The following is a 115,343-nucleotide window of genomic DNA, read 5'->3' on the forward strand; positions in this document are numbered from 1 at the left end:
CAGGTGCAGGTGCAGGTGCCGTAGAGTAGACCGGAATACTATTGGTCGGTTGAACCTCAACGTGCGCCGCAGTTTGCTCTTGCTCAATGAGCATTTTGAAAACGTGAATCTCTTTTTTATCCCGATAATCTACTTTTACCTTATCGAGAAAACCTTGGTCGACTAAACACTTAAGACAGTCGGCTAAACCAAACGTAGAGAGAGCACAAAGTTGACCTGCTGTTTGTAGGCACACATTGGTGTAGCCGAATTCGTCAGCACCGTCTGCAAGCATCAATAAAACCAGCTTTTCTGCAGGGCTAGAAGTATTCACTTGCCAAGCTAAATAAGAATATTTGGCGCTCAATATCGTGTTCTCAAAAAAGGTAAGTCGTTGTCACTATTGTAAGTCACCCCTTACCGAATTTATAGCAACTTAACAGAAAACGGCATTAGTAAGCCAAATATTGACCATAAGGAGACGTCTGCCCCATAAAGTAAGCCTACAGTCATTCATTCTTGTGGTTTAAGCTAGGAATCATTGGGCATGAATACGCATAGCAGCTTAAAGTGCCTACATTCTTTGTTAGGTTAAGAATGCCCAATTCGCGTCCACATTCTGTTGGTCACAATACAGGTCTTCTTTTAAAGTCTTCTCTTTAGGTCAACTATTGATGATTTTCTTAGCTATATCCCATTTATTCTCTTTCCATTCACAAAATGTATTTAATTTATAAAACCCCTTGATATGATCAATACTTGCGCTATTATGACGATAAGTCAGAAATGACGAAGCGTCACAAAATGGTTAACTACATGAATTTACTATTCGTGTTAATATATTGGATAGGAGTGTTTTAAATACTGGCGAAGCTTAGATAACGGCTAAGCTCATATACGGACTAAAAAATTATGTTTGGCTTTGGTTGTAAAGGCGATAAACAAGGTATCTTTGGTTGCAAAGGCGTGTTGTCTAAAAAGCAGCAGTCTATTGCAGACCGAGAAGTAGAGTTGATGTTGTTAGCAAAAGATCTGGTTCGAGAACAAGGGTTCGGAAACCTCACGATGGACAAGCTAACGGCAGCGAGCTCTTATTCTAAAGGTACGATATACAATCACTTTTGCAGCAAAGAAGACGTCGTTTTAGCGTTATGTATTCACTCTCTCAAGACAGAAGCAATGATGTTTGCTCGCTCTGGAGAGTTTGAAGGCAACACACGTGAAAAGATCGTCGCATTGCACGTTGCTTACCGAATCTATGCTCGCATGGAACCGGTACTATCAACCTGTGCGATCATGGCTAAAAGCCCGTGGGTACTAGAGAAAGCGTCTAGTGCACGCGTCGCCGAGATGAATGAACTGGAAGAGTTGGTGATTGAACAATGCGACTCTATGGTTAACCAAGCGGTAGAAGCGGGTGACCTAAAGTTCTCTTCTGGCGTTGGCTCAGATGCCATCGTTTTTGCTAACTGGTCAATCGCATTTGGTTCAAATGCCTTGTCACAGAACGCATCAAACAGTCATTGTATTAAGCGGTTACAAGACCCGTATTCAGTATTACACAACGCGAACATGATTCTAGACGGCCTAAATTGGCAGCCCCTTTCTAGTGACTGGGATTACCGCAAAACTTGGCGTCGTGTAGAACAAGAACTGTTCAGTGAAGAGATCGCTTACTTAGAGTCTGTAGGTCGATAGCTTCCGTTAAGCCCACACATGTGGGTTTATTAATAACCATTTTTGACGATTCGTCACAAACTTGAGACTGACCGACTGTGGTTGCTGTTTTCTTGAGTGTTTGACTAAGCATTGTGTCTTTTGTCAGCTTCGGCTGGCTTTTTATGACACAAATATGACGAATCGTCACAAATGGAGACTGTGATGAAACATGACAGCCAGAAGCCCACGTTCGATCAGCAAAACCGAGATAACCCTAATGCTGATAGCGCAAACACAGATCTAAACAGTTGGCACTCAATACCTACCAAGCGTTCGTTTATCGTTCTGCTGGTGGTGTTTTCAATCATCATTCTCTCTGCATTAGGGGCTAAGAACCTCTACTTTAGAGGGGACTACAACATCTTCTTCGAAGGCACCAACAAGCAGTTGATGGCGTTCGATGAAATCCAAACCACCTTTGCAAAAACCGACAACCTTGCGATTGTTGTCGCACCTGAAGATGGCAATGTCTTCACCCCTGAAACTCTCACCCTGATTCAAAATCTCACGGTTGATGCGTGGCAGATCCCGTATTCAAGCCGTGTCGATTCCCTTGCTAATTATCAGCACACCGAAGCCATTGAAGATGATCTTTTGGTAGAAGACTTGCTGTATGAAGAGTACGAACACACACCAGAACGCATCGCCAAAGTAAAACAGATCGCCCTTAACGAGCCGTTGCTTAAGAATGCCTTGGTGTCGGCCTCTGGCGATGTGACGATTGTGAACGTCACCGTGCAACTGCCAGAAGTGGACAAAACCGCAGAAGTGCAAGAGGTGATTGCGGCAATCAATACCATGATCGGCAAGTACCAAGCTCAGTATCCTAATGTCGAATTCCATAAAGCGGGCATCATAGCCATGAACAACGCATTTATGACTTCGGCTCAAGAAGACAGCTCAACGCTCGTTCCCTTGATGCTGTTGGTGGTACTGGTGTTCCTGACCTTTATGCTGCGCTCGTTCTTTAGTGTGGTGGCGACGCTCATTGTGATCATCTCTTCGATTGTTGCCACCATGGGATTGTCTGGTTGGGCAGGGATGTTCTTGAGTACCGCAACCGTGAATGTGCCAACCTTGGTTTTAACTTTGGCGGTGGCCGATTGTGTTCACGTGATTGTGACCATGAGACAAGCTATGCAGCGCGGTATGGAGAAAGCACAAGCCATTCAATACAGCATCAAGCTCAATGCGATGCCGATTCTGATCACCTCGGTGACCACTGCGATTGGTTTCCTGATGATGAACATGTCGGACTCACCAGTGCTGCGTGATTTCGGTAACTTGTCGGCACTGGGTGTACTTATTGCGTGCTTCTTGTCTGTGACTATGTTGCCAGCGTTGCTAAAACTGCTGCCAGTCAAACGCCTACCTGCCAACCCTAAGGCGGCAGACAAAGTCACCTTCATGGATAAGCTGGGCGATTTTGTCGTAACTAACCGTAAAGCACTGCTGCCGATTTCTACGCTAGTGATTGTTGGCGCTGCCGCGTTAATTCCGCTCAACAAAGTCAACGATGAATCGGTGAAGTATTTCGATACCTCAAGTGAATTCAGACAAGCGGCCGACTTCATGGAAGAGACCGTAAGCGGCATGACAACCCTCAGTATCGCAGTGAAAACTAACGAGTCTCAAGCGATTGCTGATCCTGTGTTCTTGCAAGCGATTGGTGACTTTACTGAGTGGCTACGTGTTCAACCAGAAACCGACCATGTCGCCACGCTTTCTGATGTTTACATGCGTTTGAACAAGAATATGCATGCCGACGACGACTGCTACTACAAGCTACCGCTGAACCGTGAACTTGCCGCGCAATATCTGCTGCTTTACGAAATGTCTCTGCCGTACGGCTTGGACTTGAACAACCAGATCAACGTCGATAAATCATCGATCAAAATGGTACTCACCGTCGATAACCTTGGCAGCGTTGAGCTAGTCGAACTCGAAGAGCGCATTTACTCATGGTTTGCAGCCAATGCACCGCAATATGAAGTGGTGGCTTCGAGCCCGTCACTGATGTTTGCTCATATTGGCGAAACCAACATGGCGAGCATGCTATCAACTTTGCCTATCACCCTAGTGCTTATCTCTGGCTTGATGATCTTTGCATTGCGCTCGGTTCGCTTAGGCATGATCAGCCTAGTGCCCAACATTGCGCCTGCGATCATTGGCTTTGGTTTATGGGCGCTTATCTCAGGTGAAATCAACCTCGGTTTGTCAGTCGTGGTCACGCTCACGTTGGGTATCGTGGTTGATGATGCGGTGCACTTCTTGAGTAAATACCAGCGCGCAAGAATCGAAGGGAAATCAGCAGAAGAAGCGGTTCGATACGCTTTCCACACCGTAGGTCGCGCTTTGTGGATCACCACTGTTGTGCTAGTGGCCGGTTTCTCTGTACTGGCGATGTCGAGCTTCAGACTCAACTCCGACATGGGCTTACTCAGCGCGATTGTGATTTTCATTGCGCTGGTGGTCGATTTCATCTTGCTACCAAGCTTACTGATGATCTTCGACAAACAGACCCACTATTCAGCTAAAACTCAGCACGAATCAAAGCCAGATACCAAGTCGCAGCCTAGATCGACAGCCGAACTGACTACTTCGACCAAATAAGGAAACGTCGGCCTGCTGCGGTGGGCTGACTCAAGGAGATATTTATGAAAAGCGTTAAACAAACATTCGCTACTACATTACTTACTGTTAGCTCGTTGGCACTGAGCACATTCGCCGCTTTCCCAGCATTAGCAGACCCAGCGAAAGGCTTAGAAATTGCCGAACAACGCAAAGCCGTCGATATGGGGTGGGGCGATTCTGTCGCGACCATGGAGATGCTACTTCGCAACAAACAGGGCGAAAGCAGTACACGTCTGATGCGATTGAAATCTTTGGAAGTCGATGACGATGGCGACAAAGGCTTAACCATTTTTGATGAACCACGCGACGTAAAAGGCACGGCTTTCCTAAACCATTCGCACATCACCAAATCCGATGACCAGTGGTTGTATCTTCCTGCACTCAAGCGTGTAAAACGCATCTCTTCACGCAACAAATCTGGCCCGTTTATGGGCAGTGAATTTGCGTATGAGGACTTAAGCTCGTTTGAACTTGAAAAGTACACCTTCAACTACATTGAAGACGCGAAACTGGAAGGCGTAGACACCTTTGTTTTAGAGCAAGTACCGACCGATAAAAACTCAGGCTACACCATGCAAAAGGTATGGCTAGACCAACAGCACTACCGCCCAATGAAAGTTGAGTTTTACGACCGCAAAGGCGCACTGCTTAAAACTCTATCGTTCCAAGATTACAAACAGTACCTAAACCAATACTGGCGCGCACACACCATGGCGATGCAAAACCATCAAACAGGCAAAAGCACCGTATTAACCACGACAGATTTAGTGTTCCAGACCGGTCTTAAAGACAAGGATTTCCAAAAGAACACACTAAAACGTGCGAAATAAGGCAGGAATATGAAAAGGATTGTGGCAACAGGAACCCAATTATCCTTAACCTTGGCGGCGACCGTCGGGCTTATGCAGGTGTCGTTGCCTTGTGTGGCGGCAGGCTTTAGCTCTGAGTTCGTAGAACAGGTCACCCCGGAGCTAGCAGGGCAGGTTAACCTTGAACATAGGCAGTTCTTTAGCGACGGCTTACAAGGGCAAGACAAAGGACAAAGCTCACTGGTGTTGCAGCCAGAGTTTTACTGGGAGCAACAAGAGGGCAACGGCAGCATTACCTTCACCCCGTTTTATCGCCTAGACAGTGAAGACGATGAACGAACTCATGGTGATATTCGCGAAGCCTTGTATCTCTCTTACTGGGACGACTACGAACTGCGAGCGGGTGTTGGAAAGGTATTTTGGGGCGTAACCGAATCGGCGCATTTAGTGGATGTGGTAAACCAGACCGATGCCATTGAATCGGTCGATGGCGAATCCAAGTTAGGTCAGCCTATGGTGCACTTCACCTCGATAAAAGAGTGGGGCACCATAGACGCCATGTTACTGCCGTATTTTCGTGAGCGTACCTTCGCAGGCGAAGACGGTCGATTAAGGCCAACCGTGCCAGTATCGGACGATGCGCTTTACGAATCTTCACGAGAAGAAAAACACGTTGATGTGGCATTGCGTTACAGCCAAATGTACGGTGATTGGGATGTCGGTTTAAGTTATTTAGGTGGCACAAACCGCGACCCTTATTACCGTGTGGAAGGCAATCAACTCAAGCCATACTACGCCCAAATGCAACACTTCGGATTGGATGTGCAAGGCATTATCGGAGACTGGTTATGGAAGCTAGAAAGCATTTATCGCGACAGCTACGACAACCACACAGGCGTAGTCACAGGCTTTGAATACACTTGGGTTGGAGCGCTTGAATCGTATTGGGACATCGGCTTCATCGCTGAATACCTGTATGACAGCCGAGGCAACAATGCCCAAACCATCGGCCAAAATGATGTGTTCCTTGGGGCACGTTTCGCTTTGAACGATGAAGACGGCACCGAAGTGCTTACTGGTATCACTCAAGACTTAGATAACAGTGATGTCTACAGTGCCAAGCTAGAGGCATCGAGCCGTATTAACAACAATCTCAAGTGGCGACTGAATGCTTGGTTGTTTGAGAATGAAACCCCAGAGGACTTGTTGTTCTTCGCACGCAAGGATGACTTTGTTGAGATGGCGTTGGAATATTATTTCTAATGTTAGCTTCGTGGGGCGTTCCTGTTGGGGGGGGACGTCTCAAATTTAAGATGAGCCATATTTAGAATGTTCAAAGTCGTCTTTTTATAAAGTGGATCAAACAATCGAATAAACCTACAGGTAAAATGGTTATATTTTTTCAGTATCTATAACCTCCGAATATGCATGTAAATCGTGCTGGTGGTATCGGCCTTAAGGGATTTATGAATTCATTTAATTGGGATAAAAACTTTGAAACAGGCATTGGTGTTGTAGATGAACAGCATCAATATCTTGTTGGTATTATCAACCACTACGGAAATCTGTTGTCAGAGAACACTATCTCTATCGACGACATAAACGTCGCTTTACTCGATCTCACATGTTATGCCGAATTTCACTTTAAAGAAGAAGAATCTTTGATGAGAGATTGCGGTGTGTATGAGCGACACATTGAAGAGCATATCAAAGTGCATCGTGTATTTATGCAAGATATCTACAGTATGCAAGCTTTCATCATGGAAGAAGATCAGTCGTCAGCACGGCAGTTACTTGATTTATTGATCCACTGGCTTGCTTACCACATCCTCGGCATCGACCAAAACATGGCGCGACAAATGACCGCGATAGAAGAGGGCGCGACACCTCTGCAAGCCTTTGAAGCGGAAGAAAAGCAGCAAGATTCTGCGACTGTCCCGCTGTTGGCTGCGCTTAACGGCCTGTTTGAACAAGTCTCTGAACGAAACAAACAGTTGTTACGCTTCAACCAGTTACTCGAAGATAAAGTTGAGGAACGTACGGCAGAATTAAAACGAGCGAATAAGAGACTTGAAGAACTGTCATTAACCGACTCTCTTACTAATTTGCATAACCGTCGTAGTGCTTTTAAACAGTTAGCGCTGCATTGGCAAGACTCCAAAGAACTGGGCATGCCTTTAGTGTGTATTATGATTGATGCCGACCACTTCAAGCGCATTAATGACACCAGCGGCCATGATGCAGGCGACTTGGTGCTACAAACCCTCTCGCGTGAACTGAAAAACACGTTCCGTAATGATGATATTGTTTGCCGGTTAGGTGGCGATGAGTTCTTGGTTATTTGCCCAAACACCGACCTTAAAGGTGGGATGTACATCGCGGAAACCGCTCGACAGAAAGTGTCTGAATTAGAGGTTGAAACCAGTCATCAAGTTTGGATTGGCAGTATTAGTGTCGGTGTCGCTGAAATGACCCAAGAATTCGAAACCATGAACGAATTGATTAAAGCGGCGGATGAGTCCGTCTATTTAGCAAAAAACGCAGGGAAGAACAGCGTTTGTTCTATTCAGATCTAGCCTTCAGGTCATTTCCAAATTAAGAAGTGGAACCTGTAATTGTTCCACTTCTTCCTACTCCTCATTAATATCCTGTTAAATTTGCCGTGTTTTTAGGCAATAACTTGTTCTTTTAGCGATTCAATTTGGCATTGGTTGCGTGTTTGATTACTATGTGTAGCTATCTAAAAAAACTAATCATCCGATACGGACACTACCAACTGGTAGATGAGGAAATGATGCAACATCTAGAAGAGATCATTGCTAATGCAACGACTGCTATTGATACAGCAGATTCGTTAGTCGCACTTGATGAAGTGCGAGTTCAGTATTTAGGTAAGAAGGGTGAACTAACTCTTCAACTACAAAGCCTAGGTAAACTTCCACCTGAAGAGCGTCGCACTGCTGGTCAAGAGATCAACAAAGCGAAAGGTGCTGTTCAACAAGCGATCGCAGCTCGCAAAGACGCACTACAACGTGCAGAGCTTGAAGCGAAACTAGCTGAAGAAACTATCGATGTGAGCCTACCAGGTCGTCGCATTGAGAACGGTGGTCTTCACCCAGTTACTCGCACAGTTGAGCGTATCGAACAGTTCTTTGGTGAGCTTGGCTTTAGCACTGAGTCTGGCCCTGAGATAGAAGATGCATTCCACAACTTTGATGCACTAAACATCGCAGACGATCACCCAGCTCGTACTGATCACGATACTTTCTTCTTCAACCCTGATCTAATGCTACGTACGCACACTTCTGGTGTTCAAATTCGTACGATGGAAAACGGCAAACCGCCTTTCCGCTTCATTGCTCCGGGTCGTGTTTACCGTAACGACTACGATCAAACTCACACGCCAATGTTCCACCAAGTGGAAGGTATGTTAGTTGATGAGAACGTAAACTTTGCACAACTTAAAGGCATTCTTAACGATTTCCTTTGTAACTTCTTTGAAGAAGAAGTTGAAGTGCGTTTCCGTCCTTCATTCTTCCCGTTCACAGAGCCTTCAGCTGAAGTTGACGTGAAACGTAAAGATGGCAAATGGCTAGAAGTTCTAGGCTGTGGCATGGTTCACCCTAACGTACTTCGCTCTGTTGGCATCGACCCTGAGAAATACTCTGGTTTTGCATTCGGTATGGGTGTAGAGCGTCTAACGATGCTTCGTTACGGCGTAAATGACCTTCGTGCGTTCTTCGAGAACGACCTTCGTTTCCTTAAACAATTCAAGTAATCCGGGGCAGTCGAAACTATGAAATTCAGTGAATCTTGGCTACGCGAGTGGGTTAAACCTGCAATTAACAGCGAAGAGCTAGCTCACCAAATCACTATGGCTGGTTTGGAAGTTGACGATGTAGAACCTGTTGCTGGTGAATTCACCGGCGTTAAAGTAGGTAAAGTGGTTGAGTGCGGTCAGCACCCAGACGCAGACAAACTACAAGTAACTAAAATTGATATCGGCGAAGAAGAGCTGTTAGACATCGTATGTGGTGCATCTAACTGTCGTCTTGGCCTAACTGTAGCAGTAGCAACAGTTGGCGCAGTACTGCCTGGTAACTTCAAAATCAAGAAAGCAAAACTACGTGGCGTTCCATCGCACGGCATGCTTTGTTCTTTCTCTGAGCTAGGTATCGACGTAGAGTCTGACGGCATCCTTGAGCTGCCTGAAGGCACAACGCTAGGTATGGACGTACGTGAGCTTCTTGAGCTTAACGACGTAACTATCGACGTAGACCTAACAGCAAACCGCGCAGACTGCTTCAGCATCCGTGGCCTTGCTCGTGAAGTTGGCGTACTAAACCGCGCAGACGTTACAGAGCCAACAGTTGAAGCTGTTGCAACAAGCATTGAAGACACAGTATCTGTTGAAATCAAAGCAACTGATGCTTGTCCACGTTACCTTGGCCGTGTGGTTAAGAACGTAAACGTGAAAGCGGAATCTCCAATCTGGATGCAAGAAAAACTGCGTCGTTGTGGTATCCGTTCAATCGACCCAGTTGTAGACATCACAAACTACGTGATGCTAGAGCAAGGCCAACCAATGCACGCATTTGATCTCGCTAAGATCGAAGGCGGTATCGTGGTTCGTCTAGCAGAGCAGGGCGAAAAGCTAACACTTCTAGATGGCAACGAAGCTGAACTAAACAGCAACACACTTGTTATCGCTGACCAAAACAAAGCACTAGCAATCGCTGGTATCTTTGGCGGTCAAGATTCAGGTGTTACGACTGAAACAACAGACGTACTTCTTGAAGCTGCATTCTTCGCACCGGATCACATCCGTGGTCGCGCACGTGCTTACGGCCTTCACACAGATTCTTCTCTACGTTTCGAACGTGGTGTTGATTCAACACTTCAAGCAGCAGCAATGGAGCGTGCAACACAGCTTTTAGTTGAAATCTGCGGTGGTGAAGTTGCGCCAGTAAACGGCAGCGAATCTGAAGCTGATCTTCCTAAAGCAAACGTAGTTGCTCTACGTCGCGCTAAGCTAGATAGCCTACTAGGTCACGAAATCCCATCTACAGACGTAGTGGAAATTCTTACTCGCCTAGGTTGTGAAGTTGAAAGCACTGATGCTGGTTGGACGGCAACGTCTCCATCTTGGCGTTTTGATATCGCAATCGAGCAAGACCTAATTGAAGAAGTAGGTCGTATCTACGGTTACGATAACATTCCAAACCAAGCGCCTAAAGCGGCACTTAAAATGAATGACCACAAAGAAGCTAACCAACCGCTTAAGCGCGTTCGTGACCTTCTTGTAGACCGTGGCTACCACGAAGCAATCACATACAGCTTCGTAGAACCAGAACAGCAAAAACTTGTTGTACCTGGTGTTGAGCCGCTAATCCTGCCATTCCCAATCTCTGCGGATATGTCAGCAATGCGTCTTGGCCTAATCCAAGGTCTACTAAACACAGTTGTTCACAACCAGAAGCGTCAACAGTCTCGCGTTCGTCTATTCGAATCAGGCCTACGTTTCATCCCTGAAGCAACTGCTGAAAACGGCATGCGCCAAGAAATGATGCTTGCGGGCGTTATCTCTGGTACTCGTGGCGAAGAGCACTGGGACATTGCAACTAACACTGTTGACTTCTTCGACCTGAAAGGCGACCTAGAAGCAGTTCTTGAGCTTTCTGCAAACGAAATCGCATACAGCTTCAAAGCAGCTAAGCACCCAGCACTTCACCCAGGTCAAACTGCGGCTATCGTAGTAGACGGCAAAGAAGTGGGTATCATTGGTACTGTTCACCCAGAACTAGAGCGTAAGTTTGGTCTTAACGGCCGCACTATCGTATTCGAAATCGAATGGGCAGCTATCAACACTCGCGTGCTTCCAGAAGCAGTAGCCGTATCTAAGTTCCCTGCAAACCGTCGTGATATCGCCGTTGTTGTTGACGAAGCAGTTGCTTCTGGCGACATCGTAGAAGCGTGTATCGCTGCTGGTGGCGAATTCCTAACAGGCGCTAAACTGTTCGACGTATACGTTGGTCAAGGCGTTGAAGAAGGTAAGAAGAGCCTAGCAATCGCACTTAGCCTACAGTCTGTAGAGCGCACACTTGAAGATGCAGACATCGCTGGTTCAGTAGATGCTATCGTAGCTTCAATCTCAGAGAAATTCGGCGCAGCACTTCGCGACTAATCTCTTCTGATAGATAGAAAACCAAAGGCCTCGCATTGCGAGGCCTTTTTTGTTTTTGTTGTATTCGATGACTGAAAAATTACAATTAAATATTCTTAATATATCCCTAACTCCCGGACAAGGTCATATTTTAATTTAGCTAAGGATTCTTCACCTATCTCAAGACTAGTTCGGTAGGAACCGAATATAACATCTTTAATTTTTTCAGGAGAGTCGCCGGTAAATTCAGCTATGTTTTGGATTACATGACGATTAAATTTTTGACCCTTTATTACGATATCTTTAACTTCTTTATCATGGCATTGATATATCTCGTTTATTTTGAAATCTTTAATGTACTGACGACAACCTTGACTAGTTGATTCAAGGTTTACTTTAAAGTTAGGGTAAAGCTTAAATTTAGATAACTCATGGAATCGATATGTTTTTGAATATGGATTTTTATAGTGCTCTAAATTACGGCTCCCTTTTATCGTAGTGTTACAAACAGAACATGAAGGTATTAAGTTATAAACAGACAAAGCAAATAAAGGGTGTATGTCTTTTTGATAGAAATGATCCAAAGTAAAGGTGGGATGGGCTTTATGTTTGTCGGAAAAGTTAGATGTGTAGTTTCGATTGCAATAAACACATACTTTAAAATTTAGTGATGCTATAACATCCCTCATGGTTTTTTTAGGCGAAGTGTTATATTTACCAAATTTATCATAGTTGAATATATTGTATATTAAGTCTTTTATGGGGTCAGGTGTTGGTATTGTTGTACAATATTCTTCTAATTTTTCAGGAGAGGATAGTATTATAGTATTAACTATTGATTTAGCGCCTAGTTTATTTCTAATAGGGCTGTGGTTAAATTTGCGGTCTATGAATTGGCGGAGTGTAAGATTATTTTTATAACACTCATAAAATACCTCATCTATTGTCAATTGGTTTTTTATATTTGATTTTATTACGAGTAGTTCCGCATTGTCTTTCCCTGGGTATAGGCCAAACCTGTCTTTTAGTGCGGTGTTTTTACCTGTGATAATAGTTAACTTACAATCTCTAATCGACTTTAAGTATTCACTTCTAAATGTAGAGATCGTGTAATTAGATTCGGCTATCTTTTTTTCTAAATTAATCTTTATCATGACTTTTTCTTATAGCTCTAAATAGTTCAGGATTACTAGATAATATTTCATTCAACTTATCAATATCAATGTCATCGCTGTTGATTTGGTTGTTCTCATTGTATTTTTCTTTGAGCGAAACTGCCCATCAATAAGCCATCTTTCATAAAAAATGTGTCAGTGAGTAGCGTATGTATATTTTCACCAAATGTCTGAGAATGCTGGACTAAATTCGACTGAACGCCCTTCTCTAAGTAAGTTACACGTTCATTTGGTATGTCAGAAATAACAAATGGTGAATGAGATGTTAAAATCACATGGAATTTAAACCTAATAGGTTTAGATGTTCTATTAATATCCTCAAGGAATAGCAATAGGTCATTGACGAAATCCCGTTGCCACTCTGGATGAAGCCCAACATCAACTTCATCCATAAGCAATACAATATCAGAGTATTTAATTGATGTAGCTGTATTGTAGCTTTGTATGTTGTTTACATGATACTTTATCGTTGATAACAATGTATAAAGAGACTTTTGTCCACTGCTAAGGGAGGAGAACTTTACACCCTTGGAATCAATAAGTTCAATGTTGAACCAACTTGGTATGCATTTGAATAAATCATCTTCCAAACTTATTGTTAATTTTAATTTTCTTTTTAGAGTAGCTAAGTTAATTTGGTTTTTAGTATTCTTAAGAACTTCTTGGTAATTAATTGAATTTCTAATTTTTAGTGTGTTGTGGCTAATATCTTGAATGGGGTTAATTGTTATAAATCCATCCTCATTATAGCTGTATTCTATATGCTTATCATTTTTATTATTGTATTTATCTATTTTGTCTGCTAGGTAAAGCAAGTTGAGGTATGAAGGGGGGATGTTCCATAGTTTCGCATTGGCTATAGCCAACCTTCTTTTTTTAGAAGTAAGGAATTCTATTGGTGACCTTCTTTTTATAGAGTTTTCTAGTTTTCTAGTCGTACTTTCAAAATTAATTTTATTAGTTAGAGTGCTTTTTGATTTTGATTTTTCAAAACTATAAACAATTGGTTTTGCAATATTTCTAGATGCTTCTTTAGATGTTTGGTTTTTCAAACCGTCCTTTGTGTAAGAATATCTCGTTAACTGTAAGGTTTCATTGTATACATCTTTGTTTTTTGATAGCACTAAAGTCAAACATGGGCCTTTATTTGCTTTGTTTAGTATTTTTTTTATTTTTTCAATGTTTATCGTTAATGTGGCTTTAGTTGGATTGAAAATGTCACAAAGTCTACTATTTTTATTATATTCTGAATGAGCTATGATTCTTTGTTTGTTGAGGTAGTCAATGTTTTTCATGTCAACATTGTCGTCTTTTTTCTGTGGTTCAATTAATATAGGCGTAGTGTATTTATCTGAACGGTGATAAATATCATTTATCCAGTCGTCTTCATTAGATCCCCAAAGTGAATCAAGCATGTAATTGAAATATATGGTAAAGAAGTCCTCTTTTCTTCTTTTGACTAGTTTATTATCAAATGTCACTTTTGAATATTGGTCACCAATGAATAATAACTCACCTTCTATTTCATAGATTAAAATCTCATTTCTTGATTTTTCATGGTTATGTAGTATTTCTAATGCTTTTCTTAGAAGGTTACTCTTACCATCGCCATTTTTACCGACCACAGCAGATATTTGTATATCATTATTATTAGTAAAAAAGTTGGAAGCAGCAGAGTTGTTTTTCGTTACAGTGAAGCTGTTATTTTCTTTTTCAATTGAATATTTATTAGAAAGAGTGAAGCCACCTTTCAGGTTTCTGTAGTTTTCAACCCAGATGTATATTATTTCCATGAACTGCCTTAAATTTTAAGTTTCCCCTATTGTAGTAAATTATTGTTTATGAAACTAGATTAGTTAGTGTTTTTACCAGAAACTATAGTATATTTTTGTAGCTATATGTTTCATGATTCTTTGTATAAGTTTACTGTCACAGTACGGAAATCTCGTTCGATTAAGGCTTAACACGTTATAGTGATAAATTTCAGAATGACGCGTCTGTCTTTCTCTATTTCGAATGGCCAACACTACATTGCTTTTTTGTAATTTATCTCCTTTGATAGAACCAAGATTAAATGCCTCGTGAAGTAAGGCATTTTTAGGTAGAAAGGTTTTAATCTTATAAATTATTTTCTGCGTTTTTTTAGAACAGTCAAATATTGTTCTAGGCTTGAAATATCTTGGTCAAGTTCATCAATATCAGGGAATGAGCCTGCAGCCTCTTCAGCCATATCGTGCCCATTCATATAGGTACTACACTTGCTCATCGCAGAGTTGATAGTTTTTATATCTATTTCATCAATATCTATTAAGTAACGACAGCTTTGGGTTTTTACTTCTCGATTAAAGCGCTCAACGACACCTCTGATCAACCATTCCTCGATCAACCTTTCCCACGTTTCTCGCATTTTCCCATAGATAATGCCAGCTTGGTATTGATAATCTTCAAGTGAATTGTCTGCTGCTTTTCTTGCGCGGATTGCTGCGTCTTTCAGAATCCCTAATCTAGAGTTAGTTTTAAGTGCATCCCAAGGCGGTGTATCTAGTGGGATACCTGTAATATTTCGACCTCGTGTAATCGCTTTGACAATAACTTTGTCTGAAGTTTCTTGTATCATCTTCATAAATGGCAAATCATGCGTGAATACAATAACCTGTCTTGATTCAGACTCTTCTACAATTCTACGTGCAAATTTAAGTCGCCAAACATGGTCAAGCGAGTTAACAGGGTCGTCAAAGATTATCGCAGACTTTCTATTGTCAGTATTGAGTTCGGCAAAGAACCCGGCTAGAGATATGCACTTTTGCTCCCCCTCACTTGCAATGTCCATAATACTTGCTCTGTTATCAGGGAGTTGAATGCTATATTTCTGATTACCTTTAGCTCCTTTTGTTAATGCTGTTAATTCAAAATGCTTGAACCCTAGTTTAGCAAGTTCCATATTAAAGAATTCCTGCATTCTACCTATCGAACTGGAACTACATATTTCATTGTTTAGTCGAGTCAAAGCTGAGGTTGAGGTTGAACGCTTAACTTTATCGTAAGCTTCTCGCTTCTTAGCCTTATCAATTTCACTTATGATTTGTTGCCGCACTAAGGCAATCTTTTCTTTGTCTTCAACTTCAAAAATACGTTGTTGCTTCAATTTGATAGTTGCGGCTTTTTGTTCATCGTCCTGTACAGCTTTTTCAGCCTCTTCTAATCTTCTGATAAGAGTATTTAGCTTTGTGAGAGCAACAATTTCAAGTTCGCCTTCAAGGAATTCGGGCTCGTCTTTGAGCATTTTTGTAACTTTTGAAATCAGCTGTTGTATCAAAGCGTCAAACTGGTTGCCTAATACGTTATCTTTTTCTTTAATTTCGTTGAGAATTGCGTCGTAAGGTGCCGTATTTAAATCGAGAGCTTTCACTTTTTTCAAGTCTACATCCCATGTTTTAGCTGCAAGATCTGCATCTTTTTGTAGCGAACTCCGAAGGTAATCATCGAACGATACGAGACGAACCGCAGTCGAAGCATCAATTTTTTGCAAACATGTTGGGCAGTTCTCTCCCTCTTTAGGTGGAAATGACTTTGATTGCTCCATGCCTTGAATAAAGGTCTTTGCTGCTTGCCACATGGCTAACCAATCTTCCGAGCCTATATTTTCTATTGGGAGCTCTGCGAATGTTTCTTTACTAAGTTTTAGAGCTGTGGACTTGGTATACTCCTTCCTTAGATAGGTGTCTTTGTATTGCTTGATTGATTCAGCAGATAGGCTGTCCACTAGTCTAGTTAGGAAGCTTTGTAGGGGTAATACGCGGGCTTTGCGCTTTATATATCTATCTTTTAACGTTTGAGGGGAATTATTGGTGAGCTCGACAACTTCCTTACGTAACTCTTTAAGTTCTGCAATTTCTTCTACAGTGGCACATAAAGAGTCTACATATTCTGAGTTAAGTTTGGATGTGATTTTCAGCGCGCTAGGAGAGGTTCCAAAATTCATTTGAGGAATAATATTACACGCAGAATACTGAAGCTCTTCGTGCTTAGCTCTTGCAGCAATATAGTTACTCGTTTTTAATAGCTCATCTAGAAGCTTCAATGCAGCTGGTTTGTAATGTAGATTTTCACTCTTAGCTAGATAGTGATTTGAAGACTGTGAATCGAAGACTCGTATTGATTTCAAGCATGAGTTCGCTTCTGATTGCAAACTCCAGGGAACAATTTCATTTTTTCCATTTGACTCAATCTCAATTTCAGCAACAGGTACCCCCACGCTGGCAGAAAATACGTTTTGTCTAATTGTAGGAGCCTCACCACGAGTCAGACAGGCATTCTTCAAGATTTTGGCATAACTAGATTTTCCAGCCCCATTGTTACCGTAGATAACTGTTAATCCTGTGGGCGAGAAAGTTAATTTTTTTTCGGGAGCAAGAGTTGAAATATACTGAGTATTACCAACCGAAAGGATCTTGTTTTCTTGTATTTCAGCGTGGTACCCCGTTGCTTTAGCTTCACCTGTCAACCGTTCATAGTCCGCACCAATCGCCTCTAAGCCAAACTCCATTTTGGCTACTGAATAGGCTGTTTCAAGTTCCTTATCGGTTAACTCTCCCATCTCGATGGCTTGATTTAATGTGTATCTCCACCATGCAGGTTTCGCTTTGCTATTTACTAAGTTGCATATTTTGGTTGCGATTGGCATAGACATTCTCTTCATTAACAAGAATGTTCATTGTATTTCATATGGCTTGTAAGAAGTTTGCTAGATATCAAATAACTATCACGGTTAGAGTTTGTTTAAGCACATTTACTGAAATACGTAACCCAATCTAATGGGAGTTCTTTTATCTTATGAATCATCCTTGACCTGTCTACAACTTCACACTTTATAGTGGCTATATTGATTGAGAGGGGAGCTTTCTGTGTTCCCTCCAAAGTAAGTAGAGAGACACTATGAAACGTTTAATTTTAAACATCACACTCTTGGTATTCATGACGTTTAGTAGCATGAATGCCATGGCTAATGATTCAAAGGTTAAGTACGGTATTGCGATATCTCACGATGGTGAGCAAATTGCGTATGGCAAAAGTGGGAGCGGGGAGAAGGCACTGATCTTCATTCACGGCTGGAGTTTAGACAGCAGGCTGTGGCAAAACCAAGTGAGTGAGTTTTCAAAGCAGTACCAAGTGATCACCATGGACTTAGCAGGGCACGGTAACTCATCGTTCAATCGCGAAGAGTACACCATGGTTGCATTCGCTGAAGACATCAAAGCCGTCATCGAGAAAGAACAACTTGAATCCGTCATCTTAGTCGGCCATTCGATGGCGGGTGGTGTGATTGCAGAAGCGGCTAAACTGATGCCAAAAAGAGTGAAGGGCATTATTGGTGTCGATACATCGCAAAACGTCGCACTAGCGGTATCACAAAGCGACTTAGATGCGATGACCAAACCGTTTGAAGTTGATTTCCAAGCAGGCATTACTATGTTCGTGAAAGACTCGCTACCAAAAGACGTAGACGCGGATTTACTTTACTGGGTAACACAAGACATGGCCTCAGCCCCGCCCGCTATCGCGATAAACCAGTTCCGCCATTATCTAGGCCAATACGTGACAGGCGAAGCATACCACGTGTATGAGAACGTGAATGTGCCAGTCATATTGGTTAACGCTCGCCTATGGCCAACCGATTCAGAAGCGAACAAGAAACACATCAAGGATTACAGCATTTACTACATTGAAGACTCAGGCCACTTCCCAATGCTAGAGCAACCACAGCAGTTCAACTCAACGTTGATGAAAGCGGTGAAGTCAGTGAAGTAGGGCAGTTGTACGTGAGAATAGGCTGATAATCCCCTCCTAACCTCCCCTTGGTTTACATCTCCAATCTCTTGTTGGCAACGATAAAGGGGAGGAACTGAATACCGATCGTGACAAGTGCTGCTATATGTTCAGCGACAAAGAATGTTCTCCCCCTCATTCTTAAATCTCAAGAGATCGGGTCACTCCATTCGAGGGGGAGCTAGAGGGGGAGGCTTTGGCTTACTAGAACCATTCAACACAATATTGATGAAAGCGGTCAAGTCAGTGAAGTAGGGGCGCTGTAGTTGTTAAAAGATGGATGTAATCGGTGATAGATAAAACTAGGCCTCGCGTGTGCGAGGCCTTTTTGTTAGTCGGAGGTTTTGCTAGATACATTTATTCCCAATGTGCGAGCAATGATCGCATCGTTCACTCGTTTATGGTCCCTAAACTTGTGCCGCATAGTTATATAAATGATCCAACAACCACCCTTAGATACGTAATTAGCACCGCTGTTATTAGTAATGGCTGACCGAATCTAGTGGTGCTTTCTACTGATAATAATTTTAACTATGTGTTTAGGACGTCCTGCTATGGCTAAGAAAATAATATTCATTCATGGTCGCGCTCAAAAGCCCGATAAAGCTCCCCTTCAAGCACTCTGGTACGAGGCCATAGAACATGGCTTGCAGCGAGATTGTGGAGACTCAAGTTCGTTACAAGCTTTTAAAGATGTCGATAAACGGTTTGTCTATTACGGTGAACTATCAAACACATTGTTAGATAAACCAACGGAAGACCCTGCAAGTCGTCAGCAAGCGTTGTCTGAACTCAAAAAGTACAAGACAAGCCAGTTCAATAAAACAACGTATAACAAGGTGTCTAAAATTGGTTTTCTAAAAGAGGCGTTAGCAGATACTTTTTCATCGCTCTTTGGAAAGCTGGGTGTGGCTGAGACACTCATTACGAAGGTCGCACCGGACATGGCACACTATTGGAATGAAGATACCTATTTTGGTAGCGATGTCAGGCATAGGCTAATGGTTGAGCTGAAGGAAGCGCTTGATAATCAAGATGATGTGATGATTGTATCGCATAGCCTTGGGTCGATGATCAGTTATGACGTGTTGTGGAAGTTGTCTCATTACGGAGAGTATAGACACGACTATGGTGCGAATAAGAAGGTCAATTTATTGCTTACGCTTGGGTCACCGTTAGGAGATGAAAACGTAAAAGATAGGCTAAAGGGGAGTCGCTTAAAAGATGAGAAGAAGTACCCTTTAAACATTCAGCAATGGATAAACATTTCGGCAGAAGATGATTTTATCTCTCATGACAGCAAAATTAAAAATGACTTTAAGGATATGCTCAAACTGGATCTGATACCCGGTGGAATGAAAGATATCCACCCAATCTATAACCTCAATATTCGCAACGGAAAAAGCAATCCCCATGCTTCTATCGGTTATCTCATTAATCCTAAATTCATCAAAGTATTGGATGAATGGCTCTCGAGTTGATTTGGTTTACCATCGTAAATTGCTTCTCTGCTTGTTCGTTGGAACGAAGATAAAACAAAGCCTCGCGTGTGCGAGGCCTTTTTGTGTTCCGACTAAAACTAGATATTAATCGAGCCTAGCGAAAGCTTGGGATAATCGCTGGAATCCCCGGTAGAAGGCCAACCAACGCCATTACGCCACTTAGCACAATAAACATAGTGCCAGGCAACACCCAGCGGCTCATTTTACTCAGTTCACTACTACGTTCTTTACAACCGACTAAGCCTAAGTTATCCAACAGCATGGTGAGAGCCCAACCAAATGCTGGGTTAACGAGCGCAGAAGAAAATACAACAATCGCTGCTGATTGTGTGGTTTTTCCTTCACGAGTCATTTCCATTCCAGCTTCTAGCAATGGCACAAATACCCCAACAATTAGCGCCACACACAGTACAGGTTGCCAGATAGCTAGATCCATCGGGTAACCCCAAACAGCGGCGATGATACAGAACAGAGCCGTGAGCAAAGCGCCAGCAGGGATAGGGCGTTTAGCAATCGCAGCCGGTACGATATAAGTCCCCCATGAAGACGTAAAGTTAGTACCGCCAAGCAGAGAACCGAACGTTTGACGAATTGAAGCCGTGGTCATGGTGTCGTCAATGTTCATGTGTACTTTTTCGGTACGTTCTGGGTAGCTGATCTTTTGGAATACTTGATGCCCTAAGAAATCTGGCGACCACATCGCCACGGCTAAAATAGCAAACGGCAATACCACCATGAAGTGTTCAATCGTCGGCAGGCCTAGCATCCAACCTGTATCTTCGCCCCACCAATACATAGGGTTCATGTTAGGTAAGCCTGGCTCTGTGTGGAAAGCAAATGGGGCACCCATGGCAAATGCAATCGTACCACCCAACAAGCAGCTAAGAGGTACTGCTAACCAACGTTTGCGGAAGTGTTCCAGTAGCGCGTACAAGATAATGGTGCAAAAGATCACCACAAACGCGATGTGGCTCATACCGATTCCTTCAGCCCAAGCGAAAAGCTTTTTCACTTGAGAGGCGGTTCCAACAAAGCCGAGGTAGAGCAATAAGCCGCCACACACGCCTTTACTGGTGAGGTTGGCCAACATGCTGCCACCTTTACTGATGGCTAAGATGAGGCCAAAAGCGCCAATCAACAGGCCAAACGCCATCGGGTGTCCACCTGCTGCAACCACAATCGGAATCAAAGGGATAAGTGGGCCGTGGGTCCCTGCGAGGTTTGCAGTCGGCAATAAAAAGCCAGAGAAAATAATAATGAAAACAGAGGCGATGAGCAGTTCATAACGAACGTTTTCTAGAATGAAGTCTTCATTTAATCCGAGAGCCCCAGCAAAGGTGGCTGCAATCGCGCCCACCATAACCACTTTACCAATGGTCGCCGCCATCGCTGGGATGGTGTCTTCTATCTCAAATCGATAATCTTTAAACGGCAAATTTGGACGCCAACGCTTAGGCGACATGATTTGCAATTCGTGTTCTAGATACTGTTCTCGGGATTCAAACTCTGAGCTTGGTTTATGTTGTTGTTCATAGGTGAGTTCATCCTCATTGGCTTGAGGCTTCTCTGTTTGTATATGTGCGGACTCTAAAGTAGTGCTCATTTTGATTCCTTTCGTTCACACTCTTAGGTGTGTTATTCCAACAAACGTTGTTGACTCACGGTATGAAGTGCAAACAATGCGTCAACTTATAATTAAAAACTCATTAACATTTAGTTGTTAGTACCTTATACCAAACCAAAAAAAACAAATAGACTCAGTCGGTTAGACATTAGTCGTAGAGTCGGACGACTAGTATTAGACCCTGTAGATAGTATGTGTCTGGTTATTTGTAGTCCCTTAATTTCTCCCACGTTCTGCACTTGATAGTGATAGAATCTCCGCATTAGAGTTATCGAGAAACTAGGTATTTATAAACAATGTTTATCCATCACGTAAATGGCATCGACTGGCTGGTAATTACAGCCTTTGAAGAACTGAAAACTATGTTTATCGAAGATGCAGGCCCAATCCCAGCTTGCTTTTCTACCGCCAGCGAGTTGAGCCTGATTGATCAAGCCAAACGCAGTTATGGATTTTTGCCTAAACTCCGCGGTGTGATCACCGATACCGGCACTTTTCAAAGTAGAGATATTGAAGAAGATTTGAACCCACAGCTTGCGTGTATCGTTGAAGGGGGTGGTCGGGTTTTTATCTATCACGGCGACTACGTGGCTTTTGTCGATGACGAGCAAACCTTCATTACCCGTATGGACTGAGAGTGATTCAGTGAGTTGAGATCGGCGAATTGGTAAATCGGCGAGTTAGCCCACCTAGAATTTAAAACTAAAGGATTAATATGATGGCAAAAACGATCTCATTGGTACTTGGCAGTGGTGGCGCAAGAGGCTTGGTTCACGTTGGAGTCATCCGCTGGTTAATTGAGCATGGCTATCAGATAAAATCCATTTCTGGCTGTTCAATTGGCGCACTTATCGGTGGTGTCTACGCTGCGGGCAAGTTGGATGAATTTGAAGAGTGGGTCACCAGTATCGATCAAGGTGATATGGCGATGTTGTTGGACTTTTCATGGCAGTCGAGTGGTATGTTCAAAGGGGACAAGATCATCGACACTCTGCGTGGACTGATCGGCGAGATTTCAATTGAAGATCTGCCCATCCCTTATACCGCAGTTGCCGCTAACGTCGCCGATGAAAAAGAGGTTTGGCTGCAATCAGGTTCTCTGTTTGATGCCATTCGCGCCTCTATCTCTTTGCCACTGTTCTTGACCCCTCACGTTATCAATGGAGAAGTGCTGATTGATGGCGGCGTTCTTAATCCCGTACCGATTGCGCCTACCTTTGGTGATAATACAGACTTTACACTGGCTGTGAATTTAGGTGGTGAACCTGAAATGGTTAAACAGGAAGTGATACCGGTTTCCCTGCCAACAAAAGAGAGCAACCTGCATGAGAAGGTTGTGCATTTTATCGATAACCTCGGTAGCAGTGTAAAAAGCAAAATGAGCTTCAACTTTGCTTTTTACGATATTGCCAACCAAGCATTTGATGCGATGCAATCGACCATTGCTCGCCAAAAGTTGGCCGCTTACCCCGCCGATATCACGCTTGAGATCCCACGCAATGCTTGTGGCACCCTAGAGTTTGATCGCTCACAAGAGATGATCGACAGAGGCTACCACTTAGCACAGGCTAAACTGGGCAATCGACTTTAATGTATTTGCTGCTGAATGAGGGTAACTATGGAAACTGAACTCAAACTATCTGAACTCAAAGAATTGGTCACAACAAAAGATGTCATCGTGCTCACCAGCATAGAAGAGCCTGCTGTATCTTGGTTGATAGATTGCTATCAAGAGAATGCTGATATCCAAATTATCGAGAACGCACACCAACTAGATACTGAAGCGATTTTGCGGCAATGCAGAAGCAGCCTTAACGAAAGTAAAAAGGTCATCCTTACAGCGCAGTTTCGTAGTCAACTGCCTATCATCAATATCGCTTCACTGTGTAATGAGCAGCGCAAATCATTGATCAATATTGAGCTATCAGGCTGGGATGAAGACAAACGCGTTCCTCATTCTTACAGTAGTTTTTAGCTTATATTTGTTGCTAGGTAACTGCAGTTTTTAGGTAACCGACAGCGTCTCTATAACCAGAGCAGTTCAACACAAGGTTGATCAAAGCGGTTAAGTCAGTGTCCGGAATTTGTTGACCACTACAGGGTGGTTGTATCGAATCAGGAGTAGAAAAGTCTCTTGAGATTTTACTTGTCTAAATTGTGCTTAATTATTTGTTCCACCACACCATTCATCGTCCTTGAGCTAATCTCCGGTTTCAAATACAAGGAATGATACTCAACTCCTGTTCGGTCTATATAGGCTGCTTGTAAGCCAGCGGATAGCGCACCATGAGTGTCCCAATCATGAGTAGCGACAAGACGAAGGTTTTCGACAGGCTCTTTTAAAGTTTCGGCTGCAAAGTTATACACATCTGAATTGGGTTTGAAACTGCCTGTTTCTTCAACGGAAATGACGGTGTCGAAATAATCTTCTAAGCCTGAGTTCTTGATTTGAGAAGTGATGAGATCGAGGGATGAGTTGGAAAAAGCGACGGTTTTAAACCCGTTCTCGCGCAATTTGAGCAAAGACGCTTTGATATCTGTGTGCGGTGGTAGATTGGCAAAAGAAGTTAACAAGGCACCTTTGCTTTCCGCCGTTAAATCACACTTGTACCGTTGTGCAATAGCGTTGAGCGCTGCATTCGCTAATTCAGAAAAAGTAGATTTTACGTTTGTTGCGATGCAAACCGTTGAAGAGTGTAAAAGCTTTGAAAACCAAAGTGATAATGCATCCTCCTTTCCAAACACCGCTTTAAATTTAGGCTGTAATGACTCCAAATTTAAAACCGTTTCGTTTATATCAAACAGTATCACTTCTTTTTTCATGCGAAGAACCCAGATTTAATTGAATTTCATGCTTACATAATCTGCTCTGACGATACGGTTTTCAACCTCGATTTAAGTAACTTGAGCTTTGCTCTCTAATTTGAAAAGGGGGCTGGAATACGTCAGCGACAACCCTTCAACTCAAATCTGGCGTTGCTTCATCGGTATCATGCAACGCCAAATCTGAAATGATTTATTTGGATTATTTAGCTTAATTTGCGGCTTCTATGGTGCCTTTGAAAGTGCTGTCTAAAAAGTCATTGATCTCTTGTGAGTGGTAAATTGAGATGATCTTTTTATACGTTTCATTATTTTTGTCTTCTTCTCGCGCCGCAACAACCATCACTGCTAAAGGTGCGTCTTTTTTCTCTAAGTAAATGCCTTGTTTCTTAGGATCGAGTCCAGCCGACATTACATAGTTCATGGTGATTGCAGCAGCATCTACATCGTCAAGAGAGCGGGGTAACTGCGCGGCATCCACTTCAACAAATCGAATGTTCTTCGGGTTGCTAACAATATCGTTTAAAGATGCGTTGAAACCAGCGTTGTCTTTTAATGAAATCAGCCCGGCATCTTCAAGCAGTAATAGTCCACGCCCGCCATTCGTTGGGTCGTTTGGAATCGCGATTCGTGCGTTATCAGGGATAGAGTCAAGCGAAGTGTACTTGTTAGAGTAAACGCCCATACGCATCAAAATTGAACGTCCGATAGAAACTAACTTGCTATCGTGATTGTCGTTAAAGTTGTCGAGAAATGGCTGATGTTGGTAGCTATTGAGTTGGATACTTCCATCATCTAATGCTGCGTTAGGGGTGATGTAGTCTGAGAATTCAACTAGCTCAATGTTAATCCCTTGCTTTGCTGCTTCTTTGGCGACTGCCTGTACAACTTGTGCATGTGGGCCAACTGTCGCCCCAATCTTGATGACAGCCTCGTCTTTTTTTCCACATCCTGTTACACCGAATACGAAAGCTAATGCCAACAGGGATGCTGTGATTTTTTTGTAGCTGTTCATGATAACTCCATTTAATAAATAAAAGACATGTAGACGTCTAGCTATCTATATTATCTATTTGCGCGATCGGGTCAATAGGTTTGTTTGAAGCGAAGTTACATTGATGAGCGGTTAAGTCAGTGAATCAACGAGGCTTCTGTACGTGAGACTCGACCGACAATCCCCTTCTAACCCCCTTGGTTTACATCTCAAACCTATTGTTGGTAATGGGAAAAGGGAGGAACTGATTACCGACCAACAAAGGCCTCGCGAGTGCGAGGCCTTTTGGGTTTTGTAGGGAATAGGGCAGTCACTCGGAATCTAAAGAAAACGGGTTCAGTAAAGCTAACTATTAAGAAAGCTTTTGGTTAAAGAACTCAAGTGTACGTTTCCAAGCTAACTCTGCTTCTTCTTCAGCATAGCGGCCAGTTGAATCGTTATGGAAGCCATGGTTCACGCCGTCATAGATGTAAGCTGTGTAGTCTGCTTCGTTCTCTTTGAGTTCGGCTTCATAATCTGGCCAAGTCGCATTCACGCGTTTATCGATTCCCGCAAATTGGATGAGCAAGGGGCCTTTTACATTTTTTCTTAAATCTGGTGCGGCAGGAGTACCATAAAATGGAACGCCTGCATCGAGTTGCTCTGGCATGACAGCGGCCAACATATTCACGATATAGCCACCGAAGCAGAAACCGACTGCGCCTAGCTTACCGTTACTTTTTTCATGGGACTTCAAGAAGTTTGCCGCTGCGATAAAGTCTTCTTCGATTTTCTCTTTTGATAGCGACTTCTGCATCGTTCGACCTTCATCATCATTACCTGGATACCCGCCAAGCGAATAGAGTGCATCAGGTGCAAACGCAATAAACCCCGCCGCTGCGAGTCGTCTTGCCACATCCTTTATGTATGGATTGAGGCCTCTATTTTCATGAATGACCAATACAACAGGCGCATTGCCCTCTAACTCTTTGGGTACAACCAAGTAACCATAGCCTTCGCCGTGTCCTTTAGGTGAAGGAAACTTCTCGTAGGTTGCTTTGATGGAAGGGTCATTGAAAGAGACTTGCTCTGCCTGCGCATAATTAGGGATCAGTGCAGAAGTTAGCGTCGTCATAGTTAAGCCAAGTACAGCTAGCCCGGATAGACGAGCCATAAACTCTCTGCGATCAATCAAACCGTGCGCATATTCGTCGTACCAATCAAATGCTTCTTGAGGGATAGAGCGAGCTGGATCTGATTGAGACTCGGTACTTTGATTCATAACTTTTCCTTGTTGTGAGTTGTTTGACCAATCAACTATAGTGGAAATTTCAACATATTTGAACGATCGCTCAATATCTTTTAAGCTATTTGTTATATCAAAGTACAAAAATTAGATGACAGTCAGATAAAACGATCACTTCGAATCGATTCACATCTCTTTGGTTTGTTTTACTGAATCAATCAACACAAGGTTGATATAAGTGATTAAGTCCGTGAAATAGGGTGGTTATGACTATTCGATATTTGAATTTCTTATTGGGGGGGAGGTTCTAGCTTTAAATTGGGCATTTAAGAGTTAAGCCTATTTACCACAGATATGGACAAGTACGTTTCAATGCAAAACGCTTGATTTTACTCTGGTATAATCTTTCCTATAAGAGCAGCCTTAGCGTTATCAGAACCTTCTTTATGAGAGATAAAAATAGATGTTGAAACTTTTGCGTCAGATAAAAAAATGGAAACTTGCCGCGTTTAGTTTACTCATGCTCATTGCCGCTTTTTTTATCTACAACCAGTTCGGGAACCGTATGTCCCGTGTCGACGAGGCAAAATTTCTAATCGGGCAGCTTAATATTGTTTTGGATGCTGCTGAGCAATATTCTCGTGATAATGGTTCTTTGCCTTCCATCACTTCCGATACCGACACGAACTTCGGCTACTTAAACATCAATCACTTAATCGAAAGTCCGGGCTTATCAACATGGAAAGGACCATACCTACCTTATGACGATACATGGATAGGTGGTGATCAGTACATCGACCACCCGGATTATATAGCAACGCAATTACTGCTTAAGGAAAAGGATAGCCAGTGGGCACGAGGAAGCACCGAGACAGGTTGTGAATCGTCATCATCCATTTGCTCTGTTGCGGCTTGTATCTGGTTGGTGCCAACAAAAGTCGCACAAGAAATTAATCACATTGTGGACGGCAGTTCGAGCATAGAAAGCTCGGATACGACAGGAAAAATACGTTACGACAAAGCGTTTGGCGGCGCACTTATCTGTATGATTGGAGATGACTATCCAATGCCATCAGCACAGCTAAATTAAGTCGTTTCTAATTATCTCACTGGCAACTTGGTCTTGGTTTTTACCTGACCGAAGGCGAAGCTGGATTCAATAGAAGCAATATTGGGCAGGCGGGTTAGTTGCTTGCGGATGAACTGCTCGTAGCTTTTGAGCGATTCACTCACCACATGCAATAAGTAGTCGTGATTGCCCGTCATCAGAAAGCACTCTAACACCTCGTCAATCACTTCGATGTGCTGTTCAAAGTCTCGCATGTTCTCTTCAGTCGGCTTTTCAAGTTTCACCAACACAAACACATTAACGGGCAGGCCACACGCTTCTTGGTCAACGCTGGCGTGATAGCCACGAATGATCCCTTGTTTCTCTAATGCTCGAACTCGACGCAAACAAGGAGAGGGCGACAGTGCCACGCGATCAGCCAACTCTTGATTAGTCAGCCGAGCGTTGTTTTGCAGTTCAGCCAGTATTTTCTTGTCGATCTCATCCATTAGCATAATCCATCAATATTGAATTTAGTTTGGCAATATTATTGCTCAAAGTGTATGTCTTACTTCGCAAATAGCAACTTTTAACATCTGCCCAAAACTAAAATTAAAGGAGGTATAACAAAGGACTGAACTATGAACACGTCAACTCAACTTAGCCCGTTGCGTAAAACCACCAAACACGAACAAGCAGAAGCCCTTGCCATTGAGCAAGCAAAGCATTTTGGTATCGACCCAAACAGTGATTACGGCGTCACGCTGATTGAACTGGCGACGACACTGTACCAAGCCAATACCAAGACACACGATCTTTGGGCATTGACGGTTGATGGACTTTCAGAACTCGACAAGAGTGACCGAATCGCTTGGTTTAACGCCAAACGTTTCTTGTCATTCCAGATCGCTAAGATCCTCGACAACCTGCAAAACCCAATGCGCGCCACTTACCAATCTATTGCCACCAATAATGGTAATTTTGCGTCTAAAGGCGCGTATCCTATCTTCGATAATGTTGCCGCTATTTTCTCTGCCAGCCCTGTTATTACACGTACTGCGACGTATTTGTTTGCTTGTACAGAATGGATTGAAGATGCATTCAACGGTAAAGAGCCGCTGCACGATATTTACTCTCGTCTTCTCAATCCTACATCGATTTCACTGGCTAATCACATGGTCGATATTGAGGCAGGCTCTAGAGCCAACGAATACCTCGCATGGAACTTTAACTCGGGTATGGCGGCTATTGATGGGTTGTTGAGCCATTTACTTGGACATGAAGATATAGTCTTAGCTTCACGTAATATCTATGGCGGTTCTTACCAGCTGTTGGAAGATTGGTTTGGCAAACCGTCTAACCTGAATGTTGCAGTAGAGTGGGTGGATGGTTACTCCGGTGATGAGTTCGCGACGCGCCTTGATGAAGTTGCCGACAAATACGCAGACCGTCTCGCTGCGGGTAAGAAAATCTACGTTTACCTAGAGTCACCATGTAACCCACATGGATACGTGTTGGATGTTGCTAGCATCAGTAAAGCTGGTCACTCTCGTGGTTGGGATGTGATTGTTGACTCAACAGTGGGGACTCCATTGCTTCATCCAGTACTAAAACGCGACGATGTGGCGGAAAGACCCGATTATGTCATTCACTCTTACACCAAAGAACTGGCGGGTTCTGGCACCACAACCGCTGGAGTTGTGATTGGCCGCAACGAGACCATGTTTATTCCAAAAGGAGAGGAGGTCACTTTTACCAAGTCCAACGGCGATGAGGTCACCATTCCATGGAACGAAACGCTGTTTTGGAATGTGTACTACATTAAAGGCGCATTCCTAGACGCAGATAAAGCGTTTGAAGTGCTTAATGGCATGAAAACGTATGAGATGCGAGTGGTGCAAAAAACGATTAATACACTGACTCTGGCGAAGATCTTTGATGCTCACCCAGACATCAATGTGTCGTGTCCAGCTTTGCTAGACAGCGATAACTATGAACACTGCCAGAACAACATGTACTTGGGTTTACCAGCGGCGCTTTTTACCATCGATATGGAAGGAAATGGCAATCGTGCACCAATCAATCGAGATGGGTTTAAACAGTTCTTCGACATGCTTGAGCCAGCAATCGGCATGCAAGTGAGCTTAGGGCAAACCAATACCGTGGCCTTGTGCCCAGCACTGACCACGCACTCAGAGCTCAGCGATGAAGCGCTAAATGAAGCAGGCATCAAACCGACGACAATGCGTATCTCTATTGGCTTGGAAGATCCTCGAATGTTCATTGCTCATATTGTCGAGGCGGCTAAATTGTCGATTGACCGCAACCACGTAGATTTCTCATCCAGCTTCCCGAGTGGTGACAATATCGATGAAATCTATATGCAAACTTATATGGATGTACACCAGAAGTTTGTGAAAAGCTTGCCGAAGTTCAGTCAGCTGAGTCAGTAACTTAGGTCAGTAACTTAGCTCAGTAAGAAAAGTTAACAAGATTAGTCAGTTAAAAGGCCGTCAATAAAAAAGCACCCTGCTGACTCAGTAGTCGGTAGGGTGCTTTCTTGATATAGAACCTAGTGACCATATTGGTTTACCAAGTCACTTACTATTTAGGCTGGTGGCCTGTCTTTTTCGCAAGCTCTTGCATAGCTTCGGCAAACGTAGTTGTTCCGCCTTTCGCTTTAACCTGAACCACCTTATATCCTCGGCTTTCTAGCGCTTGACGCTCTTCTAAAACGGCTTTGTCATCTGGTTGACTGCCTTGCACAGGCTGATGAATGTAACACCCTTCTAATTGACCATCTTCGACCAGTTGGTGGTGTTTCAGTGCATTGATATCAAAATTCATAGTAAGTCTTTTCGCTTTAAATGGAGAGTCTCTGTGGCAAAGGCCGCGAGTCTTTATAATTTTATGGTTTGTACAATAGGCATTTTAACCATAAGAAGCTAGCGAAAATTAAGCAATCCAATGGAATGAAGTCGGGTGGTCTTACTTCTTCAATCTCTTATTGAACGCTGGGAAGGAAAGGGGAGGAACTGAATGCGAACGTTTCAATACACCCTTATCTGACCTTTTCGTTCAACCATTGAGCGAAATCGGTACAAATCATCAACCTTTCCAAATGTGGAATCCTCACTTCTTTTATTGGCTCTGTTTTCCATTTGTGAATGGTTATAACCTAGTTTTCGTAGAAAAGAGAATCGAATAAGCCGTGAGCGCGGCGCTTTATAACGAATGAAAACTAGGTACAAGCATGAACGAAAACTTTTATAGATACGCGATTTACACTGTTTTTTCAGCGGCAGCATTGTTCTCCGCTTTTTTAGTCACCTCAGATAATGTTTCCCCTTTTACCACTCAAGCGACTTTGTATCGTAACGTCGCGACCATTGCGCCAGAAGTGTCCGGCGTAATTACCGACGTCATGGTTAGTAATGGCGAGTTGGTTGAAAAAGGTCAACCATTATTTGCTATCGATGCCAGTAGCTACCAATTGAAAGTGGCACAAGCGAAAGCCGAACTGCATCAAGCGCGTGACTCTGATTCAGCGAAATGGCAGCAATTAGCAGCAGCGAAACAAACACAAAGCCAACGAGAATTCGAATATCACAACGCGAAACAGAAACTCGCACGTAACCAAAAACTGCGTAACAAAGGGCTCGCGACGGAACAAGATCTTGATGATGCAATCACCAATACACAAGTTGCGAGTAGTGCGGTTGAAGCTGCGAACGCGGAAGTGAAACGCATTGAGGTTGAGTTATCGACCCAAGACCGCACAGCGGCCATTGAATTGGCAGAAGCAATACTTGCCAGTGCGGAACTGTAGGCCACACTCAAGTCGTCGCGCAAACGGAAGGCGTCGTGACCAACTTGCAATTGCAATCGGGTAGTTATATCACTCAAGGTACTTCATCATTGCTGCTGGTGGACGAAGCTCATGCGTGGATCAGTGCGGACTTCAATGAGAAAGGCATTGATAAGCTAACTAATGGCCGCGAAGTTTTGGTCTCTTTTGATGCGCTACCAGGCAAAAGTCTTTACGGGGGAAGTGAGTAGCCAAGAGCGTGCGATTTACGACACCAATAATGCCAATGGCAAGCTGTCTAGCGTGACTAATGATACGCGTTGGATCCGTGAGCAACAGAAAGTACGTACCCGCATTACAGTTAACGAACTGGATCCTTCGATGATCTCAGGTTCACGAGCGAGTGTGATTGTTGAAAGCGGTAACCCAATAATGCACGTTATTGGCTCTGCTTGGATTCACTTGGTTTCAACATTTCGCTACATCTACTAGTAGGAGATGACGATGTGGACATTTGAAAACACCGCACAGGGTCATTCTCAACGTAATGAAGCGCTGCGTGTCGCACTTACTGTGACGATTTGTATGGTGTTGGGAAAGCTACTAAACCTAGACTCTCCCGTTTATCTGGCGTTGTATCCAACCATCATCATGACCAAGAATAAAGATTACTCTTGGCTTGGTCTGATCCGTACCTTGGCACCCACTTTATTGGCAGCAAGTACAGCGTTGGTGGTGACTGAGGTATTTTCACAGCATCCGTTTGTGGTGTGGACCATCAGCCTGTTCTTCTTCGACTTTATGCGTCGTCGAGCCACTACGCCAGCGAAGAAAGGTAAAATGTTGATGCCAACCTTCAACTGGATTTTGATTGTGGTGTTTGCTCAGCATACCACCATGGATATGCCGATGCGTATTCATGAAATTTTGGTATCCATGTTGATTACCATGGTAGTAGCAAAAACCATGGTGGTTCTGTTCCCTGTTGAGCAAGGAAACAAGCCTCCTGTATTTAAAGAACAGCCTGTCACATTTGAGAGCAGAGCAATTTCACTCGCGTTGATTGGTCTTGGTTTGGCATTCTTGATGATTGTCGACATTATCTCTGCAATGTTCTGCATGGTGCCAGTGATTGCTGCTGCAACCCAAACCACACACAAAAGCTTTATCGACGTGGTTGACCGCCGTTTTCAAACTCAAGTGGGCGGCTGTGCATTCGCCGTGGTGTTCACCTTGTTGATGGCAGGGCATCAATCTACATTCGGTTACTACACCATAGTGTTGGGTTTATTTGCCTTTATGATCACCGCATCAATGGCCAAAGCGAAAGGTTCAGCCAGAGACATTCATGCCGATGCGTTATTGGCGACTATGCTGCCGATTCAGTTGTACATGACCAGTAGCAATTTAGGGTTGGAAAGTACCTTCCTACGCGCTTGGGAGCTGACTGTGACTTTGTTTGTGCTGTGGGCTTTGTGTCATTTTGTTCGTAAGCCTAATGGTGAAGAGCCGGCACTCGTTCGCTAATAATCAAATCCGGCCAACCGATTATGGTCTGATTTGATTGCGCCTTTCATAAAATTAAAAAATGCTTTTACTTTGGCTGAATCTTCTAAATCTTTATGAGTCATCATCCATAGGTCTGTATTTTGGTGCATCACTTCCATATCTACTCTTTGCAGAGTTCCCTTACTGTTACCTAAAAAGCAGGGTAAGTAGGCTAACCCCATCTGATTTTCAGCCGCGATGATCAGGGGCTCAAAAGAGTCGGCTTTCATGACAATTTTGTCTTCCGAAATCAGTTCAGAAACCTGTAGCGAAGCACTGCCTCTATGCATCATTAACCAAGATGCAGACTTTAAGGGGTGCTTACTCTTGAGGCCATTTATATATTCTGGCGATCCGTAAACACCAAAGGCAATTTTACTTAACTTGGTCCCAACTAAATGGGCTGGCAACTCATTTGCCGGGCGAATCGCGATATCTGCATCTAGGTGTGAAATATCCAATTGACGAGATGTGAGGCTGAGTTCTAACTGAATTTTTGGATAAAGCCGATGAAAAGCAGCCAAATGAGTACCCAGAATGAGGCGAGATAACGCATCGGTCGTCGTTATTCTTAGCGTACCTTCTAGCTTCAATTCCTGTCCAAAAACCTTGTGCTCCAATTCTCTTACTGTGGATTCGATAGCGAGAGCTGACTCCAGAAGCTTTTGCCCTTCAACCGTTAGTTTGTATCCGGTAGGAAGTTTATGGAAAATTCGTAATTTGTGACGATACTCAAAGGTGTCAATACGACGTAAAACGGTGCTGTGGTTTACACCAAGTGCTCTTGCCGCGGCCGACAGGGATCCTTCATTCGCCACTGTTAGAACATATTGCAGGTCATCCCATCTTATGTTGTGCATTTGCGCATATCCAACGTGTTCAATTAGTGAGTTTACCAAAAATTTAGCACAGCTATAGTTATCTCAACAAGGCAACAAACAGAACTGAAGTTCAAAGCATGCACTGATGGCACTTTTAATCTCCCACGCATTGAGCTTCAAAATTGACAATCAGGAGAAAGAAAATGTTAAAGAAAAATCTACTTATCGGTCTAGCGAGTCTTCTGGCTTTCTTTCAATTCACTCCAGCCCTTGCAGATGAAACAAAAGCAGTCGATTCAGCAAAGACACTAGAAACGGCTCAAGCATTCTTATGGGCGGCAGGCTCAGGTGATATGGCAAAACTCGAGTCATTAATGGCCGATGATTTTGTCTGGCACAACGAAGGTGACGCCGACATCCCTTGGATCGGTAACTGGGAGTCAAAAGAAAAAGTGCTCAACACTTTCTTTCCTCTATTTGGCGCAGGTTTGAAAGTCACAAGCTGGTCAACAGACTATAGTTTTGTAAACGGCGACCAAGCAGTATTCATGGGCAGCATGAGTGCCATTGCGAATGAATCTGGTGTAGACACGGGTAAATTCAGCTGGGCGGTTCGAGTTCAGGTTGAAGATGGCAAAGTGAAGAGTTGGAACTGGTTTGAGGATAGCTACGCAGTATCTAAAGCTTATCACGCCAAACAGTAACCACAGTGACCAATTAGGTTGTAAAGGCTCGATATGCTGTAGACGTATATCGAGCTTAACTTGGTTTTGAATAGCGACGCGAAGAGCCTATTCAACAATCCGACAGTTAAAAGGACACCTGAGACAATCTAGTTCTGAGTTTCAGTGTACGAGCCAAATAACGTACTTTGGCACTATTAAGTTTGGAGAAACTATCTATGAGCAATAAGCTAGCGAATGCGACTAATCTGTATATGGAAGGTATCCGAGATGGTCATGCATTAGAGGCGGTAACGAAGTACACCGGTCAACGTTATACTCAACATAGCACTGGGGTTCGCAACGGTATTGATGGTTTTGTTGAGTTCTTCGAACCGTTCTTAAAACGCTGCCCTGTTAGAGACATAAAGATCATACGCTCAATCGTAGATGGCCAATTCGTGTTTGTTCAAGCATTCCAAGATATTAATAATGGCGAATATAAGTGGGTGACTACGGATCTATTCGATACCGATAATGACGATAAAATTATTGAACATTGGGATGTGATTTCTGCCTTCGAAGCTCAACCGACGGAAGGGGAAGGTCGACTGCAAGGGCCAATCAATCATACTGACTTAGATAAAACAGAGGAGAATAAGAACCTTATCCGTGATTTTTTATGTGATGTCATGGTACTAGGGCAGAAAGACAAGCTATCAAAGTATCTCCAGCACGAAGAGCTAGCCGTTTATCAAGCCTCAGATGTGAGCCCTTTAGATAGCTATATTGGTGGCTATGACCAAGTGTTCAAGATTGTCGGTCAAGGTAACTTCGTAGCAGCTTACAGCCGAGTTATTGATAATGGTCTCGAGGTTGCGCGTTTTGATCTATTCCGAGTTGAGGGAGGTCAAATTAAAGAGATATGGGTAAACCAAGAGCCCGTGCCACCAAAAGCAGAATGGGTAAATGGCGGGAAGTTCTAGAGTCGCTTTAAGGGGGATAGCTCGGTTATCGGCTTGTGAGAGGTGAGTGTGAAAGACCTTCACTTTCCGCCAAAATAGTTAAGCGAATACGCCGCACACTTTGGCGTATTCGCTATCGGTTCTTCAATGAGTTTGGCTCTTTGAATTCGCCCCAAACAGCTAATTTAACGAACTTAGATAGTCGACTAACGCTTGTTGATCCTGAGTATTTCGCAAGCCTGAGAACCCCATATATGTGCCTGGAATCAGAGTTTTAGGTGATGCAATAAATTGCTTTAGCAAGGGTTCCGTCCAAACCTTATGGCTGCCAGAAAAATCGAGGATGGCTTTAGAGTAGTTGTTATAGCTGTCATCTGAAGCCACTTTACGACCAACAATTGAATTCAAATTGGGAGCAGTGGTCGAGCTGTCTGAATGACACAAGCTACATTGTGAGTAAAGCTGGCGACCTCGCTCTACACTATTTTTCGGTAAGTTTTGATCGCCAACTGCGGTATATTTGTTGCGAATACTGAGTAGAGATTGAGACTGTTCATCTGTTAATGATGCTCGTACTTTGAGCATGGCCATCGCTTGGCTCCAGGTCATGCTGGCTTCAACCTTTCCGACCTCACGACCATATCTGAGTACATTTTCGGTCTCAATCGATTGACCATTTTGTGCGACTTCTAAGTTGCGCATTAGGTTTCCGCGTTGCTCGATAAAACGATTAAACTCATCAATATTACTTTTGGCAGCCTGTTCCAGTACCTTTCGTTGATCTGCAGTGAGTAATGACATTACCTCTTTAGATACTTGGCCTCGTTTAACCCCGTGATTAGAAGCCATTCTTAAGCTTACAAAACCAAAGTGCTGGCTAGGTTTTCCCACTACCTCGAAGTCATTAAACGTTTCACTACCTGTAGACCAGCTTAAGAGGCGAGCTGCGAGGTTGGTTAGCTCTTTTTTGTCATTTTTATTGAGTTTAATCTTTGGCTTAGAGTTACCTTTTGCTAGCTCTTGACCTTTTCCGTTGAGGTGAGCATGTCGAATAGCGTCGAGCTGCTGTTTCTGTTCTTCCGTTAAAGTTTGGATAATCTTGCCAAAGGCTTCAGCGATTATTTCGCCGAGTTGGGCTTCATGCTGACCATAGCGCTGCCCAAGTTCGAGGAATTCTTCTTCCGAGATGCTCTCTCCGATTAATAACCCTTCTAATGCTCTGTTCATGGCAAATCGACTTTTTGCAACTTGCTCAAAAGGAGTTTTTTGTTGTTCAAGCAACGCTAGCAAAGTGTTTCGTTGCTGAGAGTCGAGGACAGACAAAGTTTGCTTGGCAACTTGGCTTCGAGAAAGGCTATGTCCACTTGCCACGCGCAAACCAACAAAACCAAAGTAGTTAGCCATGCGACCAACAGACATATAGTCATTATTAGATGAGCTTCCCGTTAGCCAAGACAATGTTCTTGAAGCGATTGCATCGGTAAGCGCTTTTTCATCGACTTGCTCCCGAGTGATATCACGAATCATGTCGCTATCTTTTGCCATCACTACGGACGACGACGCCAATAATGCTATCGCTAAAACAAACCGAAAAATGCGCATCCTTGCTAACCTTACTTGTTGTGTGTGTTTAACTTCTTGAATCTTAGCCAACATGTTTTGTGATGGAAGAATATTTACACTGTTTTACAACTCGCCTTAACGCTCAACAATGCAATCGCGCCCTTGAGATTTTGCGTCGTAGAGAGCGTTATCCGCTCTTTTAATTAATGAATTCCAGTCATCGTTTATGAGGGCTTGAGTCACTCCAATGCTGACAGTATACGTGCCAGAAGAGAGCTCTTGATTGGAGTTGTGTTTTGCGTGGTTTCTTATTCTTTCAGCTATCTGCATTGCTTGAACTTTATTCGCTCTAGGTAACATGACAACAAACTCTTCTCCACCATAGCGAAAACAGAAATCGCTTGTGCGGCATGTATCTTCAAGAATTTGACCAAAGTGCTTAATCACATCATCTCCCTTGTCATGACCATAGGTATCATTAATTTTTTTGAAGTGATCTAGGTCGGCAATCAGTACAGAAATGTCACTCTCTCGGCCTGGTTGAACAAGCTTGGGTATCAGTTCTGCTAGGCCTCTACGGTTATAAAGGCCGGTTTGTTCATCAGTGATCGATGAACGATAGGTCTGCTTCAACAAACGATCAGTTAAGATCCAAAACACTGAAAATGCGAGGCTAACAATTGTGATTGTCATGATAACGAAAGACAATTTATGAATATCTGATATCAGGTAATAGTTCGAATTCGTTCCTTTGGTATGAGCAAGTACGCCCCTAATTGCCATATAGAGAATGTTGATAAACAGGGTCAGATTCAACAGACACTTTGCTTCTCTGTTATCGTGCTTTTCCCCTGAATAGTTTGCACAGAGGGCTAAGATACATATCGTCACAACGAGAATACTTCGAGCCTCGATCCTAGAAGTAACAGAAGGCGCAATTAGGGCGCTATAAAGGAAGAAGCTAATGCCAAGGTGCGAGTTATTCAGGAGCCTAACCTTAGCTTTGTTATACTTTTATTTTAGATTCTCTAAACCCGATGTATCGACGCCTTTTAAGGTGTCTTTTGCTACTTCATCTAAATCTGTCGTTGTCGATTTTTGAGGATAACCAGCAGCGGCACCTTTACCGATCGCTGTTGCTTCTGCTTGTAGTTTTTTCCCCTCAGATTCACCCGCGATCCAGCCTTGTTTGTAGTCACTGTCTGACTCAAAACGCTTCCCATCTTTTATGTAGTTTTCGAAGCTATTGCCGCTTTCTTGCATGCCGCTATGCCTACCGTCATGAAAGCCCTGTATGTAAGAGGTGTTGTGACCACTCTCAATCAAAGCACTATCACTTGTTCCGCATCCGGACAAAATAAAAACTAATAAGATTAAAAACAGTTTATTCATACTCAAAGCCTCGGAACTCAGTCGTCTAAATGATAAGAATAGACCAAGATCATCTCGCAAAGGCATAACAGCGCTCTAGGCGGGAAAGCTTGTTTGAGAATCATGATATTCAAAACTTGAGAGAGTAGAGTTACTACTGCCTTATTAGATCTAGAACGATAGCAAATCACTGGGTGGTAATTTGCTATCAATTACATAGTGAATATCCGTTGTGCATATTGGTAAGTTCAAGAATTAAGACGAGGTGACTTATTGCTTATTTGAACGGTTAACGATAAAACTCAATATCACGACTGCAATACTAAAGCCCACAACACCAATCCAACCCGCACGTTCAAATACCTGAATTCCCACAAATGAACCAAACGCACCACCGAGATAGTAGCCAAGCATATAGATTCCGTTGATACGACTTTGAGCTTGTGGGTCAATTGAGAATACGCGTACTTGGTTCGATACTTGAGCGCTAAATACCCCAAGGTCGATGAGAATGATACCGACGATCAATCCAGCCAATGTGTCAGCGAAAAGCCCCGATATAATAAAACCAGCAGTAATAATAACTAACGCCATACTGATCATGTTTCGAGAGCCAAACTTGCTCACCAGTGACCCTGAAACTTTTGCTCCAATGACTCCAGCAAGAGCAATAACACCAAACATTCCTGCCTGTTGTGCATTGTAGTTAAACGGAGATTCACTGACATGCAGAGCTAACGTCGCCCACAGCGCATTGAACGAAGCAAACCAAAGCGCGCCAGTTAAAGCGGAAGTACGCAGTGTCGCATGCTGCTTGATTAACGTGGCCATGCTCGCAACCAGTTTAAGGTAAGGTATTTTCGTTGTCGGCGTGTTCGTCGGTAAAAAGGCATACAGCAACACACCAAAGACCATCGCAATAATTGCTGACATCATAAATACCGCGCGCCACCCAAACTGCTCATCGATGAACCCACTGAGTGTACGCGAAAGCAAGATGCCCACAGTTAGGCCTGTCATTAATGTGCCAATGACTTTTCCTTTCGTTTCTGGAGTACTTAGTGACGCTGCAAATGGAATCAGCTGCTGAGTGATGTTGGCACTCAAACCAATCGCAAAACACGCAACAACCAGAGCCACTAAGCTAGATGCAGTAAACGCGACAAAAGATGACAACACCAACATGACAGACAAGATCGCTATTAGGCGTCTGCGGGGTAACGTGTCTCCTAAGGGCGATAAGAATAGCAATGCCACGGCATAACCAATCTGACCGGCAGCTGGCACTGCGCCTAGCTGTTCGCTTGTTAACCCTAGCTCTGCGCCGATCTTAGGTAAGATGGGTTGGTTATAATAAAGGTTTGCAGCAGTTGCCGAGACTGCGCTCGACATCAGTAATAAACGTCCTGTGCTCAACACTTCTGTAGTCAATTTTGACATGGTGACACCTTAACTTTGGTTCATCGTTTTAATGAATGATTTCGATGAGCTAAGTCTAAGGTTAGCGATTGAATAACAAAAATAACCATTTGATTTAAATTCTATACGAATCTGGTATAGATAACTTTCTAAGCCATGTTTTGTTGAATCGCCTCAATTTCACTCTGTACGACAGCAACAAAGACACTGGCTGTAGGGAATAGAGTATGCGAATGGTGTGTCATCACTAATGGCATTTGTACGTCCACAGATTCAAGATTAACAAATACACATCCCTCACTGCGTAAATCACGAATTGCATGCGGTGCGATAGATACACCTAAGCCAGAAGAGACTTGGGTTAACACGGTTTGCATGTTGTTGGGTTGTTTTTTTATATTTGGAGAGAATCCAGATAGGTCACATTGAGTAATGATGGAGTCAAATAATCCTACCGCTTGTTCACGTTCAAATAAGATAAATTGAATCGCCGCAAGCCTCTTCTATTGGCATAGCTCTATATAGTTTGGTTTATTTGAAAGCTAATCTATGAGGTTTAAGACAGTAAGATAGGGTTCAAAAATAGACAGCTTGGTAGTTGATGGAATCAGTACAGAACGAGATTCGACTTAATCCTATCTTCTCGCTGCGATTGTATTCATTGATCGAGTGGTCAAAGCCATAGGCTGTCGACGGGGCCATATATTGAGTTATGCCTTGCTGTGTCGCTGTTATTTCATCATGGCCATGACCGCAGAACACGTCACGAACGCGATATTTTTGAAGCACTTTCATCACATCAGTATCGTTCTCTAGGCGGATCGCTTTCATCCAATCTGCACCGACTGGAATGACAGGGTGGTGAACAACCACGATAGGATCATTGGCCTTTCTCAATTGTTGTTTTAGCTGAGCCATGCCGCGGTTATCAATACGCCCTGAACCAAGTGGGTGGCGGCTGTCTAGCGGCTTGAAGCTTGAGTCTAGGAACACAAACTCTCGTTCACCGATGGTGGCTTTGTCGGTGACATAAATCGTCGAGCCTTTTAGCTCTGTGCGCATTAAGCGAGAGTCATCATGATTACCCGCAATCACGTAAATGGATTGGTCGCTAATGTGTTGCCTAATGAATGCCTCTAATCGAACGTAGTCGCCAGACTTTGGGTTACAACAAATATCACCAGTCAGAAAGATGGTCTTGCATGCCGTGTCTTTGTTGACGTATTCCAGTGCTCTGCGCAGGTTCTCATAGCTGGATTCATCGGAAAGGTGGCAATCACTGATTTGGTACACGGTATTCATTGTTATTGTCCGGTAATTCGATACGTAGAATTAAAAGTGATAGAAAAATGCCTGCTAAATCAGCAGGCATTTATTGGTGTTATTTCGCTTTTGATGCGGCGTGGTGTTCAATCATGAAGGCAATAGCTTCATCGTTTAAACAAGATTTACTCACATATTGGCGCTGTTTACCGATATGCAGGATAAAACCAAGATCGGTCTGCTCAAGTTGGTCGATGTCACTCCACGCGATGGTGTTGGTCGCTTTGTGGTTTTTGTAACTTACTCCGTTAGCGTCACCTTGAAAGACAATTTTGCTGCCTGCGCCTGAGCTGATTTTTTGTCGCCATAACCACCAGGTTCTTTTGCAGTACACACTGAATGCTTCAATCACACTCAAAACAATAAAGAACCAGCCAACATAGCCGTTAGGTAATAGTTCAAATTCCAGTAGAACCACACCAAAAATAAGAAACAGTATTCCTTTTAAGTAGGCTTTTGGAAATTGAGTCGGAAGGCTAGTTTGATCATAACACTCCGCGAAAAACGTCTTGTCGAGTTTGTATTCTGTAGTGAAACCGGGTTCTTTAGACATGTGAGGCTACTTTATGGTTCTCTGTGAATGGGCTGTCAGTGGGCAGGTGTCCCACGCTGCAATTTTGCAACTTGATTATTGTATCGCTTCTCACTGTTTTTATTTAGATATTTTGGCTCTGTTTTGTAAATCGATGATACTTAACGGGTCTATTCTAACTTTAGCTATCAGACTAGTGTAGGGGCATCTTTAAAGTCACCTAAAAAATTGGTGATGGGATGGATAGACCTGTGGAGTCACCCGGTTGTTGGGACTACTGGCATTTTTGGATAAAACTTCGATCTCATTTTGTTGGTTGATGGAGTCTATAGTGATTAGTGTGCTTTATCACTGCTGTTGAGGGTGCTCTAACAGAATAAATATATGAAGCTTGCAAAGTTCATCACTGTTCACTCTGAGAGGCCATGCCCAAAGCGATACCTTGGGCATGGCCTTATTCTATTTCAGTTTTAGGATCAGTACTCGATGAATAATGACACCTGCTTAACGTTAATGAAGAAACTTCTTTCATAGGGAGAAGAGGTAAGAGCAATATCTAGTTTGTTCAACCCAGACACTCTCTTCTCATTTAATGCTTCTAATAGTTTAGAGTTGGTAAACCTAAGCGTTTGACCGGCTTCTACGTTGTTGAATGTAGTAAGTGGATTACTCCATGCTGCACATATTGTAAAAGACTCACAGAACGTGTCGTAATCCAGTGTGTTTGGAGACCAAGTTTGATTAACGATATGCGCAGTCACATTGTTGAATGGAAATTGAAGGGTTGAATCTCCGAAGTCAACAATAAGCGTAGCCTGTTTGATTTTCCCTCGAACCTCACTTAAGTCAAAACTCGCTAGTGTTTCGTAGTCGTATGGGATTGAAGCCCCCGCTCTCAAGTAACCACCGACACGATGTTGCGTGACTTGTGTTGCCGGGGTTGCTTGCCAGTTTTCTCTTTCCAAACCGAATAGGTTAGAGGGGAGGGTCACATTCACTGGCGGACTGAAATCAGAGGCTTGGTATGGTGGAGTTTGACCGAGAACTCCTTGTCGATAGGAGTCAACGCCACTGTAGATTAGCAGTGCGTTCAGTTCATAAGGACCATCGGCTTGCTTAAACGTGTCACCAGGAACGGTAAACTTGATGGTGTTTTCGCCAGCCTCAAGCGGTTCTTGGAAACTCACTAGCTCTAAATACTCTCCGGCTGCACCAACGATATTTACCGAACCTGTGTAAGTTCCACTGCGCGTAACATGGATAGGAAACTCAAAACTCAGCGAATCAATGTAGGTTCCATCTTGCGACATAGTCGGTGTGGTGACTAAACTCCCCGTGACTTCAATCGGTTCGCGGCAACGCTCAAAAGATGCTAAATCAATAAATTCTTCAAACTGAATTCGAGGGGCTGAAATTCGTATGTCATCTTGAGTGATTGCGTAGATGATCGTCGGGTTGGAGGTCAAAGTAGATGCTGAATCAAACGCGCCAAAAATATCTTCAGTTGAGTACTGTAGAGTGACGATTTGCTTCGCAGGTTTGAGTTGCAGACGTTTGCTTGTGTTCAGCTCGTCAATTCCATCGGTGAGGTAACCATGAATGGCAAAATCCCCCGCGGATTTAACATCAAGTTCCAAGCGCTGCTCTAAGGCAATAACACAGCCTTCAGAGGAAAACAGTGGAGCGAGTGAGAGGCTGACAAATTCAATGTCAGAGGGTAGTACGTGGATTTTTTTACTTGTCTGGCGAGTGATAGTTGTTCCATATTCTTCAAAAGACGTTATGCCTTCAATTAGATAATCCCCTTCAGCGGGTGGAACGAAAATATTGCTGTAGACACCATCTTTAGCAATAGCATCGAAATTGACACCCTCATCTTTAAGCGTCAGGCGTGTTTTTATTCCAGCTTCATCAATGATCACTGCGCTGGTTTGGGCACCTGTGATTGGATTCCCTTTGTTTGTCAGTAATGCAGAAACGGGAACTGGTTCACCGACCACAAATTGGTTTGCAGCTATCGCCATGCCAAACGCAATAGGGGATTGGATCGCAACCTGAGCAATAATTACTGTGTTGTAACTTGGGTTTGGAAAATCAACGACGATCTTCCATTCGCCAGGTTCAGGGTTAGTTACTTCAGGCAAAAATAAATAGCTGCCCGGTAGCGGCGGACTTTGTGTGTCACCTGAAAGTATGTTCGCTTGCACATCATTGGATGATGTTGCGACTTGCCCGTTAGGCTTGACTAAATATACGGTTGCATCATCCAACGGCACGATGATTTCTGCTTTTAGGGCTTCCGCTTTGTCGATGGTAAATAGCATTGTGACTTCGTTATCGTTACTAGTCACTGGTTGAGATAGTGTCGTGCTTGTACTCATCCCAACGGGTATTGCATTACTGGCGATAGCCGGTGTGATGAAGGTACAGAAAAGACTGAACACCATCACTAATTGCTTGATGAATTTCATTGTGGCCACTCCTTAGCGCATTGAAATAATTTGTTGTAGAAAGCGTTCAACGTTTTGTCCCGTTTTCATTGTTGAGTGGTTAGCCAATACGTTACCCAATGCATTGGTATAACTTGGGTTAGCGCTTGCCAAGGTCACAACAACATCATTTTCTTGCGGTACTGTTTGAATGGCTTGGTAACTGACTATGGTGATTGGATGAGCTTGTGGTCCATGCACACTTGGCATTGTGACCGATTGAGTTTGAGTATCGAGGTAGGCCGCAGAACTAAAGCTTCTTAGCGCCTGCCAAGCGTTAACGCCTGCCCAACGCGATCCCCATGGGAATAGGCCAACGATATCAGGATCTTTCTCAATAACACCGTCTTGGTTGAGATCGGCATTTGCCCCAATAGAAAATGTATTTGCAATATTGCCGCGAGTACGCATTTGGATCGCGTTTGATGCTGTATCCGTTGTTAGATCACGGATACCAGGCATTTTAGGACCCGCAAACGGAATATTTGGGAGTTGCATGTACTTGCCAGCGTAATTATTTGGATCGGTACTGACGTTACTGTAGATATCGGCGTAGTGGTCCATTTTTATCACCGACAAATCTGCTGCGACGCTACCAAGGTGAGGTGTGGAGAAAGTAGAAAGGGAGGTTATCTCAAAGGAAGGGCTAAGTGCTTTGAGGTTTTGGGTATCTAGCCCGCCTTTACTGTGTGCAATGACGTGAACTTTGTCGGATTTCAACTCATCGAGAAAACCCTGAATTTTGTTGTTCAAGATATTAGCGTTAGTCGCTGTGGTTCCATTTTTGTCAGCAGAGAAACGAGTATAACGAATGCCATAGTCATCAAGTGTAGAAAGCACGCCTGGAGCCGTATCATCATCCCAAGTGTCTGATTGTGCAGCAATGCCATGAGCAAGAATCACAGGAATGGCAACATCAAACTCGATTGAGACCCAATCGACAGACATACACCAGTTGTCTCCCGTATTGCCAGTATCAATATCGACGCGAATCTCATTGTTTTGGCCGAACTTGACATCACTGATATCGACTTGAAGGTTAGTATCCGTCCAACGGTTATCAGCGCCTTGCAGCGTACCTAAAGACTTTCCGTTAAAAGATACGACATCTATTTCTGGAGCAATATTACTGACGTTGGCATTGGAGTCTATGTCGAAGACCGGCATGCTAATCCTTGCGCTAGAACCGAGAACGCCTTTTTGCTGCATATCGCCCAGTTTACTTGGGGCAATTCTCCCGTCACTTTGTAAAACGTTGGGGCTGACAACCATAGGAACAGGTAAAGAGATAAGTAGAGGTCCGCCAGAAGCATAGGTACAACCGGTATCCAGACCAGGACCAGAATTGACAACATAAACGCCGAGTACTTCTTGCGGTGGGGCTATCCCAGAGCTTTGTGAACGCATCGAGAAATTACGCAATTCGTGTGAATCAGGTATATCTTCGGCACTCGCGAAACTCGGAGAAAGTAACAAAACACTGAGCGTGGCGCTCGGAATGTATAGTTTCATTTGTTTACCTTTGAGTATAGGTTATCCAAGAATTTGGTTGAAGAAAGCTCTATCTGTAGTTGTAAGGTAAAGGCTTGGAGTTTGATGTGAAATTTATTGGGTATAATTTCGGCTTGTTACTCAATTGATAAAACTGCTGCTCTATTTTTTTTCAAAATAGGAAGAGTGCGATCGTAGTTTCTGGATTGCGGAAGTTATGTCCTTATTTTCAAAAGGAGGGGGATAGTGCTCTAATATTGTTAGAACAATCTAAGTTAGTTTATGAAAGAGTAGCTAAGAATAGGAAAATCAAAGTTGGATGTAGGTTTGTTACAGAACTACATAGAGCGCGCTGTTCTGAATGGCTGACTACTAACCTAACTGGCTGTGCAAAGTTAGGTTAGTAGAAATTATGTGGCTGTTAATTCAGATTTGAGAGATAAGGGCTAGTGTTTTTTAGTAAAAATGGTAAAGGTCGCAATAAACTGAGGTTTGTTATTACATCGTTCGCTACATAGTGAAAACAGGCGACATACCGCTGTCTTGTCCACTCATTAGCAACAAGCCAATTAAGACAAGCAAAACCCCACCAAAGAGTTGTAAATAATGACCTGCGGCTTTCAGTGTCGCACTGTTACTCTTGCTACCTGCAGCCAAATAGCGTTTTACCAAGTTCTTGCCTGTTAGTGTCATTATAGCAATCGTCGAGGTTGTGAAAGCAGTACCAATCGCCATGGCAAAAGCACTGACAACACCCATCCAATATAGGCCAACCATGTTTGCGAAAAGCAGTACCATGATGGCTCCGGTGCACGGTCTTACGCCAATCGTCACTATAATTCCAGCATATTCTCGGAGCGTTGAGGCTTTGTTGATTGCGTCTGCATCGGCTACATGCTGGTGGCTGCACCCACAGTCGGCATGAGAATGATCTGCATGAGTGTTAGCTGCGGCTTGCATTGTGCTAGTAGCGTCGATTATCGGAGAAGGGGCTGATATTGATGAACGAAGTGCCATTGGCGAACGCGCTGAAATTGTCGCAGCTGTGTCTGTTGCGAGTGTAGTGATGGCTTTCACTTTCAGCTTAGGCTTACGCATAGCGGTGTAGATGTTTTTCAAAGCCTTCCAACATATAAGCGCGCCGACGACCGCGACTAAGGCAAAGCTTAATGAAACAAACATATTCGCTTTGTCATTCACTACTCGCATGGAAGCACTAAAGCCCCACAGCAACACGCTTACTAGTAAGATTGCGACCAATGCTTGTAAAAAAGCGGAGACGACCGTAAGCACTAAACTCGCCTTGGCTTTGGTTGGGTGAGTCGCTAAGTAAGTCGACACGATAACTTTGCCGTGCCCAGGCCCCAAAGAATGAAGCATGCCATAGATAAAGCTGAACCCGATAAGGTAACTGCCTGCGCCCCAAGGGTTGGATTTAGCTTCATAGAGCAGGTCTGCAAGTTCTGAATTGACTTCTCTTTGCCATTGAATGCTAGAGATAACTAACGATGGCCACATGGACCACAGTTGATACGCACCAATAGCAATAAGCACGAACGCGCCAGCACCAATGAGGTAGTGATTGATTTTGGATTGATTTTTCTTCATTTAACAAGAACCTATATCTGAAATCTTTCTGTTAATTAGTTGCCATGCTTAATCAGCTAGACGCTGACTTAAAGGCTGAAACGAACCACTGCGACTAAGAAGCGGGAACCGCCGCACAATGAAGCTCAACCGATTGTGTAAACAGTTGGCCTAGCGTGTTATCTGGATCTGCATCGACAGGTAAAGACATTGCATAACTCATTTGCTCTGGCGTCGGGTTAGGCTCGATTAATTCTAAATGGCATTGTCTTGCTAGTTCAGGTGACAATGTCACGTCGCTGTTGGATAGCCACGACATGTCGACAAAGTAACTAGGGTCAAAAATCAATACGCGAAGCGAGTTTCGTGTCACAGGCTTAGGTTTAGAAAGTGGTAGGTCAAATGTTAGAACCATCTTGGCTTTATCACGCTCAAACTTTGCGTTCTCAACCACCTGATATTTGATGGGCTCTTCACCATCATAAAAGTACGTGAAGTAGTGCTCGTACATCATGTTTTCGATTACAGACGCAGCGAGCTTTTTGAATGTTTCAGTTTCTGTATCGGCAGAGACGTCTTCTCCATCCAACATGTACATCGAGGTCATTGCATCAAAAGACCACTCCATAGAGAGACCGGTGATCATGCCATTCTCTCCCTCAATATGAGTTTTCATCTCTATCCAAGAGTGAGGGTGGGCATATAGATTTGGCGCAAAACACAATAATGCTAGGCCAACAGTCAAGCCCTTGAGAGAGCGAAAGCATGTCGAGAAACGGCTTACATAGCGTGTGGAGAGGCGATTGATGACATCGATTAGAATAAATGGCTGTTTCATGAGAAATGATGGTAATTTAGTGTGATGTTATATTATAACAACCCGATGCGTTGTTCACTTCAAATTATAAGCTTGTTTACATTGAAGCCGACTGCAATTCTTGATTTTCAATCCAACCTATTTTTCCTATAAACATCTTTGATTGGTCCCTAATTCGACATTATTCAGACTAGTGTGTGACGTTGAATAGTCGATTAAGCTCTCGGTTGTGCGAGGCCTTTTTGTAATGGGTTTGAGCTTGGCTCTTGATAACAGGCATTAACAACGCAAAAAATACCCCCAGTAAAAATACTACCCCCTAGTATATATGGTTATTTGAAAGGTAACTGAGATAGGCTGAAGATGACGGTAAGTTTGGGTGCTTGTGATCTTAGTTATCGATCCAGTAAATCTTATTTTTCACATGATAGTTATTGGCATATGCCAATAATGGGGCGTATGCTGAACTCCTGATCATCAATAACAGGAAGTTACTATGTTATACGCAGTACCTTGTCGCGACCTTCATGTTGGCAACCACTTTGCTCGTTCCCCACAGATCGCGATTGTCGATGAACAACGACAGATAAAACAGATTGTTCCTTTGATTGACTCCGACACCTCTTGCAATAAAAAGAAGCAATGGATTTCGGTTCTCCGTTCTTACGATGTGAAATCTGTGGTGGTTCGTTATATTGGTAAGAAGATGCTAGCGCACTTGTTCAATAACGATATTCGAGTCTTGGCATCGACAGGTAAGGCAGAAATCGGGGCTTTGGATTTCGACAATCTACGGGAAGTGACCGATCTCGATTATGGTCGCGAGCCGAGAAATAGTGGGTGTGGCAATAAAACGTGCGGCGAAAACGGGCACAAAAAACAAGCTTCGATTCTAATGGTACAGCCTAATCAGCTGGGTGCTATTCGAGGGTTCCGACAATGACCTTTTTGTTGACGCTATTGGGGTTTGTCGGAGTCGTTACATTGATGGCGATAGGCGTGATTTTTTCGCGCAAGCCAATCAAAGGCAGCTGTGGAGGATTGGCGCAGTTAGATATTGAGCGTGAATGCAATTGCAAGGATGTGTGTGAAGGGCAAAGCAAAAAGCTGTATCAGATTACTGAGCCATCAAGCTAAGTATCGAAGTAAGCATCAGAGTTCTCGCTCACTGAGTTAAATAACTTCTGGCTAACACGTTAATTAACTACTTTGAATCACCAACGCGTGACCATTGACGATGCACTTGGCGACTTTAGCTCGTGCACGCTTGATAATGTTGCCGAACGTTTGGCGAGACACCTGCATTTGTTCAGCGGCTTCAAGCTGGCTCAGGCCTTCTTGATCAGCCAAGCGCAAGGCTTCGAGCTCTTCCAATAGCAATTCTTCTTTATGAAGCTCGTCCATAGGAACACCATTGGGCTTAAAACAAGAGTAAGCCGTACGGGTACACAACTGGCGATGTTTTTTTGGTCGAGCCATATCAATCTCTAGCAATCTAAGGGTAAAGGTAAGTATGAAGGTTTTCATTCCCCACAATCATCGGCGTTGCCAAGTGTGCAGCCAAGGTTTTTTCAACGACAGCGCCATTTTCTTTGAAGCTATTGGCGAGCATGAGACTTTAACTAAGCATGAGGCAGTAGCTAAATATAAAACCAGGGCCAAGATTGTACCAACAGATAAAGCTGAGGGCTACGATGGCATTATGCAGGGTGGCATTGTCACTACACTGCATGACAGCGCGATGTTGCATTGTCTATTTCAGAATGATATCAAGGCGATGACGGTGAGTTTAACCTCTCGTTTTCATCATCCGATTTTGATTGGTCAAGAACTGGAAGTTCGTGCCCAATGGGTGAAAAGTAGACGTAATATCTACTTCCTAGAAAGCCAAATTACTCAGTGCGGAAAGTTATGTTCGTCGGCACAAAGTCAGTTTATGTCAGTTTCTAGCTATCAAACTTAAGCTTGGTATAGCGGTGTTGTTTTATCAGTTATAAAAGTCCAACTACGGTTTCATAATCACTGAAAATAACGTGTACGAAGAAGAGATTAACCGCGCCCTGTTGAAGATTCGTGAGTCACGAAAGTGGCGTAAAATCTTGGTCGATTATTTCGCAGATCAGTAATCGAAATTAGAGGCTTATTCAAAAGCTTTTGGACTTTCGCCGTTACAGTTGATCTGAATCTGAGGCCTTGATCTTTTTGAAGTATTTAAATGCACTCCAAACCGCGTAAGCCGCAACCCCTACAATCAATGCCGAGCGAAGGAGAATAGGCGCATCATGCTCAAGTTGACCAACATGAGGAACAATACTGGCAAACAATCGACTGGTAAAAAGCAGCCCCATTACTAACATAATTACTTTATTCATGTGACCTGCCATTCAATTGAGTACGTTGCACAGAACGAGTTTTAGGGCGGTTAAACGGTTAACACGCCAGACAACGATTCTGATCGAAATAAAATCATGCGCTTCTCAAACGTAACCGTCAACGCGATATCAGCTTAAAGCCAGTAAGCTAAAATTTCGTTTTTGGAAGGGGGCTGTTCTGGTGCTGGAGTTTCGAGTTCGAGACTGTGGGAGGGCTATGACATCTTCCCGTGCAATTGATTTTCCGGATTTAATATTCTGATTTATGATCGCATGCATTCTAGGGGGGACAAATGTCCTCCTTTTTATTTGGAGAGGCGCAATAAAATAGGTGCCACTAAAACAAATAATAAAGGACACATCTATGGACCTATTCGCCCTACTTGATATCAACAATACTTTAGTCAATATCCCAATAGGGGATGGCTACGCAATGAGCTGGATTGAAGCATTCGGCACCGTGTTTGGTTTGTTGTGTATTTGGTTTGCAAGCCAAGAAAAAACCATTAACTACCTGTTCGGATTGCTGAATGTCACCTTATTCGCGGTTATCTTTTTCCAAATTCAGTTATACGGACTATTACTTCTACAACTCTTTTTCTTTTGCGCCAACATTTACGGTTGGTACGCATGGACACGTCCTAATGAGCAAGGTGAAACGCTAGAAGTTCGTTGGTTGAGCCAAAATAAATTAGTAGCAACGGCCGCAGCGTGTGCGATTTCTATTGCTTTGCTAACTATGTACATCGACCCATTCTTTTTTGCGCTAGCAAACATCGCGGTAGATAGCCTGAATCTATTTGGTGCGGATTTAGCGGAGCCAGTGCTTGAACCGGATGCGTTCCCATTCTGGGATGCCACGATGACCATTCTATCTATTGTTGCTCAAGTTCTTATGACACGTAAGTATGTTGAAAACTGGATACTGTGGATTGTGATTAACATTATCAGCGTTGGTATTTATGCGACGCAGGGTGTGTACGCAATGTCTGTTCAATACGCAATCTTAATGTTTATTGCGGCAAACGGTACTCGTGAGTGGGCACGCACAGCTAAACGAAACAGTGATAAATCGTTAACTCAAGCAACGGCTTCTTAGGAGTGAAGATGGCAAAGCAACCTCATATCTGCGTTGATGAAACGCAAATTGCTCCGTTAGTTATTGTTTGTGGTGAGCCAGATAGAGCGAATCGAATCGCTAACTTGCTTGAACATGCTGAACTGGTCTCTGAAAACCGTGAATATCGAATCTTCACTGGAACTCATCAAGGGAAAGCGATATCAGTTTGCAGCACGGGCATTGGCGCACCTTCAATGATCATTGCGGTAGAAGAACTTAAGTTGTGTGGTGTGACTCATATCATCAGAGTAGGGTCTGCAGGTGCGATGCAGTCACATATCGGGCTTGGTGAGCTAATTATTGCAGAGGGCGCGGTTCGCGATGAGGGTGGTTCTACCGCTTACGTTAAGCCGTCGTATCCCGCCTATGCAAGCTTCTCTCTGCTTAAAGAGCTAGACAAGTTCTTGCAGCAGCAAACAACACCTTACTATTTGGGCACGGTACGCTCACACGACAGTTTTTATACCGATGACGAGAAGGCGCTTTGTCAGTACTGGAATGGCAAAGGCATTTTAGGTGCAGACATGGAAACATCCGCGCTGTTTACCGTGGGACGCTTGAGAGGGCTTAATGTCGCTTCTATCTTGAACAATGTTGTCTTGTACGAACAAGATGTAAAGGAGGGCGTTGGGCAATATGTCGATGAGGCAGAGGTAATGATGCAAGGAGAGCGGCTAGCGTCATTAGCGGCACTGGAAGCATTAATTACTCAATAAGAGCCTGAATAAATGCAAGACGAAAGCGACGGGAGACCGTCGCTTTTTTATTGGGTTCTCTCCTGTGGTTTAAGTGGTTACAATCGTTTGAATATAAACAGCAGTAATGCAATGAGAGAGTAAGTATGAAGATTGCACCATACTCAAGCGGACGCTTTAAAAACTACTTAGAACAAAAAAGCTCTGAATTTAGAGATCTCATCTACCAACACCAAGTTAACTCTCGTTACTTCAATCAAAATGATGAAATCCTACGTCAAGGTGAGCAGCTTCAGTATCTTTATGTAGTGCCCGCTGGAAGAGTCTCTATGAGTATTTCGGCGGCTAATGGTCGACGCTTTCAATTGGGCGAAGTGAATTGTGATTATCATATCTTCGGTGAGATGGAGTTTTTCACGCAGACCCCTTGTCAGTGGAACGTAGTGGCTGATGAACACATGCAAGTTGATGTTATTTGTATCCAGAAACTATCAGAAGCGCTACATGAAAATCCGGAGATGATGTTCTTTTTCGCCTCTGCATTAGCGGAAGATTATCAAGACTCTATGGGCATTTACACTAATCGTCTTTTACACTCAATTACCTACAACATTGCCTACGACTTATTGGTTCAAAGTCAGACAAATACTGTGTTAGGCGGTTTCGATAAAGTGAATCAAGAAGCGGAACGTTTTGGCACATCGAGCAGAGTGTATCGAAGAGCGGTTAAAGACCTATTAGACAAGGGTTTCATCAGAAAAGGAGATCAAGGGTTAGAAATTGTCGATCAGCGAGCACTGCAAGCTTTTATTGACTCCTACGAATAATAAAAGAGCTTGGCACTTACTTAAATGCCAAGCTCGGTTTTTCAATGTTTACTATTAACTACTCGCATCTATTTATGAGCGACTTTCTCTCAGCAACTAGCAACTAGCAACTAGCAACTAGCCCGTAAGTGTCCGCGCACCATTACCGGCGACTAAGTATTAATCCTTAAGCTTTTGCATACATGAGTGTTCTATAACCACCGATTAAGTTGCGTGCTTTAAAGCCGTTGTTGACGAGTTGGCGATAAGCCACGTTACCACGTAACCCGACTTGGCAGTAGATTACAATCTCTTTGTCTTTTGATAGTTCGTCCATGCGGTGACGCAGTTGGTCGACAGGAATGTTGATTGCGCCTTCAATAAAGCCACCATTTTCTAGTTCGCCAGGGTTACGAACATCGAGTAGGAGTTGGTTGTCGCTTAATGTTGCAATCTCATCGAAATGAATAGGTGTCGCGTCACCTTTAATAATATTGTTGGCAACAAATGCGGCTTGGTTAATCACGTCCTTGGCACTCCCGTAAGGTGGTGCATAGGTTAATTCAAGGTGTTGAAGCTGATCAACGGTCATACCTGCACGTTGAGCTACTGCCATAACATCAATGCGTTTATCAACGCCATCTTTACCGACGGCTTGCGCACCTAGTATTTTCCCTGTCTTAGGGGCGAATAACATCTTGAACGAGACAATCTCAGCGCCAGGATAGTAGCTAGCGTGGCTTGCGGTATGCACATAGACTTTTTCATAGTCGACGCCTTCACGCTTCAACTGTTTTTCGTTTTTCCCTGTTGAGGCAACGGCTAGGTCAAAAATCTTACAGATAGCTGTGCCCTGTGTACCTTGATAGATTTCATTGCGTCCGAGCATGTTGTCGGCAGCCATACGACCTTGACGGTTAGCAGGGCCAGCAAGCGGAACTAGAGTTTGTGCACCTGTGACAAAGTCTTTTTCTTCGACCACATCACCCACAGCGTAGATGCTAGGATCGCTAGTCTGCATCATTTCATTGGTGTAGATACCACCTAGTTCGCCAATTTGAAGTCCTGCTTCTTTTGCTAACTTAGTCTCAGGACGCACACCGATAGCCATGATTAAGATATCAGTAGTTAATGACTCGCCATTATTAAGTGTTAATTCTAATTCACCCTCTATGTGTTGGTGCTTCTCGCTCTCGCCTGAATCAAAACTTGCGATGTGTTCGTTAGGTATATATTTCACAGACTCAAGCGCGACGCCGAGTTTTAGGTCGATGCCTTTGTCACGAATCTCCGCATGGGCAAAGCCGGCCATTTCCCGGTCTACTGGCGTCATTACTTGGTCAGCCATCTCAATCAACGAAGTCTTGATCCCAAGCTGATGAAACGCTTCCATCATTTCCAAGCCGATAAAGCCACCGCCAACAACTGTCGCGTGCTCAGGTTTATTCATTTGGATTGTTTCGATGATGCGATCCATATCTGGAATATTGCGTAGTGAATGGGTGAGGGGGTTATCGATTCCTGAGATGGGAGGAACGACGGCACCGGCTCCAGGGCTGAGTAATAAGAAGTCGTAACTCTCGCTGTAGTGATTACCATCAACAAGATTTTTGACTGTAACGGTTTTATTGGTGCGATCAATAGAGGTAACTTCGTTCATCACTCGTGCGTCAACGTTGAAGCGAGCTAAGAAGCTTTCAGGTGTTTGTAACAGAAGCTTGCTTCTATCCTCGATATCGCCACCTATGTGGTATGGCAATCCACAGTTGGCAAAAGAGACGAATGGTCCTCGTTCAAACATTATGATTTCGGCTTCTTCACTAAGACGACGAGCGCGTGCAGCAGCTGAAGCACCTCCAGCTACGCCACCGATGATTACAATTTTAGTCATACGTTTACCTATTACTGTCTCTAAGTTTAACTATACAAATTGCCGAGCATAGAGCTTGTATCTTCTTAATGATCAGTACTGGCTGGTCGCCGGCGATTGAGTAGTTTTCGATATACCTAGATACTATAAAGATGTAAATTAGCATTGTCTAATATTTATTTTGAAGCTATCACCTCGGGATTGAGCGTTTGGTCCAAGGGCTGTGATTAGACTAAAGCACGCTAGTAAAGGTAATACGCGTTAGCGAGTCGAGTACAGGTTAGCCAAATTAACTGTCATGAGCATAATGAACAGGATCACGGATGTGCTGACTGATTACGTTCTTCAGATCTTGTTCATACAGATCTAGCCAGGCATAACGCTCGCGATACAACTTACGCTTTTGACGTTTTAGAGCTTCAAGATCTTTCCTGTTCGGGTTTGTCGGGAGACGATAGAAATAGTTATCATGCACCTGTCCATCGTGCTCTTCCCACAGACTGTCGTATTTAAGGCTGATGTCTTTGTTTTTCTTACCGTAGCGTAATGAGTTCGAGACATGACCAGACTCTTTTACCGCATAGATATTGTCGATACCCAAGTTAATAGCGAGCAGTCGTAGTGTTTCTACCATGAAGGATTTAGGTCTTAAACCGTAAAAAGCTTTGGTGAATGTGCGGCTAAATCCATTGTCATTGGCGCCACCCTGTATACCGCCGATGTAGATGTTGTTGTCGAAAACAGTAAACGAAATGGTATACATTTTTTCGAGTTGAGAGTTGGTCAATGAAATTGTCAGTTCACCTTCTTTTCTCGCGTTTCTTTCGAAGCTGAGATTAACCAGATAAACGTTGTCATCTATCTCAAGTTTTAAAAGATTGAGCCTTTCGTTATAGATTTGGTGTCTAGCTTCTGTTGCGAAGGTGTTTTCAAACCAGTCGTAGTGTTTGGATAAGATATCGGTCTTTTCTTTATTGCTAAAGCCAGTACATAAGTAGGGAGTCACAAATTTAGAAAGGAAGTTGGGTTGCTTGATAAATAATAACTTTCTCTCTTCAGAGTTGAAATTATTACTCATTTTTCGAGTAGCTGAATAATAAAACAGGGCTCGAATAGTAAACTTAACTATCGCTTTGTACTTACCCTTATTTTTATGGGTATTTGCTTCAATCCCCATGCGAACGACATTCATAATCACCTCAAAGAAGAAGGATTGCTCGAACATAGTCGTGTCATGAACCCTTCCAATAATCTCACCAATAACAAGAAAATGATGATAGTGAAAAAGGTGATTTGGGTAAGTATGGATATGTATAGCTATGTAACTCAATCAGTTACTTAGCGTTCAGATTTTGGACAGATGTGTTTGTCGCTTTAGTGGGGAGGGGTATCAATGTTATTTATTAGAGGCGCTTGCTCCTAAATCAAAAATGCCACTACAAATCTGCAGTGGCATTAGAACGATAACAAACTATCACCTTGCTTAAACCTAAACTTTAGTTCTTATATAAACTAAAGTTCTAACAGTTTAGCCAGTTCACGCTCTTCGAGAAGCTCTTCAATGCGTTGACGAGTCTTAGGCGTTTCGGCTTGCGCTTTAGTCGACTTGCCTGCTTTTTTGCTTCGGCTCGTTTTCGCTTTTTCCTTAGTCGTCATCGTAATCTTCCTTGTGTTTTTTGTGTTACAGGTTGCACGTTTCTTTTAGTGCCTTGCCCGCTTTAAATGCTGGCGTCTTTGATGCGGCAATCTGAATCTCTTCTCCGGTTCGCGGGTTACGACCAGTGCGAGCAGCTCGAGAGTTAACTTTAAAGCTACCAAATCCAAGGATCGATACGTCATCACCGTTCGCAAGCGAAGTAGAGATACCTTCAACTAGCGCATTTAGTGCTGTGCCTGCTTGGTCTTTTGAGATGTCTGCAGAAGTCGCGATGTGTTCAACTAATTGAGATTTGTTCATAATCTATATTCCTTATTGAGTACGGCTGGCGTCTACCTTTAGCACCTAGCTTATGGATCTTATCAACAGCAATTGAAATAATGTCAGTGAGCGGGTAGAGCTTTGTAAAGTAACCAACAGAATTGACTATAAAAGCATCTGTCGGTTCAATCAATGCAATTCATTGATTATTATTGGTTTATAGACATGTTGCCCAAATTTACTTGAGAAAAGAGCATTAGGGTTGCCCGTTCGATTCATAATCCAAATCGAAGCTGTCATCTATCACGTGGATAACGAAAGAGTAAAAACAAAGAAGCCCAGCTTAATTGCTGGGCTTCATGTTGTGCTGTCAGAGCGATTTGTTAATTCAGAACTATTTAGTAATAAAAATTTGTTCTGTTTCTAGTGATGTCATCGTGCGAACTTGACGCCAAATGTAGTAGAAAATACCTAACATCATCAGCATGCTTGGGATGGCGATTGCTGGGTAGCTGTAAAGTGTCAGCTTGCCAAGTTCTTCATTAAAGGCAGCGGTGCCAGCAGGGCTAGTCACAATCCAAGTCGCTAGGAAGTAGTTCATAGCTGAAGAAAATGCGAAAGTACTCGCGAATAGGTAGTTGGATGTCATTAGACAACGATCAAACTTTGCTTGGTTACCGAACTGCTTTAGGCGCTCTTCAATAAGAGAGATATTTAACAGGGCCGGTGTGAAGATAACTTTCTGGATAAACGGGTAGCGGGTGAAGGTTGAGCCAAGAACCGCCAAACCAATTAGACCAGGGATTAATGCTTCTTTTAGTGCTAACCAACGAGTGTCTAGCTCAAAGAAACCAATACCGCCCGTCAATAGCACGCTTACAAAGCCGAGCGCAGCGATGAAGTTGAACTTCTTGTTGCGGATCAACTCCATGCCACCGTAAGCAATAGGGAAGGCTAGTGCGACAAGTAATGCTAAGCCTGTTCCGAGAAGCTCATCTCCACTGAACTTCATTAAAATGAATGAAGGAAGAAAGACGTTAAACACGACTTCGAAAAGAGGACTCGATTTTTTGTTTTCTGTGTTACTCATAATTTCTAAATACATTATGTTATGGATTTATTCTCAGGGATTGTTGTTTACCTCGCCCAAGATGTAAAGCCTTAAGGCGTCATGCTGTGTAACGACATGTGACATCAACGACATCTCTGAGCCTATATAACGCTCAATTTAATACTTTGTGAGGGATGTTTATCTGGCCGACTTGGGGAAATCGAGTGGAAATTTTGGTTTAGTTTATTCAAACCTAATTCAGTTTATTGCGTTGTCGCGTACTCTTACTCACATTCACCGCTCTTAAACGATTGATGAATGTGAAATGAGGGAGAATAGAAAGGAAGAGTTATAAGCCCATTATTCGTCGAAAAGTAGGTTAAAGCTCAAAGGGATTTGGTCGGAAATCGCTAATCCACCCACGGTCGCTGAAAGTTTGTTTAGATTCTCTGTAGATATCCCAAAATCAGCGCCGTTGACGATGATTGTCGAAGCTGAGCTAACCATGACAAACCCTGAGGATGGAACCACCACAACTGGGAAGTCGATCGTTTTGGTTACGCCGTGTAAAGTAACTTCCGCTGCTACTGTTGTTCTTTTTGGATCACCAGATAGCATCGACGGTTCAACCTTCCCAGAGATCTTCACTTCAGGAAAAGTCATCGATTCAAAGTAGAGTTCATTCAGTCTCTGGTCACGAATAGCGACTCCGGTGCTCACGCTTTTCAAGTCCAATACTATTGAAAACTGGCCCTCTTCGGTAAGCCTTCCAGACATAGGTTTGATGGATGCGGGCTCGACAACAAACTGCTTTTTAATGGTCGCGAATGTGATGTTCGATAACTTCGGATCTAATGTGTAGCCCGACTCCGCGAAAGATTGAGCGGAGATAACGGTGCATAGGAGGCCGAATGTAGAGATTAGTTTTTTCATAAGTTGTCACCAGATTGATGAATTCACAGGTTTACGTTCTTGAGTCGTACGTTTTTAAAATGACTTTTTGGAAAGAGTGATTGAGAGAAGCTTAGTTCAGCATTCGAAAAATTACCGCAGGAAAAGAAGAGCGTCGCTGTATTACTGGAATCATGATCGACGAAGTGACTTGTTTATTTTTAGTTATGTTATAACACAACTAAAATCACTCTTGCCAAGAATAATTATTCTGTTGGTAAAAGGGGAGCGATGAGCATGTATCAAGGAGACGACGTAATGAATGCCGTGTTAACCAAGCCTTTGGCTACCAATAGCAGCCAGCCACTCAACATTAGTTCAGCTGTGAGTATTCAGGATAAGGCAAATCACAAGCCAAGCTCGAGTGCTTCTGAGCAGCCAACGGTATTAGCGGATATCTACCAAAGTGATATTAATATAGCGGTATGGCAGCGACAGTTTGATGAAGGCTTAACGACGGCAATTAGTGAATTTATCGCCTTGAATCCAAACTTTAGTGAGTCTGTTAGCGTGTCACCTGAAAATGCTTTCGATAAGTTGGAATTTGCCACCGATGGCACCGCCTCTAAAGCGCTGTTAGAAAACATGGCAGAGCTGGTGGATATGTTCTGTTGTTTGTTTGAGCTTGAAGAAGTCGGGTTACGTTTAGCCGTTCTGAATAAAGCGATGTGCCCACGTTTCCATTTTGATCAAGTGCCTTGCCGCTTGGTGACAACTTATCATGGTGTTGCGACTCAATGGTTGCCAAACGACTTAGTCGACCGTTCTAAGCTAGGGCTAGGGGCTAACGGAAAGCCTGATTCTGTTTCAGGCCTGTACAACGACGAATCTGACATCCAGAAAATGGCCAGTGGTGATGTTGCGTTATTAAAAGGGGAGCGTTGGAGTGGCAATGAGAATAGAGGCCTTGTTCACCGTTCACCAGTCACTTCATCTGACGAAACACGATTGCTGTTAACGTTGGACTTTGGTTGATCAACTTTTGACTATTTAGTTCGCAACCTGTTTCTATTCAGACGTTCAACTCATTTAAATACCTTCCTAATGAGCTAACGGCATGGCGCGATCTGTGCTGTTATTATTCTCAAACAGAGACACTCATCAGCTGACCATGTTTAGCACATTAATTCAAAATTTAGAGTTTACCATTCTCTAAATCAATGGGTTACGATGCGTGCACTTACTCACATATATCAATATTTCAGTTCCTCATCGGTTTCTTAATTTATTTTAAAGCGTAAAATATATCCCGCTTGCAAACCGCTTTGGCAATCAATTTGTTCGCCACGGTTTATTACTTCCAAATTATAGGTTTCCTATGTTCAAGAAACTCTCGCTTAAAAATAAGCTGGCGATTTCAGCCAGTATGGCCATTATCCTGGGGGGGATTTTGGTCGAGGCATTGTCTTTTCGTGCTTCACTGCAAAGGTTGGATATTGAAGTTGAACAGCGCTTAGAGGGCGCATCGGCTTCGTACAATCAATATGTATCGGATTGGATCTTATCCAAAGAGCGTGCGCTTACTTCTCTTTCGAAAGAGTCCAAACAAGAAAGCTTGGTGACTCATCTAAAACAGGTTCGTGACTCAGCCTCTTTTGATAATGTCTTCTTGGCATTTCCTGATGGTTCGCAAAAGAACGCGAACGGTGTTGTGTTGCCACCGGGCAATGATGATCCACGCGTATGGGGTTGGTACACCAACGCGGTAGCAAACCCTAGTAAGGTGTTCATGGATAATCCAACGGTTGCAGCTGCAACTGGGGCGAATGTTGTGTCGCTGGGTACTGCCATGCAATTACATGGTCAACAGGTTGTGTTAGGCGCGGATGTTGAAATTACCGACATTCTTAATAGCCTAGAGCAAGTGATTCTTCCGGGTGAAGGTTACATGTTCATCGCGACCAATAAAGGCACGGTTTATACGCACCCTGACACCAAGTTACTGAACAAAAATATCAGCTCACTTGGGTTAGATTTTGCGGACGTACAAAAGGCGCTGACTAGCGGTAAAGACACTTCTATCGAGTTGAATGGTAGCGACTATGTTCTGTACGCACGTGCGATTGATGGAACGAGCCTGATTACTGTGAGCGTTGTTAACCATGACTCTCTGGTTGCGCCACTATTTGATGCAGTGATTGGTCAAGTGTTGGTGACGCTACTTGTGGTGATCGTATGTACTATACTGTTTAACCTGTTGTGTACGATTCTATTCCGCCCGTTGAACCACGTTTCTCAAGCACTGGCGCAAATCGCGAATGGTAGTGGTGATTTAACTCAACGCATTCATGTTGAAAACCAAGATGAAGTGGGCGAGTTGGCTCATAACTTCAATACCTTTGTTGGAAGCTTACAGCAGTTGATTGGCCATATCCGTGGGCAGTCAGAACAGCTAAACAGCCAGTCAGAGCAAAGTGCTCAGCGTGCGAACCGTTCGGTGGATGAGCTTAATCATCAGCAGCAAGAAATCACTATGGTCGCGACGGCCGTAACTGAAATGGCGAGCGCCACGCAAGAGATAGCATCGCATGCCGAGCAAACAGCAAAAGCGGCGCAAGATTCAGCGACAAGCACTAACAGTGGTCACGCTCTGGTTGTGGATACCAAAGGTTCAATCAATAACCTAGCCAATGAAGTTAATGAAGCGGGTAGTGTGATTAGCGAACTTAACAAGCATGCTCAAGATATCTCGACTGTACTCGCAACGATTCAAGGCATTGCAGAGCAAACCAACTTACTTGCTTTGAATGCTGCGATTGAAGCGGCTCGTGCTGGCGAACAAGGTCGTGGCTTTGCTGTGGTTGCTGATGAAGTACGTGTGCTTTCGCAGCGCACTCACTCTTCAACAGAAGAGATCAAATCAACGATTGATATCCTGCAACGCACGACAGCTCAGGCGGTTGAGCTGATGGAGAGCAGTTCTAAGTTGGCAATACATTCAGTAGAAGATGCCGATCGAGCTTCGCATGCGCTTGAAGAGATCAATACTGCAGTTGCTTTGATCAGCGATATGGCGACTCAAATCGCGACGGCTGCTGAAGAGCAAACACATGTGACGGGTGAAATTACCCAGAACGTGACGACCATTAAAGATGTTACCGACCACTTAGTTGTGGGCGCACAGGACAGCTTAACTGAGTCGAACGAACTTAAGAGCCAAGCCGCTGGCTTAAGTGACAAAGTGGCGACTTTTAAGCTTGCTTAACTGGTTCGCTCACTGATGCCTGATCAGTGAGTGCACGTTAAGCAATAAGCCAAAGCGACGTAGATTACGTCGCTTTTTTTGTATTTGTGAGTAATCGAATTCTTTACTAATCTACTTCTGAAAACTCTTTCAGCGCACTCATTGCAGCTTCTGCTTTGTATTTTTGAACGAAGATGTGGTCGTGATAGTAGCCCGCAACCACGTTAGCGCTAATGCCGTAAGAGCCAAGCTTTGTCGCAAACGCCGCCGTTAATCCAACCGCTTCAAGGCTCGAATGTACCGATAAAGTGATAAGGCTAAATACACCGTCGAAGTTTAGCTGAGCTTTGGTCGCAACGTCTTCTTTCAGAACCAGTGTTAAACCTTCTTTCTCACGAAAAGTCGAGATTGGATTGAGCTGAACATAGTCTGCCAATCCCCCGCCTACAGTACAAAAAACATAGCTCCCGTCGATTAATTCTGGTGACATGGATTTCAGTAGAAGGTCTAGGTCGGTAATGGCAGCCATAGTCAGTTTCCCTGCGTGAATAAGCTAATTGATGATGTATGCAGTCACGATAGAAGCAACTGACAGTTAAGTAAAATTAATGATTTTAATTCTGCATCAGTTTTACTAATGGCAAGTTTTCCTCCTTAGTGATGGCATCGTACTTCTACCAACTTGTCGATTGTTCCATCTCGTCAGATAAATGGTCGATAAAGGCTCTTAACAGCGGTGTGACTTGTTTACGCGTTCCATAAATAGCATGAACACCGAGCGTTTTAGGTTGCCATTCAGAAAGCAGTGGCACTAATAGACCATCACGCATCAAGGTTTCCACTGAAGGGAAGGGCAGTAAACAGATACCGTTGCCTTTGAGTGTGGCAGAAAGCAGAACCTCTGAGGTGTTTGCACTGATATTCCCTTTAATCGGAACCGATTCGAGCCCATTGGGGCCATTGAACGTCCAAGCGGTTTTGCCAAAGTAACTGAACGATAAACAGTTGTGGTGCGCTAGATCTTGGGCTTCTGTGGGTGTGCCTTTCTCTTTTAGATATTGAGGCGATGAGCAAATCACGGAGCGGCATTCACCGATCTGCTTCGCGACAATATTGGGCGTCAGTTCGTTGGTTATGCGAATGGCCAAATCGATGCGTGACTCAACCAGGTTGACGGTCTGATCAGTCGAGATAATGTCGATAGAAACCTCTGGCCATTTGGCGATGAAGCGACTAATTGATTCCATCAAGAAGCTATCGACAATCGAGTAGCTCGCAGTAATACGCAGCTGACCTTTTAAATGCTCTCGGTTTTGGTTTCTGATCCCAGCTAGGGATGTTTCCAGTGCCAAAAGTTCTCTGGCGACCTCAAGTGTTTCTTTACCTGCGCTGGTTAAACTCAAGCTTCGTGTTGTTCTGTGAAGCAAGCGTGTGTCCATCCATGTTTCTAACTCACCCAAATAACGAGTGACCTTGGTTCGTGATAGATCAAGGTGCTCTGCCGCTGCGCTCAAACTGCCACGTTCCACTATGGTGACAAAGACATTCATTGCCTCGAGTTTATCCATTGTTTTATTGCCTAGAGAATTAAACCGACCTCAGTATATGTCCGAAAACTGCAATAGTTAAAGTCAATTTGATATCTATTTCATCTAAAAACAATCAAATAAGATATTTGGACATTCAACGAGTTGGCAGGTGTTCAACTCCAAGTATCGGAATAAAGCCATGAATACGTTATCGAAAAACCTGTTATTAAAAAGCATGCTTTTAGGAACCATAAGCCTAGGAACCGTGCTGGCATCAAGTGTTGCTTTAGCTGTGGATCTGAACATCACTCACTATAACCCCGGTGAGAACGCGATATTCCCTGCAAGCTCGGTATTGGTTTCGGGTGAGAAAGAAGTGATTCTATTTGACGCACAATTCAGTGTCGCAGACGGACAAAATTTGGTGGAGCAAATCAAAGCCACAGGCAAAAAATTATCGATGGTTTACATCAGCAGCGGCGACCCAGATTACTACTTTGGTTTGGAACCGATAGTTTCGGCATTTCCTAACGTTAAAGTCGTTGCCAGTGAAGCCGTTGTCGCGCATATCAAACGCACCAAAGATGCAAAGCTTGAATACTGGGGGCCTATATTAGAAGGCAACGCGCCCTCTAAGGTGATTGTTCCAATGGTGATGAACGACACAACATTAAGCATCGAAGGTGAAACCATCGAAGTGAAAGAGATAAATACACACCAAGCTTACCTATGGGTTCCGTCTGAAAAAACGGTGTTTGGTGGCGTGTCGGTGTATAGCGGTGTGCATGTATGGATGGCAGATACTGCATCGAAAGAGATTCGTAGCCAGTGGTCACAATCGTTGGAGCGTATGAAAGCACTAGAGCCAGAGGTTGTAATTCCGGGTCACTATTTAGGTGAAATGCCAACAGGAATAAATGCAGTTCACTTCACGAAGGATTATGTGGCTGATATTGAAAAAGCGTTGGCGAGCAAAAGTAATCCAACATCGGTCGAGATCAGTGATTACATGAAGAAAGCCTACCCGAAATTTGAGGCTACGGAAGGCGATTTAGAACTTGGCGCGAAAGTGCTAAGCGGCGAGATGGCTTGGCACTAGAGTTGATTATCTCGGTTGTGTCCCAGAACAGTCTGAAGATTGTATGCTAGATTTATTGGTGATACACAACTGGAGATATCGATGATCTGGCTTTCAGTGAAAGTACTACAGATTGGACTTGTCTATGGATACAGGAAGTATCAAAAAACGAAAAGAGCTCCAGCTTAGGAGCTCTTTTTTTGTTTCGGAGAGACGACTTTCTATTTCAAGTGAGAAAGAAAATCAACATTTACCCGGTTTACAGTTAGTAGTCAGATTAGCCTAGTAGCCAGATCCGCCCTGCAACTCAATATCACCAATAAGCGAAAGTATGTTGAAAATAGAACCCATTACTCCTCACATCGGCGCTCGTATTCACGAACTAGAGCTTTCTACATGCAGTGCTGATGAACTCGATAAGGTGTATCAGGCACTTATTGCCCATCAAGTGATCTTTCTCGACGGGCAGACTTTGTCTCCAGAACAACACTTGATGATTGCACAGCGCTTTGGAACGTTAGAACCTGCACATCCTTTCTTCCCTCGCGTGGAAAGTGCGCCACAGGTGAGTGTGATTGAAACAACCCGTGGCAATGCGCCAAAGGAAAGTTATTGGCATACCGACTTAACGTGGCGCAGCTTGCCGTCGAAAGCTTCCCTGTTGCATGCTCAACACATTCCAAGCATTGGTGGTGACACTATCTGGTGTTCTATGACTGCGGTTTTTGAATCTCTACATGAAGATATGAAAGCTAAGTTGAGAGGGTTGTCGGCGACTCATTCGCTTGTGGCCTTTGAAGGTATAGAATCAGAAGACATTGATCTCGATTGGCACAAATCCTTGATTAAAACAGCACAGGAGAATCCGCCAGTGGTTCACTCTGTTGTTCAAGTTCATCCTGAAACGGATAAAGAAACGCTCTGTATCAATGAACAGTTTACTCGTTATATCAACGAACTCGACCGCAAAGAGAGTGATGTTTTACTCAGCCAACTGTTTGAAATTGCGAGACGCCCTGAGTTTCAAGTTCGTTTCAAATGGGACAACGGCTCAATGGCGATCTGGGATAACAGGGTAACGCAACATTACGCAGTGATAGATTACGGGGATACTCCAAGAAAAATGCATCGAGTAACAGTGACATAGCGGTAAGCTGAACACAGTTATCAAAAGAACACCGCGCATGCCCATCCCTGAACCAAGCACTCGTACTTAAATTTAAGCGTCAGCAGGGTGCATCATTCATCTACGCTTAATAATAAAAACAAATGCGTTGGTACATATTTGATTGAAACCTCACTGCTCGGACGTGATGTGTAATATAATCGGCGCCAAAATATAAGTATAAAAACCAAATCATAGAATTAATAAACGTCAGGGCTTAGAGAGCAAAGTATTTCGTATGAACGCGATTCGTAAAGTTTACCAGTACGCAGAACCGAATTTAACCCTCGTGGGTTGGATGGGCTTTGTCGGCTTCCCAATTTACTACATTGTGTGGGAGTTTTTGTTCCCGCAACCCTACGAAAACTTAGCGCTTCGCCTGTTTTGCTCGGTATTGTTCTTTGGCATTATATTTCGCAATCGCGTCCCATTTGAATGGCGAAAATACCTTCCGGCTTATTATCAAGTTGCCGTAACTATCTGTTTGCCAGGTTTCTTCTTCTACATGCTGCTAATGAATAATTGGTCCAACGTTTGGGTTATGTCATTCATGTCGGCTATTTTCCTCCATATTTTATTGGTGCACGTGACGAGAGTGATGTTTGCACAAACCTTTGCCGGTATTGGGATTGCTACCTTGTGCGCTTGGATTGCACAAGGCTTCTACCTCGAACTCACAATGGATTGGACGCATGTGCCAATCTTTTTGTTTATCTACTTATTCGGCAACTTGTTCTACTTCCGCAATCAGGTGGAACATGAAAACAAGGTGTCATTGGCGAAGTCTTTTGGTGCGGGTATTGCCCATGAGATGCGAAACCCTCTAAGCGGATTACTTACCTCTATTGATGTCATGCAGTCCATATTGCCGAACCCTAAAAGTGGCGATCAAAAAGGGCAATATGCGTTAAGCAATGAAGAAGTGATTCAGTTGCGTGAAGTGGGCGATGAAGCGATGGAGATCATTCATTCCGGTAACGAAACGATAGATCTGTTACTGACTTCAATTGATGAAAACCGAGTTTCTCGATCTACGTTTAAGAAGCATTCAGCGCAAGCGGTGGTTGAGGATGCGATAGACAGTTTCAATTACAAGCGCTCTGCTGATAAATCAGCAATCTCTTTAGACGTACAGAGTAACTTTGATTTCTTGGGTAGCGACACTTTGTTGAAGTACGTGATGTATAACTTGTTCAAGAACGCATTCCACCATCGCAGCCCTGAAGATTTTCATATTCATGTCACCATGTCTAGTGATGAAGTGGCCAATCAAATAATGGTTACCGATAACGGATCAGGCATCTCAAATGATGTGATTCGACGCATTTTTCAGGACTTTTATACTACTGGCCAATCGGGTAATTACGGCTTAGGTTTGCCATTTTGTCAGAAGGTAATGCGCTCGTTTGGTGGTGAAATTAAATGTCAGTCTGAAGTGGATCAATGGACACAGTTCACGATGACTTTTCCGTCTTTGTCTTCCCATTCGGTGAAAGAAATCAAGAATGAACTGACTAAACTTAAGACTGTGCTAATGGTGAGTGACCAGAAAGTTCTCACCAATAAAATGACTGAGGTAGCCCGTTTTATGGGGTTTGAGCTCACGGTGTTGGATGTAGCATCAGCGCTTAAAAATAAGGAATACCAGTTCGAATTCGACTTGATTTTCGTTGATATGGAGAGCTTGGATTTAAGAGCCAATTGCCTCGATAAGATTGAATCGTTACTTTCGTTCACTGAGGCGCGAATCATTTACTTGTATGAGCGTCATCCTATCAAGCGTGTACGTAACATTTCTTTCGAGCCTATTTGGGTGGAGACACAAGTTTGGCTACTGAATACCAAGGCGACCATCGAACGCTTACTTTTCGACTCCAACTATGTGATGCCATCAGTTTCTGTAAAACCGTTAGAGGCTACCAATAAGCGCACGATCATGGTGGTCGATGACAACGAATCTCTGCGCCGATTTACGGCAATGTTATTGGAAAAGCAGGGTTTTGATGTCGTACAGAAAGAAGATGGGCAACAAGCCTTAGACGCGTTGGATAGCGATGATATTGATTTAATTCTGATGGATATCGAGATGCCAATCATGGACGGTGTTGAAGCTTCTCGTCGAATTCGAAGCGCTAACAAAGCATACTCTTCAGTGCCAATTATTGCTCACACGGGTGACAGCTCGCCAGTCACTTTAGAGAAAATGGAATCGTCAGGCATGTCAGACTTTATCGTCAAACCGGCAGACAAAAACCGACTGTTCGACAAAATTGCTCACTGGATTTGATTTGTTGCACCGTCCGGTTATCCAGCTGAACTAGATAAACAGATAAACAGATAAACAGATGAACACAAGAAAAGAGCTCAGCAATTCGCTGGGCTCTTTTTGTATCGCGACATGATAGCGTCCATTCAGTCCTGCCGTTGGTGTTGGTTATAATATGGTTCGAAAAAGGTTACACGAACTCTAACTCGGGGTGATGGTACGCTTCGTGACAAACCGTGAGCACATGGTCAATGTCTCTTGGCGTCATGTCGGCATTCACTGAAAAACGGATGATGTTTTTGTTCTTGCCAGTAGCAGGGCGGCAGAAAACCGCACCGAACACATCACGTTCTTCTAAGAAGTCACGCACACGCTCCGTGTTTCTTTCATTGCCGCACTCTAGCGCTACAATTTGAGACTCACTGCGGATATTAAAGCCAATTCGCTTTAGCCCCGTAGTCAGCGATTTTGCCCGATTGAATAAGGCTTTTCGTTTGTCTTCCGCACCTTTGATCACCTCCAACGTTTTCTCTAAACGAACCACCTCTTGTGGTAACACCGTCGAGCTAAAAATCGCAGGGTACGCGACAAACGGCAAGGTTCTAGACAGTTGTTTAGGACCAAGGATTGCCCCAGCGCGGTAAGCAAAGGTTTTTGCCAAGCTAACGGTGATGAAGTCGACTTGGTTGGTGAGCCCCAATGCTTGCACTAAGCCTGCACCATTCTCTCCATGTGTACCCAGTGAATGGGATTCATCAACGACGACCGCACAATCAAACTCTTGCGCCATTTCGTAGATGTCGCGTAGTGGGGCAATGGTTCCGATTGTGCTGTAAACAGAGTCGACAACAATGACGCCTGAGCCGTGGCGTTCTAACTGTTTGCGTAGGTGATTCATATTGTTATGCATAAACGGGTGAGCAACTGCGCCGGCAGCCCGAATCCCTTCCCATAGCGACATGTGTGCAAGGAAATCAATATACACAGGTGTGCCCGGTGGGCAGATGGTTTGCAATAGCCCAATATTGGCCGCCCAGCCCGATTGAGAAAGCAAACAGCTCTCCATTCCAACATAGTTCGCAAGCTCAGTTTCGAACGCAGGTTTAGACTGATCATCTTGTAAGAAAATGGCAGACATCACCACGTTGTCATCGTGCTCACAGATCGCCGCTTGATGGGCTTGTTGGATCTGTTTGTTGTGTGACAGCGCTAGGTAATCATTGCTCTGCATCACAACGGCACTGCGCTGGGGGCGTTTACCCAATACCAAATGCTTTTGGCTTTGGTTCTGGGTAATCAGGTCTTGAATATAGAAGTTCAAGCGTTCTTCGATAAAGGAAGGTAGTGGTTTGTTTTTTGTTTTATCACTCATAATAGTTCTCTTCAAATACAGGAAAACGCCAGCGCTGACGGCTGTATATTGACGATAAAAAGTGATGTGTCATTAGCCAAGTTGCATAAATTTGTGGGTGCTTGCAAACTCAGCATTTAAGGGTTTTGAGGCGAGTGGGTTTCCTTACGATTCGGGGCTTTAACCGAATCAAGATAGGAATAATAGCCTTCTTTTTTATGACAAAAGGCTATTAAAATTCGGTGTTCGAAAGGCTTTAAAAAAGCTGATTTTGAAAGGCTACGGGCTGTTAGCTGTGAATGTGGATAAGCTCGATTAAGGCATCCAATTGCTGCTTAGTTTCACCCTCTAACGAATACCCAATATTGATGCGTAAGCAATTACTGTAAAGGTCGAGAGTGCTGAACAGGTGTCCAAGCCTAATATCAATGTTCTTCTCGGTAATGCCCTGAGCAAAGGCTGACTGGTTCAAGCTTGGGATTTGCAGCCAAAGCACCATGCCACCTTGTGGGTTACTTATCTTCACATCTTGAGGAAGGTGCTGAGACAAATAACTTAGGTATTTCTGGCGCAAAGACAAGATCTGAGAGCATCTTCTCCTGACGTGCTTAGCGTATTGACCAGATTCAATAAAGTCAGCAACGGCAAGTTGAGTAGGCAGGGCAACGCCGTAGCTCGCAACTGAGAACTGAGCCTTGTACTCGTTGATAAACCTCCCCGGCAAACACCATCCCAAACGGTAACTCGGTGACAAGCTTTTCGATACTGATCCACACCATAAGACATAGCCGCCTTTGTCATAGTATTTCGCGGGAAGTGGTGTGTGTGAGGAGTAGGACAGTTCAAGATACACATCATCTTCAATGATCGGCACTCGATATTGATTCGCTAATTCGGCAAGCCTTTGTTTTTGACCAGCCGACATATTGATCCCCTGAGGGTTCATATGAGAAGTACAAAAGATCGCGGCATCGACTCGCTTGTTCTTCAAATGCGCTTCCAGTTGTTGCAAGTCGACACCATCATCGAGCGATGGGATTTCTATGATCTGGCGTGACATCTTTCCGAGTAACTCCAGAATTCCGTTGAAACAAGGAGAGCTAATCGCAATGGTGTCGCCTTCTTTGGTACACGATTCAAGTGCAGCTTTTATCGCCGACATGCAGCCAGCCGTAATCACCATCTCTTCAGGTGAAAAGTGCACATCGAGCTTGGCGAAGTGAGTGGATAATGCCTGTCGCAACATCGGCTCACCTTGTGTATCTGGGTAATGGTTGAGCCTACTTCCCATCCGTTTAATAGCGCGACGAAAACTTCGTTCCAATTCAACGATCGACTGCTCATCATTAGTGGTGCTCGAAACCCCTAAAGGCCCATTGATTGAGTTGTGAGTCGATGACGTTTGCTTAACACTCGATATCTTACTCTCAAACTGTACCCACTCAGGCGTTGAGTGAGACGGCTTGTGAGGCGAGACAAAATACCCCGCTTGCGGTCGAGAATGTATCCAGCCTTGTGATTCCAGTTCTTGGTAACAGCTGACCACGGTCGACATGCTGATGGCTTGTTGCTTGGCCAATTGACGCAGCGAAGGCATGCGTCCGCCTTCCGGTCTTTTGCCGGTTTCTATCTCATCGATAAACTGATTGGCTAGCTTTCTGTAGATACTCATTGTCACGACCGTTGTTAACTGTACTGGTTTTTAATGTAAAAATTGTATCTGTACTGGTTTTATTGTTCAAGGGATACTCATTTAAAACAAAGGAGGGGTCAGTATGAAAAGAAATGATTTGTTGTTAGCGGTATTCGTCATGGCGATTTGGGGATTCAACTTCTCGATGATCAAAATGGGTGTGACTAATGTTCATCCGTTGTTGGCAACCGCCGCGCGTTTCTCGCTAGCGGTGATTCCAGTGATATTTTTTGTAGCGAGACCTAATGTCGCTTGGCGCTACTTAGTCAGTTATGGCTTTGTGTTCGGTGTGGGAATTTGGGGTATGGCTTCATGGTCGATCACCGCGGGTTTGTCGTCTGGGCTTTCATCGGTCTTGCTTTCAACCAACGTATTAATCGGCATGGCGGTTGGCGTGTGGGTGTTCAAGGAGAGTGCTTCCGTTCGTAAATTAATGGGTGCGATGCTAGCCATGTGTGCGTTGGCGGTATTGGTATCTGCAGCTACGGGTAATGTCACCGTTAATGGCGTGATCTTGATTATGATTGCGGCGTGCAGTTGGACCTTGATGGGCGTGATTGTTAAGGCATCGAAAACCACTCAAGCTTTTGCGTTCAATGTCTGGGGGATGCTGTTTGCTCCAGTACCATTAGTGTTATTTGCCGTGATGTTACACGGTGACCAAATTATCTGGCAGGGCATCGCACAATGGGATTGGAACACGACGATTGCGGTGCTGTTTCAGGCTTACCCAACCACGCTATTTGGTTATTGGGTATGGAATAAGCTGCTAATCCAATACCCTTTAAGTACGACCGCACCGTTAACCTTGTTAGTGCCTATCTTCGCATTGATTAGCGGTTACTTTATGTATGATGAGGTGCTGTCTGTGGCTCAGGTTGTTGCATCAATACTGTTTCTTGTCGGAATTGGTTTGATTGTGAAACCTGCGAATGTAACGAATACCAAAGCGACACAAACACTTGCCAAGCAAAAGTGATTGAAGAAAGCTGATATTGCATGAGCAGCTTTGAATGACAAATAAGACCTCGCACTTGTGAGGTCTTATTCTATGTCGAAGAAGTGAAGTTATTTAAATAACCAACTTACTAAGCAATCAACTAACCATACACGCAAGTAACTGGCTCTCAAGATCATCGTCTATTTCTAGACCGATCATTTCTATTCTGATTTCGATACACTCATCGAGTTCTGATTCCGTCAAGCCATCCTCTGTTAAGTTGTAACCGAAAACCTCAAAAGAACATAGGCTTTTATAAGTGAATTCGAATTAAATTCTGAAATGATACAAATTTTATATTTAATAACGCTTATTTAGTAACCTCTGTTGAGTCCCATATCAAATCAAGTGGCTGATTTTATTGGGTATCGGAGAAAAGTCTCAAAAATTATTATTTAGTTCGCTAAAGTTTTAAATTCTATTAATGGTTGTTTGTATGGAATATAACGCCATTTCGTTACTGTTGAGTAGATGGTTTTTAGCTATATATGTGAAATTTGAAGCGAGTTATCTTTCTGATTTGAAAGAATAATTAAATAGTTAAGATAAAAAAGTTGGCGAAAATCAGAAGCTTGGCATACACTTTCCTAGTAAATGACCTTATCTCATTGATTGAATAGGGTAAATGCTTTGGCGCTACTGGCGATGGTAGCAATGTTTAACATAGCTTTGAGGAAAGTTTTATGGCACTCACGAAGGCCGATTTGGCTGAGAACCTGTTTGAGACACTCGGATACAGCAAGCGGGATGCCAAGGAAACGGTGGAAGTGTTTTTCGAAGAAGTTCGTAAAGCGCTCGAAAATGGCGAACAGGTAAAACTGTCTGGTTTTGGTAATTTTGATCTTCGCGAGAAAAACGAGCGACCTGGTCGTAACCCGAAAACTGGTGAAGACATTCCAATTTCTGCTCGACGTGTTGTTACTTTTAGACCGGGACAAAAACTAAAGGCCCGTGTCGAAAATATTAAAATCGAGAAGTAGCCAAGCAATAGACCATGCCTAGCGTGGTCTTTTTGTATCTGCATAGAGTTTAAGCTAAACGCATTTCTTTAATTTTTAGTAACCTTTCTCAAACTCCATCTATTTACTGTCCGGTAAGAACTTGCTTTAGATGCGAAAACAGAGGCTAGGCCTCTGACTTTGAATCTTCACTCTAAAGGGCTTGTTGAACCTTACTTGCGATGTCTTCAGACACCCAAGGCTTCCATACCTGTGGTGAGCTTTCTAGAAAGTAATACATGGCTTCTTCGGCGTCGGCTTGGTTGTCTTCCATCCAGGCCAGCAACTCACTCATTTGTTTATTGGTAAAACCACGCTTTTCAAAGTATTGGTAGGCAAGAGGTTCGTTATTAGCAAAGGCTTCTGTGGTGATTGTGTGAACCGGTGCTGGTGGATACATGGTCACTTTAGGAGATTCACAATCAGGTTGTGTCGTACAGTTACGGAATTCCTCAATGTCAGTACCACTTCCGAAATCAACCTTCACCATTTCATACTTACCTAGCACAGGCGTAGGCGACCAGTAATATCCAAACCATGCTTTTTTGCGTTCGTAAGCTTTCGCTATCGTACCTGCTAAAGCGGCGCCTGAGCCGGGATCAACCATTTCAAAATTGTGATCTTCTAACTTAAGCGCATCGAACAGGTGACCGGAGGTAATCTGACAAGTCCAACCCGCAGGGCAGCTATAAAACGCAAACTTCTCATCATCTTCTGGGTGTTCAAACAGCTTTGCGTTTTTAATCACACCTTCAATGGTTGTAAGCTCTGGGTACTGTTCAACAAGGTAGTTTGGTACCCAGAAACCTTCTTCACCGCCGTTGACCAAAGACTTGCCCGCGTAACGTAGACGCTTATCCGCAACACCCTTATCCAACGCTTCTTTGATGCCATTAGTCCAAAGCTCTGGCGCAACATCAGGTTGACCTTTTTCAATCATTGACGTGCCCGTAGGGACGCTATCACCGGGGATTAAGTCCGCTTCACAGCCGTAGCCGTTATTCAAAATGAATTGGTCGACATGAGCAATAGGCTCGCCGAGTTCCAGTTCATGTCTGCAATGGTGATCTTTCCGCATTCGTCAGCACTAGCGTGTACAGAAAACGCAGCAAGTAGCGCGATGGAAAGCATGGATTTGTTATTCTGCATTGACGTAATTCCTTTTCTTGTCAGAAGCTTATTCGCTATAGAAACAGAAATGTTCGACGGAGAAAAGAGACTGAGATCTAAATTTAAACGATCTGATTATTTGGGATAGGAAGTGGAGAGGCTACTCAACAAGTACTAAAAAGGGCTGCGAGTGCAGCCCTTGTGATGTTTATTGGAATAGCCTATCTATGTGTTAAGCCGCTTTAATGTGCGTTGTAATGTACGGTTGCCATGCTTGTTGGTAAAGCTCTAAAGATTGGCGTCGTAGGCTATTGATTTGTGCCGCTTCGATATCGTTGATTGGGCGATGTTCTGCAATTGCGTGACGCTCAATACCTTGGATAATTTCGTACAGCTCGTGCTCAGGACCACTTTTCACATCAGCAATCGCTTTTAAGTGAAGTTGAACCTCTGCAATGATGTTGGTTTTAGGCAAACGAACCAACAAGTTAAGGTCACGGTAACCAGAGTCAGCCGGCGATTTAAACTTATTTTTCAGCTTAACAACGTCTGCTTCACGGCTTAGCGCTTCGTAAACTTCAACCAAGCTCTCTACATCGTTCGCGATGATAGTTGCACGGGCTAAGTCGGTAATTTTTGTCACATCACCATCAAGCTCAAGGGCGATTTTTTCTTCTGCGCGAGCTTGAGATTTAACGCCAGCAAATAGCGCTTCAGAATTGGTGAGTAGGGCAGTACTTTTACAGATAGTTTCTAGTTCAGCTTGGCCTTGATGCGCTTTGCTGTACAAAATATCGAAGTCGGTGTAAGGCTGAGTCGGGCGTGAGTCGAAGGCTTTGATGCCGTAAAGGCCGCTCAAACTATGACGGAATACGTTTGAAGATACTTGGTTTTGCGCAGGAGTGCGCGTTTGATCTGTTGAACTTGTTGAAACAGGTGCTGCTGCGAATGCAGGCGCTCGGCTCAATACCAAAAGCATTAGGGCCGTCGTACGGAGAAATACACTCATTCAAACTCCAAAATACAAGGTTACAAAAAACGGGTAGTCAAAAGGGGTAACCAGTAACGCACAAGAGTAAAAACAGCTTAACTAATTTCACTACATATTAAATGAGGCTAGCTAAGACAGAAACCAATTCTAACGTTTAATATTGCTTTAAAATGTGAAGATATAGCCAAATAACCCAACCGTTAGTTCCGCAATTATCAGAACTTTGAACTTAGCCAGTTTCTGATTTTATCGAAATCAATTTAGTACTTTAAACCAAGCTAAGGTTGCTCTTACCTCTCTATACTGTACCCTTGCATTATGACTGTTTAACATGAACGAAAGATGAATAATCCTGAATTTTGGCACAATAAATGGGCAGCCAACCAAATTGGTTTCCACCTCGAAGATGTAAACCCACTTCTGATTAAATTTTGGGAAAAGACTGAGCCTAGCTACGAGAAGAGTGTGTTTGTTCCACTTTGTGGCAAAAGTGAAGATCTGATTTGGCTAGCTTCAAAGCATGAAGATGTTCAAGGTGTCGAGTTAAGCCAGATTGCGGTTCGCGCATTTTTTGCAGAGCACCTTTATACCCCGACTGTGACTCAAATTAGCGGTCAGCACGAGCTCTACCAATTCGATGAACTGAACATCTACACGGGCGATTACTTTTCAGCGCCAATCCAACCTGTCGATACCATTTATGATCGCGCGTCTTTAGTCGCATTGCCTGAAGAGATGCGAGTGCAGTATGTCGAGCGTTTGAAACAACTACTGAAACCGGGTGGTAAGATTCTTTTGGTAACACTGGATTACGACCAAAACGAAATGGCTGGGCCTCCGTTTAGCGTACCTAAGTTAGAGATTGCTCAATTGTTTGCAGGATACAAAATTACATTGTTGAATCAAGATATAGCGAACGATGAACATCCGAAGATTGCTAAGAAAGGCTTGTCTCGCTTCTGTGAAGAAGTGTATTTGATTGAGTCAGACGCTTAAGTTCAGTCTGCTTAGTTAAGCGAACAGATAACACCAACAAAAAGACGGGCTCGATAGCCCGTCTTTTTATGGTTCAGATTTGAACTCGTGATTGTTCAGAATTGAATAGCAGGTTAGTAAATCACTTTTACTTTTGACGCGCTCTCAATTGCATCTTCAATCGCTGTCTCAGTGCTGTTGCGACGAGTAAGCGCCACACCAAGACGACGGCGACCATCGATATCAGGCTTACCAAACAAGCGAACTTGCGTTTGTGGTGCGTCTAGCGCTTCTGCAAGGCCTTCAAAGCGGATATTCGTTGATGTGCCTTGACCAAGGATTACGGCAGAGGCACAAGGGCCATACTGAGTAATTGATTTGATCGGCATACCTGTAAATGCGCGTACGTGTAGTGCAAATTCCGATGAGTCTTGAGACATCAGAGTAACCAAGCCAGTATCATGTGGGCGAGGGGAGACTTCATTGAAGATCACGTGGTCGCCTTTAACGAACAGTTCAACACCAAAGATGCCGTGACCGCCTAATGCGTTAACCACTTGCTCTGCCGTGTATTGCGCCGCTTTAAGTGCGTTGTCAGACATGACCTGTGGCTGCCATGATTCACGGTAATCACCGTCTTCTTGACGGTGACCGATAGGTGCACAGAAGTGAACACCGTCGACAGCACGAACGGTTAGAAGCGTGATTTCGTAATCAAAGTCGATGAAGCCTTCAACGATTACACGACCCGCGCCAGTACGGCCACCTTCTTGTGCGTAGTCCCAAGATTTCTGGATATCTTCTTCGGTTTTGATAACGCTTTGGCCTTTGCCTGAAGAACTCATTACCGGCTTAACAACGCAAGGCATACCTACGAACTCAACAGCAGCGGCGAAATCTTCAAAAGTGTCTGCAAAGCGGTAAGGCGAAGTGCTTAGTTTTAACTCTTCAGCGGCTAAACGACGAATGCCTTCACGGTTCATGGTTAGCTTGGTTGCATTAGCCGTTGGAACGACATTCAAGCCTTGTGCTTCAAGTTCAACTAACTTGCTAGTGGCAATAGCTTCAATTTCAGGAACCACATAATCTGGTTTTTCTAGCTCAATGATAGCTTGTAGCGCATCACCATCTAACATGTCTAATACATGGCTACGGTGCGCAACTTGCATTGCCGGTGCGTCTGCATAACGGTCACAAGCAATAACTTCTAAACCTAAACGTTGGCACTCGATGGCAACTTCTTTTCCGAGTTCACCCGAACCTAATAGAAGTACACGAGTAGCATTTTCACGAGTAGCAGTACCAAACATAGAAATTCCTTCCGATCTTTTGAACGATTGATTGAAAACGGGGTGATCATACTTATTTCAATGATAAAAGCAAACGTTTGCGCAAGTTGTTGCTTTAATTACAGGCATAAAAAAAGCAGCCCTGTTAAATAGGGCTGCTTATTTAAATTTTTGTTAATCAGATGTACTTAGATTGCTAAGTAAGTCACTGGAATGTCGGGATTAATCGCTTCTAATGTAGATTGCGTATCCGCTAGGTGACTGATGCTACCTTCTGCGATTTCAACCAAAGCAGCACTTTCAATTTGTTCGAAATCGAAGCCAGCCAGTTTAAGTTGAATTAACGCGACTTGCAGAGGTGGTAGGCTCGGGTTGAACGCTGCATTTTCAGCGTAAGCTCCCGTAAAAATTTCACCTGACGTCAGTTGTAGTGAAACACCACTTAGGTTTTTGGTGTAAGGAGCATGGCTGCGGTTTAGTGCTGCTAGCGCTTCTACAACAATAGGCGTTGTTTCTTCGGTCGTGTATTTATGATCAAGTTTTGTCATTAAGCCAGTTGTTACACCTAAATCAGCAGGGCCGAACGAGTCTGGCAGATACTCTTGCAGAGACATTTCATCACGTTGTGGCAGCTGAACTTTAAGTTCTTTTGCTGTTGTCAGTTCGTTCATGAATTGACGACAGTGACCACAAGGACTGAAGTTTATGGTGATATCTGAGATACCTAGTTCGCCTTTCATCCAAGCGTGGCTGATTGCAGATTGCTCAGCGTGAACGGTTTGACCAAGTTGAGCACCAGCGATTTCAAGGTTTGCACCAAAATACAGAGTACCAGACAAACCACGCACGATTGCACCAACATAAAAGTCAGATAACGGAGCGTAAGAATACGCTGCGGCAAAAGGAAGTAGCGCAATACGTAGCTCGTCATCCGCTAGACCACTTGCTTGCAGTAGGCTAGCAAATTGTTCTGGAGACAATGTCGCGTCAAAGTTGTCTGCTAATACGATGTCACTCAAAAGCGCTTTCATTGATGATGGAGCACTTTCCAGCGCCAGGGTAATACGACTGTTCATGTTGAATCCTTAATTGACCTTAGGCTTTAAGTTTATGCATTACTCAGGAATTTTCTGTGATAAAGATCACTATTGAATTGTTGTTGTTACATTGGCTTGCATAATTAGAGTGAGGTCACACTTGAAATCGATTACAAGAGCCATTTATACAGCTGATATCGCACTTATTGCTCGTAAAAGACCGTGACTTGACTGCTATTGCTAAATAAATGCGAATAAAAAGCCCAAACAGACACTGTAATAAACAGCATTCTGGTTGGGCTGAATCGCGTAGTGATCGTTTAGGTTAAGAGTAGAACCAAACCACGAGCGAAAATATACTCGGTGCGATGATTGAGGTAATGACGCCACAAAGCACAAGAGCCAAAGAACTGAATGCTGCATCTTCCTGATTCTTTTCCGCACAAGTCGCGGTGCCTAAAGCGTGAGACACGGTACCCATGGTTAAACCACGGGCGATCGGGCTCTTAATACCAATGAGGTTGTAGATTGGGTAAGCAAAAATTGCCCCAAATAGACCCACAATCAATACCAGTATTGCCGCAATCGCTGCTTCACCACCTAAATGGCTCGATACTTCCATTGCAATTGGCGTGGTGACTGATTTGCCTAACAAGCTCGCAATCAAAGTTAAGTCCGCTTTAAATGCTACTGCGATCACTGCCGTTGTTGTCATCGACATCACACTGCCTAGCGTGCACGCAAAGGTAATGATGCGCCAGTTAGCTCTGATTTGAGGTAGCTGCTCATAAAGTGGGTAAGCAAGTGCAACAACCGCAGGCTGCAGCATGTAGGTAATCCAAGTGTTGTCAGCATAGTAAGTCTCAAACGGTACTCTAAAGAACGTGAGAATCGGAATGATGATACCAATGCTGATAAGCAGGGGGTTACACAGCGGCGAGCTTACTTTTTGACTTACCCAGCGAGCAAATAGGAATACCACGATGGTGAGTAGAATCCACATGATCAGTTACCTCTCGAAAGCAAGCGGTCTAAGAACCATGATAAGGATACTAACACCAATAATGTGCCACCAACGGCGCTCGCCATAATTGGCAATGCGTTCGCGATGAGCATGTCGAAGTGATCCATCAACCCAACACTGATCGGAACAAACAGTAAGATCATTAGGCGGATAATCAAGCTTGCGCCGGGTTGTACCCAGTGCGAAGGAACAATACCAATCACCATGGCGGCAAACAGAATCAACATGCCAAAAATACTGCCTGGAATTGAGGTATCCAAAAAGTGCTGTAACGCGTTACCTGCTGTAAGTGCACCTATGATTAAGGTGAAGGAGATTAAGCAGTAAACCAGTTGGATCAATCTTTCTTTCAAAGTGTTACGTCTCTTGATAATGGAATTAGCTAGCTAACTTTTCTACGTACTGATAAACCGCCTTCAAGATAGCCATTTTCTTCTCGTCGCTTTCATGTTCGTGCGCGAGGTTTTCAAGGTTGAGCATGTACTCTTCTAAACGGCACTCATAAAACTCACGACAATGGTTCGCCCATTTCAATTGCTCAGCTTCGTCGAGCGTCCATGGGAAGTTACGCGCACGGTAACGGAACAGTAACGGTTTAATTCGTTCGTCACCGAAGGTGATATCTAAAGCTGCCAAGTTATTTGGGTCAGTTTCGCGAATGATGTTCATCGCTGTTTTATCAGCAGGTGAGAAGAAACCGTCATAAAGGTGTGTATCAACATCATCACTCTTTTCGTACTCTCGCTCTTGTGAGTACAGGCCGATCAGTTTTTCGCGGATCTCTGGGTGTTCGCGCAGCAGTGCCAAGTTTTTCAGGCATTGTTGGCGATCGATACCGATGGTTTCAGCATTTTCAGCCGTTAGCGTTTTGGCTGGAGCAAGAATAGGGCACTTGTTTAGCTGAACCAATTTGATGGGTACGGGTAGTTCGTCTTCATCCAGTTCACTGCGTTTGGTGTAGAGTCTGTCTCTGAGTTCATCAGCGTCCAGTTCTAACAGTGGGCTTGGATCTTTGGCTAAATCAACCACGATAACGGCATTTTGATTGGTTGGGTGCCAAGCCATAGGCACAATCCAGCTGGTGTAGTTGCAGTCACGGCCAAACATGCCTGAAACGTGCATTAATGGTGTCATGTTTACGATATCAACCAGATCATTCAGCTTACGCTTATGACGCATGTTGTAAAGGTAATCGAACATCTTAGGTTGCGCAGCTTTCAGCTTCTTCGCTAACTCGATGGTCGCAATAACATCGGCCATCGCATCGTGCGCGTTCTCGTGTTCAATGCCGTTTGCCACAGATAGGTGTTCCAGTTTGAAGCTTGGGTAACCTTCTTCGTTCTCTGGCCAAACAATGCCTTCAGGACGCAGTGCGTGAACAGCGCGCATTACATCTAATAAATCCCAACGAGAGTTGCCATTCTGCCAGCTCCACGCATATGGGTCGATGAAGTTTCGGTAACAGGTGTAACGCGTTACTTCATCATCAAATCGAATACTGTTGTAGCCAAGGCTTGTGGTGTTAGGTTTCGCTAACTCAGCATGGATCTTAGCGATAAACTCTGGCTCAGGGAGACCTTGTGAAGCCGCTTTTTGTGGTGTGATACGGGTGATCAGTGCAGCTTCAGGCGCAGGGAGGTAATCAGCGGGAGGTTGGCAATAGATAACCAGAGGCTCTCCAATAACATTGAAATCTTGGTCGGTACGAACACCCGCAAACTGACTCGGACGGTCTTTTGCTGGGCTAACGCCCCATGTTTCGTAATCGAAAAAGAAGTAGGTTGGCTGATTATCTGAACTCATTGAATTTCCTGAACAGCAAGCGCGGAACGTTTACTGTGGCTGAAGGTTAGTTTTGTTCAGTATCTGATAGTATGCGGTACGCGTGCAACCCAGATCACAAATAAATTGCCGGAAAACGGTGCTTTACTATTCAATCGAGTCAGTGGGGAAGGTTTTGAAACCAATTGAGGCGGTTTCTTAGTTAATACAATCTGTCTATCGTCCGTTTAATCCGATGGAGGCGAGAGTATCAACTGGACTTTCTGCTTCATGGTTAACTCTCGGTTCTTCAAATCTTTGAATATGGCCTTCCATTCTTGAAAGGTGACCACTATCGGATTAAAACTGTTCACGGGTTTGGTGACGCCATAACGTACAGTTTCAACTTCAGGTTCGAACGTACCAAACAACTTATCCCAAATGATCAAAACACCGGCGTAGTTCTTATCTATGTATTGCGGGTTTTTGCCGTGATGCACACGGTGGTGTGATGGGGTGTTAAAGATGTATTCAAGTGGCCCCAAGCTTCGTATCCATTGTGTATGGACAAAGAACTGCAAACCTAGATTCAGAAGCACCACAAAGATGACCCATTTAGGGTCGAAACCGATGATGACGAGCGGTACCCAAAATAGCCACATCCCAGCAAGTGGATACATTAAGCTTTGACGGAAAGCCGTACTGAAGTTCATGCTTTCTGAACTGTGGTGTGCCACGTGTGCTGCCCACATCCAGCGAACACGATGGCTTGCTCTGTGGAACCAGTAATAGCAAAAGTCTTGCAACACCATCAATACAACAAAACTCAGCACGCCCATTTCAATGTCCATTAAGCGCCAACCAAACATCCAGAGATACAGCTGCACGACCAATAACCCGGTGAGCAAATCGGAGAGTTGATGCATTCCCGCCAGCGTGAAATTACACATCACTTCTGAAAGCTTATAGCTGGAGTTATCAGGCAGTCGACCTTGCTTCTGACCGATAAAATACTCAGCCAACATGCACACCACGAACAAGGGCGCTAATACCAGCAGTAGCCATTCTGGGTAATTGATTAATGCGTCGATATTCATGTTTTATCCTTGTTGAGACGCCATACGCGTTCTTAGTATCAAGTTTACTTAGACTTGCTCGCCTGAAATTCAGTTAGCAAAATTTCGCTACCAGCGAGCAAAGTGATCTTCTGTTAGGCCAAGAACACCATCGAGTTGATGTGTCACTCCATTGTTGTCTTCAATCGAGCCAGAAAAGTGACCAATGAACTGACGAAAGTTACTTTTTAACAGCCATAAATTGAGCTTTTCGCTGCGATTATTTAAGGGCGTAAAGGTCAGGTTTATACGTCCATCTTGTGATGTTATCTGCCAAGGTAAATTGGTGTCTTGGCGACTAAACGCAAACTGTACCGGGTTAAGTAAGTGCCGAGTTCCATTGATCCATAAAACGTTCTCGCAGCCTCCGGTTTCATTGACGCCTGCTGCGAGGTTCAAGCCAATATCTGTCCCATTGGATTGCGTGTTGATGCTTGCCCAGCGCCAACTGGTTTCACGTCTCATGTAACCCGCTGAAAAGTCATAACCGGCACGAGCTTGTTCGAGAACGAGTGATTCTCCCTTGATTTGGATTTCACCGCTGATGCGCAAAGCATTGTGCTTTTGGGTGTAAGTCCAACCTGAATAACCCGTTGGGCTGCACATCGCCATGGGCAAGCTGTCGGTTTCAGGCTCTAAAGAAATATCGGCCTTGATGAATTTCGTATTCAAGCGAACTCGCCATTGTCCGCCCTCGATATAGAAAGCAATGCTTTGATCTGCAATGCTTGTCTTTCCTTCAAATGGTGAAGGCGTTACATGCTTATCAAACCCTAATGGCCTCAACCAAGATGACTCTTGCAGATGGTTGTTTTCTATGTCGTACAGATAACAAAATGCCGAGCCTAAGTAGCGAATATCCGCGATAGCGACGCCGATAATGTGTGTGTCGGTGACGATGCTGACAAACTGGAATTGCTTATAGTGGAAGTGCTTCTGCCAAGGGTTTGCTTTTGAATCCATCGAGTTTCGGTAGTCAAAGTTCTCGATGTTTAGGTGTTTAAGGATGCCATCGAAATGCCCAATGATCGGCTGACCATTAGAATTAATCAAACTGTGTGGGGCTGGGTTGGTTTTTATCATTGCGATGGTTCACATTATTTTAACAACTAAAGCCATTGTGCGATGAGTAGCGTAGAATTGGGAGGTCATATTCGGACAAGAGCGCGTTACCAATCACGATTTTGTCAGCATGTGTTGTTAAGGCTGAGTAGTCATGTTGATGGGAATGGGCTCGATATAAGGAGAGACGATTGGAGATTATCGCGGAGTATAAGCCAACCGGACATAGGCACCAGTTGGGTACATTAGATATCGCGCTGCTGTTGAATACGCTAGAGCAACGAGGTATCGATATTGAAAGGCTACTCAATGATGTGGGTTTGCCGAACATGGATTGGCGAGATCCGAATGGAAAACTGACTTACGCTGACAAGCTTTCGTTGTTTAGCGCGGCTAATCAGAGTTTTCCTCACGATGGTTTGGGGCTTTGGTTGGGAGAGCACGCTAGCTTGAGCCACTTTGGTGTGTTGGGTTATACGCTATCAACCAGTCAAAATGTCGGGGAGGCCATCAAGTCGGGCTTCAAGTATTTGCGCCTGAACGGTCCTATCTTCTCGGTTAAATTGTTTCTAGATTCCGAGCAAGCAGTGATTCAGATTGAGAACACATTGGAAGTGGGCGATCTGCTTCCTTTCTGCAGTGAATATTTCTTGAGTTCAATCGTCTCTTTATTCAAAGAGCTGACTGGTCATGAGTTGGATATTCATATTTTGGCTTTGCCTTATACACGCACTAATTACGCCAAGCTCTATGACGATCGTTTCCAGTGCCCTGTAGTTTTTGAGCAGAGCCATTGTGAACTGCGTTTTGATGTATCGGTTTTGTCGCAAACCTTATTGACTCATGATGCAGCGACACTGAAGCGCTATCTTGCGTCTTGCCAGTCGATAATGGAAACGTTGGACTCTGAGCATCTGCTGACTAACCAGATCAAAACGATCTTTTATCAAACCGCAGGCAGTTTCCCGAATATTGAACAACTCGCGGATGAGTTTGGTTGTAGCTCTCGTACACTCAGGCGAGAGCTAGTGACCCATGAATCCAGTTACCAAATATTGCTTACCGAAGTTCGAGTGGAGCTGGCCAAAGAGCTATTACTCGGCACAACCATGAGCATTGATGACATCGGTGAAAGGCTCGGTTATAGCGACCCTGCAAATTTCAGAAGGGCGTTTAAAGGTTGGCTCAATAAAACGCCCGCTCAGTTTCGTGATGGTTTAAGTTAAGGCGTTACTTGCTAAAGAACTGCTCCCTGAAATCGGTGACTTGCTGTTGATAATAACTGTCCCAATCTTGTTGAGTCCAAGTGGCATAACTTGATGAGCGCTGAGAGTCTAAGGTCGCTTTGAGCTGATCCAGTTGCTCGTGATAACTCATCACGGTTTGTTGCTGTTGTGCGACTTGTTGTTCTCGCGCGGCAATGTTGCTGGCCTGCGCTTCATCTAAGTAGGCATCTTGAAGGTCGGCTTTGACTGATGCTACTTCAGCAGGGCTATAGCTGCTGGGTATCAAAGATACTGCCAGTTCATATTTTTGAAGCTGTGTTTCGGCGTTTAACGTGCCCGTATTGTTTTGCCATTCACTAAGCAAATCTTGATAGTTGGCCAAAAACTGGCTCGCTTCGTTCTTTTCAAGGGTGTTAGCGTCAAGCGTAAAATCCAGATGAGCAAACTGGTCAGCGAATAGCTGGTGGGCCAACTCTCCCCATACTTGTTGTGCAGATTGCTTGAATAAGGCAACACGATCTTCAAGAGTCTCTATGGATTCAAGTGGGATAGTGCTTTGTGTTAATTGCCAGTCAGCCGATAGCTGCGGATAGTCGCTCAGTAATTCAAACCATATACTCGGCAATTCTGATTTCAATCGTGCTAGTTGCTCAGTGCAGTCATCACGTTGTTGGCAAAGCTTCCAGAACCCATCGAGTTCATCGAACAAAGCCTTGCCTTCAAGCTCACTCAAGTTTTCAGCAAGAATTTTACCGTCCAGTGCTCCAGCTTGGGCTTGATTGCTGTGCGATGCGGAGTTTTCCGAACTAGCGGTTGCAGTAGGCGTGGAATTATCGTCATTAGTTGTCGTAGAAACACGCGGCTTAGGTTCTGTGTGTTGAGCAGAAGATAGCGCTGTTTCGTTCGTTTTTGATGACCACGAATAGCCAATAATGCTCGCCGTTAAGACGAGCATTAGGGTTAATATAAGTCGATGCATTATGCGTTCACCGAGTTACTTAATGACGGCGCTAACAGGGAAGTGGTCTGAAAGGTTGTAGTGCTTCCATAACTCACTGCTTGTTGATCTTGGGACATCCACACGATTGTCGTTATGAGCTTTGGCGGCATATTCCGAGCTCACTACCACATAATCGAGATACTCAACGTTTTCACCACCCGACATAGGTTCACCCGCAAAGTTGTTGATGCGTGGGTCAAAGGTAGAAGCGGTGTAACCTGAGTAGGTTGGTTCGTCAGCTTGCAGGTTAGCGAACATCTGTTGGTAGTCGTCTGGGAACTTGAGCTTGTTCACGTTGAAGTCACCGCTGTAAACCACAGTTTCTGATGCCGGGATATTCAGAGACTGCGCCAGTGCACGCATCTGCTTGAATTGACGTTGTCGGTAATCACGAGCGGTGTCCGTATCGAATGATGCCGTGTGGGTACCGAAAACATGGTAAGCCTGACCATTCTTGATAACTTCCGCGTAGTTAACACCTTTATCAGCAAAGCAATCTGTGCCCGTGCAATCAGGGAAAACATACTGCGCTTCATTAACGATAGGATAGCGGCTGACAATGATCACACCACCGTCGTATATGTTAATCCCATCTTTATCGAGCATTTTAGTTTGATAAGGATACTCTTTCGCAAGCTCACGCAAGAACTCATCTCTGCCGTTAGCAAACACCTCTTGAAGCGCCAACACGTCATAGCCCTTTACATATTGAGGGAGTAGGTCATAGCGGTCACCAATATGTGAAGCGATGGCAGGCAGCGCCCAGATGTTGTAAGTCATGACCTTGAGTGTATTGGCATCCGGCTCTGGTTGCTCATCCACTTTTGGTGGGGTGATGGTGTAATAAATATCATCATAGCGCGCTGTAGAATCGGCTTTGAGGGCTAGCTCTGCATTGACCCCGAACGCATCGGTTGTGCTGCGATGAATATTACGATCGTCATGCAATGTTAGGTTGACGTCTGCGGCACTCAAACCATGTTGCAGTGTCGAGTTATACCAATGTCCCTTCATGGTTTGGTTGAGCGTGACACTTTCGCCCACAGCGTTTGATACCACAGTGTCAAACTCATAGGTCTTCCCAGATTTCACACCAGTCCAGCGGTTGAAACTTATCAGCTTCTTCGTCTCCCAAGGACCAATCTGTTCAACATGCTGTTGCCACTCATCACCGAGTTGAAGCAGGTCGGTAACAGTGTGGTTGGCTTGAATGGTCATCACTTGATTGGTGTTATTGGTGAGATACACGTCGGTGTCTGCGATCGCAGAGGTCGAAGCGATTGATGTGGATGCCACAAGTGCAGCTAACCAAGTCCATTGAGTTTTCATCGTTTACGTTATCCTTATTGATTGATGTCTAGAATAACGTAGTCAAGAGTTATGACATTGGAGTTATAACTCTATGGCATTTATTCAAATATGAGATATATGCCAAGGTTTTATAAAATTGATTAACCATTGAAAATTAACATATTATCTTATCGGAATGATAAGTGGTACGCGCGCGAATAATAGGGTCAGTTAATGCTTTCGAGTCGGTGGAACAGCCAATATTGGCGTGCTTAAGTGAAAACTGTGTGTCGCGGTAAAGTGGAGGTTGTGAGCAACAAGAAGGGAATATGGACACAGCTTAGAGCTATCAGCATAAATTTTGCGATTGTTCTGTAATTTACTCTTGTTCAGTAAACAGAAACCTCAAAAACAGGTATGATGGTGCCGTTTTTAATCCTGAACTGGGAAAGTCATGGCAAAGTTAACACTCCAAGAGCAGATGCTTAAAGCTGGCTTGGTAAATGAGAAAAAATTAAAGAAGGCGAAGAAAGGCTCTAAAAAGTCTCGCGTTCAGTCTCGTGAAGCAAAAGCGGCAGCTGAAGAAACTAAACTGGCGCAGCAAGCGAAAGACAAAGAGCTAAACCAACAGTTGAAAGAACAACAGTTGAGCAAAGAAATTAAAGCTCAAGTGAAGCAACTGATTGAGATGAACAAGATCGAACAGAAGAACGGTGAGATCAAATACAACTTCACCGACGGTACGCTAGTTAAATATCTTTACGTAGAAGAGCTGACTCAAAAGCAACTAAGTAAAGGCATTCTAAGTATTGCTCGTCAAGGCGAGAGCTACGTTGTTATTCCAACAGCAGTAGCGAACAAGATTGCTATGCGCGACGAAGAATCTATCGTTGATACGCAGGCAGGTAGCACAGACGAAGTAGACGAAGATGACCCGTACAAAGACTTCGTGATCCCAGATGATCTAATGTGGTAATCCGTTTTGCCTAGCTCCATTTTAATGGTTAGCTAAGTTTACAGGATCTAAGAATGCAGCGAACAATCACTCGATTGGCGCTGCATTTTTTTGGCGCGAAATGACTTCAACAAATCTTGAATAACGCTTAGTGTTCTGACATGCCGTAAACAAGGCTATCATTGGCACTTGCATGATCGATAAAATCGGTATTAGCGCGCTGTTCGTGTTGGTCATAGCCATCGAAGTAACAGTCGCCAATTTCATTGCGCGGGCAAACGTGAATGTGGTCTTTGATGACCAGTTCGGTAGAGCAGCATGGGCAGTGTTTTACATGTCCAGTGAGTACCGTAGATCGATTTGGTTTCATACATCCTCCTGATAGGCACTGTAATCTGATTGCCTATTTGCACCCTAAGTTACGCAAATTAGTGTGTCGTTATGATTTCATTTTTAAGTCAATGAAAAACGATTCAGAAAGTGAATACTTAGCGGCTAATACAGATGTATGACTGAGAGAATGTAAGAAGAATCAAGCCCAGAGCAGACGCAATGGGCTTGGAATAACAGCTGAAACTTTCTATGGGCTTATGGCTGCATTGGGGTAAGCGTTAGCTGAGCGCTGTTATAACCCAGTTGCGCTAGGGCTGCAGGGTCGAAGTCAGTCAGAACCTTGATGTCACCAGCGTAGTAGGGTGTGTAATCGCCTGAAGGTGTCATGGCGTTAAATGAATCAATAGAGTGCTCGGTACCAATATCGATCATTCCAGAATATTGTGACTCCGCACTAAACTGGCCTGAAACATAGGTGTAGAAAGGACGGACACTGGCACCTGCGGCGTACTGCATGCTACTTAAACCATTGGTGTTGATTGCCCAGCTCCAATCCCACCATTTCATCTCTCCAGGAATATAACGGTGATCCCATTGGTAGCGGATATTGGCTTGATCTTCGCTGGTGGTTCCCATGGTAAAGGTGTGAGAGACCGTCGGGCGGTTTGTTGGGTGTGAGCTTAGCGCATTGCCGCTATAACGAAGGAAACCTGTGAAGTTCACGTCGTAACTCATGCTGGTTTTGATACGGTATGGGTAAGTGATGGTAGAGCGTAAGAACTCTACTTGAAAAGGAAGTACTGAGTGAGCAGGCACGGTGATGATGGCTTCCAGTTCTGTTGGTTCAAAACGAGCACCACTGTTGGTATCGGAGAAACGTTGGCCATCTTCTAGCGCTACTCTTACTTCTGTCTTTCCAACTTGTGGCCAATGAAAGGTTTCATCAATGACGACTGAATCAGCAAGGTCGAAGCGTTGGGTTTTACTCCATTGTGTGGATTGCTCAAAATGAAGGTCAACGACGATTTGTTTAGACTGATCGTCGTCATTGATTGCATAAGCCGAGACGGTTTCAATCAGTTCTTGGTCGGTCTCTGTCATAGAACCGTGTAAAAACGATGTGTTATCGAGCGTGTAAGCGAAGTTATCAACAGTGATGCTTGTCTTCTCATCACAGCGATCACCGGCACAGCTTCCATCGTTATTGCCTTTAATCTCCCAACCATTGTTAAGCGGTTTTATTGCCATGTCTTGGCCGACGTAACGCGCGCTATCGCCTCCAACCCAAGCGTAACCGAGGTTATGGGCCAAGTAACTCAGTGGCCTGATAAAGTTCGTGTTGTCGCAGACTAAGGCGCGTTGAATATCAAGGTTATTGTTCGTTTCGATAGCTTGCGCTTCGTAGTAAGGCAGGCCTGCGTCTGGGGTATTGGGGTAGCACCAAGTATTGTCACTTGGTTGTCCTTGTTTGATGAGCCCGTGGTAGCCAGACCCCATGATCACCCAGTCATTTTTAAGGCCAGCAATGTCCCACACATTCATGCGAGATAGTAGGGCGGTTTTGTGTTCTTGAGCTTCTGTATTACTGAGCGGACGATAATCGGAACGGCAGATATCTTCACCGAGGTTATCCAATACGATTTGGTCTGAATATATCTTGGCATGAGTGGCAAAAGAGATGAAACAGAGGGCAGAGCTAAATAGAACGGTTTTACTGACGTTAAGCATGAATAAGTTCCTAAATGCCATTATTTGGCTATTTTTATTAGAATCGAGTTATTAGATTTTATTGATATTATTTAAAGCCGAGGGGCTCTAGCGGGGTGTACTTTGTCATATAAAACAATGCCAAAAATACTGAAATGAATTGAAAATAAATACTTATAGATATCAGGAGGTTGTACTGATCAAATTGTTGTTTGATAAAGACTTATCTTGATGACTTCAATTAGTTTCAACAATCCAATCTATGGGTGATTAATTGTTGAACGTTTCTGTTTTTGAAGCCTCGTTATTTGGTATGTTGGCTTGGAAAATTTAGGCCAGCAAGATGGATTAGATAGGTTTATTGTTTAAAGGAGGGGGAAGTACTGAGTAAGCCAAATAAGGAGGGATGTTGTGATAAGCAAGATCGAAAAATGCAGCCAACAACCGTTCGATTGCTGCTGCATTTTTTATTGTTCGAGTTAACTTAATTGGAAGAGATTAAGCATCACCTGGTTTTTCGCGTTTGCTGTTCCAACCCATAAAGTTGTAAATGTTGTAACGAGCAAAGCCAATCTGTTCATGCAAAGCAAAATCTGTGACCGCAAAGTTGTACCACAATGGCAACCATGAAATTTGAGCAGCCATATAGTCGGCTCTTACTGGAATAACATTCAAGCCGAAGTGGTTGAAGTAGAGCTCGCTACGACGAATATGTAGGCCAGATGAAACCAACACAATGTTGTCGAATTTATGATGCTTCATTAGGTCACTAGTGAGCTGAGCGTTCTTCCAAGTGTTGACGCTATTTGGCTCTTGAATGATGTCACCCATCGGAACGCCAAGTCTCAGCAATTGTTGCTGATAAACTTCTGCTTCGGCAACACCGTTATTTTGTGCATCGCCACCACTGATGATCACTTTGCATGTGGTTTGGGTTTTGGCGCAATCTTTATATTGGCTGGCGGTTTCACTGATTCGGCCAAAAGAGAAAAAGGCTGGCTCGAACTCTTGCGTGCTTTTAATTAACTGCGTTCCCGCACCCAGAAGAACAATGGCGTTATTGTCAGACCATTGGATATCAGGCTTATTTTCGTAATCGGCTTGCAGATCGTTCAGTAAATAACGAGGAATTAAACCTGAACCAATCAGCACAAATGACGATATAAGAACAAGAGATAAAAACAGAGAGGTTTTTCGCCACTGAAGTAAACGTGTAAAGCCTACGAATAGCAGAAGAAGTAATAATATAATAAAGCTCATGAGGATCCTGTTATCGAACTGGTGCCAAGATGATGTGACATACTGAAGCGGTGCATCATATATCAGTTATGTTAATCATTCATAGGTAACTCATTGTATTATTGAACAAATGCACGATTTCTTTCTATCAAGAACAATCATCGATGAGAGCATTCGAAAAATCGCTTTATTATTGTTCGATAATCCCATTTTAAATATAGGCATATAAATCAAGAGGGTTATTTAAACCTTATTTCGTGTTATTTGATTTATCTGTTCATCGGTTTCCGTTTCTTCAACTCGTTAACTCAGCTTTCATATTCTTAAACTACCAAATCTTCAAGCTCTTAAATGATCGAGCTCTCCAGTTTTCAAGATCTTAAACTATCAAGCTCTCAAGTTTTCAAAGTAATGCTGAACAAATTTAACGAACACTTGGTGTTTCTTTGCCGGATAAATAACTTGCGGATAGAACAGATAAATACTGTTGCCTTGTTGCAGACATTCATCAGGCAGCACTCGCTCTAATTCTCCCAGTTCGACCTCTTTCTCAACGTAGTAACTTGCAATACGGATGATGCCACTGCCTGCCATAGCTTGTTGCTTAAGCAGGTGGTTGTCATTACTTGAAAGCCAGCCGGACACATCAATATTTACCGATTTTAAAGGCCACTCGGTTTGGTTCAGAGTTGCTAAGCATTGATGATCACTTAAGTCACTCACATTGGTAGGGCGACCAAATTGGTTAAGATAACCGGGAGTCGCGACTAAATCATGTTGATAGCTAATCAAGTGTTTCGCCACCATGTTGTCAGGTGGCGTATTGGTGGCACGAAACGCGATATCGATATCATCTTGATTGAGATTAAAGTTGGTGTAGCTACTGTTTATCTCGAAACGAATCTCAGGGTATTGCTGCCTAAACTGTTGGCAGATATCGAATAGATATACCTCAGTAAACATCTTTGGCGCAGTGAGGCGTAATAGGCCTTTGACGATGTCGTGTTGCTCAGAAACACTGCGTTCAAGCTGTAAGACTTGCGAGCGAATCGTTAAGCCTTGTTGTAACGCGCGTTCGCCTTCTTGGGTTAAACGAACACTGCGAGTGGTTCTGACCAAAAGCGGGCACTGTAAATCGTTCTCTAAACGTTTGATCTGTTCAGAAAGGTAGCTCTTAGAGATACCGAGCTTTTCGGCTGCCTTGGTAAAGTTGAGTTGCTGAGCAAGTTCTACAAACAGGATCAGTCGTTCTATTCTTTTGTGTTCGTTCATTCGCGCGTTCCTACCAATCTATTGTTCGTCATATCAAACAATCATTTCGTAACTAGCATATTCTGTTTTTTAAAAAGAACAATATGATAGAAGCATATTTCTGGTCAGCAAATCTTCTAAGCGAGAATCGATATGACGAACAGCACTGAATCTACAAACAAAACGAATGACAAAAAACGTATCCCATTATCAAATTATCTACCGAATGTTGGGCAAATTGCCTATGGCTGCATGGGGTTAGGTGGTGGCTGGAATGATAATCCAGTGACGAGTGCGGATGTTGCTCAAACACGAAGCGTAATCGGCACCGCACTAGAATCGGGCATTAACTTATTCGACCATGCGGATATCTATACCTTCAGCAAAGCTGAGCAAGCCTTTGGTCAAGCATTACAACAAGCGCCTGATCTGCGTGAACAGATGTTCATTCAATCTAAGTGTGGGATTCGTTTTGAAGGCGAGGGCAATGTTGGTCGTTATGATTTCTCGGCTGATTGGGTAGGCCAATCGGTAGACGGTATTCTCAATCGATTGAATACTGAAAAGCTTGATGTGCTGTTATTGCACCGCCCTGATCCTTTGATGGAACTCGATGAGCTAGCAAGAACGTTAGAGAACTTAAAAGCGCAAGGTAAGGTCGATTATTTTGGTGTGTCGAACATGAACTGCCATCAAATTCAGTACCTGCAATCTGCGCTTGGGCAACCCATCGTCGCGAATCAAGTTGAGATGAGCTTAGCCAAATTGGATTGGTTGAATGATGGGGTGATGATTAACTCGCAAGGGCACCATCAATCAGACTTCGCCGCAGGCACTCTTGAACATTGCCAATTGAATAACATCCAACTGCAAGCTTGGGGCTGTTTGGCACAAGGCCGATTTGCTGAGCAAGGTTTGTATTCAGAACATGAAAACGTGAAAAAGACAGCGCACTACGTGGCTCAGTTAGCGAACCAATATGGCGTAGAAAGTGAAGCGATTGTGTTGGCATTTTTGCTTCGTCACCCTGCTCGTATCCAACCTGTAATTGGCACCACAAATCTAGAGCGAATCAAAGCTTCGGCAGTCGCGACTCAGATAAACCTGTCTCGTGAAGAGTGGTACAACCTATACGTGTACTCACGTGGTCAAGCACTGCCATAAGGAATGAATATGTTGAATCAAAAGATCGCGCAACAACTGGTGTCTAACGCTCTAGACATTGCTGAGCGTAATCAACAAGCAATCGCGGTGAGCGTGTGTGATACGCACGGTGAGTTACTGGCGTTTATTCGCATGGATAATGTGAGTGTTCAAGCCGGATTGTTAGCACAGAACAAAGCTTATACATCTGCAAGAGATAGACAGCCAAGCGGTAACTTAGGTGCTTGGGCGAGAGAAACTGGTAAAGACTTAAGTTACTGGACTGACCCAAAGATCACTGGCTTTAAAGGCGGTGTTCCCATTGAATTAAATGGGCAGGTGATTGGCGCTATTGGTGTCAGCGGATTAAGTGAAGACGACGATGAAGCACTTGCCGAAAAAGTCATTCAACTTGTGTTCTAAGCTGTTGCTCGTGAAGTAATGGAAGTTAGAAGTAACAGATAATAAAAAACCGATGCATGTGCATCGGTTTTTTTGTTTAACGAGACTCAAGTGCTTGAATCAATCGAACCCATTAAGCGTTCGCTTGTTCCAGATCTTGTTGCTTGTCTTTCTTGCCTAATAGGCGGCTTGTGATCGTACCGGCTGTCATAGCACCAGATACGTTAAGCGCCGTACGTGCCATATCGATAAGTGGCTCGATAGAGATAAGCAGTGCTGCAATCGTTACAGGAAGGCCCATAGCAGGAAGTACGATAAGCGCCGCGAACGTTGCACCGCCACCTACGCCAGCAATACCGAATGAGCTCACTGTGATAATAGCAATCAGAGACAGAATGAAGTTGATGTCCATTGGGTCGATGCCAACTGTAGGCGCAACCATGACTGCTAGCATTGCAGGGTAGATACCCGCACAACCGTTTTGACCAATCGTCGCACCGAAAGAGGCAGACAGGTTAGCAATCGCTGGTGGCACGTTTAGCTTAGTGATTTGAGCTTCAACGTTCAGTGGAATTGTTGCTGCAGAACTACGAGACGTGAAAGCGAACGTCAGTACAGGCCAGATCTTTTGGAAGTACTCTTTCGGGTTTACACCAACAAAAGAAACCAACACACCGTGTACGACGAACATCAGTAGAATCGCAACGTAAGATGCAACGATGAAACCCAGTAGGCTGAGGATGTCAGAAGCACTTGATGTTGCAACTACCTTCGCCATTAACGCTGCGATGCCGTATGGCGTTAGTGCCATGATCATCTTAACTAAGCGCATAACGATAGATTGTGACGCTTCAACGAAAGTACGGATTGGAGATTCTAGTTCTTCTTTCTCTGCCATCACTTTACGAGCAGCGATGCCCGTTAGCACACCAAAGATAACAACCGCGATGATAGACGTAGAGCGAGCCCCCGTTAGGTCTGCAAATGGGTTAGTCGGAATAAAGCTGATCAGCATTTGTGGAATTGTTAGGTCTGAAACGCTACCGATGCGGCTTTCAAGTGTTGCGATACGTGCTGTTTCGCGAGCGCCTTCTGTTAAACCTTCAGCAGACAGGCCGAATGCTTGCGTTACAACAATACCAACAATCGCAGAAATCGCGGTTGTTGCTAACAGTACAGAAATGGTGATACCAGAAATCTTGCCCAGTGAGCCGCCTTTTTCAAGCTTCACTACTGCTGCAATCATTGAAACCAATACTAATGGCATGATCACCATTTTCAGTAGGCCAACATAACCACGGCCAACAATATTTACCCAGTCTAGTGTTTCGTTGATGACCGGATTGCCTTCACCAAATAACAGCTGTAGACCAAGACCAAATGCGCTACCAAATACTAAACCGAGTAAAACGAGGCGAGAAAGTGTGTTTTCTTTTTTCTGCTGTCCGTAGAGAAAAAAGAGGATACCAGTGAATACCGCTAAGGCAGCGATAGCTGAAAATGACATTTGTTTTCCTTATGAATCTCTTTAAATCGATAGGGCGCTTAGATATATGGGCGCAAATACTGTTAGCTACAGTAGCGACCTGTAACAAAACGTAAAATAAGGAAAAGTAATTTATTAGAACGATTAGTAATATCCACTCAATAGGATGGGTGGATATTCAACATTGTGATGAATAGGTGAGCTTTTTAGCGATATTTTGCCAATAAATTGAGCATGTCACTTGACGAGTAAATTTCGATATTTTGGAAATTATTTTCGAATAACCGGAACAACATTGCTTTGGCTACGTCTTCCGACTGAATAGGGCGTAGGTTTTTGAACTTACCAAGCATAAATGGAGACAGCAGAGGAAAGACACTTTGCAGGAGTTTTTCATCAGCTCTAGGTTCATCACGCTCACCCACCAGAGGCCCAGGGCGTGCGATGAAAAGCTGCTTGAAGCCAATACGTTTTAAATTTTGTTCCATTTGTCCTTTACAGCGAAGGTAGTGCGAATAGGAATCTGGTGAAGCGCCATAGCTAGAAACGACCGCTACGCGTTGAACCCCAAGAAACTTCATCGACTGTGCGACTTGGCTAACCAGTTCCACATCGATTTTGCGAAGCGCTTCTTTTGATCCTGCCTTTTTCTTAGTCGTACCTAAGCAGATAACGCCAAGATTAGGCGTCGCATTCGTGTCATCCCAACTGGTAACTTGCAGGTCGCTGTGAATGAGTGTGTGGAGCTTGTTGGAATCAAACTGTGAATCTAACGCTCGGCGAGATAGGGCATAGATATGATCAACGGCGGGTTCATCGATGAGCAACTTCATCACATGATGACCAATTAACCCGGTTGCACCAGCCACCACGACCGATGTTTTGTCTCCAGAAATGCTCATTTTAATCCCTTCTTCACTCCACAAGTGCTTGTTTAATATAAACAGTGTTTGAATTTTAAGCGAATAAAAGTTTGTTAAACGAGTGGTCAGTAGTATGTGGGGAGTCGCCTGTTTATGGAAAAAGAGATGATTTAGTTTGGCTCGACGCATAAGTACGGTCTGAAGCATAAGTACGATATGAAACATAATGGCGGTGGGAAAGATAAATGCGGTTTGAAACTTAAGTTAGGCGTTAAACATAACAAAGCCCGCTGGGCGACGGGCTTTGTTACTTTTCTGCTTCTTACTAGGTAAAGGACAGTGGGATTTTCCTTACCTTTTTGCTAGCTTTCTTACTTGATTTATTTGGTTTTCTTTTACTTGAATTTGGAATCATTACACCTCCTAAATCGTTGTTCTGTTTTGTCTTTCAATCGATTGTCTTTCTTCGTGTAGCGTCAGTGTTGTGGGCATTCACTGTATGGGTACTTATCAATGGAGAGATTAATAAGTAATTTAGATAAGGCATAAACGATGCCAAAATGTAAGTTATTGATAAATCTATTATCAGTCTTATTTGTGTTTTAGGGTTCGTCAATTTGACTGTCAATCTGAGAAAAAACCAGTGTGATCTGTTTAAATTAAGAACACTCTCTGCGGTTTCTGCCACATAGCCATAGATACAGACTTGCTTAACACGTAAACTGAGTCGTAATTCACATAGACCAAGGACGTGCTATGAACCTCAAGCTTGATACTCTTGCTCCCACTCAGATTTATCACCTGATGACACAAACCGTTGTTCCTCGCCCGATTGCGTGGGTATTGACGGAATCTTCTGAACAAGAGTACAACCTAGCGCCTTTCTCTTATTTCACGCCTGTTTCCAGCAATCCGCCGTTACTGATGTTATCGGTTGGGAAGAAGCCGTCCGGCGAAATCAAAGATACCACTCGTAATGCCCTAGAAACGGGTAAGCTAGTGATTCACATTGCTTCTTCAAGTTCTGCCGAAACCATGACGGCGACAGCAGCTACCCTTGAACATGGTGATTCGGAAGTCACCGCGAATAACATTGAGCTGGTTGAATTTGAAGGCTTCTCTTTACCGAGAGTGAAAGAGTGCGCGGTCGCTTTTGGCTGCACCTTATACGAAGTAAAAGAGGTTGGAGAGGTGCCACAAAGCCTCATCTTTGCTCAAGTCGAAACCGTGTATATTTCCGAAGAAGTGATCGATAAAGAGAGTGAACGTCTTAAGATTGATGCGTTGGCATTGGACCCTTTGTCTCGCCTTGGTGGCGGTGAATACACGACGCTTTCCAATGTGTTTTCTGTCGCACGCCCTAAGTAACAATCCTTAAGTAGCAGTCCCTAAATCAAAGTACCCAGAATAAGCGTTTTTAAAAACTATGTTAGATACCCAATACTCGCAGTACATCCAACACCGAATTGACCAAAAAACCAAGCCACTTGGCGCACTTGGCTTACTAGAAAAAGTCGCACATCAACTGGCTTTGATTCAGAGCCAAGGCAAAGAAGCTGCGGTTGAACACATCGAATTGAATAAGCCAAGTATCATCATTTTTGCTGGCGACCATGGCATTGCTGACGAAGGCGTGAGTATTGCTCCAAGCGCGGTAACACAACAGATGGTGTTGAACTTCTTAAGCGATGGCGCGGCGATCAATTGCTTCTGTGCGGTGAATAATATCGATATCACGGTAGTCGACACGGGGATATTGTTGCCTGTGGAATCAGACAGTGACATGTTGATCTCTCAGCGTTTGGGTACGCGAACCAATAACTTTGCCAATGAAGCGGCAATGAGTTTAGAAACGGTTGAACGTGGGATTGAACTGGGTACAGATCTTGTATCTAAAACCATTTCGAATGGCACCAATATCATCATGTTTGGTGAAATGGGTATCGGAAATACCAGCAGCGCATCAGCGATCTTAAGTGCATTAGCGAATCGTGCTGCAGCGGAGTGTGTTGGCCTAGGCACTGGCATCAACAATGAACAGCTTGCACGTAAAGTGGCTGTGGTTGAGCAAGGTGTCGCGCGTTGCAAAGGTTTAGATGCGAATGAAGTTAAAGATATTAAAGAGGTACTCGCACAAGTCGGTGGCTATGAAATCGTTCAAATGGTCGGTGCTTTCCTTGGCGCTTACCAAAACAAAACCCCAGTATTAGTCGATGGCTTTATCGTGTCGGTTGCGGCGTATGTCGCGACTTTAATTGAACCGAGTTGCCGAGACTATATGATCTTCGCCCATCGCTCTGAAGAGTCAGGACACAAAATTCTGTTAGAGCTGCTCGACGCTGAGCCACTGCTCGATCTTGGATTGAGATTAGGCGAGGGCACAGGTGCTGCGCTAGCTATGCCAATCATTCGTGCGGCAGCCGAGTTCTATAACAACATGGCGAGCTTCGAAAGTGCTGGAGTCACGGTTTAATGAGTGATGCACCAGAAAGATCGTTGAAAGATCGAGTTACTTATCAGTGGGAGCTTTTTGCGCTGGCGATGGGTTTCTTTTCTCGCTTGCCAATGCCGAAAAACACGCCCTATTCTACAGAGCGAATGAACCGTTCTGGTCGCTACTTTTCAACGGTTGGTTTGTTGCTTGGTGTTCTGTGTGGCGGTGTGTTCTTGCTACTTGATGTGGTACTGCCGAGTGCAGTAGCGATCTTTTTGATGATGAGTTTTAGCCTGATGCTCACTGGCGCATTCCATGAAGATGGTTTGACTGATATGGCCGATGGCATTGGTGGCGGCATGACCCTAGAACGCCGTTTGACCATCATGAAAGACAGTCGAATCGGTACTTATGGTGCGTCTGCTCTGATTATGGCTCTGCTTGGCAAGTGGGTGCTGTTGAATGAACTCATAAGCATGACGGGACTGTTTATGGTAATCGTGACCAGTTATACCTTTAGCCGCGCGATTGCTGCATCGCTAATTTACGACGTGCCTTATGTCAGTGATTTAGATACCAGTAAAAGTAAACCATTGGCCAACAAGCAAACCAAAGGCGAACTTGTCTTCTTGTTGCTGGTAGGCGTGCTGCCTAGCCTGTGGTTTGGTCTTGAATTCGCTTTGGTTTTATCTGTCGTCGCCTATCTGTTCAGAACAGGTTTTAAAACGTGGTTAACGGCTCGAATTGGCGGCTTTACTGGGGACTGCTTGGGTGCGGCTCAACAGTTAATGGAGTTGCTGACTTACCTTGTATTCATTACTGCATTTTACAATGGCTTTCTATAACGGCTTCCTATGACCAACACGAATGAAACTATTCAAGCTAATCAAATTAATCAAGCAAGTCAGCGAAACAGCCATTTGGTATTGGGCGGGGCTCGTTCTGGTAAGTCTAGTTTTGCAGAGCAACAAGCATTATGTGCGCTTGAAGCATGTTCAAATGGACGCCTCAATTATATTGCGACAGCGACATATCTTGATGATGAAATGCGAGAACGAATCGCGCACCATCAACAACGTCGTGGCGAGCAGTGGATTGAGCATGAAGTACCCGTCGAATTAGCCGAAAAACTGCAGTCTTTTGAGAAAGAAGATGTGGTATTGATTGATTGTCTAACCTTGTGGTTGAACAACATCATCTTTGAACTGGGTGATGACGCAACTAATGAACAGGTTGAAGCCGTGGTTGAAGTATTGGTCAAAAGCGTCGAGCAAAGTCCGGCGCAAATTATCATGGTCTCTAACGAAGTCGGTTTAGGTGTGGTGCCGCTGGGTAAAGTGTCTCGCTTGTTTGTGGACAATGCAGGACGCATGAACCAAGCGTTAGCTCGCGTCGTTGAACGCGTTACGCTGGTTGCAGCAGGATTACCACTGAGCTTAAAACCATCTAATCACTTGCTTGATACTCAAGGCTAGGTCGCACACATGGTTAATGGAACAACTAAAAACATCTATTTATTAAGACATGGCAAGGTCGAAGGGGAGGCAGCACTTAACGGATTGTCAGACGTGTTAGTCAACCCTGATCTTCAATATCAGATCTGTGGAGCTCTCGCTAAACAAGACATTATCTTTGATAGTGTGGTTTCCTCGCCACTCAGACGATGTGGTGATCTCGCGAGCTTGTTTGCAGAGCGTATGTCAGTGCCTTTATCTGTTGCACCAGGCTTTCAGGAAATGAACTTCGGTGAAGTAGATGGTGTCCCATTTGATGAACTTGAAGACAAGTGGGAGATGCTAGAAACCTTTTGGCAAGATCCTGCTAATCATCAATTAACTGGTGCGGAAGGTTTACAGGGATTCCACGACAGAGTAACTCAAGCTTGGTCGCAACTTTTGAATGATCCAAGTGACAACATATTGTTGGTTACCCATGGTGGTGTGATTCGCATTCTGTTAGCGCATTGTCTTGATATTGATTGGAAAAATCCGAGTTTGTACTCGAAGCTATCGATAGAAAACGCGTCGATAACTCATATTCAAATCACTCAGTTTGCGCAGAGTTTTATCAGCGTTAAATCAATAGGGCTACCTGTTCTCTGAGTGTTAAAAATACACGGTTTTAAGAATTAACAATCTATTAGAACTGTAAATAGAAATAGAAATAGAAATAGAAACAGAAATATAAATAGAAGTATAAAGCGGCGTTTACAGCCGCTATGCCAGATTGGTATTACTACCTACGTGAAAGGAATTTAGTCATGACAACACCGAGTTGGGATCTAAGCATTGCTTATCGCGATCTTAATGATGCAAAAATCGAACAGGACATTGAACTCATTCAACAATGTATTGAGCTGTTGTACCTACACGTTGAAAAGCGTCATATTATCCTAGCGATGCAAAACGCCATTCAAACTTCTGAAGCGGCAGGCACGTTACTGAGCACGATCAACACCTTCGCTAATTGCCACGCATCGGTAGACGCGACGCACACAGAAGCCAAAGCACTGCTTGGTCGAGTAGCGAAGCTGAACTCTGAAATGTCTCAAGCGTTTAGCCCTTACGAAGACACGCTAATTCACGCAGAACCAGAATTTATTGATGCAGTATTAGAGCATGAGAGCGCGGATGTTGCAGGGCAACGCTTTGCTATCGAAAGCTCACGTAAGTTATCAAGCAGTCGACTCAGTGTTGCTGAAGAGCAGTTATTGGCAGCGATGAAGGTTGATGGCCGTGATGGGTGGGGGCGTTTATACGACAACCTAACCGGTTCTTTAAAACTGTCGCTAAAGCTGGACGGTGAAGACGAAGCTCTAGGTTTTTCACAAGCCGCGAGCCTGTTGTACGGCAGCGAATTCGACAAACAAGAACCAGCATGGCGTGCCGTTCAAGGTGCGATGAAAACGCATCAAGAGTCTTTTGCTTCGATCCTAAATGCCTTGGCGGGTTGGCGACTGACGGAAAACAAAAAGCGCTCGAAGATAAGCGACGTACATTTCCTAGATCCAAGCCTACACGGCAGCCGCATCGTACCTGAAACGCTAGACACCATGATGTCGGTAGCGAAAGCAAATCGAGCTGTTGGTCAGAAAGCGGGTTTGTTGATGGCAAGAGTTCACGGTCTCGATGAAATGAAACCTTGGAATCATTTAGCAGCCATGCCACCACTTGGTGACGCTGAATCTAAGGTTTACCCATTTGATGAAGCGATCGAAGTGATTAAAACCGCCTTCGCTGAAGTAAATCCAGAGATGGCTGATTTCGTCGCATTAATGGTTGAGAACGGTTGGATTGATGCCGCTCCAGCAGCCAATAAACGTTTAGGTGCGTACTGCACTAAATTTGCTGCGACACGCACCCCGCTTGTGTTCATGACATGGAGTGGTAGCCGCTCAGACTTAATGACATTAGCGCACGAGCTAGGCCACGCGTTCCACAACTGGGTGATGAAAGACATGCCGTTGTGTCAAACACGCTACCCAATGACGCTAGCAGAAACCGCTTCGATCTTTGCTGAAAATATCGTTCGTGACCACCTATTGAAGCAAGCACAAACACGTAATGAGAAACTTGAAATGCTGTGGGAAGAGCTTTCTTCTTCTTTGGCATTAATGGTGAACATTCCCGTTCGTTTTGAGTTTGAGAAAGCCTTCTACGAGCAGCGTGAAAAAGGCGATCTCACGGCTCAGCAGCTGTGTGACCTGATGGAAACCACTTGGAAAGAGTGGTACGGCGAGGCAATGACAGAAGCTGACCCTTATTTCTGGGCGAGTAAATTGCACTTCAGCATCTCTCAAGTAAGCTTCTACAACTACCCATACCTGTTCGGCTACCTATTCAGTAAAGGTGTTTACGCTCAGCGCGATGCGAAAGGCGAGCAATTCTACGGCGATTACGTTTCGTTGCTTCGTGATACGGGCAGCATGATGGCGGAAGAAGTCGTTCAAAAGCACTTAGGAATGGACCTGACCCAAGCGGATTTTTGGCAACAAAGCATCGACATGGTCAAAGTTCAAATCGATGAATTTGAAAGATTGCTCGATCAGGAAGATTAATTGATCTCAATCTGTTCATGGCAGGTAAGAGCTGTGTTAGCTTACGTGGCTCTTATCTTGCTGACATGACTTGAGAAAAGCTGAGACAGCCAAAAGTTGCTTTAAATAGAGAGAGTTATTTGGAACAGATGTCGGTTAGTAAAGTCAGCAGGTAATATAAAAATATATGGGTAGTATTTGTGAGTGATAACGGAGTTTCTGTTGATAAGTGCGATCCTAGCAACACAATTTCTATGTACAATTTATTAACATACGGCCGTGCAATTAAGGAGTAACGCATGACGAAGACCCTCTTTCGCCAATCATTTCTTTTTGACAGCCTAGATCTTGAGCAAGAAGTGGTTGCAGGACAGACCGTACTGAGTAACGGTGTTCAAATTAAGCTTCATCAACGCGGTGTATTGGAAGTGATTCCCGCGGAGTATAATTCTGAAACCAAGAACATCATCTTTTCAACAGGTGTTCATGGCGACGAAACTTCACCAATGGAGCTGATTGATAAGCTCATTGAGGATATTGAAACAGGCTTCCAAGTCGTGACAGCAAGGTGTTTGTTCATCATTGCTCACCCAGAAGCAACCAACGCGCATACTCGTTTTCTTGATGTGAATATGAACCGTCTGTTTGATGAAAAACAGCACGATAGTAATCGAGAAGTGGATATCGCGAAGAACCTTAAGTACTTGGTTACTGAGTTTTACAAGGAAACGGTACCTGCGACTCGTTGGCATTTAGATCTGCACTGTGCGATCCGTTTGTCTAAGCATTACTCTTTCGCCGTAAGCCCTAAGGTTCGCCACGAAGTTCGCAGTAAAGCTTTGTTCGATTTCATCAACAGCGCTCACGTTGAAGCTGTGCTGCTATCGAATGCGCCAACGAGCACTTTCAGTTGGTACAGCGCTGAAAACTTCGAAGCCCAAGCACTGACAATGGAGCTAGGGCAGGTAGCACGAATTGGTGAGAACCAACTTGATAAGTTAACGGCTTTTGACTTGGCGATGCGTAACTTGATTGCTGAAGTTGAGCCAGAGCATTTACCTAAGCGAACCATCACTTATCGCGTGAGCAGAACCATTGTTCGTTTACATGATGACTTCGATTTCATGTTCTCAGATTCTGTAGAGAACTTTACCGCGTTCAAGCACGGTGAAGTATTCGGTCATGATGGTGATAAACCGTTAATGGCTAAGAATGAAAACGAAGCGGTGGTGTTCCCTAATCGTAATGTTGCTATCGGTCAACGAGCAGCCTTAATGGTGTGTGAAGTTGAAACGCGATTCGACCATGGTCAGCTTGTGTACGATTAATATCGACTCGGGTTTAAACGACGAAAACAACCGCTCAACTGGTTGAAATATCAAGGTTCACATTACGGTGTGAGCCTTGAGTTTATTTGGGGATGCAGGTAAGGTTACGCGAACATTTTCAAAGTAGCTTGATATGGATTTCCAACAACTTCTTCACCAAAAACAGCGCAAATGGACTAGAGCCATTTATCTGATGGCAGCACTGCTTGTCGCGCTGAGTGCGATTTACCTAATGGTTGGCGATCTTTTCATTTCCCCTCTGGGCACATTGTCCACGTTAGAACAAAAACTACTGATTGATTTACGCTTACCTCGACTATTGGCGGCCATTGCTATCGGGGCAGGGTTAGCCGTATCTGGCGCAAGTTTACAAGTCTTATTGGGTAACGTATTAGCAGAGCCCGGTGTGCTCGGCATTTCTGGTGGTGCAAGTTTGGCTATGGTTATCGTGCTGTTCTTCTTGCCGTTTGCTCCCACACCAGAACTGTTCATGATTGCCGCCGTTTTAGGCTCGCTCTGTTTCACCGTGATACTGGTGAGCATGGTAAAAACGATGCGACTCACCACGGCTAAATTACTGCTAGTGGGTGTCGCGTTAGGCATTCTTTCTGGCGCGATGGTGACATGGGCGTTCTATTTTAGTGATGACTTAAGTCTACGCTTATTGATGTATTGGCTGATGGGCAGCTTAGGTGGCGTCACTTGGTATCAACACTCGCTCACGTTGGTGATGATCCCCGTGATTATTTGGCTGTGCCTGCAAGGTAGTAAGCTAGATAAGTTAATGATTGGCGAAACGCATGCCGCACAGTTAGGCGTAAACGTACCGAGATTGCGCTGGCGTCTAATTTTCGCCGTGTCTATTTTAGTCGGCTGCGCGGTAGCTTTAGGTGGCGTGATCAGCTTTGTTGGCTTGGTTGTGCCACACTTATTGCGTTTAGCGATTGGTACTGATAACAAATACCTTCTTCCTTTGTCTGCCGTTGCTGGCGCTGCGTTGTTGGTGTTTGCTGATATCTGTGCAAGAACCTTATTAGATTCCGCAGAGCTGCCTTTGGGTGTGATGACCACCAGTATCGGTGCGCCTATCTTCATTTGGATGTTAATTAAAAATCATGATTCAAATTAAGAGCCTGAGCGTCGGCGCTCGTTTATTACCACTATCATTTGAGCTCAAGCAAGGGCAGGTGACTCACGTTATCGGCCCTAATGGCAGCGGTAAAAGTACCTTGCTCGAAGCGATATCTGGAATTGGTGATGGTTACAAAGGCGATATAAAGATCGACGGGCAGGATTTGTCGGAGCTGTCTTTACAAGATTTATCATTGCATCGTGCTTACTTGTGCCAAAGCGCAAGGCCAGCCTTCAACTTAGAAGTGTTCCAATATCTTGCATTGTCACTGCCAAGCTCCTCACACGGCCTTGATGCTGAAATCAACGCAGCTTTGGAAGAAATCAGCCAGATGCTAGACATTGCAGACAAACTTCATCGCTCAATTCAGACACTGTCTGGTGGTGAATGGCAACGCGTACGTTTGGCGGGAATGTGCCTGCAAATTTGGCCGACACTTAACCCATACGCGAAGCTGCTGATCCTCGACGAACCCGCAGCTCCGTTGGATATTGCTCAAGAAGCCTTGTTGTACAAGCTTATCGAACGAGTGGCTGAGAAGGGCATCGCCGTGATCATGGCTAACCATGATTTGAACAGAACACTAAGACACGCAGACCAAGTGTTGTTGCTCGATAAAGGTGTACTTCAAGCATCAGGCTCAGCTGATCAAGTGCTTACCCCTGAGCAGCTAGAGTCCGTGTTCAACACCGAAGTCAAAAGTATCTCAGTCGACAATCAGACCTATCTTTTGTTTGGTTAAAAGACTAATTAGTTAAGCTGCTCATTGGGTTTAAGGCGAGTTAGTAAAGGAAGCAAATATGTTTAGATACATCCAAAGAAGAAGAATCAAAAAGGTGATTAAGTCATTGTCTGCAAAGATGGTGAAGAGCTACGGAAGCCGTGATTTCTTCTCTATTGGGCAGGTTGAAACAAGTTCTCGTGAGTTGAGTAAACGCCAACAACAGATTGCTTTAGCCTTGTTTGCGGATCCACAAGATCTTGCTGTTGAATTAGCTCCAACTATTCAGTTGCTGCGTAATGATGTGTCTAATGACTTCTTTGGCGGAGAAGACTACACAGCGCGAGATGTACTTAATCTATTGGGTGGCGGCGGTTGGAAGGGCGGTCGTATGGACGATGACATGTCACATCGCATGGGCATGCATAGCCGTTATTAAATATCTTCTTACTACCTAACGCCTTTATATCCCCAAAGCGGCTTAATCATAAAGCCGCTTTTTTATTCATTCCGAATAATGTTCCCTCAATCAACATAGAATACTGAAATGTCATAATTCGAAGCAACATCATCTATCTACAACGCATTTGTTTGAGTTGTGTGATGCTGATTCCTATCAATATAAAACCCGCTGTTATTGATAAAATTGACGTATATATTTTTCGTTGTTCTTTAAGTCAGAAACTATAAACCTTCGAATTACAGTGCTGGTTGGTTAGTAACCAATTGGTTTTGTGTTTAGGGTAAAATAATAGAGAGTGGGAAAGTGACAACAATAAATAATAATATTCTAAAAATAGCAGTGGGTATGGCTATGCTATCGAGTGTGCCGTCAGTGGCAAATGCTCATGGTTGGTCTGAGTTTCCAAGCGCGCGTCAGAACACGTGTTACGAGCAAGGCGGGATTTGGTCGGGTACACCACCTAATGCTGCGTGTGCTCAAGCAAAAGACATTTCGGGTTCATACCCGTTTGTTCAACGTAACGAGTACGCGAAAAATATCCAAGATTTCAACAACATCAATGCTGTAAAAGCGGCGATTCCTGACGGCACGTTATGTTACGCCAATGATTCGCAAAAACGCGGCATGGGTGCACCTCATACAGGCTGGACTCGTACCGAGCTAAATACTGGTACATTTGAATATGTATTCAACGCGACTGCACCACACAACCCGTCATTCTGGGAATTCTACCTAACGAAACCAAACGCAGACCTGAGCAAAGGCCTAGCGTGGGGAGACTTAGATCTTATCCAAGAAGAGGGTAACGTTCCGGTTAATGGCGGTAAGTACCGCATTAATGTCACTATTCCTTCTGACCGCTCTGGCGATGCGATTCTATTCGTTCGCTGGCAGCGTAATGATGCTGCGGGCGAAGGCTTCTATAACTGTTCTGACATCACTATCGCAGGTGGTACAACCCCTCCACCAGAGCCGGGTCCAGAGCCTGATCTAGTGCGTGGCGACCTATTCATTTCAGAAGGTTTTGGAACTCCACAAGCTGGCGACACCGTTAAGTACGATATCATCAACAAGTATGGTGAAGTAGCGCGAAGCTTCGACATCGTCATTGATGCTTCAAACGTTAACGATTGGGCTCGTTTGTTAGCTTCAGAAATTAATGGCTGGCACGAAGAGTTTAAAGATGGCGCGATCTTCATTGGTGACTGGCATGCTGAAATGCAGCACTACATGTACTTCCAAAACGATCCTTCACGTAACTTCTTCAACTCAAAAGATAGCCGTGCTTCTGGTCAGTTAACGTTGATTGATGGTGGCGACGGTGGTGTTGAACCATTGAAAGGTGACATCTACGAGCTAGTGAAGAGTGACAATGTAGTCAATGCTGGCGATAAGGTTGTGATTGCAACAAGCGAAGCCGCGACATTGACTCAAACTCAAGGTTCTTCAGTAAGCATCCAAAATAACGGCACGGCTTCTATCGTAGTTGATACCACTGGCATCACTGCAAACGAAACTTTATCGTTTATGGCTAGCTCGATTGAAAGCGACAGTGTTGAAACCTTCACTTTTGAAGTAATTGCCGATGACGGTGGCGTGACACCAGAACCAGATCCAACGCCGGATCCTGATCCGACTCCTGACCCAGACCCTACGCCAGATCCAGGTACGTGGGACTCATCAGCGACTTACCTTGGTGGCGAAGTCGTGACTTACTCGAACCAGTCATGGAAAGCACAATGGTGGGTTCAAGGTGGTACTAACCCTAAAGCGACTTACGAAAATGACAAATGGGGCGTTTGGCGTCCAGCCAACTAATCTTAATTAGCTTTAAAGTAATAACCAAGGCACCACACTTTTTGACGAGTGTGGTGTCTTTTTTAGCGTCTGCATTTGCGGTTCTGAATGTCATCAGCCTAGAAAAAGGTGATTCAGAAACGGAGTCTTAATCGCTGGGCAGGGCTCTATAAGAAGATGATAGTTATATAGAAAACAAGAGCTATATAAAAAGACCAGAAGCGTGAGTTTCTGGTCTTTTACGTTTTGTAATGTGTTGAAGAATTATTCCAGAGTAAGGTTTTCTTTAATCTCATCGTTAAGATACCCCTGATCAAAATCTGGTGTCATGAATTCGACGAAGGAGGAGTCTAGATAGCTCGTTTCTAGATAACTCGACTCTAGATAATGGAAATCTAAGTGATCAGCACTTGCGTAGGTTGGAATTGCGGAAAACAAAACGATACTGATCGCTGCAGCGATATTAATGGCTTTGTTACGTTGAGGAGTCATTTTCATAGTAGTGCCCTCGAAAGGTGGGCAAATCCATCTGCCTATGAGAATTGAATCTGAGAAATTTAGAAGTCGTAAGACAAACCAAGTGTGATGATGCTGTCGTTGTCGATCGGGCCCATCGATTGGCCGTTCAAGTAAAGGTCACCTTCGTTGGTGTTGAAATAGGTGTATTTCACGTAGGGTGTCCAGTCGTCGATGCTCTTAGAGAGAACGACTTCGTGTTCATTGGTACGGTAGTCGCCTTGATGAAAGATTACGTTGTCATCGTTGTGGGTAAACCCGCCATTGGATCCATCACTGTTTTCGTGAGTGTATTGGTAAGCTAAATCCCAGCCTGAGAGTGAGTACCCCGCACCGGCGATGAACTTATTAGTGTTGATCGTGGTGTCGCTTACATTCTCGAGTACTTGCCCTGACTGGTTATATCCCAATCCACTGAATACATTGAAGTTATCATTGACTTGGTAATCAATAATACCTTCGATTAATAACTCTTCACCGTTGTCCCATTTACCGAGTTCACCGTATAGGTTGAACGTGAAGGACTCGCTGATGTGAAAGTCGTGGCCGTAACCCGCTGCTAACCAACCTTGGTCATCAAAACCTATATAGACTTGTCCATTTTCTGAGGTATCGATTAATGCGCCAGCTTCTGTGGTGTAGACACCGTTATCAGCAGCATTAGAGGCAACGTTTTGTTCGATGTAAACTTGAGTCGAAGTCGCAAACGCTGCGCTGCTGAGTAACGTAAGTGGTAGAGCAATAAGGTTAAGTTTTTTCATGGATTCTCCAGTGTCGTTCTATTGAATTAACTTGCTGGAGAGTATGTGATTAAACTGAATTTATATTAATAGGGTTAACTTTAGTTAAAACCTCAGTTTCATTTATGTTTCCTTAATGCTGATTTGATTGCTTCACGGGTTTTGATGTGCTGTTCGTCTTTAGCGTAGCGGCGGTGATAGAGCATTCGAAACGTGATCGGTCTTAATTTGATGGGGATAGGGTGAACGCGTAAGCCAAGCGCCGGTGCGAGCATTTCTGCAAAAGAACGAGTAGAAGCGGCGATATAATCTGTCGTGCTTGCCAAAATCAGCATGCTTGAAATTGAGCTGGTTTCAATTCTGACTTTTCTCGGCTCGATATCGCTCTCTGATAAAAACTCGACCGTGTTCATGTTGGCGCGTTTGATCTTGAGCGCAATATGCTCCTCTTGGAAATACTCTTCTTTACTTAGTGTCTCACCAATTCGAGGGTGGTTGATTCGAGTCAGACACACGGGCTCCTCATCGACGATGGTTTCTTCAATCAATGAGTGTTTCTTACTCGAAAGTACATCAATGACGATATCCACTTTTTGTGCAGTAAGCGCATCAAACAGTTCTTCCTCTTCGAGCGGCGCTTCCGTGAAGCTTACGCCTTCAACCTGGCTAACGAAATGAAGCAAGCTCTCTGTGCAATAGACTTTAAGGTCATTCTTTTGCTGCTCAACCGTTCCAATGATGTTCAATGGGTCTTCTATCTTATTAGCGAGTGATACCGCTGCTCCAGTGGGCGCGATACCTCGTCCTTCTCTCACAAATAAAGCCTTGCCCACGACACCTTCGAGTCTCTTAATCGCCGCACTTACCGCGGGCTGAGAAATATCGAGCTGCTCTGATGCCACGGTGATAGAGCTGTGTTTGTAAACGGCCAAAAATGTCGTCAGTAGATTAAGGTCCAAATTCAGTTCCCTCTATTCTTATTGCCACTCATCCAAATCATGGTGGAGTTATCATTAACTCATAAATGAAATGGAGGTTTTAAGTAAAGTTTACACTATATATCGAGGTTCTGTTTATTAATAAACTTGTTTGCATCGGAGTGAGGAAGGAACTTCATTCATTTACTAAATACTCAGACCGATAGGTGAAACTATGAGAACTTTCGCAAAATTATCAATCATCTCTACAGCAATGATCATCACGACAACCGCTTTTGCTGCTGACCCAATGATGCAATACAACACCAAGCAAACTAACTCTGATATTCAAAAACTCGAGAAATTTGAATATCACGAGGGTGAAACCCTTGAAGAGTATCTGAGCACTCAACCTAAGGGGAACTTGTACTCTTCAGAAGAAGAGGTGCTTTCTGTGTTAATGGGCGGTGTAAACAATGGTGACTATCGCAAAGAAACCAATTCAGGTTGGAAAGAAGGCCTGATGTTTGAGGGCATTGCACCTTATGGCGATCACATGGTGTCGGGCGCCAACTGGTTCCCACGCACTGAAGAAGTTCAACCGGATGAAATGCGTGTCACGTTCATGGGGACATCACCAATGATTCGCCCGGGGCAGGCAAACACCTCGATATACGTCGAATTGGGTAACGGCTCTAACTTTGTCTTTGATTTAGGTGAAGGATCAATTGCGAACTACGTAGCGGCGGGTGTCGCGATGAATGAACTCGACCATATCTTCATTACTCACTTACACGTAGACCATTACGGCTCGTTACCTTACCTGTATAAATTTGGTGGTTGGAATGGTCGCTGGGAAAAGCCGCTTAACATTTATGGTCCGAGTGGTGCGACTCCAGAATATGGCACTCGTCATATGATTGAAGGCATGCAGCAAATGTTGAACTGGCACACCGACGCATTTGATGTGTTCCCATCAGGCAACGACATAGTGGTACACGAGTTTGATTTCCGCGACGACGGAGGTGTTATCTATGACCAAGACAATGTGGAAGTGATTCACTGGCGACGCAGTCACGCAAAAGATGGCGCGTCTGGTTACCGCTTGAATTGGACTCAAGATGACGGTCGAGTGCTTTCGTTTGTTTGGACAGGAGACGGTCGCCCAACCGAGTTGGATTTGAAATACGCAAAAGGTGCAGACTTGTTCATTACTGAGCTGCAAACCGAAACGTTTGGTGTGTCTTCGATTATTCAAGGTGTGCCGCCATTCTTAGCTCGTTACACCGTTGATACTCACCATACACCAGCGTACGCGGCGGGTTATGTGGCGAATGAAGTACAACCGCGCTTGTTCATGACAACGCACATGACATTCGACCCATATCTTAATGAGGAAACTGTTGCAGAGGTTCGCCACCATTGGCAAGGACCTTACCACTTCGGTGCGCCTGATGGCATTGTCGTTAACATGACTAAAGATAATGCGTGGGTTCGTGAAGGTATTTTGCCTGATTTTCCGAATGCGCGAGCGCCACAATTTGATATGGCAGATGGGTCTGACTTTAGAATCCCATTACCTAAAAACAGCCGTGAAGACATACAAGAACAAGAGATTCGTGATTTAGAGTTGGATCCAAAACTGTACTACCCAGAAGGCTACCACCCAGAGCTGTTAACTGAGTGGCCAGTCGACCGTGACATCGTGATCCCAGCTGAACAAGTACCAGAAGCAATGAAGCAAGGTATGAACACCAAGCAAGAATACATGGATAGAGTGCGTGCTCACCACAATCTTGAGCGCAAGTCGGTAAGTCGTCCAACTGAGCCTGGTGAAGGAGCAGGAACCGACAACAAATAGGGTATTTGTAGTGAGGGCTGATATTGCCCTCACATCCTAAAAAGTTAGGTAAATAAACCCATTCTCTTACTCAATCATAAAAACTATTGCTTACAACATCTTTGCTTAGAATATCTGGAGTTCATTATGAAAAAATCAATTTTAGCGGTCGTCATTCTATCTTTAGTGTCAGCGTCTGTTTTCGCTAACGGACAATCAAATGCTCACAACTATCAACCTGGTGCGACGAATAACTCAGAACGTTTAGCGGATATTGATCCTAACTACGAACTGACCTTACCTTCAGAAAAAGAAGGCTACACCATGTATGACAACCAATCCATGTCTGATGGCGGGACCTACACAACGTATGTCAAACCGAATCCTTCCGATGCAATGCATGTCGCCGATGAAGGCTCGCTAAAAATAACGCATGGAGAAGGTGGTGTCATTATGACGGAATACACCACAAAGAATGGGCAACACACGTTTTCAGTGATGTGCGGCTACACTTCGGGTCCATCATACTGGGCTGACGGAAAACCATCGAAGGTATGTGAAGAGGCGCAAGCACTAGCGGTTGCATTGGAAGCAAAAGGTGAATGGGAGGTGAAGCCAATGACTTACACCATCGCACCAGCAAGAATCGTAGTTGATAAGTGATTTTTGTCTATAGAACGCTCGTTATATCGAGCCTCGTTATCCAATCATATTGATTATTTGTAGTGAGACAGAGGGGTACTCAGGCTGAAATGGTCTTGAAGTTCCCCTTAACTTAGCTCATCTCACAAGAAGCTAAGTCAGCCAACTAATCAAATTTGTATTCGAAAATACAGAAGGTCTATCCCATGAAAAATACCATTAAGCTACTGGCTATCGCATGTGTTTTACTTACTCCAATGCTTGTCGCCGCTGCCGAACATAATCATAGTCACAATCATTTTAACCCTGAATTAGAGAAACTTGGCGACGATATTATTGGTCTAACCGTGTGTTACAAAAATGGTCATCTATCAGATGAGAATCAAGAGCCTGCGTTTATGAACCTTATCAACCACGCCAATGTAGAAGGTGAGGAGCTGGGGATGTTCTACATGGACAAATTGGGCCCTAAAGCCGAGCAAATCATGAGTGATGATGAGGCTCGACGTTTATGGACCGAAGAATATTGTGCTGATTTAACTGATACCTATTTGGACTCACACAAGTTAGCTCAAAGAGCAAATGAACACAAAGGTTATTCCCACGGACACGATCATGGACATAACCATAATCACGATCACCATGGACATGGCGACTTGACACCAGAGGTGCTTGAGCAAGATATCGAACGAGGTCGTTTACTCAGTATCAACTAAGCCCAATAAAATAAGTTCATCTAACCTATTGTTAAATATTCACTATTTGATAGTGTGTCTAGGTGCACATTAAGGATGTGTTTCATATTTAGCGATGAAAATAGTAGGAGTTGCGATGAGTATTATAGTGAGACGGTCTGAACCGTCAGATGCAAAGGGAATAAAAGAAGTTTACGAATGCACTAATGCTTATACCGGTACGCTGCAACTCCCAAATCCATCTCTGGAAAGCTGGCAAAAACGAATCTCTAATATGCCTGACAACGTGTACTCATATGTCGCGATGATCGACGATGAGATTGTTGGTAATTTGGGAATGGAAGTGTGTGTGAATCCAAGAAGACGACATGTTGCTTCATTTGGTATGGGTGTTAAAGACGATGTGTTAGGCAAAGGTGTGGGTAGTCAACTGCTCGCAACAGCAATCGATTTGTGTGATAACTGGATTAACATCAAACGGCTTGAGCTAACGGTCTATACCGATAACGAAAGAGCGATCAGCCTGTATAAGAAGTTCGGTTTCGTGATTGAAGGAGAGTCCGCAGGGTTCGCTTTCAGAAATGGCGAATATGTGGCGGCTTATCATATGGCTCGACTGGTATAGCATTTAGCTACGATTAACACACAGCTACGATTAACACAGTTAGAATTAACTGACAGATAATAAAACGCCACGTTATTTAAACGTGGCGTTTGCTATTTTGGTGCGCTGGTGCTTTAAAGAGCTACAGCCATAACCTTAGTTCAGTCGTAAACTTAGTTAAGCCGTTAGTGGCTCAAGGTTCGCAGGACGGTAGTGTACAGATTTTAGTACTTTACCTTGGCGAACTGTTTTACCTTCCGATACAAAATCTTCAGCGCATTTAGCAATGATGTATTCACCTTTTTGAACCGCCATTAGCTTAATGTTCTGCTCAGCATAGAATGCTTCTGTTTCTGCGTATTCTGTTTCATTACGGCATACTTTGCTCATGTTGCTTGAGTGTACTTCGTCCCAGCAAGGTAAGAAGTCAATTGAACGGTTTTTGGCAACGTTCAACAGTAAGTCGATTAAGTAGCTGATCGCTAGGTTGTCTTCTACTTTGGATTGGCCAAGGTGAACCAAACGTCCCATCAAAACATAAACGCTGTCTACAATAGCGTCCGCTTGTTCGATTTTAGAGTCAGCTTCTGCAAGTTCTGTTAGCTCTTCGATCGCTAGAGAGGTATGTAGCGTATCGCCTTTTTCGTCCATTGTTTCAGGAGCAGCAACCGGCAGATCAAAAGTACTGCGGAACTCTTCAATGTCGCGGTAAAGGTGATCGTAGATTTCTTGGTTTAGTTGAGAAAGGTTCATATTCCTATCCATTTTGTTTCGTTAATGGACCATTTTAACAAAGGTAGTAATGGGGTGCTAACGCAAAGTGGAAGAACGCGACTTTTATTCATTGGACCAATGAGGTATTTTGCATACAAACTAATTGATTATTATGTTTTTTTACACTTTACTCTTCTTAATATACGAAATATTAATGTTGCCATTAATGTCAGCAGTAGTGGAATCCCATTTATGAACCAAGCCAGTGAAAGCGAAATTGTTATACGCCGCTTGTATCAAATCACCAATGATTATCGAAAGGGCTTCGATATTCAGATCGCTCAGCTGCTTATTATGGGGCTTGAACGCTTCAACCTTGATATTGGTATCTTATCGAAAGTCGATGGCAATACTTATGTTGTTGAACATTGTGTTACGCCTGAAAGGGTAGAACTCAATAGCGGTGACACTTTTGATTATCGTTCAACCTATTGCGAAATTACCTGTAAATCGATTGGTCCTATCTGTATTGAGCATTGTG

General features: G+C 43.9%; 103 protein-coding genes and 6 pseudogenes (1 of these 109 running past the window's edge). 53 read left to right on the forward strand and 56 right to left on the reverse strand.

From position 1 onward, the window contains the following. Positions 1–346 (reverse strand): annotated as a pseudogene (locus tag AB4329_RS16105) (hypothetical protein); the annotation flags it as partial. Between the two features lie 545 nt (positions 347–891). On the opposite strand from AB4329_RS16105, the gene AB4329_RS16110 reads away from it, so the two are divergent. From AB4329_RS16110 to pheT, 7 genes are all read left to right on the forward strand, one after another. Beyond that, entirely contained in the window at positions 892–1,677 is a 786-nt protein-coding gene (locus AB4329_RS16110; protein WP_004741595.1) for a TetR/AcrR family transcriptional regulator, read from the forward strand. A 171-nt stretch (positions 1,678–1,848) separates the two neighbouring features. Beyond that, positions 1,849–4,311 (forward strand): RND family transporter, encoded by a 2,463-nt coding sequence (locus tag AB4329_RS16115; protein WP_372138744.1) that lies wholly within the window; start codon positions 1,849–1,851, stop codon positions 4,309–4,311. A 44-nt stretch (positions 4,312–4,355) separates the two neighbouring features. Beyond that, positions 4,356–5,162, forward strand: coding sequence for an outer membrane lipoprotein-sorting protein (locus AB4329_RS16120; protein ID WP_136974813.1), 807 nt, complete (start codon positions 4,356–4,358; stop codon positions 5,160–5,162). A 9-nt stretch (positions 5,163–5,171) separates the two neighbouring features. Next, a complete protein-coding gene (locus AB4329_RS16125) occupies positions 5,172–6,404 on the forward strand; it encodes a hypothetical protein (protein ID WP_372138746.1) in 1,233 nt (410 codons plus the stop codon). A 203-nt stretch (positions 6,405–6,607) separates the two neighbouring features. Continuing rightward, a complete protein-coding gene (locus tag AB4329_RS16130; protein ID WP_029235308.1) occupies positions 6,608–7,717 on the forward strand; it encodes a GGDEF domain-containing protein in 1,110 nt (369 codons plus the stop codon). Positions 7,718–7,935: 218 nt separating this feature from the next. Then, a complete protein-coding gene (gene pheS, locus AB4329_RS16135; RefSeq protein ID WP_004734764.1) occupies positions 7,936–8,919 on the forward strand; it encodes a phenylalanine--tRNA ligase subunit alpha in 984 nt (327 codons plus the stop codon). A gap of 18 nt (positions 8,920–8,937) precedes the next feature. Continuing rightward, positions 8,938–11,325, forward strand: a complete 2,388-nt coding sequence (gene pheT, locus AB4329_RS16140) for a phenylalanine--tRNA ligase subunit beta (protein ID WP_372138747.1) — start codon at positions 8,938–8,940, stop codon at positions 11,323–11,325. Between the two features lie 95 nt (positions 11,326–11,420). On the opposite strand, the gene AB4329_RS16145 is transcribed toward pheT, so the two are convergent. The 3 genes from AB4329_RS16145 to AB4329_RS16155 all read right to left on the reverse strand — a co-directional run bounded on the left by AB4329_RS16145 (position 11,421) and on the right by AB4329_RS16155 (position 17,163). Beyond that, positions 11,421–12,458, reverse strand: a complete 1,038-nt coding sequence (locus AB4329_RS16145; RefSeq protein WP_372138749.1) for a hypothetical protein — start codon at positions 12,456–12,458, stop codon at positions 11,421–11,423. Between the two features lie 95 nt (positions 12,459–12,553). Then, positions 12,554–14,272 (reverse strand): AAA family ATPase, encoded by a 1,719-nt coding sequence (locus AB4329_RS16150; protein WP_372138751.1) that lies wholly within the window; start codon positions 14,270–14,272, stop codon positions 12,554–12,556. 332 nt (positions 14,273–14,604) lie between these two features. Next, positions 14,605–17,163, reverse strand: a complete 2,559-nt coding sequence (locus AB4329_RS16155) for an AAA family ATPase (RefSeq protein ID WP_372138752.1) — start codon at positions 17,161–17,163, stop codon at positions 14,605–14,607. A gap of 251 nt (positions 17,164–17,414) precedes the next feature. Here AB4329_RS16155 and AB4329_RS16160 point away from each other — a divergent pair, with 251 nt between their 5' ends. Next, the gene (locus AB4329_RS16160) at positions 17,415–18,287 is read left to right on the forward strand and encodes an alpha/beta fold hydrolase (protein WP_372138754.1); all 873 of its coding nucleotides are present in this window, start codon (positions 17,415–17,417) and stop codon (positions 18,285–18,287) included. 572 nt (positions 18,288–18,859) lie between these two features. Further along, on the forward strand, positions 18,860–19,786 hold the full coding sequence (locus AB4329_RS16165) for a hypothetical protein (protein ID WP_372138756.1): 927 nt from the start codon (positions 18,860–18,862) through the stop codon (positions 19,784–19,786). A 115-nt stretch (positions 19,787–19,901) separates the two neighbouring features. On the opposite strand, the gene AB4329_RS16170 is transcribed toward AB4329_RS16165, so the two are convergent. Next, positions 19,902–21,410 carry a DUF3360 domain-containing protein gene (locus tag AB4329_RS16170; protein WP_017059070.1) on the reverse strand — a complete coding sequence of 503 codons (1,509 nt, stop codon included), beginning with the start codon at positions 21,408–21,410 and terminating at the stop codon, positions 19,902–19,904. A gap of 317 nt (positions 21,411–21,727) precedes the next feature. On the opposite strand from AB4329_RS16170, the gene AB4329_RS16175 reads away from it, so the two are divergent. From AB4329_RS16175 to AB4329_RS16185, 3 genes are all read left to right on the forward strand, one after another. Continuing rightward, on the forward strand, positions 21,728–22,066 hold the full coding sequence (locus AB4329_RS16175; RefSeq protein WP_372073977.1) for a cytosolic protein: 339 nt from the start codon (positions 21,728–21,730) through the stop codon (positions 22,064–22,066). A gap of 83 nt (positions 22,067–22,149) precedes the next feature. Next, complete coding sequence (locus AB4329_RS16180; RefSeq protein WP_017070388.1) at positions 22,150–23,022, forward strand: patatin-like phospholipase family protein; 873 nt, start codon at positions 22,150–22,152, stop codon at positions 23,020–23,022. 15 nt (positions 23,023–23,037) lie between these two features. Beyond that, the gene (locus AB4329_RS16185) at positions 23,038–23,406 is read left to right on the forward strand and encodes a hypothetical protein (RefSeq protein WP_032546992.1); all 369 of its coding nucleotides are present in this window, start codon (positions 23,038–23,040) and stop codon (positions 23,404–23,406) included. A 167-nt stretch (positions 23,407–23,573) separates the two neighbouring features. Here the strand turns inward: AB4329_RS16185 and AB4329_RS16190 are convergent, their stop codons facing one another. The 3 genes from AB4329_RS16190 to AB4329_RS16200 all read right to left on the reverse strand — a co-directional run bounded on the left by AB4329_RS16190 (position 23,574) and on the right by AB4329_RS16200 (position 26,509). Next, positions 23,574–24,254 carry a haloacid dehalogenase type II gene (locus AB4329_RS16190; RefSeq protein WP_017065459.1) on the reverse strand — a complete coding sequence of 227 codons (681 nt, stop codon included), beginning with the start codon at positions 24,252–24,254 and terminating at the stop codon, positions 23,574–23,576. A gap of 211 nt (positions 24,255–24,465) precedes the next feature. Beyond that, positions 24,466–25,269, reverse strand: a complete 804-nt coding sequence (locus AB4329_RS16195; protein WP_076646636.1) for a MetQ/NlpA family ABC transporter substrate-binding protein — start codon at positions 25,267–25,269, stop codon at positions 24,466–24,468. A 331-nt stretch (positions 25,270–25,600) separates the two neighbouring features. After that, positions 25,601–26,509, reverse strand: coding sequence for a dienelactone hydrolase family protein (locus tag AB4329_RS16200; protein ID WP_372138758.1), 909 nt, complete (start codon positions 26,507–26,509; stop codon positions 25,601–25,603). A gap of 427 nt (positions 26,510–26,936) precedes the next feature. Here AB4329_RS16200 and AB4329_RS16205 point away from each other — a divergent pair, with 427 nt between their 5' ends. Then, entirely contained in the window at positions 26,937–27,563 is a 627-nt protein-coding gene (locus AB4329_RS16205; protein ID WP_372138759.1) for a type II secretion system protein, read from the forward strand. Positions 27,564–27,574: 11 nt separating this feature from the next. Here the strand turns inward: AB4329_RS16205 and AB4329_RS16210 are convergent, their stop codons facing one another. Beyond that, on the reverse strand, positions 27,575–28,030 hold the full coding sequence (locus AB4329_RS16210; RefSeq protein ID WP_050634531.1) for an Lrp/AsnC family transcriptional regulator: 456 nt from the start codon (positions 28,028–28,030) through the stop codon (positions 27,575–27,577). Positions 28,031–28,162: 132 nt separating this feature from the next. Here AB4329_RS16210 and AB4329_RS16215 point away from each other — a divergent pair, with 132 nt between their 5' ends. After that, positions 28,163–29,974: a PLP-dependent transferase gene (locus AB4329_RS16215; RefSeq protein ID WP_372138760.1), complete on the forward strand. Its 1,812-nt coding sequence runs from the start codon at positions 28,163–28,165 to the stop codon at positions 29,972–29,974. 151 nt (positions 29,975–30,125) lie between these two features. On the opposite strand, the gene AB4329_RS16220 is transcribed toward AB4329_RS16215, so the two are convergent. Beyond that, a complete protein-coding gene (locus tag AB4329_RS16220; RefSeq protein ID WP_017068564.1) occupies positions 30,126–30,368 on the reverse strand; it encodes a hypothetical protein in 243 nt (80 codons plus the stop codon). A gap of 406 nt (positions 30,369–30,774) precedes the next feature. On the opposite strand from AB4329_RS16220, the pseudogene AB4329_RS16225 reads away from it, so the two are divergent. Then, positions 30,775–31,821: pseudogene (locus AB4329_RS16225) on the forward strand (HlyD family secretion protein). 12 nt (positions 31,822–31,833) lie between these two features. Then, complete coding sequence (locus tag AB4329_RS16230) at positions 31,834–32,856, forward strand: DUF2955 domain-containing protein (RefSeq protein ID WP_372138761.1); 1,023 nt, start codon at positions 31,834–31,836, stop codon at positions 32,854–32,856. Here the strand turns inward: AB4329_RS16230 and AB4329_RS16235 are convergent. Then, on the reverse strand, positions 32,853–33,737 hold the full coding sequence (locus AB4329_RS16235; protein WP_017059087.1) for a LysR family transcriptional regulator: 885 nt from the start codon (positions 33,735–33,737) through the stop codon (positions 32,853–32,855). The two genes, AB4329_RS16230 and AB4329_RS16235, sit on opposite strands and share 4 nt — an antisense overlap. A gap of 164 nt (positions 33,738–33,901) precedes the next feature. Here AB4329_RS16235 and AB4329_RS16240 point away from each other — a divergent pair, with 164 nt between their 5' ends. After that, entirely contained in the window at positions 33,902–34,402 is a 501-nt protein-coding gene (locus AB4329_RS16240; RefSeq protein WP_017059088.1) for a nuclear transport factor 2 family protein, read from the forward strand. A gap of 197 nt (positions 34,403–34,599) precedes the next feature. Continuing rightward, entirely contained in the window at positions 34,600–35,346 is a 747-nt protein-coding gene (locus AB4329_RS16245) for a nuclear transport factor 2 family protein (protein WP_017059089.1), read from the forward strand. Positions 35,347–35,505: 159 nt separating this feature from the next. Here AB4329_RS16245 and AB4329_RS16250 read toward each other — a convergent pair whose 3' ends face one another. The 11 genes and pseudogenes from AB4329_RS16250 to AB4329_RS16300 all read right to left on the reverse strand — a co-directional run bounded on the left by AB4329_RS16250 (position 35,506) and on the right by AB4329_RS16300 (position 47,938). After that, entirely contained in the window at positions 35,506–36,927 is a 1,422-nt protein-coding gene (locus AB4329_RS16250) for a hypothetical protein (protein WP_372138762.1), read from the reverse strand. A 96-nt stretch (positions 36,928–37,023) separates the two neighbouring features. Beyond that, positions 37,024–37,704 carry a GGDEF domain-containing protein gene (locus AB4329_RS16255; protein ID WP_133151389.1) on the reverse strand — a complete coding sequence of 227 codons (681 nt, stop codon included), beginning with the start codon at positions 37,702–37,704 and terminating at the stop codon, positions 37,024–37,026. A 198-nt stretch (positions 37,705–37,902) separates the two neighbouring features. Next, positions 37,903–38,280, reverse strand: a complete 378-nt coding sequence (locus tag AB4329_RS16260; protein ID WP_231625616.1) for a hypothetical protein — start codon at positions 38,278–38,280, stop codon at positions 37,903–37,905. A gap of 249 nt (positions 38,281–38,529) precedes the next feature. Continuing rightward, on the reverse strand, positions 38,530–39,699 hold the full coding sequence (locus tag AB4329_RS16265; protein ID WP_372138764.1) for an MFS transporter: 1,170 nt from the start codon (positions 39,697–39,699) through the stop codon (positions 38,530–38,532). 128 nt (positions 39,700–39,827) lie between these two features. Further along, positions 39,828–40,166: pseudogene (locus AB4329_RS16270) on the reverse strand (LysR substrate-binding domain-containing protein); the annotation flags it as partial. 88 nt (positions 40,167–40,254) lie between these two features. Continuing rightward, positions 40,255–40,980, reverse strand: a complete 726-nt coding sequence (locus tag AB4329_RS16275; protein ID WP_372138766.1) for a metallophosphoesterase — start codon at positions 40,978–40,980, stop codon at positions 40,255–40,257. 79 nt (positions 40,981–41,059) lie between these two features. After that, positions 41,060–41,554 carry a YcxB family protein gene (locus tag AB4329_RS16280; RefSeq protein WP_017059097.1) on the reverse strand — a complete coding sequence of 165 codons (495 nt, stop codon included), beginning with the start codon at positions 41,552–41,554 and terminating at the stop codon, positions 41,060–41,062. 455 nt (positions 41,555–42,009) lie between these two features. Continuing rightward, entirely contained in the window at positions 42,010–44,004 is a 1,995-nt protein-coding gene (locus tag AB4329_RS16285; RefSeq protein WP_050645342.1) for a choice-of-anchor X domain-containing protein, read from the reverse strand. 12 nt (positions 44,005–44,016) lie between these two features. Beyond that, positions 44,017–45,534, reverse strand: coding sequence for an esterase/lipase family protein (locus tag AB4329_RS16290; RefSeq protein ID WP_372138767.1), 1,518 nt, complete (start codon positions 45,532–45,534; stop codon positions 44,017–44,019). Positions 45,535–46,023: 489 nt separating this feature from the next. After that, positions 46,024–47,121, reverse strand: coding sequence for a nickel/cobalt transporter (locus AB4329_RS16295; RefSeq protein ID WP_065583692.1), 1,098 nt, complete (start codon positions 47,119–47,121; stop codon positions 46,024–46,026). Positions 47,122–47,215: 94 nt separating this feature from the next. Then, positions 47,216–47,938, reverse strand: coding sequence for a DUF1007 family protein (locus AB4329_RS16300; protein ID WP_029235926.1), 723 nt, complete (start codon positions 47,936–47,938; stop codon positions 47,216–47,218). A gap of 475 nt (positions 47,939–48,413) precedes the next feature. Here AB4329_RS16300 and AB4329_RS16305 point away from each other — a divergent pair, with 475 nt between their 5' ends. Together AB4329_RS16305 and nqrM are read left to right on the forward strand one after the other, a co-directional pair. Next, a complete protein-coding gene (locus AB4329_RS16305; protein ID WP_017059102.1) occupies positions 48,414–48,860 on the forward strand; it encodes a NifB/NifX family molybdenum-iron cluster-binding protein in 447 nt (148 codons plus the stop codon). Then, positions 48,857–49,054 (forward strand): (Na+)-NQR maturation NqrM, encoded by a 198-nt coding sequence (gene nqrM / locus AB4329_RS16310; protein WP_017059103.1) that lies wholly within the window; start codon positions 48,857–48,859, stop codon positions 49,052–49,054. Before AB4329_RS16305 ends, nqrM begins: the two co-directional genes overlap by 4 nt. A gap of 63 nt (positions 49,055–49,117) precedes the next feature. On the opposite strand, the gene AB4329_RS16315 is transcribed toward nqrM, so the two are convergent. Beyond that, positions 49,118–49,396 carry a DUF134 domain-containing protein gene (locus tag AB4329_RS16315; protein ID WP_029235478.1) on the reverse strand — a complete coding sequence of 93 codons (279 nt, stop codon included), beginning with the start codon at positions 49,394–49,396 and terminating at the stop codon, positions 49,118–49,120. A 34-nt stretch (positions 49,397–49,430) separates the two neighbouring features. Here AB4329_RS16315 and AB4329_RS16320 point away from each other — a divergent pair, with 34 nt between their 5' ends. Further along, positions 49,431–49,880 (forward strand): PaaI family thioesterase, encoded by a 450-nt coding sequence (locus tag AB4329_RS16320; protein ID WP_372138768.1) that lies wholly within the window; start codon positions 49,431–49,433, stop codon positions 49,878–49,880. Between the two features lie 34 nt (positions 49,881–49,914). After that, a pseudogene (locus AB4329_RS16325) lies at positions 49,915–50,043 on the forward strand (ABC transporter substrate-binding protein); the annotation flags it as partial. Positions 50,044–50,085: 42 nt separating this feature from the next. On the opposite strand, the gene AB4329_RS16330 reads toward AB4329_RS16325, so the two are convergent. Continuing rightward, a complete protein-coding gene (locus tag AB4329_RS16330) occupies positions 50,086–50,289 on the reverse strand; it encodes a hypothetical protein (protein WP_017059106.1) in 204 nt (67 codons plus the stop codon). Between the two features lie 364 nt (positions 50,290–50,653). Here AB4329_RS16330 and pnuC point away from each other — a divergent pair, with 364 nt between their 5' ends. The 3 genes from pnuC to AB4329_RS16345 all read left to right on the forward strand — a co-directional run bounded on the left by pnuC (position 50,654) and on the right by AB4329_RS16345 (position 52,931). Next, positions 50,654–51,388, forward strand: a complete 735-nt coding sequence (gene pnuC, locus AB4329_RS16335; protein WP_017065475.1) for a nicotinamide riboside transporter PnuC — start codon at positions 50,654–50,656, stop codon at positions 51,386–51,388. 8 nt (positions 51,389–51,396) lie between these two features. Further along, a complete protein-coding gene (locus AB4329_RS16340; protein WP_372138770.1) occupies positions 51,397–52,125 on the forward strand; it encodes a nucleoside phosphorylase in 729 nt (242 codons plus the stop codon). A gap of 125 nt (positions 52,126–52,250) precedes the next feature. Next, on the forward strand, positions 52,251–52,931 hold the full coding sequence (locus AB4329_RS16345) for a Crp/Fnr family transcriptional regulator (protein WP_017072032.1): 681 nt from the start codon (positions 52,251–52,253) through the stop codon (positions 52,929–52,931). Positions 52,932–53,097: 166 nt separating this feature from the next. Here the strand turns inward: AB4329_RS16345 and AB4329_RS16350 are convergent, their stop codons facing one another. From AB4329_RS16350 to AB4329_RS16375, 6 genes are all read right to left on the reverse strand, one after another. Then, the gene (locus AB4329_RS16350) at positions 53,098–54,801 is read right to left on the reverse strand and encodes an FAD-dependent oxidoreductase (protein WP_065583695.1); all 1,704 of its coding nucleotides are present in this window, start codon (positions 54,799–54,801) and stop codon (positions 53,098–53,100) included. Between the two features lie 268 nt (positions 54,802–55,069). Then, positions 55,070–55,972, reverse strand: coding sequence for a VirK/YbjX family protein (locus AB4329_RS16355; protein WP_136974869.1), 903 nt, complete (start codon positions 55,970–55,972; stop codon positions 55,070–55,072). Between the two features lie 320 nt (positions 55,973–56,292). After that, positions 56,293–56,436 (reverse strand): hypothetical protein, encoded by a 144-nt coding sequence (locus AB4329_RS16360; protein ID WP_017059112.1) that lies wholly within the window; start codon positions 56,434–56,436, stop codon positions 56,293–56,295. A 25-nt stretch (positions 56,437–56,461) separates the two neighbouring features. Then, the gene (locus AB4329_RS16365; protein ID WP_017059113.1) at positions 56,462–56,737 is read right to left on the reverse strand and encodes an HU family DNA-binding protein; all 276 of its coding nucleotides are present in this window, start codon (positions 56,735–56,737) and stop codon (positions 56,462–56,464) included. Between the two features lie 355 nt (positions 56,738–57,092). Continuing rightward, complete coding sequence (locus AB4329_RS16370) at positions 57,093–57,788, reverse strand: VC0807 family protein (protein WP_017065484.1); 696 nt, start codon at positions 57,786–57,788, stop codon at positions 57,093–57,095. A gap of 321 nt (positions 57,789–58,109) precedes the next feature. Then, the gene (locus AB4329_RS16375; protein WP_372138772.1) at positions 58,110–58,682 is read right to left on the reverse strand and encodes a YceI family protein; all 573 of its coding nucleotides are present in this window, start codon (positions 58,680–58,682) and stop codon (positions 58,110–58,112) included. Between the two features lie 276 nt (positions 58,683–58,958). Between AB4329_RS16375 and AB4329_RS16380 the strand changes: the two genes are divergently transcribed. Both AB4329_RS16380 and AB4329_RS16385 read left to right on the forward strand, forming a co-directional pair. Then, the gene (locus tag AB4329_RS16380) at positions 58,959–59,675 is read left to right on the forward strand and encodes a DUF1826 domain-containing protein (RefSeq protein ID WP_372138828.1); all 717 of its coding nucleotides are present in this window, start codon (positions 58,959–58,961) and stop codon (positions 59,673–59,675) included. Between the two features lie 343 nt (positions 59,676–60,018). Then, positions 60,019–61,905 (forward strand): methyl-accepting chemotaxis protein, encoded by a 1,887-nt coding sequence (locus AB4329_RS16385; RefSeq protein WP_372138774.1) that lies wholly within the window; start codon positions 60,019–60,021, stop codon positions 61,903–61,905. 106 nt (positions 61,906–62,011) lie between these two features. On the opposite strand, the gene AB4329_RS16390 is transcribed toward AB4329_RS16385, so the two are convergent. Both AB4329_RS16390 and AB4329_RS16395 read right to left on the reverse strand, forming a co-directional pair. After that, complete coding sequence (locus AB4329_RS16390; RefSeq protein WP_372138776.1) at positions 62,012–62,413, reverse strand: ACT domain-containing protein; 402 nt, start codon at positions 62,411–62,413, stop codon at positions 62,012–62,014. Between the two features lie 145 nt (positions 62,414–62,558). After that, positions 62,559–63,452, reverse strand: a complete 894-nt coding sequence (locus tag AB4329_RS16395; protein ID WP_372138778.1) for a LysR family transcriptional regulator — start codon at positions 63,450–63,452, stop codon at positions 62,559–62,561. A 160-nt stretch (positions 63,453–63,612) separates the two neighbouring features. Between AB4329_RS16395 and AB4329_RS16400 the strand changes: the two genes are divergently transcribed. From AB4329_RS16400 to AB4329_RS16410, 3 genes are all read left to right on the forward strand, one after another. Continuing rightward, complete coding sequence (locus AB4329_RS16400; protein WP_102393121.1) at positions 63,613–64,512, forward strand: Vmh family MBL fold metallo-hydrolase; 900 nt, start codon at positions 63,613–63,615, stop codon at positions 64,510–64,512. A gap of 310 nt (positions 64,513–64,822) precedes the next feature. Continuing rightward, positions 64,823–65,638 carry a TauD/TfdA family dioxygenase gene (locus AB4329_RS16405; RefSeq protein ID WP_017059123.1) on the forward strand — a complete coding sequence of 272 codons (816 nt, stop codon included), beginning with the start codon at positions 64,823–64,825 and terminating at the stop codon, positions 65,636–65,638. A gap of 256 nt (positions 65,639–65,894) precedes the next feature. Then, the gene (locus AB4329_RS16410) at positions 65,895–67,943 is read left to right on the forward strand and encodes a response regulator (protein ID WP_372074011.1); all 2,049 of its coding nucleotides are present in this window, start codon (positions 65,895–65,897) and stop codon (positions 67,941–67,943) included. A gap of 169 nt (positions 67,944–68,112) precedes the next feature. Here AB4329_RS16410 and cqsA read toward each other — a convergent pair whose 3' ends face one another. Then, a complete protein-coding gene (gene cqsA / locus AB4329_RS16415) occupies positions 68,113–69,294 on the reverse strand; it encodes an alpha-hydroxyketone-type quorum-sensing autoinducer synthase (RefSeq protein ID WP_372138780.1) in 1,182 nt (393 codons plus the stop codon). Between the two features lie 268 nt (positions 69,295–69,562). Continuing rightward, complete coding sequence (locus AB4329_RS16420) at positions 69,563–70,945, reverse strand: PLP-dependent aminotransferase family protein (RefSeq protein WP_372133235.1); 1,383 nt, start codon at positions 70,943–70,945, stop codon at positions 69,563–69,565. A gap of 103 nt (positions 70,946–71,048) precedes the next feature. Here AB4329_RS16420 and AB4329_RS16425 point away from each other — a divergent pair, with 103 nt between their 5' ends. Continuing rightward, positions 71,049–71,945 (forward strand): EamA family transporter, encoded by an 897-nt coding sequence (locus AB4329_RS16425; protein ID WP_372133233.1) that lies wholly within the window; start codon positions 71,049–71,051, stop codon positions 71,943–71,945. 117 nt (positions 71,946–72,062) lie between these two features. Here AB4329_RS16425 and AB4329_RS16430 read toward each other — a convergent pair. Continuing rightward, a pseudogene (locus tag AB4329_RS16430) lies at positions 72,063–72,200 on the reverse strand (GTP-binding protein); the annotation flags it as partial. Positions 72,201–72,649: 449 nt separating this feature from the next. Between AB4329_RS16430 and ihfA the strand changes: the two are divergent. Further along, positions 72,650–72,946: an integration host factor subunit alpha gene (ihfA, locus tag AB4329_RS16435; RefSeq protein ID WP_004734853.1), complete on the forward strand. Its 297-nt coding sequence runs from the start codon at positions 72,650–72,652 to the stop codon at positions 72,944–72,946. A gap of 172 nt (positions 72,947–73,118) precedes the next feature. On the opposite strand, the pseudogene AB4329_RS16440 reads toward ihfA, so the two are convergent. Continuing rightward, positions 73,119–74,113, reverse strand: a pseudogene (locus AB4329_RS16440) (ABC transporter substrate-binding protein). Between the two features lie 193 nt (positions 74,114–74,306). Then, on the reverse strand, positions 74,307–75,083 hold the full coding sequence (locus AB4329_RS16445; protein ID WP_017059130.1) for a RelA/SpoT domain-containing protein: 777 nt from the start codon (positions 75,081–75,083) through the stop codon (positions 74,307–74,309). Between the two features lie 324 nt (positions 75,084–75,407). Between AB4329_RS16445 and AB4329_RS16450 the strand changes: the two genes are divergently transcribed. Further along, entirely contained in the window at positions 75,408–76,061 is a 654-nt protein-coding gene (locus AB4329_RS16450) for a thiopurine S-methyltransferase (RefSeq protein ID WP_372117441.1), read from the forward strand. Between the two features lie 113 nt (positions 76,062–76,174). Here AB4329_RS16450 and purT read toward each other — a convergent pair whose 3' ends face one another. The 7 genes from purT to AB4329_RS16485 all read right to left on the reverse strand — a co-directional run bounded on the left by purT (position 76,175) and on the right by AB4329_RS16485 (position 83,349). Beyond that, entirely contained in the window at positions 76,175–77,350 is a 1,176-nt protein-coding gene (gene purT, locus AB4329_RS16455) for a formate-dependent phosphoribosylglycinamide formyltransferase (protein WP_372112758.1), read from the reverse strand. 167 nt (positions 77,351–77,517) lie between these two features. After that, positions 77,518–78,405, reverse strand: coding sequence for a cytidine deaminase (gene cdd / locus AB4329_RS16460; protein WP_017059133.1), 888 nt, complete (start codon positions 78,403–78,405; stop codon positions 77,518–77,520). A gap of 286 nt (positions 78,406–78,691) precedes the next feature. Continuing rightward, positions 78,692–79,369, reverse strand: a complete 678-nt coding sequence (locus tag AB4329_RS16465; RefSeq protein ID WP_372138782.1) for an LrgB family protein — start codon at positions 79,367–79,369, stop codon at positions 78,692–78,694. Between the two features lie 2 nt (positions 79,370–79,371). Further along, positions 79,372–79,743 carry a CidA/LrgA family protein gene (locus tag AB4329_RS16470; protein ID WP_004734867.1) on the reverse strand — a complete coding sequence of 124 codons (372 nt, stop codon included), beginning with the start codon at positions 79,741–79,743 and terminating at the stop codon, positions 79,372–79,374. A gap of 25 nt (positions 79,744–79,768) precedes the next feature. Beyond that, complete coding sequence (sbcB, locus tag AB4329_RS16475; protein ID WP_372138784.1) at positions 79,769–81,193, reverse strand: exodeoxyribonuclease I; 1,425 nt, start codon at positions 81,191–81,193, stop codon at positions 79,769–79,771. A 206-nt stretch (positions 81,194–81,399) separates the two neighbouring features. Continuing rightward, positions 81,400–82,248: a sterol desaturase family protein gene (locus AB4329_RS16480; RefSeq protein ID WP_372138786.1), complete on the reverse strand. Its 849-nt coding sequence runs from the start codon at positions 82,246–82,248 to the stop codon at positions 81,400–81,402. A gap of 87 nt (positions 82,249–82,335) precedes the next feature. Beyond that, on the reverse strand, positions 82,336–83,349 hold the full coding sequence (locus AB4329_RS16485; protein ID WP_017070924.1) for a DUF2804 domain-containing protein: 1,014 nt from the start codon (positions 83,347–83,349) through the stop codon (positions 82,336–82,338). A 170-nt stretch (positions 83,350–83,519) separates the two neighbouring features. On the opposite strand from AB4329_RS16485, the gene AB4329_RS16490 reads away from it, so the two are divergent. Next, on the forward strand, positions 83,520–84,554 hold the full coding sequence (locus tag AB4329_RS16490) for an AraC family transcriptional regulator (protein WP_372138788.1): 1,035 nt from the start codon (positions 83,520–83,522) through the stop codon (positions 84,552–84,554). 4 nt (positions 84,555–84,558) lie between these two features. On the opposite strand, the gene AB4329_RS16495 is transcribed toward AB4329_RS16490, so the two are convergent. Both AB4329_RS16495 and AB4329_RS16500 read right to left on the reverse strand, forming a co-directional pair. Then, entirely contained in the window at positions 84,559–85,509 is a 951-nt protein-coding gene (locus tag AB4329_RS16495; RefSeq protein ID WP_372138829.1) for a chromosome partitioning protein ParA, read from the reverse strand. A gap of 39 nt (positions 85,510–85,548) precedes the next feature. Further along, complete coding sequence (locus AB4329_RS16500; RefSeq protein ID WP_372138789.1) at positions 85,549–86,883, reverse strand: sphingomyelin phosphodiesterase; 1,335 nt, start codon at positions 86,881–86,883, stop codon at positions 85,549–85,551. Between the two features lie 415 nt (positions 86,884–87,298). Here AB4329_RS16500 and AB4329_RS16505 point away from each other — a divergent pair, with 415 nt between their 5' ends. Next, positions 87,299–87,820 (forward strand): DUF2058 domain-containing protein, encoded by a 522-nt coding sequence (locus AB4329_RS16505; protein WP_010441213.1) that lies wholly within the window; start codon positions 87,299–87,301, stop codon positions 87,818–87,820. Positions 87,821–87,947: 127 nt separating this feature from the next. On the opposite strand, the gene AB4329_RS16510 is transcribed toward AB4329_RS16505, so the two are convergent. The 4 genes from AB4329_RS16510 to AB4329_RS16525 form a co-directional block, all read right to left on the reverse strand. Continuing rightward, positions 87,948–88,169: a hypothetical protein gene (locus tag AB4329_RS16510; RefSeq protein WP_017059142.1), complete on the reverse strand. Its 222-nt coding sequence runs from the start codon at positions 88,167–88,169 to the stop codon at positions 87,948–87,950. A 218-nt stretch (positions 88,170–88,387) separates the two neighbouring features. Further along, a complete protein-coding gene (locus tag AB4329_RS16515; RefSeq protein WP_372138791.1) occupies positions 88,388–89,860 on the reverse strand; it encodes an aerolysin family beta-barrel pore-forming toxin in 1,473 nt (490 codons plus the stop codon). Between the two features lie 477 nt (positions 89,861–90,337). Next, positions 90,338–91,099 (reverse strand): YdcF family protein, encoded by a 762-nt coding sequence (locus tag AB4329_RS16520; protein ID WP_017065514.1) that lies wholly within the window; start codon positions 91,097–91,099, stop codon positions 90,338–90,340. 366 nt (positions 91,100–91,465) lie between these two features. Continuing rightward, the gene (locus AB4329_RS16525; protein ID WP_372138792.1) at positions 91,466–92,350 is read right to left on the reverse strand and encodes a LysR family transcriptional regulator; all 885 of its coding nucleotides are present in this window, start codon (positions 92,348–92,350) and stop codon (positions 91,466–91,468) included. Positions 92,351–92,482: 132 nt separating this feature from the next. On the opposite strand from AB4329_RS16525, the gene AB4329_RS16530 reads away from it, so the two are divergent. Both AB4329_RS16530 and AB4329_RS16535 read left to right on the forward strand, forming a co-directional pair. Continuing rightward, positions 92,483–93,493, forward strand: coding sequence for an aldo/keto reductase family oxidoreductase (locus tag AB4329_RS16530; RefSeq protein ID WP_372138793.1), 1,011 nt, complete (start codon positions 92,483–92,485; stop codon positions 93,491–93,493). A gap of 9 nt (positions 93,494–93,502) precedes the next feature. Continuing rightward, positions 93,503–93,895 carry a heme-binding protein gene (locus tag AB4329_RS16535; RefSeq protein WP_017066157.1) on the forward strand — a complete coding sequence of 131 codons (393 nt, stop codon included), beginning with the start codon at positions 93,503–93,505 and terminating at the stop codon, positions 93,893–93,895. A gap of 112 nt (positions 93,896–94,007) precedes the next feature. Here AB4329_RS16535 and AB4329_RS16540 read toward each other — a convergent pair whose 3' ends face one another. After that, positions 94,008–95,381 carry an L-cystine transporter gene (locus AB4329_RS16540; RefSeq protein WP_017059148.1) on the reverse strand — a complete coding sequence of 458 codons (1,374 nt, stop codon included), beginning with the start codon at positions 95,379–95,381 and terminating at the stop codon, positions 94,008–94,010. A 185-nt stretch (positions 95,382–95,566) separates the two neighbouring features. Beyond that, a complete protein-coding gene (locus AB4329_RS16545; protein ID WP_017059149.1) occupies positions 95,567–96,262 on the reverse strand; it encodes an NAD-dependent epimerase/dehydratase family protein in 696 nt (231 codons plus the stop codon). A 717-nt stretch (positions 96,263–96,979) separates the two neighbouring features. Between AB4329_RS16545 and AB4329_RS16550 the strand changes: the two genes are divergently transcribed. From AB4329_RS16550 to AB4329_RS16600, 11 genes are all read left to right on the forward strand, one after another. Then, complete coding sequence (locus tag AB4329_RS16550; protein ID WP_372104406.1) at positions 96,980–97,591, forward strand: flavin reductase family protein; 612 nt, start codon at positions 96,980–96,982, stop codon at positions 97,589–97,591. A gap of 58 nt (positions 97,592–97,649) precedes the next feature. Then, on the forward strand, positions 97,650–98,696 hold the full coding sequence (gene cobT, locus AB4329_RS16555; RefSeq protein ID WP_017065520.1) for a nicotinate-nucleotide--dimethylbenzimidazole phosphoribosyltransferase: 1,047 nt from the start codon (positions 97,650–97,652) through the stop codon (positions 98,694–98,696). Then, entirely contained in the window at positions 98,696–99,502 is an 807-nt protein-coding gene (locus AB4329_RS16560; protein ID WP_372138795.1) for an adenosylcobinamide-GDP ribazoletransferase, read from the forward strand. The genes cobT and AB4329_RS16560 overlap by 1 nt, the downstream gene beginning before the upstream one ends. 9 nt (positions 99,503–99,511) lie before the next feature. After that, positions 99,512–100,132 carry a bifunctional adenosylcobinamide kinase/adenosylcobinamide-phosphate guanylyltransferase gene (cobU, locus tag AB4329_RS16565; RefSeq protein WP_372138797.1) on the forward strand — a complete coding sequence of 207 codons (621 nt, stop codon included), beginning with the start codon at positions 99,512–99,514 and terminating at the stop codon, positions 100,130–100,132. A gap of 9 nt (positions 100,133–100,141) precedes the next feature. Further along, positions 100,142–100,759 carry a histidine phosphatase family protein gene (locus AB4329_RS16570; protein ID WP_372138798.1) on the forward strand — a complete coding sequence of 206 codons (618 nt, stop codon included), beginning with the start codon at positions 100,142–100,144 and terminating at the stop codon, positions 100,757–100,759. A gap of 158 nt (positions 100,760–100,917) precedes the next feature. Continuing rightward, positions 100,918–102,714 (forward strand): M3 family oligoendopeptidase, encoded by a 1,797-nt coding sequence (locus tag AB4329_RS16575; RefSeq protein WP_372138799.1) that lies wholly within the window; start codon positions 100,918–100,920, stop codon positions 102,712–102,714. A 278-nt stretch (positions 102,715–102,992) separates the two neighbouring features. Further along, positions 102,993–104,021 carry a succinylglutamate desuccinylase gene (locus tag AB4329_RS16580; protein WP_372138801.1) on the forward strand — a complete coding sequence of 343 codons (1,029 nt, stop codon included), beginning with the start codon at positions 102,993–102,995 and terminating at the stop codon, positions 104,019–104,021. A 133-nt stretch (positions 104,022–104,154) separates the two neighbouring features. Then, on the forward strand, positions 104,155–105,150 hold the full coding sequence (btuC, locus tag AB4329_RS16585; RefSeq protein WP_017096955.1) for a vitamin B12 ABC transporter permease BtuC: 996 nt from the start codon (positions 104,155–104,157) through the stop codon (positions 105,148–105,150). Continuing rightward, positions 105,137–105,895, forward strand: a complete 759-nt coding sequence (btuD, locus tag AB4329_RS16590; RefSeq protein ID WP_136978782.1) for a vitamin B12 ABC transporter ATP-binding protein BtuD — start codon at positions 105,137–105,139, stop codon at positions 105,893–105,895. Before btuC ends, btuD begins: the two co-directional genes overlap by 14 nt. Positions 105,896–105,953: 58 nt before the next feature. After that, positions 105,954–106,313 (forward strand): DUF6559 family protein, encoded by a 360-nt coding sequence (locus tag AB4329_RS16595; protein ID WP_017066163.1) that lies wholly within the window; start codon positions 105,954–105,956, stop codon positions 106,311–106,313. 375 nt (positions 106,314–106,688) lie between these two features. Next, positions 106,689–108,155 (forward strand): lytic polysaccharide monooxygenase, encoded by a 1,467-nt coding sequence (locus AB4329_RS16600; protein ID WP_372138831.1) that lies wholly within the window; start codon positions 106,689–106,691, stop codon positions 108,153–108,155. Between the two features lie 243 nt (positions 108,156–108,398). Here the strand turns inward: AB4329_RS16600 and AB4329_RS16605 are convergent, their stop codons facing one another. From AB4329_RS16605 to AB4329_RS16615, 3 genes are all read right to left on the reverse strand, one after another. After that, positions 108,399–108,632 carry a hypothetical protein gene (locus AB4329_RS16605; protein WP_102494755.1) on the reverse strand — a complete coding sequence of 78 codons (234 nt, stop codon included), beginning with the start codon at positions 108,630–108,632 and terminating at the stop codon, positions 108,399–108,401. A 59-nt stretch (positions 108,633–108,691) separates the two neighbouring features. Then, positions 108,692–109,411 (reverse strand): hypothetical protein, encoded by a 720-nt coding sequence (locus AB4329_RS16610; protein WP_102333261.1) that lies wholly within the window; start codon positions 109,409–109,411, stop codon positions 108,692–108,694. Between the two features lie 98 nt (positions 109,412–109,509). Further along, positions 109,510–110,349 (reverse strand): LysR family transcriptional regulator, encoded by an 840-nt coding sequence (locus AB4329_RS16615; protein ID WP_017068280.1) that lies wholly within the window; start codon positions 110,347–110,349, stop codon positions 109,510–109,512. Between the two features lie 193 nt (positions 110,350–110,542). Here AB4329_RS16615 and gntH point away from each other — a divergent pair, with 193 nt between their 5' ends. The 4 genes from gntH (at position 110,543) to AB4329_RS16635 (ending at position 114,109) form a co-directional block, all read left to right on the forward strand. Beyond that, entirely contained in the window at positions 110,543–112,168 is a 1,626-nt protein-coding gene (gene gntH, locus AB4329_RS16620) for a guanitoxin biosynthesis MBL fold metallo-hydrolase GntH (protein WP_017070906.1), read from the forward strand. A gap of 126 nt (positions 112,169–112,294) precedes the next feature. Next, positions 112,295–112,810, forward strand: coding sequence for a hypothetical protein (locus AB4329_RS16625; RefSeq protein ID WP_017070905.1), 516 nt, complete (start codon positions 112,295–112,297; stop codon positions 112,808–112,810). A gap of 185 nt (positions 112,811–112,995) precedes the next feature. Continuing rightward, positions 112,996–113,505, forward strand: a complete 510-nt coding sequence (locus tag AB4329_RS16630; RefSeq protein WP_137001047.1) for a hypothetical protein — start codon at positions 112,996–112,998, stop codon at positions 113,503–113,505. A 115-nt stretch (positions 113,506–113,620) separates the two neighbouring features. Continuing rightward, complete coding sequence (locus AB4329_RS16635; RefSeq protein ID WP_017109820.1) at positions 113,621–114,109, forward strand: GNAT family N-acetyltransferase; 489 nt, start codon at positions 113,621–113,623, stop codon at positions 114,107–114,109. A gap of 156 nt (positions 114,110–114,265) precedes the next feature. Here the strand turns inward: AB4329_RS16635 and AB4329_RS16640 are convergent, their stop codons facing one another. Next, the gene (locus AB4329_RS16640; RefSeq protein ID WP_008217561.1) at positions 114,266–114,841 is read right to left on the reverse strand and encodes a nucleoside triphosphate pyrophosphohydrolase family protein; all 576 of its coding nucleotides are present in this window, start codon (positions 114,839–114,841) and stop codon (positions 114,266–114,268) included. 213 nt (positions 114,842–115,054) lie between these two features. Between AB4329_RS16640 and AB4329_RS16645 the strand changes: the two genes are divergently transcribed. Beyond that, on the forward strand, positions 115,055–115,343 hold the start of the coding sequence (locus AB4329_RS16645; RefSeq protein ID WP_372138803.1) for a diguanylate cyclase domain-containing protein. It continues 782 nt past the right edge of the window; 289 of the gene's 1,071 nt are visible here — the first part of the coding sequence; the start codon lies at positions 115,055–115,057; its stop codon lies off the right edge, out of view.

Source organism: Vibrio sp. 10N.261.54.A5, assembly GCF_041471145.1.
GTDB lineage: Bacteria > Pseudomonadota > Gammaproteobacteria > Enterobacterales > Vibrionaceae > Vibrio > Vibrio crassostreae_C.

Coding starts and splice junctions, on each gene's coding strand:
- AB4329_RS16110 (WP_004741595.1), top strand. CDS start 892: ATGTTTGGCTTTGGTTGTAAAGGCGATAAACAAGGTATCTTTGGTTGC.
- AB4329_RS16115 (WP_372138744.1), top strand. CDS start 1,849: ATGGAGACTGTGATGAAACATGACAGCCAGAAGCCCACGTTCGATCAG.
- AB4329_RS16120 (WP_136974813.1), top strand. CDS start 4,356: ATGAAAAGCGTTAAACAAACATTCGCTACTACATTACTTACTGTTAGC.
- AB4329_RS16125 (WP_372138746.1), top strand. CDS start 5,172: ATGAAAAGGATTGTGGCAACAGGAACCCAATTATCCTTAACCTTGGCG.
- AB4329_RS16130 (WP_029235308.1), top strand. CDS start 6,608: ATGAATTCATTTAATTGGGATAAAAACTTTGAAACAGGCATTGGTGTT.
- pheS (WP_004734764.1), top strand. CDS start 7,936: ATGCAACATCTAGAAGAGATCATTGCTAATGCAACGACTGCTATTGAT.
- pheT (WP_372138747.1), top strand. CDS start 8,938: ATGAAATTCAGTGAATCTTGGCTACGCGAGTGGGTTAAACCTGCAATT.
- AB4329_RS16145 (WP_372138749.1), bottom strand. CDS start 12,458: ATGATAAAGATTAATTTAGAAAAAAAGATAGCCGAATCTAATTACACG.
- AB4329_RS16150 (WP_372138751.1), bottom strand. CDS start 14,272: ATGGAAATAATATACATCTGGGTTGAAAACTACAGAAACCTGAAAGGT.
- AB4329_RS16155 (WP_372138752.1), bottom strand. CDS start 17,163: ATGCCAATCGCAACCAAAATATGCAACTTAGTAAATAGCAAAGCGAAA.
- AB4329_RS16160 (WP_372138754.1), top strand. CDS start 17,415: ATGAAACGTTTAATTTTAAACATCACACTCTTGGTATTCATGACGTTT.
- AB4329_RS16165 (WP_372138756.1), top strand. CDS start 18,860: ATGGCTAAGAAAATAATATTCATTCATGGTCGCGCTCAAAAGCCCGAT.
- AB4329_RS16170 (WP_017059070.1), bottom strand. CDS start 21,410: ATGAGCACTACTTTAGAGTCCGCACATATACAAACAGAGAAGCCTCAA.
- AB4329_RS16175 (WP_372073977.1), top strand. CDS start 21,728: ATGTTTATCCATCACGTAAATGGCATCGACTGGCTGGTAATTACAGCC.
- AB4329_RS16180 (WP_017070388.1), top strand. CDS start 22,150: ATGGCAAAAACGATCTCATTGGTACTTGGCAGTGGTGGCGCAAGAGGC.
- AB4329_RS16185 (WP_032546992.1), top strand. CDS start 23,038: ATGAGGGTAACTATGGAAACTGAACTCAAACTATCTGAACTCAAAGAA.
- AB4329_RS16190 (WP_017065459.1), bottom strand. CDS start 24,254: ATGAAAAAAGAAGTGATACTGTTTGATATAAACGAAACGGTTTTAAAT.
- AB4329_RS16195 (WP_076646636.1), bottom strand. CDS start 25,269: ATGAACAGCTACAAAAAAATCACAGCATCCCTGTTGGCATTAGCTTTC.
- AB4329_RS16200 (WP_372138758.1), bottom strand. CDS start 26,509: ATGAATCAAAGTACCGAGTCTCAATCAGATCCAGCTCGCTCTATCCCT.
- AB4329_RS16205 (WP_372138759.1), top strand. CDS start 26,937: ATGTTGAAACTTTTGCGTCAGATAAAAAAATGGAAACTTGCCGCGTTT.
- AB4329_RS16210 (WP_050634531.1), bottom strand. CDS start 28,030: ATGGATGAGATCGACAAGAAAATACTGGCTGAACTGCAAAACAACGCT.
- AB4329_RS16215 (WP_372138760.1), top strand. CDS start 28,163: ATGAACACGTCAACTCAACTTAGCCCGTTGCGTAAAACCACCAAACAC.
- AB4329_RS16220 (WP_017068564.1), bottom strand. CDS start 30,368: ATGAATTTTGATATCAATGCACTGAAACACCACCAACTGGTCGAAGAT.
- AB4329_RS16230 (WP_372138761.1), top strand. CDS start 31,834: ATGTGGACATTTGAAAACACCGCACAGGGTCATTCTCAACGTAATGAA.
- AB4329_RS16235 (WP_017059087.1), bottom strand. CDS start 33,737: ATGCACAACATAAGATGGGATGACCTGCAATATGTTCTAACAGTGGCG.
- AB4329_RS16240 (WP_017059088.1), top strand. CDS start 33,902: ATGTTAAAGAAAAATCTACTTATCGGTCTAGCGAGTCTTCTGGCTTTC.
- AB4329_RS16245 (WP_017059089.1), top strand. CDS start 34,600: ATGAGCAATAAGCTAGCGAATGCGACTAATCTGTATATGGAAGGTATC.
- AB4329_RS16250 (WP_372138762.1), bottom strand. CDS start 36,927: ATGCGCATTTTTCGGTTTGTTTTAGCGATAGCATTATTGGCGTCGTCG.
- AB4329_RS16260 (WP_231625616.1), bottom strand. CDS start 38,280: ATGAATAAACTGTTTTTAATCTTATTAGTTTTTATTTTGTCCGGATGC.
- AB4329_RS16265 (WP_372138764.1), bottom strand. CDS start 39,699: ATGTCAAAATTGACTACAGAAGTGTTGAGCACAGGACGTTTATTACTG.
- AB4329_RS16275 (WP_372138766.1), bottom strand. CDS start 40,980: ATGAATACCGTGTACCAAATCAGTGATTGCCACCTTTCCGATGAATCC.
- AB4329_RS16280 (WP_017059097.1), bottom strand. CDS start 41,554: ATGTCTAAAGAACCCGGTTTCACTACAGAATACAAACTCGACAAGACG.
- AB4329_RS16285 (WP_050645342.1), bottom strand. CDS start 44,004: ATGAAATTCATCAAGCAATTAGTGATGGTGTTCAGTCTTTTCTGTACC.
- AB4329_RS16290 (WP_372138767.1), bottom strand. CDS start 45,534: ATGAAACTATACATTCCGAGCGCCACGCTCAGTGTTTTGTTACTTTCT.
- AB4329_RS16295 (WP_065583692.1), bottom strand. CDS start 47,121: ATGAAGAAAAATCAATCCAAAATCAATCACTACCTCATTGGTGCTGGC.
- AB4329_RS16300 (WP_029235926.1), bottom strand. CDS start 47,938: ATGAAACAGCCATTTATTCTAATCGATGTCATCAATCGCCTCTCCACA.
- AB4329_RS16305 (WP_017059102.1), top strand. CDS start 48,414: ATGTTATACGCAGTACCTTGTCGCGACCTTCATGTTGGCAACCACTTT.
- nqrM (WP_017059103.1), top strand. CDS start 48,857: ATGACCTTTTTGTTGACGCTATTGGGGTTTGTCGGAGTCGTTACATTG.
- AB4329_RS16315 (WP_029235478.1), bottom strand. CDS start 49,396: ATGGCTCGACCAAAAAAACATCGCCAGTTGTGTACCCGTACGGCTTAC.
- AB4329_RS16320 (WP_372138768.1), top strand. CDS start 49,431: ATGAAGGTTTTCATTCCCCACAATCATCGGCGTTGCCAAGTGTGCAGC.
- AB4329_RS16330 (WP_017059106.1), bottom strand. CDS start 50,289: ATGAATAAAGTAATTATGTTAGTAATGGGGCTGCTTTTTACCAGTCGA.
- pnuC (WP_017065475.1), top strand. CDS start 50,654: ATGGACCTATTCGCCCTACTTGATATCAACAATACTTTAGTCAATATC.
- AB4329_RS16340 (WP_372138770.1), top strand. CDS start 51,397: ATGGCAAAGCAACCTCATATCTGCGTTGATGAAACGCAAATTGCTCCG.
- AB4329_RS16345 (WP_017072032.1), top strand. CDS start 52,251: ATGAAGATTGCACCATACTCAAGCGGACGCTTTAAAAACTACTTAGAA.
- AB4329_RS16350 (WP_065583695.1), bottom strand. CDS start 54,801: ATGACTAAAATTGTAATCATCGGTGGCGTAGCTGGAGGTGCTTCAGCT.
- AB4329_RS16355 (WP_136974869.1), bottom strand. CDS start 55,972: ATGAATGTCGTTCGCATGGGGATTGAAGCAAATACCCATAAAAATAAG.
- AB4329_RS16360 (WP_017059112.1), bottom strand. CDS start 56,436: ATGACGACTAAGGAAAAAGCGAAAACGAGCCGAAGCAAAAAAGCAGGC.
- AB4329_RS16365 (WP_017059113.1), bottom strand. CDS start 56,737: ATGAACAAATCTCAATTAGTTGAACACATCGCGACTTCTGCAGACATC.
- AB4329_RS16370 (WP_017065484.1), bottom strand. CDS start 57,788: ATGAGTAACACAGAAAACAAAAAATCGAGTCCTCTTTTCGAAGTCGTG.
- AB4329_RS16375 (WP_372138772.1), bottom strand. CDS start 58,682: ATGAAAAAACTAATCTCTACATTCGGCCTCCTATGCACCGTTATCTCC.
- AB4329_RS16380 (WP_372138828.1), top strand. CDS start 58,959: ATGAATGCCGTGTTAACCAAGCCTTTGGCTACCAATAGCAGCCAGCCA.
- AB4329_RS16385 (WP_372138774.1), top strand. CDS start 60,019: ATGTTCAAGAAACTCTCGCTTAAAAATAAGCTGGCGATTTCAGCCAGT.
- AB4329_RS16390 (WP_372138776.1), bottom strand. CDS start 62,413: ATGGCTGCCATTACCGACCTAGACCTTCTACTGAAATCCATGTCACCA.
- AB4329_RS16395 (WP_372138778.1), bottom strand. CDS start 63,452: ATGGATAAACTCGAGGCAATGAATGTCTTTGTCACCATAGTGGAACGT.
- AB4329_RS16400 (WP_102393121.1), top strand. CDS start 63,613: ATGAATACGTTATCGAAAAACCTGTTATTAAAAAGCATGCTTTTAGGA.
- AB4329_RS16405 (WP_017059123.1), top strand. CDS start 64,823: ATGTTGAAAATAGAACCCATTACTCCTCACATCGGCGCTCGTATTCAC.
- AB4329_RS16410 (WP_372074011.1), top strand. CDS start 65,895: ATGAACGCGATTCGTAAAGTTTACCAGTACGCAGAACCGAATTTAACC.
- cqsA (WP_372138780.1), bottom strand. CDS start 69,294: ATGAGTGATAAAACAAAAAACAAACCACTACCTTCCTTTATCGAAGAA.
- AB4329_RS16420 (WP_372133235.1), bottom strand. CDS start 70,945: ATGAGTATCTACAGAAAGCTAGCCAATCAGTTTATCGATGAGATAGAA.
- AB4329_RS16425 (WP_372133233.1), top strand. CDS start 71,049: ATGAAAAGAAATGATTTGTTGTTAGCGGTATTCGTCATGGCGATTTGG.
- ihfA (WP_004734853.1), top strand. CDS start 72,650: ATGGCACTCACGAAGGCCGATTTGGCTGAGAACCTGTTTGAGACACTC.
- AB4329_RS16445 (WP_017059130.1), bottom strand. CDS start 75,083: ATGAGTGTATTTCTCCGTACGACGGCCCTAATGCTTTTGGTATTGAGC.
- AB4329_RS16450 (WP_372117441.1), top strand. CDS start 75,408: ATGAATAATCCTGAATTTTGGCACAATAAATGGGCAGCCAACCAAATT.
- purT (WP_372112758.1), bottom strand. CDS start 77,350: ATGTTTGGTACTGCTACTCGTGAAAATGCTACTCGTGTACTTCTATTA.
- cdd (WP_017059133.1), bottom strand. CDS start 78,405: ATGAACAGTCGTATTACCCTGGCGCTGGAAAGTGCTCCATCATCAATG.
- AB4329_RS16465 (WP_372138782.1), bottom strand. CDS start 79,369: ATGTGGATTCTACTCACCATCGTGGTATTCCTATTTGCTCGCTGGGTA.
- sbcB (WP_372138784.1), bottom strand. CDS start 81,193: ATGAGTTCAGATAATCAGCCAACCTACTTCTTTTTCGATTACGAAACA.
- AB4329_RS16480 (WP_372138786.1), bottom strand. CDS start 82,248: ATGAATATCGACGCATTAATCAATTACCCAGAATGGCTACTGCTGGTA.
- AB4329_RS16485 (WP_017070924.1), bottom strand. CDS start 83,349: ATGATAAAAACCAACCCAGCCCCACACAGTTTGATTAATTCTAATGGT.
- AB4329_RS16495 (WP_372138829.1), bottom strand. CDS start 85,509: ATGCTCGTCTTAACGGCGAGCATTATTGGCTATTCGTGGTCATCAAAA.
- AB4329_RS16500 (WP_372138789.1), bottom strand. CDS start 86,883: ATGAAAACTCAATGGACTTGGTTAGCTGCACTTGTGGCATCCACATCA.
- AB4329_RS16505 (WP_010441213.1), top strand. CDS start 87,299: ATGGCAAAGTTAACACTCCAAGAGCAGATGCTTAAAGCTGGCTTGGTA.
- AB4329_RS16510 (WP_017059142.1), bottom strand. CDS start 88,169: ATGAAACCAAATCGATCTACGGTACTCACTGGACATGTAAAACACTGC.
- AB4329_RS16515 (WP_372138791.1), bottom strand. CDS start 89,860: ATGCTTAACGTCAGTAAAACCGTTCTATTTAGCTCTGCCCTCTGTTTC.
- AB4329_RS16520 (WP_017065514.1), bottom strand. CDS start 91,099: ATGAGCTTTATTATATTATTACTTCTTCTGCTATTCGTAGGCTTTACA.
- AB4329_RS16525 (WP_372138792.1), bottom strand. CDS start 92,350: ATGAACGAACACAAAAGAATAGAACGACTGATCCTGTTTGTAGAACTT.
- AB4329_RS16530 (WP_372138793.1), top strand. CDS start 92,483: ATGACGAACAGCACTGAATCTACAAACAAAACGAATGACAAAAAACGT.
- AB4329_RS16535 (WP_017066157.1), top strand. CDS start 93,503: ATGTTGAATCAAAAGATCGCGCAACAACTGGTGTCTAACGCTCTAGAC.
- AB4329_RS16540 (WP_017059148.1), bottom strand. CDS start 95,381: ATGTCATTTTCAGCTATCGCTGCCTTAGCGGTATTCACTGGTATCCTC.
- AB4329_RS16545 (WP_017059149.1), bottom strand. CDS start 96,262: ATGAGCATTTCTGGAGACAAAACATCGGTCGTGGTGGCTGGTGCAACC.
- AB4329_RS16550 (WP_372104406.1), top strand. CDS start 96,980: ATGAACCTCAAGCTTGATACTCTTGCTCCCACTCAGATTTATCACCTG.
- cobT (WP_017065520.1), top strand. CDS start 97,650: ATGTTAGATACCCAATACTCGCAGTACATCCAACACCGAATTGACCAA.
- AB4329_RS16560 (WP_372138795.1), top strand. CDS start 98,696: ATGAGTGATGCACCAGAAAGATCGTTGAAAGATCGAGTTACTTATCAG.
- cobU (WP_372138797.1), top strand. CDS start 99,512: ATGACCAACACGAATGAAACTATTCAAGCTAATCAAATTAATCAAGCA.
- AB4329_RS16570 (WP_372138798.1), top strand. CDS start 100,142: ATGGTTAATGGAACAACTAAAAACATCTATTTATTAAGACATGGCAAG.
- AB4329_RS16575 (WP_372138799.1), top strand. CDS start 100,918: ATGACAACACCGAGTTGGGATCTAAGCATTGCTTATCGCGATCTTAAT.
- AB4329_RS16580 (WP_372138801.1), top strand. CDS start 102,993: ATGACGAAGACCCTCTTTCGCCAATCATTTCTTTTTGACAGCCTAGAT.
- btuC (WP_017096955.1), top strand. CDS start 104,155: ATGGATTTCCAACAACTTCTTCACCAAAAACAGCGCAAATGGACTAGA.
- btuD (WP_136978782.1), top strand. CDS start 105,137: ATGATTCAAATTAAGAGCCTGAGCGTCGGCGCTCGTTTATTACCACTA.
- AB4329_RS16595 (WP_017066163.1), top strand. CDS start 105,954: ATGTTTAGATACATCCAAAGAAGAAGAATCAAAAAGGTGATTAAGTCA.
- AB4329_RS16600 (WP_372138831.1), top strand. CDS start 106,689: ATGCTATCGAGTGTGCCGTCAGTGGCAAATGCTCATGGTTGGTCTGAG.
- AB4329_RS16605 (WP_102494755.1), bottom strand. CDS start 108,632: ATGAAAATGACTCCTCAACGTAACAAAGCCATTAATATCGCTGCAGCG.
- AB4329_RS16610 (WP_102333261.1), bottom strand. CDS start 109,411: ATGAAAAAACTTAACCTTATTGCTCTACCACTTACGTTACTCAGCAGC.
- gntH (WP_017070906.1), top strand. CDS start 110,543: ATGAGAACTTTCGCAAAATTATCAATCATCTCTACAGCAATGATCATC.
- AB4329_RS16625 (WP_017070905.1), top strand. CDS start 112,295: ATGAAAAAATCAATTTTAGCGGTCGTCATTCTATCTTTAGTGTCAGCG.
- AB4329_RS16630 (WP_137001047.1), top strand. CDS start 112,996: ATGAAAAATACCATTAAGCTACTGGCTATCGCATGTGTTTTACTTACT.
- AB4329_RS16635 (WP_017109820.1), top strand. CDS start 113,621: ATGAGTATTATAGTGAGACGGTCTGAACCGTCAGATGCAAAGGGAATA.
- AB4329_RS16640 (WP_008217561.1), bottom strand. CDS start 114,841: ATGAACCTTTCTCAACTAAACCAAGAAATCTACGATCACCTTTACCGC.